Source organism: Escherichia sp. WS3063 (assembly GCF_046486595.1).
GTDB classification, from domain to species: Bacteria; Pseudomonadota; Gammaproteobacteria; order Enterobacterales; family Enterobacteriaceae; genus Escherichia; species Escherichia coli.
In genome coordinates, this window is record NZ_JBJQKY010000002.1 from 229,882 (window position 1) to 311,361 (window position 81,480).

The window sequence follows — 81,480 nt, forward strand, 5'->3', positions numbered from 1 at the left end:
CAACCAGCACAATGTCTCCCCGTTCAAATTCACTTTTCTTTACCATATTTCGTCACCCGCAGGGGTGGATTTACCCCAGACATCCTGCTCGCTAAGTTCCGTGGCGTTCATGTCACACTGTGCCAGCAGTTCATCAAGCGAGTAGCGCCTGGAGATGGGTGTCAGAATCAGTTGATTGTTGCTCACTTGCGCCTCCACGCTCTGCCCCGGCCGTAAGTTAAGTTCTTTCATCACAACATTAGGAATGACCATACCTGAACTGTTCCCCCATCTTTTTATGGTAATACGCATCTGCACCTCCTTAAGTTATACAAAGTATAACTCACGGTGCTACAGGAAACGTTTTACCCCTGCGCATTTGTGAACGCCAGCAGAGTTTTTTATGCGTTAACAGATATGGAAAGCGGCTCGGAGAGAAAAGCAAAAGGTGAGGGAATTACAAAACAGAATGCGAGTCGTCTCGCAAAAAACAACGCCACCCGAAGGTGGCGTATGCGTATGGTTACTTATCCCTGTCTAACCAGTCGCCGCTTTCAATTAGCTTTAATCCATCGACGGGTCGTTGATAAACGTACATCCATGCACTCCCGTACGGCGTCTGAATCAACTGGCGCGCGTATTCACCGCCCCTGGTGCGCAAGGCATCAAGTTCGGCCAGCGTGGCGTTGTCAATACGATAAACTTCACCGTGTACTGTTCCGTTCCCCGGAACTGCGCCTGGATAGTGGCCCAGGCTATACAACTGGTAGTTATCGATACTGAAATCGCCCAGTAACTGGGCATTGGTCATCCAGTGACTGTTGCCTTGTTTGTGGCGTAAACTGCCGTAGACAAATATTCGCATTGCTAAAACTCGAACTGATAGAGCAAATCCAGTGCCTGGTCTACACCAGACACAGCTTCCAGATATAGCTTAGGCATCAGGCGATAACGTAACGTGAGTGTTGCTATAGAGTCAAATATACCCACGCCGTATTTCACTTGCAGACCTGGCAATACATAGCCGCTGACCACCACCTGGGAGGAGTCGCCTACTCCCTGGGTGTCGAGCGCTAAATTGCTTACGCCAAACGTCTCGCCGATTTTACCCACAATCTGACCACTTTGTGCAACCCCCAGACCAATCAGCATTGAGGTCATCGCCGCACTGTCGCTCTGATCGCTCTCCAGCCCTTGTCCACGTAGCAAATAAGACAAGGCAGCCTGTTGCGACATGGCCGGGTCAGAGAAAATCTCCGCTTTCGGTTCGTCCGCCAGACCAGTAACGCGAACTCCGGCGATTACATCGTCTTCTGTAGCATCCGGGTTACGAATAGCTTCGATGTTAAGATATGGTTGATCCGGCGGACCAGAGAACAGTAACTCACCCTTACGCACAATCAGATCCTGACCATATGCATGGAAGCGCCCTTCAGGGATGTTGATCTGCCCGTTCAGGCCCAGCCCCTGTTTGTCCTGCACGACGTTGAGATCGCCCGTCAGCCGCGCTTTCAGGCCAAAGGCGTCAATGCGAACATTGTTGCCAACGTGGACAGTCAGGTTACTGTTAATCGGAATCGACGCCGTTTTCGGCTCTTCCGGTTGCAGGTTATCGTTAAGCATCACCACATCGCTGGAAACGCCTACTGCGCTTTCCGGCAGATCGTGCACCACGATGCGCGCCCACGGAACATCCACGCGACCATCAAGGGTAAACAGGTTTGGTGTAGCCTCGAATACAACATCTGGTGATACATCCATTCGTACCATCGGCGGCACGGTGATACGCACTTTACTGCCCTTCGCTGTTACCCGCGCCCGCCAGTTTTCAATCTGGCTCCAGTCGGCGTCGCCGTTCAGGTAGATCTCACCCTGCTGGGTCCGTACTGTACCGGCAAGCGTCGAGCGCATACCGTTAAAGTTGACCGCAAGCTGGCTCGGCTGCATATCAAACGGCATAAAGTTGCCGTCGATATCCACACCCGTAACCTGTAGCTGCCCAAACAACTGCGGGCTTTGCACATCACCACCCAGACGTAAGTTGGCACTTACCATCCCCGCTGCTTTTTCCCCACGGGTAAAGATAGGGTTTATCATCGCAAGGTTGAAGTTACGGATATTGACGTTGCCACCAAGATTACGGCGGCCTTGCGGATCGGTCACCTGCACCTGTCCATCAAACTGGCCGTTATTGGTCAGGCGGATGGTCCAGCCCAATTCGGCACGGTTGTTACGCAATTCCGCCGTCAGATTCAGCGTCTGAAACGCCACGGGCAGCGCCGCATCGTTGACGGTTTGCGTTACCTGCACGTTACGCCCCGAAAGGGTGATACTGCCCTGCGGCAGCCCCTCTTTCGTGGTGTCCCAGGCAACGTCCGCTTTACCCGTGAAGATACCGCTGGCCTGAGTGGTTTCTGGCATAAACGGTTTCAGCATGGCGAGGTCGAAGCGGTTGAGATTCACCACCGCACGCCCTTCGGCCCCCGCATCGATAGTTTGCGGCACGCACAGTTCCGCATTCGGGTTAAGCCAACAGTGTGGCCCGATGCTGATTTTTTGCTCCTTATTGCGGTAATCCAGCGCAATATCGCGGGTCAGCGACCACGGGCCGACCGGCGTCTGGAAGCGGGTATTGCTAAGAGTTCCCTTCCAGCGTTCTTCTTTGCGATCAAAACTTCCTGCCAGATTAAGCTGCCCGGAAACCGGCTCGCCCTGAATCCGCAACTGTAACTCGTGCTGTTTTTCGCTGCCTTTGGCATTCAGGGTGACGAGGTTGATACTCACATCGGGCTGCGAGATTTGCTCAACGCGTACGTCAAGTATACCCGCAATCTGGTCGGTGGATTTGATATCGCCTTCCACACGAACCTGCGCCACGGAAAGTTCCTGCCAGCGCAGGCCGCGCGCGGTGATGTCCGCCAGTAGTTGTGGCGCTTCCACCGTGCCGCGTACTTTCACCAGCCCTTTCGCTGTACCGCCAAGCCCCGGCAGCGCGTTATCCAGCCCCGGCGCGTTGATGGTGGCATCAAGATTGAGATCTTTTACCCCCAGCTCGCCTTTCACTTCAGCACTGTTTGGCCCCAGTTCCAGATGAAGCCCTGGGATCATCCACTGCATATAACTGTTGCCTTTCAGCGTGCCGTCAACGTTCACTTTGTTCTGTTTGACGTTACCGGTCAGCTTCAGTTCTGGCACCTCCATCTGCCAGGTGCCGCCGTAAAGGCTACCGCGGGTTTTAATCAAGCCATTGAGTTTCGACGGCCACTCCGGGAACTCTTTGGCGGTGTTAATGCCGTTAAGCGTTAGCTCACCGCGCCAGCTAATTGCCTGCTGCCAGTCGAGCAACGCTTTGAGTTCAGTTTTCCCTTCCAGCGCCGCGACGGTGAGTTTGTCGAGATTGACCTGCTGTTCATTACCTTTGGCATCAAGGGTAATGGTGGCTGGCGGGATCTCCTGTCCCTTCACTGCCGTTCGCATAGAGAGCGTGTAATCGGTCATTTTACCGGTGAGTTTCAGTTTCAGATCATCCGCCTGATACTGCTTCTCACCAGTGAACGGCCAGTAAAGCTGTTTGCTGTTCACTTCCACGTTGAGCGGCAATCCGGCTTCCGCCAGTCGCGTCTGGGCGCGTAAATCCATATCCACCGGACCGGAAAGGTTTACGCCAATCTCCAGCTGTTCGCGCAGCGCGCCGCCCACTTTCAGCTTCACCTTTTCACCTTTCAACGGCTCCACGTTCAGTGTGCTGTTGAGGGTAATATCCACCGGCCAGTTGTCTGACAGCTGCGCCGTGCCGCTGGCGTTGACGATCCCTTGACTGGAGTCGATATCCAGGGCGTCCAGTTTAGTATTACCGTCGATGCTGCTCACTTTCAGCAGCATGGTGCTCACGGTGATGTCCGTGTCACCCGTCACGCGCAGCTGCTCGCCCTTAAACTCTTCAATGTTCAGGTTAAGCGGCAAATGCACGTCGGTCATTTCCGGCAATACCGGGCGAGAAAAGAGATCTTTCAGCGTTTCGCCGAGCGGTTTTTCATCAGGCTGCGGATTTTCAATCTTCGGTTCGACCACTTCTTCCTGCGCCACGTCCGCCACCTTCGGCAAGGCAATCAGCAAGCCTTTCAGCGACGTCGGTTTCAGGGTCAGGGTTTTCTCCTGCCAGTTCAGGCCGGAGGTGAAGTCCATCACCGATACCGTGGTGTCATCAATCTTGATGTTGACGTTGTCCAGCGCCACCCGTGTCAGGGTAATGGGATACGGCGTGGAGAGATCCAGCGGGCCGCTATCTTCCTCTTCTTCAACCTGTTCAGAAGGAGGCATTTTTTTACTGTCGATGTTGACCTGAATGTCTTTCAGCGCCAGATCATTAATACAAACGCTACTGTTCCACAGGCACTCAAGCCCGACCGCCAGATGCAGATTGCCCGCTTTTACCGCCACGCCTGGCTGCTCATAACGAACGTCAGACAAGGTGAGATCGCGCCAGCCGCCGGTGACCTTGCCAATATCCAGTCCTGGCACCCAGCGATCCGCCGCTTTAAATACCAGATGCAGGCCGCTAGTGGTGCCTACCAGAAACGCCACCGATCCCAGCAATAGTAAGATAACGATAACCACGCCGAGGCTGATTTTTTTCCATAAACTCATAATTCTGGCCCCAGACCGATGTAAAACTGTAACCCGTGCTCGTCTTTATCCGCGACCGGTACGGCAAAATCGAGCTTGATTGGCCCGACCGGCGATTCCCAGCGCACGCCGACCCCGGTACCGGTTTTAAAGTCGCTGCGGCGAATATCGCTTACCGCTTCGCCACTATCGACAAACACCGCGCCCCACCATTTTCCGGTCACGTTGTACTGGTACTCCAGCGATCCGGTTATCAACTTCGAGGCCCCTTTCAGGTCACCGTTGGCGTATTTCGGAGCGATTGATTTGTATTTGTAGCCGCGAATACTGCGATCGCCCCCGGCGAAGAAACGCAGATCCGGCGGTACTTTGTCGAAATCACCCGTTTCAATCCAGCCCAGCGTGCCGCGTGTCACAAAACGATGGCGATCGTACAGTGTGCGGATCCAGACGTTCTGCGCCTGGAAAACGGAGAAATCGACATCTGAGCCCCAGGCCGTGTTGGAGTAGTCGATAGAGTAGCGTTGCGAGTCGCCCCAGGTTGGCATCAGGCCACCGCGAGAACGCGTGCGGCTAATCATCACCCCAGGATAAAACAGCATCGTGGTGTTGGTAATTTCACCCTGGGTAAAGTGGTCGAGACTCCAGCGCAGGTTAATGGCACGCTGCCAGCCGCTGGAGAGATCCCAGTAGCGAGAAGCCACCAGCGTAGTGGAGTCAGACTCGGTATCGTTCAGGTCAGTGCGCTTAAAACCGCCCTGCACCAGATAATATTGTTCCAGTGGATTCTTCAACAGCGGCATTTTATAGCTGAAGTCGAGGATCTGTTCCGGCGCGGAAATACTGGTACTGGTGGTCAGACTGTGACCATAAGAGTTCATCCACGGCTTTTTCCACGTCGCTTTCACGCGCGGTCCCACGTCCGTAGAGTAACCGACGCCGGTTTCGATGGTGTTTTCTGTTCGCGGCGAAACCACGCCCGTCAATGGTAATACTTTCGTTTCGCGCGCTTTATCAAATTGTGGAGCCACCACCACCGAGTTAAACCAGCCGGTAGCAGAAAGTCGACGGTTCAGTTCTGCCAGATCTTTCGATTCGTACTCATCGCCTTCTTTAAACGGCACCAGATTTTGCAGGTATTCATCGCGGATTTGTGATCCTTCAAAGGTCACATGCCCAAAGCGGTAACGTTCGCCACTGTTATAATCAATATCCCAGAAGGCTTTATGCAGGCCGAGCGCAATGCCCAGCTGCGCTTTGGTAAATTCGCTATCGAAATAACCTTTACGCAACGCAATGCTGGTTAAGGACTTTTTGAAATTTTCATAATCGCCCTGGTTCAGTACCGTACCAATAGCCGGGCGAGTATCGAGCAATTTCAAATAGTCTTTATCGGTCCGCGCGCCGCCGCGCAATACCACATCGGTGCCGCCAATTAACACCGGCACGCCTGGCGTGACTTTGGCGATCAATACCTGACGCCCTTTCTTTGGCGGTGGACGGAGATCAAATTCAATGGTCGGCTGGTAATAACCCAGCGCTTTCAGACCTTCGCGGATGGCATCATCGACGCGTGCGCGAAAGCGACGGTCTGGCGTCACTTCATCACTTTCAATCGTAGAAAGCTGCGCACGAACGTTCTTTTCCAGCTGTCCCGATAACCCCTCGACCTGTAGACGGACGTTCGCGGCGACGGCAGATCCGCTTAAGCAGAGTAAGCTTACACAGCATAACTGTCGGATATAGCGCACATTTTCTCCTGAATATCCTTTTTTCCTGCCCCTGGAACGCCGTTAAACGGCTTAACAAAAATCCAGTAATATGGATTAAAAAGCAGACTAAACCCCAAATATTTCTTATGTTTTACTTTAGACCTATTCACAGCGGTTATTGTGTGCAAATACGCCTCTTGTTACAACCTTAACCCCAATGACCGATTTTCGGGAGAGCGACACCATGAGTTTATTTGATAAAAAGCATCTGGTTTCCCCCGCCGATGCCCTGCCTGGACGTAACACCCCGATGCCCGTAGCCACGCTGCATGCGGTCAACGGTCACTCAATGACCAATGTACCTGACGGAATGGAGATTGCCATTTTTGCGATGGGTTGTTTCTGGGGGGTGGAGCGTCTGTTCTGGCAGTTACCCGGCGTTTACAGCACCGCCGCAGGCTATACCGGCGGCTATACGCCAAATCCGACTTATCGGGAAGTGTGCTCCGGCGATACTGGCCATGCCGAAGCGGTGCGCATTGTTTACGATCCATCCGTCATCAGCTATGAGCAGTTGCTACAAGTATTTTGGGAGAATCACGATCCCGCCCAGGGAATGCGTCAGGGCAATGACCACGGTACGCAGTATCGTTCAGCGATTTATCCTCTGACCCCAGAACAGGATGCCGCCGCTCGCGCCAGTCTGGAACGTTTTCAGGCGGCGATGCTTGCCGCCGATGACGATCGTCGCATCACCACGGAAATCGCTAACGCCACACCGTTTTATTATGCCGAAGATGACCACCAGCAATATCTGCATAAAAACCCGTATGGTTACTGTGGAATTGGCGGAATTGGCGTCTGTCTGCCGCCGGAAGCATAGCGTTACGGGTACAAATGTAGATTGTTGATAAAGTGCTATTTGTCTATGCCGGATGCGGCGTAAACGCCTTGCCAGGCCTACAAAATCGTCCAAAATCAATAAATTGTGGGGACTGCGTAGGCCTGTTCGGCATAGCGCATCAGCCAGTTTTTCATTTTTCAGCTGTCTGAATTTTAACCCTCTGGCGGCTTTACAGTACCTTACGCTATACTAGCCACTGAAAATGCCGGTTCACTTTCTTCGAATCGGCTTTCAATGTGTATTTCACACAAATTAATCAACTTCCCCTTCCGAGGATCTGGCCTAAAAGGTCGGATAAGATATGTTAAACAGTATTTTAGTCATACTCTGTTTGATCGCTGTAAGTGCGTTCTTCTCGATGTCCGAGATCTCGCTTGCCGCCTCACGCAAAATCAAACTTAAACTGCTGGCTGATGAAGGCAATATAAATGCCCAACGCGTTCTGAATATGCAGGAAAATCCCGGCATGTTCTTTACCGTGGTCCAAATCGGTCTGAACGCAGTGGCGATTCTCGGCGGTATCGTCGGTGATGCGGCATTTTCTCCAGCTTTTCACAGCCTGTTCTCCCGCTATATGTCGGCAGAACTCTCTGAGCAACTGAGCTTTATTCTCTCTTTCTCGTTAGTGACTGGCATGTTTATCCTGTTTGCGGATTTAACCCCGAAACGCATCGGTATGATTGCGCCAGAAGCTGTGGCTTTGCGTATCATCAACCCGATGCGCTTCTGCCTGTACGTTTGCACCCCGCTGGTGTGGTTCTTCAACGGACTGGCGAACATAATCTTCCGTATTTTCAAACTGCCAATGGTACGTAAAGATGACATCACTTCTGATGACATCTACGCGGTAGTGGAAGCCGGTGCGCTGGCAGGCGTGTTACGTAAACAGGAACACGAGCTGATTGAAAACGTCTTTGAGCTGGAATCCCGTACCGTTCCGTCTTCAATGACACCGCGTGAAAACGTGATTTGGTTTGATCTCCACGAAGATGAGCAAAGTCTGAAGAATAAGGTGGCGGAACATCCGCACTCTAAGTTTCTCGTCTGTAATGAAGATATTGACCACATCATCGGATATGTCGATTCTAAAGACCTGCTGAACCGCGTGCTGGCTAACCAAAGCCTGGCACTGAACAGCGGCGTACAAATTCGCAACACGCTGATTGTGCCGGATACGTTAACCCTTTCAGAAGCGTTGGAAAGTTTTAAAACCGCAGGTGAAGACTTCGCGGTGATCATGAACGAGTACGCGCTGGTAGTGGGGATCATCACCCTCAACGACGTGATGACCACGCTGATGGGCGATCTGGTCGGTCAGGGGCTGGAAGAGCAGATTGTCGCCCGTGATGAGAACTCATGGCTGATTGACGGCGGCACCCCGATTGACGACGTCATGCGCGTGCTGGATATTGACGAGTTCCCGCAGTCGGGCAACTACGAAACCATCGGCGGCTTTATGATGTTTATGCTGCGTAAGATCCCGAAACGCACCGATTCGGTGAAATTCGCCGGCTACAAATTTGAAGTTGTGGATATCGATAACTACCGCATCGACCAGCTGCTGGTGACCCGAATCGACAGCAAGGCCACCGCCCTTTCGCCAAAACTGCCTGACGCTAAAGATAAAGAAGAAAGCGTCGCGTAACCCCAGAAACATCAACGGCTCCCGAATCAGGAGCCGTCTTATTACTGCATAGCACTTTGGTTAAGCCATCTCTGTTTGCAGACGCATAACCTGACGGTTAACTTCGGACATCACTGACAAATGCAGCTTATCCTTCACTTTTGGGATAAGAATCTTACCCTTATCAAATTCAAAAGCGCCAACGTCCTTGATGTATAACCGTCCACGGAACAGGATCTTTACGTACTTCGCCACCTGAAGTGGGTTGTACCGTTGGAAAATTTTCATTGTTATCTCCTGCTGAGTATTACGCCTGTGCGGTGCCACAATCGGCCCAACGATTATGAGGCGCAAATTTTAATGCCTAGTGACTATAGACTATCCGGGCAATGTTTCCACCGCGTATAACTTTTTTTACCTAAAGGTTACAATTATTCAGAATTATCTTTTTACCGAAGCGCGGTCTTCAGTATAAGCATTCATTTTTCATATGATTTGTGCGCTTGACCGCAAACTGGCATCACACTTGCGGGAAATTCGATAAATAGCACATATGATTAAAACTCAGACCCAAGTGGTCGGATCACCTGCATATCATAAGAAGGAAACACCATGACCCTACGCAAGATTCTGGCACTCACCTGCCTGCTGTTGCCGATGATGGCTTCCGCACATCAGTTCGAAACCGGTCAGCGAGTGCCGCCGATTGGCATCACCGATCGTGGCGAGTTGGTGCTTGATAAAGATCAGTTTAGCTACAAAACCTGGAACAGCGCGCAGTTAGTGGGAAAAGTGCGAGTACTGCAACATATTGCTGGTCGCACCTCTGCAAAAGAGAAAAACGCGACGCTGATTGAAGCGATTAAATCAGCGAAGTTACCGCACGATCGTTACCAGACCACCACCATTGTTAACACCGACGACGCAATTCCGGGTTCCGGCATGTTTGTGCGCAGCAGTCTGGAGAGTAATAAAAAGCTTTATCCCTGGTCGCAGTTTATTGTTGATAGCAATGGCGTCGCACGCGGTGCCTGGCAGCTGGATGAAAAAAGTTCCGCTGTAGTGGTGCTGGATAAAGACGGTCGCGTGCAATGGGCCAAAGACGGGGCGCTTACTCAGGAAGAGGTGCAGCAAGTGATGGACCTGCTGCATAAATTAATTAATAAATAGACACTCTGAACCCCGGATTCAGGAACGACTCGCGCGGAGTGTAATCCAGCGGTTTACCCTGCCAGTCGTGAACGTGCGCTCCGGCAGCCGCAGCCACAGCATGACCAGCGGCGGTATCCCAAATATTCGTTGGCCCGAAACGCGGGTACAGCTGCGCCTGTCCTTCCGCCACCAGGCAGAATTTCAGCGAAGAGCCGATGGACGTGGTCTGATGTTCGCCAAGCTGTTGCAGATACTCTTTCAGCTCCGCATCTGCATGGGAACGGCTGATCACCACCAGCGGCGGGCGCGCATCACGGACCTGAATCTGCTTGCGCACGCCGCACTCTTCTTTCCACGCTTTGCCTTCTGCCGCGCTGTACATTACGTTCATTACCGGCGCATACACCACACCTAAAATCGGTTTGCCGTGGTCGATGAGCGCAATGTTAACGGTAAATTCGCCATTACGTTTAATAAACTCTTTAGTACCATCCAGCGGGTCTACCAGCCAGTAACGCTGCCAGTGCTGACGGACTTCCCAACCGGGAGGATCTTCTTCAGAAAGGACCGGAATATCCGGTGTCAGCGTACGTAAACCGTCCATGATAACGGTGTGTGCGGCAATATCCGCTGCCGTTACCGGAGAATTGTCCGCTTTGCTGACGACGTCCATCGGTTTCGTCCCGTCGTAGACCTGCATAATGGCATCGCCTGCATTCCGTGCAAGCTGGCATACTTGATCTAACATTTCTCCACCTCGTCTCTGTGAGCGGTGTTAACTTATTGTTTTACTTATACCCTATCGTTAATGAATGCGCCAACTGTGATAGTGTCATCATTTTCAAAGCGTAAAATTGTGGCATTCTTCACTGTTCTATAAGTAAGACGTTTATTCTCCCTTTTCTTTCGTATTCCCGATGATAAAAGGATGTCCCTGATGATTAAGTTTAGCGCAACGCTCCTGGCCACGCTGATTGCCGCCAGTGTGAATGCAGCGACGGTCGATCTGCGTATCATGGAAACCACTGATCTGCATAGCAACATGATGGATTTCGATTATTACAAAGACACCGCCACGGAAAAATTCGGACTGGTACGTACGGCAAGCCTGATTAACGATGCCCGCAATGAAGTGAAAAACAGCGTACTGGTCGATAACGGCGATTTGATTCAGGGGAGTCCGCTGGCAGATTACATGTCGGCGAAAGGATTAAAAGCAGGTGATATTCACCCAGTGTATAAGGCATTAAATACGCTGGACTATACCGTCGGCACGCTTGGCAACCATGAGTTTAACTACGGTCTGGATTACCTGAAAAATGCGCTGGCGGGAGCGAAATTCCCTTATGTAAATGCCAACGTCATTGACGCCAGAACCAAACAGCCAATGTTTACGCCGTATTTAATTAAAGACACCGAAGTGGTCGATAAAGACGGAAAAAAACAGACGCTGAAGATTGGCTATATTGGCGTCGTACCGCCGCAAATCATGGGCTGGGATAAAGCTAATTTATCCGGGAAAGTGACGGTGAATGATATTACCGAAACCGTGCGCAAATACGTGCCTGAAATGCGCGAGAAAGGTGCCGATGTCGTTGTCGTTCTGGCGCATTCCGGGCTGTCTGCCGATCCGTATAAAGTGATGGCGGAAAACTCAGTTTATTACCTCAGTGAAATTCCGGGCGTTAACGCCATTATGTTTGGCCATGCTCACGCCGTTTTCCCAGGTAAAGATTTTGCTGATATCGAAGGAGCTGATATCGCGAAAGGCACGCTGAATGGTGTTCCGGCGGTAATGCCAGGCATGTGGGGCGATCATCTTGGTGTGGTCGACTTACAACTCAGTAATGACAGCGGTAAATGGCAGGTAACACAGGCGAAAGCGGAAGCACGACCGATTTACGACATCGCTAATAAAAAATCCCTCGCGGCGGAAGACAGCAAGCTGGTAGAAACACTCAAAGCCGATCACGATGCCACACGCCAGTTCGTCAGCAAGCCAATCGGTAAATCTGCCGACAATATGTATAGCTATCTGGCACTGGTGCAGGACGATCCGACCGTGCAGGTGGTGAACAACGCGCAAAAAGCGTATGTCGAGCATTACATTCAGGGCGATCCGGATCTGGCAAAACTGCCAGTGCTTTCAGCTGCCGCACCGTTTAAAGTTGGTGGTCGCAAAAATGACCCGGCAAGCTATGTGGAGGTGGAAAAAGGCCAGTTGACCTTCCGTAATGCCGCCGATCTTTATCTCTATCCCAATACGCTGATTGTGGTGAAAGCCAGCGGTAAAGAGGTGAAAGAGTGGCTGGAATGCTCTGCCGGACAGTTTAACCAGATTGATCCTAACAGCACGAAACCACAGTCACTCATCAACTGGGATGGTTTCCGCACCTATAACTTTGATGTTATTGATGGTGTGAATTATCAGATTGATGTTACCCAGCCTGCCCGTTATGACGGCGAGTGCCAGATGGTTAATGCCAATGCGGAAAGGATTAAGAACCTGACCTTTAATGGCAAGCCGATTGATCCGAACGCCATGTTCCTCGTTGCCACCAATAACTATCGCGCTTACGGTGGCAAATTTGCCGGTACGGGCGACAGCCATATCGCTTTTGCTTCACCGGATGAGAACCGCTCGGTGCTGGCAGCGTGGATTGCTGAAGAGTCGAAACGTGCGGGGGAAATTCACCCGGCGGCAGATAACAACTGGCGTTTAGCACCGATAGCTGGCGATAAGAAACTGGATATCCGTTTCGAAACCTCTCCGTCAGATAAAGCCGCAGCGTTTATTAAAGAGAAAGGGCAATATCCGATGAATAAAGTCGCGACCGATGATATCGGGTTTGCAATTTATCAGGTGGATTTGAGTAAGTAATACACTTCTTTTTCGGCCTATAAATCATCAACCGCATCCGGCACTTTTGTCGGATGCGATGCTGACGCATCTTATCCGCCCTACAAGCCATGAACCGTAGTCCGGATAAGCGCAGCGCATCCGGCAGTTATGCCGCACGTTCATCCCGCACCGCTAACACCTTGGGCAAATTCAACTCAATCCAGTCCGCCAGTGCAGCAACCTTTTCGCTCACCTGCTCGCCCAGCGGCGTGAGGCTATATTCCACATGCGGCGGCACCACCGGATACGCGATACGGTTAAGAAAACCATCCTGTTCTAATGCCTGTAACGACTGCGCAAGCATCTTTTCACTCACCCCGCCCATTTTGCGCCGCAGGTCGCTAAAGCGATGAGTACCTTCGCGTAGCGCCACCAGAATCAACACCCCCCAACGGCTGGTGACGTGTTTCAACACCTCGCGCGACGGGCACTGTTCCGCAAAGAGATTTCCCTCTTTCAGTTGTTGCGACAGGCTAACCTGACTCATTTCATACTTACCTTTTTGTGCGTACTTACTAAAAGTAAGTTTAAGTGTTAGCGTATTTAAACACAAGACAAAACGATGGAGACTTCCCATGATCGCTATTACTGGTGCCACTGGCCAACTTGGTCACTATGTTATTGAATCCTTGATGAAAACGGTTCCTGCCAGCCAAATAGTGGCTATCGTTCGTAATCCGGCAAAAGCCCAGGCCCTGGCAGCACAAGGCATTACCGTGCGTCAGGCTGACTACAGCTATGAAGCCGCACTGACATCTGCACTTCAGGGAGTGGAAAAACTACTGCTGATCTCTTCCAGCGAAGTGGGTCAACGTGCCCCGCAGCATCGTAATGTTATTAATGCCGCAAAGGCGGCTGGCGTGAAATTTATCGCTTATACCAGCCTGCTACATGCAGATACCTCCCCGCTCGGCCTCGCCGATGAGCACATCGAGACGGAGAAAATGCTGGCTGATTCTGGCATCGTTTACACCCTGCTGCGCAACGGCTGGTACAGCGAAAACTACCTCGCCAGCGCCCCGGCAGCACTGGAACACGGCGTATTTATCGGTGCGGCGGGCGATGGCAAAATCGCCTCAGCAACGCGGGCAGATTATGCGGCAGCTGCGGCACGCGTGATTAGCGAAGCCGGTCACGAAGGCAAGGTTTACGAACTGGCGGGCGATAGTGCCTGGACGTTGACACAGTTAGCGGCAGAGCTGACCAAACAGAGCGGAAAATCCGTTACCTATCAAAATCTGAGCGAAGCCGATTTCGCCGCGGCACTGAAAAGCGTCGGACTGCCCGACGGACTGGCGGATATGCTGGCGAATTCTGACGTTGGCGCATCGAAAGGCGGTCTGTTTGATAACAGCAAAACGCTTAGCAAACTGATTGGCCGCCCAACGACAACGTTAGCCGAAAGCGTAAGCCATCTTTTTAATGTTAATAACTAGTTAATTAAAGTGGCATCCTCCCGCATCCTCTCTGATAATGACGGGATGCCGGGAGCAATCATGTCTGCTTCCTGAACTTTCTTCTGACAGATCAATGGATGCCAGTAATGATTAGCGGCGTGTTGTACGCCCTGTTAGCAGGGTTGATGTGGGGGCTTATTTTTGTCGGGCCGTTGATCGTACCGGAATACCCGGCGATGTTGCAGTCGATGGGGCGTTATCTGGCGTTAGGGTTAATTGCGCTGCCCATTGCCTGGCTGGGACGCGTGCGTCTGCGTCAGTTGGCGCGTCGCGACTGGCTTACCGCCTTGATGCTCACCATGATGGGCAACCTTATCTATTACTTCTGCCTTGCAAGTGCCATTCAACGTACTGGCGCGCCTGTTTCCACGATGATTATCGGCACCCTGCCGGTGGTGATTCCCGTTTTTGCCAATCTGCTTTATAGCCAGCGCGACGGCAAACTCGCATGGGGAAAACTCGCCCCGGCACTGGTTTGTATTGGCATCGGCCTGGCGTGTGTGAATATTGCTGAGTTAAACCACGGACTCCCCGATTTTGACTTGGCACGTTATACCTCTGGCATCGTGCTGGCGTTAGTTTCCGTGGTCTGCTGGGCATGGTATGCCCTGCGCAACGCCCGCTGGCTGCGGGAAAATCCCGACAAACATCCGATGATGTGGGCGACGGCGCAGGCGCTGGTCACGCTGCCGGTTTCTCTCATCGGCTATCTCGTCGCCTGTTACTGGCTGAATATGCAAACGCCGGACTTCTCCTTACCCTTTGGCCCCCGTCCGCTGGTGTTTATTAGTCTGATGGTTGCGATAGCCGTGCTTTGCTCATGGGTTGGCGCACTCTGCTGGAACGTCGCCAGCCAGCGATTACCGACAGTGATTCTCGGGCCGCTGATTGTTTTCGAAACGCTGGCAGGTTTGCTGTACACCTTTTTACTCCGCCAGCAAATGCCGCCGCTAATGACGCTGAGCGGTATCGCGCTGTTAGTGATTGGCGTGGTCATCGCGGTCAGAGCAAAACCAGAAAAACCTTTAACTGAATCTGTCTCAGAAAGTTGACACGCTGGCAGTGAGTTAAATAAGCCTCTGCTACGTAAGGGTTATAGCTTTTGCCTTAAAGATGCATTTAAAATGCATCTTATCTTATTAAGAATGAGGTATCAGCTATGGCTTATCGCGACCAACCTTTAGGTGAACTGGCGCTCTCTATTCCTCGCGCTTCGGCTCTGTTTCGTAAATATGATATGGATTACTGCTGTGGCGGTAAGCAGACGCTGGCGCGCGCGGCGGCACGTAAAGAACTGGATGTTGAGGTCATTGAAGCCGAACTGGCAAAGCTTGCTGAACAACCGATTGAGAAAGACTGGCGTAGCGCCCCGCTGGCGGAAATCATCGACCACATTATTGTGCGCTATCACGATCGCCATCGCGAGCAGCTGCCGGAGCTGATTCTGCAAGCGACTAAAGTCGAGCGCGTTCACGCCGACAAACCGAGCGTGCCAAAAGGGCTGACAAAATACCTGACTATGCTGCATGAAGAGCTTTCCAGCCACATGATGAAAGAAGAGCAGATCCTCTTCCCGATGATCAAACAAGGCATGGGCAGCCAGGCAATGGGGCCAATCAGCGTAATGGAAAGCGAGCACGATGAAGCGGGTGAACTGCTGGAAGTAATCAAACACACTACCAATAACGTCACACCGCCGCCGGAAGCCTGCACCACCTGGAAAGCGATGTATAACGGCATTAATGAACTGATTGATGACCTGATGGAGCACATCAGCCTGGAAAATAATGTGCTGTTCCCGCGCGCACTGGCGGGTGAGTGATCTAAAAGCTGGATGGCATTGCGCCATCCAGCATGATAATGCGGTTATTTCCGCAGTTCAGCAGCCCGCTTCTTACCAATAAACAACCAGCCCAACCCCAGCGCGATAAACCACAGCGGGGTAACCAGCAGCGCCTGGCGAGTGTCATCTTCCAGTGTCAGCAACACGACCACGAACACAAAGAACGCCATACATACCCAGCACATCAGCTTGCCGAGCGGCATCTTATAGATCGACTTCTCATGCAGATGAGGACGCTGTTTGCGGTACACCAGGTACGAGCAAAGGATAATCGTCCAGACGAACATAAACAGAATCGCGGAAACGGTCGTGATCATCGTGAACGCGCCAATCACGCTGGGATTCACATACAGCATCACCACGCCGCCGAGCAGACAGATGCAGGAGAAGGTCAGCCCTTTCGCGGGTACTGCGCGCTTAGAGAGTTTAGCGAACGCTTTCGGTGCCACACCTTCCTGGGCCAGACCAAACAGCATACGGCTGGTAGAGAAGACACCGCTGTTAGCGGAAGAAGCGGCAGAGGTCAGCACCACAAAGTTAATCACGCTGGCGGCAGCAGGCAGACCCACCAACACGAACAGTTCAACAAACGGGCTTTTCTCCGGGACTACCGAACTCCACGGCGTCACGGACATAATCACAATCAGCGCGAAGACGTAGAACATAATGATACGGATCGGAATGGAGTTAATCGCGCGTGGCAGTGATTTCTCTGGATCTTTGGTTTCCGCAGCGGTGGTACCTACCAGCTCAATCCCTACGAAAGCGAAAACCGCTATCTGGAATCCGGCAAAGAAGCCACTTAAACCTTTCGGGAACCAGCCGCCATCATTCCACAAATGCGCGAATGACGCTTCCACACCGGTCGGTGACTGAAAGTGCATCGCCACCATGACCAGGCCGACGACTATCAGCGACACAATGGCGACGATTTTGATCATCGCAAACCAGAACTCCATCTCACCGAACATTTTCACGGTGGCGAGGTTAAGCGTCAGCAGCAGCACTATCACCGCCAGCGAGGCGACCCAGTCGGAGAGATCGGGGAACCAGAACTGAGCATAAGCCGTGATCGCCACCACGTCTGCCATACCGGTTACAACCCAGCAGAACCAGTAAGTCCAGCCGGTGAAATATCCTGCCCACGGCCCGAGTAAATCGGAAGCGAAGTCACTAAAAGATTTGTATTCCAGATTCGAAAGCAGCAATTCCCCCATTGCCCGCATCACGAAAAAGAGCATAAAACCGATGATCATATAAACGAAAATGATCGACGGCCCGGCAAGGCTAATCGTTTTGCCGGACCCCATAAACAACCCTGTACCAATGGCACCGCCAATGGCAATAAGCTGAATATGTCGGTTTGTGAGATTGCGCCGTAGCGACTGTTCAGCCGGAGCCTGATCATCGGCAACGACTTTTACCTGATCTACCATGTTTTTTTCTTCCTGTACCTGTCTGTGTTGTTCAGGCTCTACGGCCTTTAGTCAGTCTATGATACGACGAATCTGTATCGGGACTCATCGATATTAGGTAACAATACGCGGGATGAATACTAAGATTTAGATCTAATGTTAATTTTATGTTTAAAGTGAGTGTCATATCACGGTGATAACGCGAAACAGCTCACAAAAATACACGCTTACAGGGTCTTTGCAACATAAAATAGCGCCGTTTGGCAAACTGAAGGAGTTATTGCTGAATGCCTGCTCCCCTCTGGTTCGAAGGGAACAGAATGCGCTGCTTAGAGGATTTCCAGCAGTTCGACTTCAAACACCAGGGTGCTGAACGGAGGGATGGACGCGCCAGCGCCGCGCTCGCCATATGCCAGTTCCTGCGGGATAGTCAGTTCCCATTTAGAACCTACCGGCATCAGAGTCAGTGCTTCAATCCAGCCAGGGATCACACCATTAACCGGGAATTCAGCTGGCTCGCCGCGAGCAACGGAGCTGTCAAACACGGTGCCGTCGATCAGTTTTCCGGTGTAATGAACACGAACGCGGTCGGTACGTGCCGGAATTGCGCCTTCGCCCTGGTTGATCACGCGGAATTGCAGGCCAGATTCGGTGCTATTTACACCTTCTTTTTTGGCGTTTTCTTCCAGGTATTTCACACCTTCAGCAGCCATCGCCTGGAAACGCTGACGACGAACGGCATCGGCGCGTTCGTGGATTTCACGCAGCGCGCGGTGCACCACATCAACCGGAACAGCCGGATGTTTGCCTTCCAGCGCATCGGCAATGCCTGCAACCAGTGCTTCTGGCAGCAGCCCTTCCAGGCCAGATTCACTCAGTTGTTGCCCTACCTGCAAACCAATGCCGTAGCTTGCTTGCGCTTCGATGGTGTCAAAAGTTGGGGTGGTCATCGTATTTCCTTTCTTAGGGTATAAAGTAGCGGGCAGCATATCAGCCACACTTCTTTGGGTAAAACTTTGTCGCGGGAATGATGACAAATCCCGGGGAAAAAGAAACAATAGCAATATCCCGTATGAATATAATAAAGGCGGGTTTACCACGGACATCATAGCGTTAGCTTATTCATAGGCTATGATTGAGGAACAAGACGCGGAGCAGGAGGAAACCATGCCCGGGCGCTTTGAACTAAAACCAACCCTGGAGAAAGTCTGGCACGCGCCGGACAATTTTCGCTTCATGGACCCGCTGCCGCCGATGCATCGTCGGGGGATCATTATTGCCGCCATTGTATTGGTAGTCGGATTTCTGCTTCCATCTGATGATACGCCCAACGCGCCAGTGGTGACGCGTGAAGCGCAGTTAGATATTCAGTCGCAATCACAACCACCGACAGAAGAACAGCTGCGGGCGCAATTAGTCACGCCACAAAATGATCCTGATCAGGTGGCTCCGGTCGCTCCAGAACCAATACAGGAAGGCCAGCCAGAAGAGCAGCCGCAAACCACCCATACGCAACCATTCCAGCCAGATAGCGGAATTGATAATCAATGGCGCTCCTATCGTGTCGAACCCGGTAAAACGATGGCGCAGCTGTTCCGCGACCACGGACTGCCCGCTACCGATGTCTATGCCATGGCGCAGGTAGAAGGCGCGGGTAAGCCGCTGAGTAATTTGCAAAACGGGCAGATGGTGAAAATCCGCCAGAACGCCAGCGGCGTGGTGACGGGCTTAACCATTGATACGGGGAATAATCAACAGGTCCTGTTTACCCGCCAGCCGGATGGCAGTTTTATTCGTGCGCGGTAGATGAAGGGTCAACCAAAAGCCAGCTAAGGATTGTCTCTTTGATGACCTTACGTCTGGCTTCCAGTGCCTGGGGTGAAACCATACTGATGTGATAAACCAGGCCAAGCGTATGCTGGTTGATCAAATAATATCCCCCAAGCGCAGCAATATTAATATTCACCTGCAATGGGTCGATATCTGGCTTAAAAATATTGTGTTTCTTCCCTTCATCCAATAAGGATTCCATTAACTGCAAGTGCGCATGGTTAATTTCTAAAAGACGCTGTGACTTTGCATAATGCACACCCTTACTTTGATTTTCACTATGCACAATTTTTAAAAACCAGGGATTAGAAATATAATAATCCCATGTAAAATCGATTATTTTCTCAATGGCTTTCTGTGGCGGAAGATCTGAGAAATCAAGGGCCTTTTCTTTTTGTCGAATATCGTTCCAGGTATATTCCAGTACTTCGATAAATAAATTTTCTTTATTACCAAAGTGGTGATAAACCGTCTGTTTACTGCACCCTGCTGCCTTGACAATATTATCGACTCTGGCCCCTTCGTAACCATATTCGGCAAATTCATTAACCGCGCATAACAGCAGCTTTTCTTTCAGGCTCTGTACGTTGCTGGTATCAAGATACATAACGCTTCCCCACGACCTCTTCGTGGTGACTATCATAACCTGATTTGATTTCAGCTTCAGAAAAAAGGGCAAAAACTTGTACTTTCATCAGGTTATCAAATGTCCTGTGATCGCCATCGCATATCAACCAACTAGATGGTTGATCTTTTTATCATCCAGTCGCAAGCTAATCATCACCAAGGAAACAAAATTCAAAAAAAGAGAGCTATTGTATGAAATCCACTCGTCCTGTTGCCGTGATTACCGGAGCCGCTCGTGGTATTGGAAAGGGCTGTGCGCTGGAGCTTGCGCGTGGCGGATTTAATCTGCTGATTAATGATCGTCCGGATGCGGATAGCGTAGAAAAATTACATGCCACACAACAAGAATGTCTGGCGGAAGGCGTGGAAGTGATTTGCTTCCCTGCTGATGTGGGCGATCTCTCCCTTCATGAAGAGATGCTCGACGCGGCGCAAAACCAGTGGGGACGTCTGGACTGTCTACTCAACAACGCAGGCATTTCAGTGAAAAAACGCGGTGACCTCCTCGACCTCGAACCAGACAGCTTCGATCAAAACATTGCCATTAACACCCGCGCGCCGTTCTTCCTTGCTCAGGCATTCAGTAAGCGCTTACTGGCACAGCCGAAACCGGAAGCAGAACTGCCGCACCGCTCGATTATTTTTGTCAGTTCCATCAACGCCATCATGCTGGCGATGAATCGCGGCGAATATACCATTGCCAAAACTGCCGTCTCCGCCGCAGCTCGTCTGTTTGCCGCTCGCCTTTGCAATGAACAAATTGGCGTTTATGAAGTGCGCCCTGGTCTCATCAAAACTGATATGACTATTCCGGCAACGGCTTATTACGACGAACTGATTGCCAAAGGTCTGGTGCCGTGGGGACGTTGGGGTTATCCGGCTGATATTGCTTCCACTGTCCGCGCGATGGCGGAAGGTAAACTGATTTACACCTGCGGTCAGGCGGTTGCCATCGACGGCGGCTTAAGTATGCCGCGCTTCTGAGGCTGAATCATGAGAGATCTGTTACAACGCCCGGATTTATTCAGTATCAATACCGCAACACTGGGCTATAAAACGCCGCTACCCGCCATTATTGATGCCTGCGCCGCACGCGGTATTGGCGCAATTGCCCCCTGGCGCAGGGAGTTGCAGGGTGAAGATCTCCAGCAAATCGCCCGCCAGCTTGCTGCCAGTAACATAAACGTTTCCGGTTTGTGCCGTAGCACCTACTACACCGCACCGACGCTGGCGGAGCGCAAACTGGCGATTGACGATAACCGCCGGGCGCTGGACGACGCCGCTGTACTGAACGCTGCCTGTTATATGCAGGTGGTTGGCGGTCTGCCAATGGGAACAAAAGATCTGTACGAAGCGCGGGAACAGGTGAAACAAGGGATTCGCCAGTTGCTGCCACATTCGAAAGATGTCGGTGTGCCAATTGCACTGGAGCCACTGCACCCGATGACTGCTGCCGATCGTTCTTGTCTGTGCACGTTACGTCAGGCGCTGGACTGGTGTGATGAACTCGATCCCGATGGCGAATTTGGCCTCGGCGTGGCGGTAGATGTCTACCATGTCTGGTGGGATCCGGATCTCGCCAGTCAGATCCTGCGTGCCGGAAAACGCATCCTCGCGTTTCATGTTTCCGACTGGTTAGTGCCGACCACCGATCTGGTCAATGACCGTGGAATGCCGGGAGATGGTGTCATCAATATTCCGTCAATTCGTCGGCTGGTTGAAAACGCCGGATTTAATGGCGCTATTGAACTGGAAATATTCTCACCGTATTGGTGGCAGCAAGATATTGACAGCACACTGGATATTAGCGTCGATCGCATCGCGCATTATTGCTAAGGAATAATCATGAGTGACCAACCCGTTCTGTTCAGCAGAGCGGCGGCTTCTTGCCGCCTGACATTGAACCGTGAAGATAAATGTCATGCTATTAATGAAGAAATGATCGAATCTCTCGACCATTATTTAAATGAAATTGAAAATGACACGGCATTACGCTTAGTCGAATTAACGGCAACCGGCGATAAATTCTTTTGTGCGGGCGGCGATATTAAATCGTGGTCGGCCTATTCGCCATTAGATATGGGCAGAAAATGGATTAAACGCGGTAACGAGGTTTTTAATCGCCTGCGCAATTTACCCCAATTAACGGTTGCAAATCTCAACGGTCATACCATTGGCGGTGGGATTGAACTCGCCTTGTGCTGCGATATTCGTATTGCCCGCCCCGGCGCGAAATTCTCTAACCCGGAAGTGATGCTCGGCATGGTGCCTGGCTGGATGGGCATTGAACGCGTGCTTAATCAGGTTGGCCCGGTGGTCGGTCGCCAGATGCTGATGCTGGGTAAACGCCTGACGGCGCAGGAAGCTCAGGCGGCGAATTTAATTGATGAAGTGGTAGAAAAAGAACAGGTGGAAAGCTGGATGGCGAATCAGTTAGCGCAGCTGGAAAAATGCGGTCCGGTGGCGCTCGCACATATCAAGCAACTGATTCTGGCACTGGAAAATAAACATGCTGATTACCCGCACCAGTTACTGGCTGGATTAATGTCCGCCACTCAGGATTGCCAGCAGGCGACGCGCGCCTTTGCCGAAAAAAGTAGCGTGAGCTTCCAAAATAAATAAGGAAATTGTATGCGTAAGATAACAACCACCGAGACACTGGCGGCGCAAATTCAGGACGGCGCAACCATTGCCATTAGCGGTAATGGCGGCGGAATGGTGGAAGCGGACCATATTCTGGCTGCTATTGAAGCGCGTTTCCTGCAAACCGGACACCCGCGCGATCTGACATTAATCCACTCGCTGGGCATTGGCGATCGCGACTGCAAAGGCACTAACCGCTTCGCTCATGCAGATATGCTCAAACGCATCATTGCCGGGCACTTTACCTGGTCGCCCAAAATGCAGGCGCTGGTAAAAAATAACACGATTGAAGCCTACTGCTTTCCTGGTGGCGTGATTCAGGCACTGCTACGGGAGATCGGCGCCGGACGTCCGGGGCTTTTTACCCACGTTGGGCTGGGATCGTTTGTTGATCCACGCAATGGCGGCGGTAAGTCGAATGAATGCACGACCGACGACCTGGTAGAACTGATTGAAATCGATGGTGAAACCAAACTTCGTTATCGCCCTTTCAAAGTGGATTACGCGATTTTGCGTGGCACTTATGCCGATCCACGAGGCAACGTCAGCCTCGAAGAAGAGGCGATTGATATGGATAGCTATTCGATGGCGCTGGCAGCACACAACAGCGGCGGCAAAGTGTTCGTACAGGTACGCGATGTGCTGGAAGCTGGCGCGATTGAACCACGCCGGGTCAAATTACCGGGCATTCTGGTTGATGGCATCGTTGAACACCGCGAACAACCGCAAACCTATCTTGGCGGTTACGACCTGACCATTAGCGGTCAACATCGCCGTCTGAGTTCTAACGACGCTATTGAACTGGTTAGTCATCCAGTACGCCGCCTGATTGCCCGTCGGGCAGCACGCGAACTGGTGGCTGGCGCTTCAACCAACTTTGGCTTTGGTATTCCTGGCGGTATTCCAGGCGTAGCGCTGCGCGAAGGCGTTCCTTACCAAAGTTTATGGCTGAGCGTCGAGCAAGGTGTACATAACGGCATGATGCTGGATGATGCGTTCTTCGGCTGCGCCCGCAACGCCGACGCCATTATTCCATCACTCGATCAATTTGAGTTCTACAGTGGCGGAGGGATCGATATCACCTTCCTCGGCATGGGAGAGATGGATCAGTACGGTAACGTCAACGTCTCCCATCTCAATGGCAATCTGATTGGCCCCGGCGGATTTCTCGAAATTGCGCAAAACGCCCGTAAAGTGGTGTTCTGCGGCACGTTCGACGCCAAAGGTAGCAAGATCGATGTAACGCCAGATGGCTTGCATATCGCCCAGTCAGGTCAAATCCCTAAACTGGTTACCCAGGTGGAAAAAATCACTTTTAGCGCCGCCTACGCACAGCAAAGCGGTCAGGAAGTGTTGTATATCACTGAACGTGCAGTATTCCAGTTAACGGCAGAAGGCGTTGAATTAATTGAAATCGCACCGGGTGTGGAGATTGAGCGCGACATTCTGCCGTATATGGCTTTCCGTCCAATTATCAAGCACCCACGCCTGATGGAAAGTAGCCTGTTTACGCCGATGGAGGATGCATGAGCCAGCTTGATGACACCCTCCTTGATGCGCTGACACACGTCACTTTCCCAAAGGGTTTTGTGTCAGCAGAGCCAGCGTCAATTGTCACGGTTGAAGATGTCGATTACCCGATCTGGCAAGTTGATGCGCTAGTCGTTGGTAGCGGCGCAGCAGGATTACGTGCGGCAGTTGAACTTAAACGCCGCCAGCAAAATGTGCTGATCGCCACCGCCGGGTTATATATGGGGACATCGGCATGTTCTGGCTCTGATAAACAGACGCTGTTTACCGCCGCTACCGCGGGCAACGGCGATAACTTCGCCAAACTGGCGGAAGCACTGGCGAGCGGTGGGGCGATGGATCATGACACCGCTTATGTCGAAGCGGTAGGTTCTCTGCACACTCTTGGCGGGTTGCAATATCTTGGTCTGGAATTACCGGAAGATCGCTATGGCGCGATTCTTCGTTATCAAACCGACCATGACGAAGCCGGGCGTGCAACCTCGTGTGGGCCGCGTACCTCAAGGTTAATGGTGAAAGTGCTGTTGGAAGAAGTACAGCGCCTCGCCATTCCAGTGTTGACCAGTGCAACAGTGATTAAACTGCTGCATCAGCGTGACGAAAACGGCGAAGACCGTGTGGCGGGGGCAATCCTCGCGACCGGTCATCGCGCCCTTAACCCATGGGGGCTGGCAATTGTGACTGCGCCCAATGTGGTACTGGCAACAGGAGGGCCTGGCGAGCTTTATCGCGACAGTGTGTACCCACACAAATGTTTTGGCTCGCTGGGGCTGGCGCTGGAGGAAGGCCTGACACTAACTAATCTGACCGAAAGCCAGTTTGGTATAGGCACGCCGCGCAGCACGTTTCCGTGGAATTTGTCCGGCACCTATGTGCAGGTGATCCCATATATCTATTCCGTGGATGCTGAGGGTAACGAGTATAACTTCCTCGCGGATTACTATCGCACCACCCAGGAGCTGGCTTCAAACATCTTCCGTAAAGGCTATCAGTGGCCGTTCCACGCCACGCGGGTAATGGATTTTGGCTCCAGCTTGTTAGATATGGCGGTGGCGCAAGAGCAGCAATCAGGGCGTCAGGTATTTATGGATTTCAATCGTAATCCTGTAGCGGTGCCTGGTGATTTGCCCTTCTCATTAGATCGACTGGACGACGACGTTCGCGCGTATCTGGAAAATAACGACGCTCTGGCACCATCGCCCATCGAACGACTGCAACGAATGAATCCGCTGTCTATCTCGCTGTATAAGATGCACGGTTACGATCTCACCACGCAGCCATTGCAGTTTGCCATGAATAATCAGCACATGAATGGCGGCATTGAAGTCGATATCTGGGGACAAACATCTCTGCCCGGTTGTTTTGCAGTGGGGGAAGTTGCTGGCACACACGGCGTCACCCGACCTGGCGGCGCGGCGTTGAATGCCGGGCAGGTTTTTGCTGTTCGTCTGGCGCGCTTTATTGGTTGCACGCAAAAGCGGAATATTGATGGAGATATTGCACAGCTGGCAGCTCCGGCACTGGCTTCTATAAGAGAGATCATTACTCAGGCGCACGATAACGGGACCGGGATGCCGTTGTCGATTGTGAGAGAAAAAATTCAGGCACGAATGTCTGACTATGCGGGATTTATTTGCCATGCCGATAAAGTTCGACGTGCCACTCGTGATGCCCTGCTATTGAGTGAATTTGTCCAACAGCATGGATTGGCAATCAAACATGTGGGCGAAGTTGCCGAGCTGTTTATGTGGCGGCATATGGCACTGACTTCTGCCGCCGTATTAACGCAATTGACGCATTATATTGACGCAGGTGGTGGTAGCCGGGGAGCACGTATTATTCTCGACAGTGATGGAAATTCTATTCCGCAAACACGAAATGGTTTTTGTGATGCCTGGCGCTTTCGTTCAGAGCGTACTGAGGATAAAAAAGATAAACTACTTATTCATTATTGCAACGGTATCTTTCACGTCAGAGAAACACCTGTTCGTGAGTTTCCTATTATCCGAGGTATTTGGTTTGAAAAAAACTGGCCTGGTTTTCTTAATGGGACAATTTACCAGCCACAGGATGAATGATATTGCAAAGGTTAATCACTATGCGAAATATAATTAGATCTATTAATGCTCTACTTGCAGCATTGAACATTACCATTTTGGCGATCATCGTGGCATGTGTGACGTGGCAGGTGGCTGCACGATTTATATTTACTAGTCCCAGTATTTTTACAGATGAACTCAGCCGTTTGCTCTTTATTTGTCTTGGACTTTTTGGTGGGGCATACACCGCAGGGCAAAACCGGCATCTGGCGATTGACCTGATACCTATGATGCTGAAAGGAAAAGCCCGACGTCATTTATTTTTGTGTATTCAGATTATCGTTATTATCTTCGCTACCATCATTATGGTATATGGTGGTGGGCTATTAACGATGGATACATTCGATTCAGGTCAGACCTCGCCCGCTTTAGGCTGGCAAATGGGATATATCTATATGAGCATCCCGATGAGTGGTGTACTTATTATTATATACACCATAGATATGGTTTTAACCGAACTTAAACAACCACTCTAAAGATAACAAACAACAACCAACCATAGTAGGAATGGAGAAATTATGGATTACTGGTTACCGATTATTGTGTTATTTGGTGCCTTCTTTTTTATGTTGGCATTAGGTGTACCTATTGTTTATGCCATTGGTTTATCGACACTGGCATCAATTTCCACACAACTCGATTTCAACTCAGCATTGAGTGTGGTTTCCCAAAAGTTAGCCTCCGGGTTAGATAGTTTTACGTTGTTGGCAATCCCATTTTTTATCTTGTCTGGCAACATTATGAATCATGGAGGAATAGCGCGACGATTAATCAACTTTGCCCGTATTCTCGGCGGTCGTCTGCCAGGCTCACTTGCCCACTGTAATATTCTCGCCAATATGCTGTTCGGGGCAATTTCTGGTTCAGCCGTGGCTTCGGCGGCTGCGATGGGCGGCGTCATGCATCCGCAACAGGTTAAAGAGGGCTACGACCCGGCATTCAGTACTGCGGTTAACGTTGCCTCTGCCCCGACGGGTTTGCTTATTCCACCAAGTAATACGTTAATCGTCTATTCACTGGTCAGTGGTGGTACTTCTATTGCCGCACTGTTTCTGGCGGGTTATGTTCCGGGAATTTTGCTGGGTCTGGCACTGATGGTAATAGCCGGTATTATCGCGGTACGTCGCGGTTATCCAAAGCCAGAACGCCCGACTTTACGCCAGGCTGGCGTTGCGATATGGATGGCTATCCCCAGTATTTTCCTGATTATTTTAATTATGGGGGGTGTATTAAGTGGTATTTTTACCCCGACAGAGGCCTCCGCAATTGCAGTAATTTATACCCTTTTCCTTGCACTGGTTCTTTATCGTGAAATCTCAGTTAAAGATTTACCTAAAATATTTCTGGAATCCGTTATTACCACTGCAATTGTCTTGTTATTAATTGGTTCTTCGATGGGAATGTCATGGGCGATGTCAAACGCTGACGTTCCCTTCCTGATTCTCGATTTGCTTAACACTATTTCTGACAACCCAATAATAATCCTGCTTATTATCAATATTATCCTGTTGATTATCGGCACTTTTATGGATATGACACCGGCGGTACTGATTTTTACGCCGATATTTTTACCGGTTGTCACCGAACTGGGCATGGACCCGATTCACTTTGGTATTGTCATGGTACTGAACATGTGTATCGGTATTTGTACTCCGCCTGTAGGCAGTGTGTTATTTGTCGGTTGTAGTGTATCTAAATTACCGATTAATAAAATTATCAAACCTATGCTGCCATTTTATGCCGTGATGGTATTGGTGCTGGCAATGGTGACCTATATTCCGCAAATCAGTATGGCATTGCCAAGAGCACTGGGTTACTGATGCGCATTCACTGGCGGCACCTGCCGCCATATTTATTAGAAAAGGAACATCTATGAAAATAAAAGTATCCGCTGGCATTATCGGTGCTGTTCTTATGTTATCCGCAAGCCAGTCCTGGGCAGTGACATTAAAACTGAGTCATAATCAGGATAAGTCTCATCCTGTTCATAAAGCGATGGAGTTCTTTGCGAAAAAGAGCAAAGAGTACTCTAACGGTGATATTACTATTCGTATTTATCCAAATGGAACATTGGGTACTCAACGAGAAACAATGGAGCTGATTCGTTCTGGCGCTATTCCACTGGTAAAAACCAACGCGGCAGAAATGGAAGCATTTGAAAATTCCTATAAATTATTTAGCCTGCCTTATTTGTTCCGCGATCGTGATCATTATTATCAGGTCATGCAGGGCGATATCGGGAGAAAAATCCTCGACTCAACGAAAAGCAAAGGTTATTTCGGGCTGACTTTTTATGATGGAGGCGCCCGCAGTTTCTACGGCAATAAACCAGTACTGAAACCAGACGATCTCAAAGGCATGAAAGTCCGTGTCCAGCCAAGTCCTGGCGCAGTTGAAATGATCAAAGTCATGGGCGGTAACCCGACGCCACTGGATTACGGCGAGTTGTATACAGCCTTACAGCAGGGTGTGGTCGATATGGCAGAAAACAGCGTGATGGCGCTGACCACCATGCGTCACGGTGAAGTGGCAAAATCCTTCAGCCTTGACGAACACACTATGGTTCCCGATGTGGTTCTGATGAGCAATGCTGCGTTTGATAAACTTAGCCCGGAAAATCAGGCAGTTATATTAAAAGCAGCTAAAGAATCAATGAGCTACATGAAAGACTTGTGGAGCGAGGAAGAGAAACAAGAATTTGCAAAACTGGATAAAATGGGCGTGAAAGTCTACCAGGTAGATAAAGCTCCGTTTATCGAGAAAGTACAGCCAATGTACGCAAACTTCGCTAAGGACAACCCAGCCCTTGCCCCAATGCTGGCTGATATTCAGGCAGCTAAGTAATTATCTTCGTAGGGCTGCTTATTGTGGCCCTTATCGATATCTGCAAGTGCTCGCTACAAAAGCAAAACGCCGACCAATGGTCGGCGTTTTTACGTCTCGTTGAATAACGAATTATTCAGCTACTACGTTTACGATCACTTTCGCGAATACTTCGCTGTGAACCTGGAAGCTCACTTCGTGTTCGCCAGTGGTACGCAGAACGCCGTTCGGCAGACGAACTTCGCTCTTAGCCACTTCAACGCCAGCTGCAGTTAAAGCGTCAGCGATGTCGCGAGTACCGATGGAACCGAACAGTTTACCTTCGTCGCCAGCTTTAGACGCGATGGTAACAGTTTCCAGTGCATTGATTTTCTCAGCGCGAGCATTAGCAGCTGCCAGAACTTCAGCCAGTTTAGCTTCCAGTTCAGCGCGACGTGCTTCGAAGAATTCAATGTTTTTCTTGGTAGCTGGAACAGCTTTACCCTGCGGTACCAGGAAGTTACGAGCATAGCCCGCTTTAACGTTTACCTGATCACCCAGGCTACCCAGGTTTGCTACTTTATCAAGCAGAATAACTTGCATTACCTTATCCTCTCAAAGTCGTATTAATGGACCGTGACCGATTACTGATGGCGATCAGTGTACGGCAGCAGGGACAGGTAGCGAGCGCGTTTGATAGCGCGAGCCAGCTGACGCTGGTATTTTGCACGGGTACCGGTGATACGGCTTGGGACAATCTTACCGCTTTCGGTGATGTAGTTTTTCAGCGTAGCGATATCTTTATAGTCGATCTCTTGAACGCCTTCCGCGGTGAAACGGCAGAACTTGCGACGACGGAAATAACGTGCCATATGGCTAGTCTCCAGAATCTATCAATTCAATCTGCTCGGCATGCAAAACCATTTTGCTCAGTCCGTTCTTTGCCTTGTGGCATGAAATGAACCCCTGAACGGTTATGCGACTGCCGACCGTTATACTGTGAGTAATGGCCTGGTTTTCGTGTCCGCTAACAATAACGGGCATTTGACACCACGCCTGCCGGTGAAAGCCGGCTTCCTCCTGCACAGAACGATGCTCAAGCACGAACTGGCAGTGAGGAATTCCTGATGGACTGACCTTTCGAAGGGGAGTCCTGCACACGGTGCCGGACAACACCAGACGGTTGGTCATCAGAAATTACTCTTCAGAATCCCCAGCTTCAGCATCATCAGCGGTTTCGTTTGCGAAATCATCGCGACGCTCACGGCGCTCGTCTTTCGCTTTAACCATCGGAGATGCTTCGGTAACAGCGTGCTTGGTACGCATAACCATGCTGCGGATAACGGCATCGTTGAAGCGGAAGGTAGTTTCCAGCTCATCGATCACTTCCTGCGGAGCTTCAACGTTCATCAGAACGTAGTGTGCTTTGTGCAGTTTGTTGATCGGGTAAGCCAGCTGACGGCGACCCCAGTCTTCCAGACGGTGGATCTTGCCTTCTGCACCAGTGATGGCAGCAGTGTAGCGCTCGATCATGCCCGGAACCTGTTCGCTCTGGTCAGGATGGACCATAAAAACGATTTCGTAATGACGCATCGAATTGCTCCTTACGGATTATTCAGCCTCCTGTCTGGGTCAGCCGAATCCCGGGGAGGCAAGGAACGTGTTAAAGGTCGGCTGAAAAATGACGCGTTATAGTACTGACATACCCCGCTAAACTCAAGGGCAGAGCCGAAATAAATCTCCCCTTTCGCAAATAACCTCTAAACCGCTGATTTGGAGTTCATCACACTTCATCATGGTGTTTTTTTGAACAACTGCATCAGAAATGGTCACCATCAACTTCTTTATCATTGATTAAAATTAAATCAGAAGATCATCACAGAGGAGAGCACACAAAGTCAGCCGTCGAGGAGGTATCTATGTTCAGTCGTGTTTTAGCCCTTCTGGCTGTGCTTTTGCTAAGTGCAAATACATGGGCAGCCATTGAAATTAATAACCACCAGGCCAGAAATATGGACGATGTGCAAAGCTTAGGCGTGATTTATATCAACCATAACTTCGCCACTGAAAGTGAAGCACGTCAGGCATTAAATGAAGAGACAGATGCGCAGGGCGCAACGTACTACCACGTGATTCTGATGCGGGAACCGGGAAGTAACGGCAATATGCACGCCAGCGCGGATATTTATCGCTAGCACCAGGTATAACCAACGAAACATTGCCATAGTTTGCTTTGCCCCCTTCGCAGGGGGCTTTTTTTGAAAAACGGCTGCGGAATTAGACCAGTTATCTCCCGAAGAAGGAAATTTCCGCAGCGCGTGTTTTACTTCTGCCCGTAATAAGCGTTGGGACCATGCTTACGCATGAAGTGTTTATTCATAAGATAGCTGTCGATGTGATTCAGTTGCGGGTTTATACTGCGCGCAATCCACGCCATTTTCGCCACTTCTTCCATCACCACCGCGTTATGCACCGCATCGTGGGCATCTTTCCCCCAGGCAAACGGCCCGTGCTGATACACCACAATTCCCGGCGTATGCAGCGGTTCAGCGCCACCCAGCGTTTCGATAATCACTTTGCCGGTGTTCAGTTCATACTCGCCCTGCACCTCTTCTTCGCTTAACCCACGCGTACACGGGATGTCGCCAAAGAAGTAGTCGGCGTGCGTGGTGCCTAACGCCGGGATCGCCAGCCCCGCCTGCGCCCATGCGGTGGCATGAGTGGAGTGGGTATGGACAATGCCGCCAAGCGACGGGTAACGACGGTAGAGTTCGAGATGCGTCGCAGTATCGGAAGACGGGCGATACGCCCCTTCCACCACCTTGCCGCTCATATCAACCACCACCATATCGTCTGCTTTCATGGTTTCGTAGGCGACGCCGCTGGGCTTGATCACCACCAGCCCGCGTTCGCGGTCAATGGCGCTGACGTTGCCCCAGGTAAAGGTCACCAGCCCGTAGCGCGGCAGATCCATGTTGGCTTCAAACACCTGCTGTTTTAGCTTTTGCATTATGCCGCCTCCACCATGCCTGCTTTGGCCATGCGCGCTTTCACCCAATCACGCGCTTTCGCCACTTCTGCCGCCGGGTCTTCCGCCGTTTCGCTCCACATCTCAATCAGGTACGGCCCGCAATAGCCACTCTGCTTGAGCGTTTCAAAGCAACGTTCGAAATCCACTACGCCTTCGCCAAACGGCACATTTTTGAAGACGCCTGGTTTGGTGTCTTTCACATGCACCGCGACGATATGCCCAATTCCGGCCTGCAATTCCATCTGCACGTCGTTGTCCCACGCCGACAGGTTGCCGATATCCGGGTAGAGCTGGAACCACGGGTTGTTGAGATAGTGCGCGTAGCCCAGCGCCTTGCTGATGGAGTTCATCAACGGATAATCCATGATCTCCATCGCCAGCGTCACCTGCGCACGGCTTGCCATCTCAACGCTCTCTTTCAGGCCGTCACGGAAACGACGACGCGTTTCGTTATTGGCTTCCTGATAATAAACGTCATAGCCCGCCAGCTGGATCACGCGAATACCAACGTCCTGGGCGAACTGGATAGCTTTATGCATAATCTCCAGCCCCTGCGCCCGTACCGCGTCATCTTCGCTGCCCAGCGGGAAACGACGATGAGCAGAAAGGCACATGGAGGGCACGCGCACGCCGGTTTCAACAATCGCATTCACCAGCGCCAGACGCTGCTCGCGGCTCCAGTCGAGGCGCGACAGGCGATCGTCCGTTTCATCTACCGACATCTCGACAAAATCGAAGCCTAACGTTTTTGCCAGTTGCAGCCGTTCCAGCCAGCACTCCCCGGCGGGGAGCGCTTTTTCATAGATGCCAAGCGGGATTTGTTTGGACAACATATCCGCTCCTTAACCCCACAGTTCGGCGATGGAACGTTTGAACTGACGTGCGGCTTCCACCGGAGAAGCGGCATCACGGATACTACGGCCCGCGATAAAGACGTGAATCGGAATGCCTTTGAACAGCGGCAGATCTTCCAGCGCCAGGCCACCAGTGACGGTCACTTTGAAGCCCATATCGGAAAGACGTTTGATCGCGGTAATGTCCGCTTCGCCCCACGCTACGCCTGCGGCCTGTGCGTCACGGCTGCGGTGATAAACCACCTGCTGAATGCCTGCGTCGCGCCACTGCTGCGCCTGTTCCCAGGTCCAGTAACCGGTCAGTTCGATCTGCACGTCGCCGTTAAACTCTTTTGCCACGTCCAGCGCACCTTTGGCGGTGTTGATATCCGCACAGCAAATCACGGTCACCCAGTCAGCGTTGGCTTCGAAGCACATACGAGAAAGGATTTTGCCCGCATCGGCAATTTTGGCGTCTGCCAGTACGATTTTGTGCGGGTAAAGCGCTTTCAGGTCACGAACCGCACGCACGCCTTCGCCCACGCACAGAATGGTGCCCACTTCAATAATGTCGACTTCTTCGGCAATCAGGCGAGTGGTTTCGTAGGCGCTATCCATAGTCTGGTTGTCCAGCGCGACTTGCAACATCGGTAATGACATCTTCAATTCCTTCTTAAGCTGCCGCGTTGGTGCGGTCAATGAGATCCAGTACTTCCTGCTCGGTACGGCAGGCACGTAAACGGTCGAAATTCTCTTCATCTTCAAACAGGTTGACGATCTGCATGATGCCCACTTCCTGGTGGGTGTTGGCATCAACCGCCGCCATAGTGATGAGGATATCCACCGGGTCGTTATCTTCGTGGTTGAACTCCAGCGGCTTTTTCAGCGTCACCAGCGCAAAACCGGTTTTCTTAACACCCTCTTCCGGGCGACCGTGCGGCATTGCCAGGCCTGGTGCGAGCACAAAGTACGGACCGTGCTGTTCAACCGCATCCAGAATCGCCTGGTAGTAACGCGGCTCGACAACATCCGCCGCCACCAGCAGGTCAACGCCGATTTTCACTGCGTCCTGCCATGTCTCAGCTTCAGCCTGCAGACGGATAGATTTATTCTCCGCCAGCGAATCACGTAATTTCATAGCGCGCCCTTACTTCACGTCCTGCGGGAAATGCGCTTTGATCACTTCCAGCAGTTTCGGGCCAAAGTCAGCAGGAGAGAGCATGTTGCGCACGCCAACCACATATTTGTTGCCGGTCACGGTGATTTCGCCCGCAATGTGCGTAGAAGCGATGATGATATCCGCGCCGCTCAACTCGCTTTTGTATTCGCCAACCGCGCAGCTGTTTACCGTGTGGTCAATGTTCGACTGGGTTAAAAACTGGTCCACTTTCATCTTCATGATCATGGAACTGCCTTGTCCGTTGCCACACACAGCCAGAATACGTACGGTCATAATCAAAACTCCTTATTAAGCAGACTGTTCTGCCAGTTGTTTTTCTGCATCTTCTTCTGCGCGCAGTGCGCGGCCAGCGAAGAACATATAAGCCAGTGCAATTACAATGATGACAGCCATAAAGGCGATACCGATGGAGAAGAAGCCCTGCATCATCGGCGGTGCCAGAATCGACCAGTCCGCCATACCCATCCAGGCACTCATACCGGTAAGTTTCACCGCCCAGACGCAACCAAAGATTTCGATCATCCCCATCACCAGACAAATCTTCAGCGCCGCACGCCAGCCGCCGAAGTGGTTAGCGAACACGCCAATAGTGGCGTTGGAGAAGAACATCGGGATAAAGCCTGGGATAATCAGGATCGAGGAACCGCAGGCGACCAGGATGCCAACCGCAATCAGCTGACCGATGGTGCCCCACATAAAGCCCCAGACTACGGCGTTCGGCGCGAAGCTATAAATAGCCGCACAGTCAATCGCCAGGACCGCACCAGGGATCAGGCGCTGGGAGATACCGTTAAACGCTTCAGAGAGTTCCGCCACAAACATGCGCACACCCTGAGTGATGATGAAGATCGCCACCGCAAAGGAGAAACCGGTTTGCAGGATGTACACCGTCCAGTTCACTTTACCTGCCATCGCCTGCACGGTGTCGATACCGAAGGAGAGCAAAATGGCACCAAAGAAGATGGTCATGACAATCGCCGTGGAGACGATGTTGTCGTGGAAAATATTCAGCCAGCCTGGCAGTTTGAGGTCTTCAACGCTTTCCTCTTTTTTGCCGAGGAACGGCGCAACTTTATAGGCAATCCATGATGCAAACTGTTGCTGGTGACCGATGGAGAAACCGCAGCCGTCCGTCACTTCCTGAGTCGGTTTGTACATCATGTTGGAGGTTATGCCCCAGTAGAGCGAAACCAGAATCGCCGTGCAGATAATGGTCGTCCACATGGAGTAGCCGAAAATAAACAACGTAACGGCAATCAGTCCCGCCTGCTGGAACATGATGTGTCCAGTCAGCATGATGGTACGAATACCGGTAATGCGACGCAGCAGCACGTAACAGATGTTCAGCGCCAGCGCTAACAACACCGCGTAACCTACCCAGCTATAGGCATCGCCCATGCGGTCGATGGTTGCCATCATCGACGCGTAAGTATCGGAAATTGCGCCGTTAATGCCGTAGACTTCGGACATTTTCGCCACCACCGGTTTGAAGGTGCTGGTGAGGATGCCGGACCCTGCCTGCAACAACATGAAACCAATTATGGTTTTAATCGTGCCTTTAATAATAACGCTGACACTTTTGCGCAGTAGGATGTAGCCCAGACAGGTCACAATACCCAGCAACAACGGGGCATTGGTCATGACCTGGTTAAAAAACACGGTAAAGATGTTGTAGAGGATCTCCATAACGATCTCCTGAAGAAGAGGTAACCGGGTATTCCACACACCCGGAATGTTGTGCACTCACTCTAATTTTCAAAAGTAATCACAACAAGATTATTTATGATTAAATGTGACGCGACCCGCAAATAATTCCACATGGATAGAGTGGGATTCACACAACGAAACGATTATTCATTTAAATTCATTTAGTTAATTGAATTACACATTCCATTAAATCTTTCCATACTCAAAATCAACAACAACTTCCCTGGCAAAAAGTCAAAAAATGGTCATTGCCTTCCTGAAAAAATAGTGTCAGGATTAATCAAAACCAATCACATATTGATTCGAATTGAACTATCATGAAGGTAAATGGCGATGAGTAAAGTGAAAAGTATCACCCGAGAATCCTGGATCCTGAGCACTTTCCCGGAGTGGGGTAGCTGGCTGAATGAAGAAATTGAACAAGAGCAGGTCGCCCCTGGCACATTTGCGATGTGGTGGCTAGGCTGCACCGGGATCTGGCTAAAATCAGAAGGTGGCACCAACGTTTGCGTTGATTTCTGGTGCGGCACTGGCAAACAAAGTCACGGTAACCCGTTAATGAAACAGGGTCACCAGATGCAGCGCATGGCTGGCGTGAAAAAACTGCAGCCAAACCTGCGCACCACCCCGTTTGTTCTTGATCCGTTTGCGATTCGCCAGATCGACGCGGTACTGGCGACTCACGATCACAACGATCATATCGACGTTAACGTCGCTGCTGCCGTGATGCAGAACTGTGCTGATGACGTACCGTTCATTGGACCGAAAACCTGCGTTGATTTGTGGATTGGCTGGGGTGTGCCGAAAGAACGTTGCATCGTGGTCAAACCAGGCGATGTCGTTAAAGTGAAAGACATTGAAATTCATGCGCTTGACGCTTTCGACCGTACTGCACTGATCACCCTACCTGCCGATCAAAAAGCGGCTGGCGTACTGCCAGATGGCATGGACGATCGCGCAGTAAACTACCTGTTCAAAACCCCTGGCGGTTCCCTGTATCACAGTGGCGATTCCCACTACTCTAACTATTATGCGAAGCACGGTAACGAACATCAGATCGATGTGGCGTTAGGATCGTACGGTGAGAACCCACGCGGTATTACCGACAAAATGACCAGCGCCGATATGCTGCGTATGGGTGAAGCCCTGAATGCGAAAGTGGTTATCCCGTTCCACCACGACATCTGGTCAAACTTCCAGGCCGATCCGCAAGAAATCCGCGTGCTGTGGGAGATGAAAAAAGATCGTCTGAAGTATGGCTTCAAGCCGTTTATCTGGCAGGTGGGCGGCAAATTTACCTGGCCGCTGGATAAAGACAACTTCGAGTACCACTATCCGCGTGGTTTCGATGATTGCTTCACTATTGAACCGGATCTGCCGTTCAAGTCGTTCCTGTAATCTGTCGTTTATACCGGATAGCGTGGAGTAGTTCGCGCTATCCGGCGTAGTATTTCCTGGCTATTTCAAATATCATCTAAAAAAATCAAATTTTATCGGAATAGCTCATGACTGAAGCACAAAGACATCAAATCCTCCTGGAAATGCTCGCACAATTGGGCTTTGTGACCGTTGAGAAAGTCGTTGAGCGTCTGGGAATTTCGCCTGCCACTGCACGACGCGATATCAATAAACTTGACGAAAGCGGCAAACTGAAAAAAGTGCGCAATGGCGCAGAAGCTATTACCCAGCAGCGCCCACGCTGGACGCCGATGAATCTGCATCAGGCGCAGAATCACGATGAAAAAGTACGTATTGCTAAAGCGGCCTCGCAGCTGGTTAATCCGGGCGAAAGCGTAGTCATCAACTGCGGCTCCACCGCGTTTCTGCTTGGGCGGGAAATGTGTGGCAAGCCAGTGCAAATCATCACTAATTATCTACCGCTGGCAAATTACCTGATCGATCAGGAGCATGACAGCGTGATCATTATGGGCGGACAGTACAACAAAAGTCAGTCCATCACTTTAAGCCCGCAGGGCAGCGAAAACAGTCTCTATGCCGGGCACTGGATGTTTACCAGCGGCAAAGGGCTGACAGCAGAAGGGTTGTATAAAACCGATATGTTGACGGCAATGGCAGAGCAGAAGATGCTGAGCGTGGTAGGGAAACTGGTGGTACTGGTTGATAGCAGTAAGATTGGCGAACGCGCGGGAATGCTTTTTAGCCGTGCCGATCAAATCGATATGCTGATCACCGGCAAAAATGCTAACCCGGAAATCCTGCAACAGCTGGAAGCGCAAGGGGTCAGCATTCTGCGTGTTTAAAGATGCTGGCGGAAAAATGTCACGGCAGCATCTAATGCCTCAGGCGTAATGCGGTGACGCACGCCAGGCTGCCATGAACAGGTTAGCAGTTTATCCCGTCCCGTCTCGCTTAAGGCCTGCTGCAAACGTAGTGATTCGTCGGCAGGCACGACGTCGTCGTCAAGGCCATGCCACAGCAGTAGAGGTCTGTCAGCAAGTTGTTCCTGGTGGTTTGTCGCTTCCCACTCTGCCAGCGGCGCGACAATGTTATTGAATTCATTCTGCTGTGCTGCCGTTTCAGGTATCAGCGGTGGAAACAGTGAACGGGCGAGCGATGTAAAATAGCCCGATCCCATCATGCTGGCGGTACATTTCACCGTGGGGTGGCGAGCGGTAATTCCCAGTGCCGTCATCGCGCCCATCGACGCGCCACCGACTGCCAGACGGTCATCACGCAGCCAGTTTTCTTCGGCTATTGCCGCACGTAAGGTAGTGAATTCCTGCATACTTTGTAGCAAGATTTGCCAGAATTGATTTAACCGCCGCGCTGCGTCGCCACTAAAACGGCTACCGTGATCGGGCGCATCCGGCATGATCACCCGCAAACCAGCCTGCGCCAGCGCAACGGCAAAATAGCTATACACCAGACTGGACGAAGTAAAGCCGTGATAAAAAATCACACACGGTAACGGGGTATCTTTTTGCCCGACAGGATAAGCATGAAGAACGGGAGTATCTGCCAGCTCGCGTGATTCTATTTCAATCATCTGTCTCTCCTTTTTGTCTGGTATGACATGAAGAAATCCTTAGCACAAGTTTCTGCTGGCGGTATTAGTTCATAATGTTGAGATGTGGGTTACGCTTTCGTCACGTTTTCATTCGAAAATCGCGTACCAGGTAACAATTCGGGAACATTCCCCCAAAGTTAAATTAATAAGGCACTACACTATGGTTAGCAGGAAACGTAATAGCGTTATTTACCGGTTTGCCAGTTTATTATTGGTGTTGATGTTAAGTGCCTGTAGCGCACTGCAAGGTACGCCACAGCCAGCACCGCCAGTAACCGACCATCCGCAAGAGATTCGCCGCGACCAGACGCAAGGGTTACAGCGAATAGGTAGCGTAAGCACGATGGTTCGGGGTTCTCCGGATGACGCATTAGCAGAAATCAGAGCGAAAGCTGTCGCTGCAAAAGCTGATTATTACGTTGTCGTCATGGTGGACGAAACCATCGTGACAGGACAGTGGTATTCACAAGCCATTTTGTACCGTAAATAAATCAGACAACTTACATAGTCAGCTTTACATTGCTTTGCGTCCCTATGCGTTTACCTGTGCACAATAAATTACCGGCTGGAAGCTCGGGCGTTTATTACCGCGATGGAATGCCCTGCAACATGTGGGGAAACGAAAAATGGAGCTGACGATGAAACAATTACTTGCCTCACCCTCGCTGCAATTAGTGACTTATCCTGCGAGCGCCACGGCACAGTCTGCAGAATTCGCCAGTGCTGACTGCGTGACGGGCCTGAATGAAATAGGTCAGATCTCAGTTAGCAATATTTCAGGGGATCCGCAGGACGTGGAACGTATCGTGGCGTTAAAGGCCGATGAACAAGGTGCGTCATGGTACCGCATTATTACCATGTACGAAGACCAGCAGCCTGATAACTGGCGCGTACAGGCGATACTGTATGCGTGAGTATCATCTACTGCAAATGAACAATGCCGGATGCGGCGCGAGCGCCTTGTCCGGCCTACAATTTTAAAATATTTCATTTAGTTAATCGAAACCAGCGTCGCATCAGTCGTATACGCTTACAAACACACTCCTCCCGTCGCCCGCAGCAATAAATCATTCTGGATCTGCTCTGACAACCGTACGCCGCCGCGCGTATCTAACATCACCTGACACCACGCCTGCGCCATTGGCGGAGAGGCATATTTCAACATTTGCGCACCACAGCCCAGCAGGAATAGCTGATGAGTAATCTCTCGCCCCAGTTCTTCAGCAGGCTTACGCAGCTGCTGCTGTAAACGACGAACCGCGCGATCAAAATAGCGATCCTGTCCTTTCACTTCCACAAATGCTTCCGACAATAAGTCGTATACGCCCGCTTGCTTATTGAGCACGCGCAGCACATCCAGGCACATAATGTTGCCGGAACCTTCCCAGATACTATTTACCGGCATCTCCCGGTAAAGCCGCGGCAGCTCGCTCTCCTCGCAATAACCAATGCCGCCCAGCACCTCCATCGCTTCGGCCATAAACGGCATACCTCGTTTGCAGATCACAAATTTCGCCGCAGGCGTAAATAAACGCGCCCACAGGGCTTCTTTGGCATCAGCACGCCGGTCCCACGCTCGCGCAAGACGAAACAGCAACGCCGTTTGACCTTCAAGCTGAAGCGCCATGCGACTTAAGACATGACGCATAAGGGGCTGTTGGATCAATGGATTACCAAAAACATGGCGTTGATGTGCATGATAAATCGCCAGCGAAAATGCACGGCGCATCATGGCATGGCTACCCAGGGCGCAATCAAAACGCGTCATCCCTCCCATTTTCAGGATCAGACGAGTTCCTTCCCCTTCCTGCCCTAACAACCAGCCAATGGCATCCTGAAACTCCACTTCGCAACTGGCGTTAGAGCGATTACCCAGCTTATCTTTCAGCCGCTCGAGGCGAATCGCGTTGCGTTGCCCGTCAGGCAAAAAGCGCGGCACAAAAAAGCAGGACAAACCGCCCGTAGTCTGCGCCAGCACCAGATGCGCATCGCTTTGCGGCACCGAGAAAAACCATTTATGCCCCACCAGCCGATAAGAGCCATCTTCCAGGCGCTCTGCGCGGGTGGTGTTGCTCATGACATCGGAACCGCCCTGCTTTTCCGTCATTCCCATGCCAATCAACAAACCGCGTTTTTGCCCACCTGGCAATAAGTGAGAATCGTAGCGATCGCTCAACAGCGGCGTGGTCCAGTCCTGAAACGGCGCGGGTAACATCTGTAACAGCAATGGCGTGGCGGCAAAGGTCATGGTTATCGGACATAACGACCCAGCCTCAACCTGCGCATGTAACATAAAACGCGCCGCGCGCGCCACAAATGCGCCGGAGCGAGCGTCTTCTTCCCAGGCAAGATTGTGCACCCGATTGGTACATAGCGCCTGCATCAGCAGGTGCCAGGCGGGGTGAAAACGCACATCGTCCAGACGGCGTCCTTGCGCATCGTAGCGCAATAATTCAGGCGGATTCACATTCGCCAGCCGCCCCAGTTCAAGGGATTCAGCCGTCCCTAACTGCTGACCAATACTGGCTAGAAAATCGCTATCCCAGCCAGCACCTTCACGCGTTACCGCTTCGCAGAGCGCGCCATCAGACAGGTATAAATTGCTGTTATTTAATGGTATAGGTTGATTAAAAACGGTGTGAGTTTGCCAGTGCACTGTGTCTCCCTCCATCAATGGCAGTCACCATTAGTATGGTCACTGCCATGGATTCATGACAGAAAGAGATTGCTAAAACATTCTTATCCAGCAATGTAATGCGGAACGAAACGTGAGGTGTCTTTGGTGATCAGCGTGTTATCTTCACGGATCCCCATTCCGCACGCTTCATCATCGACAATCCAGCTACCGATGAGTGTGTAGCTATCGCCAAATCGCGGCAGAGGTTGAAACGCCTGGTAGATCATCGGTTCATCGGCGTAATCACCATCAGCGTGGTCAACGACGTTATTCTGACCGTCGAAAATGGTGACGTTGCCGCCTTCGCGCGAGTAGATCGGTTTACGCACATAGCTTTCGCCAGCGGCAATCTGCGATTTTTCACCCTCAAACCAGGATGCAAGAAGGTTAGGATGACCAGGGAAGAAGCGCCAAAGCAGCGGCATTAGCCCTTTATTACTCAAGATACTTTTCCATAACGGCTCCACCCATTGCTCGCGACGCTTGCGCAGCAGCGGACCGTTATCGTCACGCATCATCCACTCCAGCGGATACAGCTTAAATGCACGCTGGATGACATTATCATCAAGATCGGTCAGTACGCCGCCGACGCCCAAACCGAGATCTTCAATGTAGATAAACCGCGACTCCTGCCCTGCCTGCTGGGCGCAGTCCTGCAAGTACAGCACGGTACTCCTGTCTTCATCGGTGTCCTGACAGCAGCAAAAATAAAACGGTTCCCGACTGTAAAGCTCACTAAAGCGCGAAATCAGGCGTTCCTGAATGGCATTGTACTGATCGGCATCACGCGGAACAATGCCGCTGCGCCGGGCATCTTCCAGCCACAGCCACTGGAAATAAGCCGACTCGTACAATGAAGTTGGCGTATCGGCGTTGTACTCCAGCAGCTTCACCGGCGCATTACCACACCAGGCAAAATCCATCCGGCCATACAACGAAGGATCGCGTGCGCGCCAGCTTTCGGCGATCACATCCCAGTACAACGGCGGGATCGCCAGTTGCGTCAGGATCTCTTCATCTTTAACCGCGCGATCCACCACCTCAAGGCACATCTGATGCAGTTCCGCAGTCGGTTTTTCGATCTGCTCTTCAATCTGGCGCAGAGTAAAACGGTAAGCCCGACTCTCGTCCCAATAGATTTCATTGTCGATGATATGAAAGTCAAATCCGTTATCGGCGGCAATCCGGTCCAGATCCCGCCGCACAGGAACATTGTGTCTCAGCATGATTAGCCTCCCCAATGCCCACGGGCGCTGGAAGAACGACCATAGCCGCCGCGAGAAACGGTTGACGCTTTTTTGGTGGTAAAGCCGCCCGAAGAGTAAGACTCTTTTTTGCCAGAACCGGAGCGCCAGGAGTAATCACCGGAAGTGTTGCGCCAGACGGGGCGGGAAGCAAATGAGGATCCGCCGCTGTTATAGACGAACGGCTCATCGCGATCTTTACGAATAACCCGGCTTAACAAAAATCCAGAAACGACCGGGATCCAACTCTGTTCAACATTGTCGTAGTAACAATTTTCATACTTAGACTGACAATTCTGCTGAGTCATATTCTTCGGAACATCGGCATAAAACGCCGCTTTGGCGTTGTTCCAGCCATGAGCACAGATATCTGAATTATTACCGTCATCAATACAATCCTGCACAGTCGAGTAAAACGTTCCGTCGCCGTCGTTATCGACATCGCCACTATCGCCACAACCTTTCAATACGAAAAAAGCGGCACCGCCCATTAGCGCCAACGTTAAGTATTTTTGTGCGTAGCGATTGCGACGCGGTTCAAAAGGATTATTCGGTCTGCCAATGCGACTGATCGCTCCGTGACCAATTTTACTGTTATTTCTTGATTTGCGTTTTCTGGCCATGATCGTCCATTACCATGTCATACAAGCTGCGTTAAAAATACCACCAGCCAGTGCGGCGGTTCCCATAAACATTCCTGCTGCGGTATTGTGATTAATAATTTTTTCGCTTAATGCGGGCATATAAAGTCTGACGCCAGCAAAAACGAGTAACTGAATCACCAGTGCAATCCCGCCCCAGGCGAAATAATCCGGAATACTCACCGCATTGATTGCCGCACTGGATAAGGGGATCACGTAACCCAACAATGTACCGCTGAATGCCAGTGACGCCGCGGTATTATTGTTTTTGATTAATTGCCATTCGTTGTGCGGTGTAATTTTGGAGTAGATAAACAGAAAAATAATCACCATAGCCACGCCAATAAAAAAATAGGCGCTAAAGGCAAGAAGTGAATCCAGTATATGCATCGTAAACGTCCTTGTAATTAACCAATAATATGAAGTGATGTCAGCGGGATATCGACACCCAGCGCGCGCGAAAATAACCACTCTGGCTCGCCGAGATCGTTAAAAGATTCCTCACCATTTAGCAGCAAATATTCGTAAGTATCTTCGGTTACTTGCCGTTGGTAGCCCATGGTAAAATTATGCACTTCCCATTTGGCATGGTTTTGATTTTCTACTTTTTCCAGCATGTAGACGGGTTCGATATTTCCCGGTTCTTCGCTGTTAAAAAATCGCTGCCAGCGTTTTTCCTGCCAGTTTAAGGTCATTGCCCCCATCGCTTTGGCATTGATCGTCTCGCGCCAGTGACTCTCTTTACTGATACCGTAGCTCTCTTCATAGACAAAGAGCTTGATATCATCAATGTCATCAATATTTTCGCCGCCGGTGGTATTGATTTGCAGAAACTCATCGCCTGAAGTGTAGTAGCGGAAAATCTGGCTACCGCCGCCCAGATCGATGCGGCTGACGGCGGCTACCGTAAATTCCTCACCCGGCAGCGCAATCAGCAATTCATCTTCCAGCAAACGAAACGCTAACGTGTCGAGCGTAAAGCCACTATTGAGATGAAGTCCCAGCGGACCACGAGCGATAGCAGGCTTATTATCCTTGCCAAACAGACGCTGGAAAAAACCAGACATATTTTATCCTTATAATAGTTGCCAGCCTTGCAGTGAGGCTGGCAAAAAATTACTCGCCCTGTTGGCGTTGCAGTCTTGCTAATACATCCTGGGCGCTACTTTTATTGCTACCGCCAATTCCGGCTTCCGCCAGCTTTTCATCGAGATCGCGACCGTCTGCGACTTTTTCCAACTGTGCGGCAGCATCCAGGCGAGCCTGACGTTCGGCCTGACGCGTTTGCAGGCGTTTTAAGGATTCTGCCGCTGTCGAAACGCTGGAAGATGCGCCAACGGTAGAGGTCGTTACAGCCTGTTGTGCACGCTGCATGGCTTCAGTGGCTTTAACGACTTCCATTTGCTGCTCAAACTGAGCGATACGCTGCGCTGTCGCTGTAACTGCTTTTTCCACGCCATCACGAGAGACTTCCAGATTCGACAACACTTGCTCTTCAGCGGTAATGAGATTCTCAAGGCGCGCGATTTCTTCAGCAACTTCGTTAATCAACGACGGATTCACGTTCTTGCTTAACGCTTCCAGCGCACGAGCTTCCAGACTGGCTTTGCGCTCACGTAAATCTTTCAGCTTATCGTGACTTAATTTCACTCGCGCCAGCAGATCAACGCGAGATTTTCCGGCTTTATCGAGTTCAGCTTTAGCGTCACGAATATGCTGTTCCAGCATGCGCACGCCCTGGGTTTCTTCAATGGACTCTTCCGCCTGGGAGATAAACGATTTCCCCAGCGTAAATAAACTTTTTAAAATCCCCATAAATACCCGTCCTTGTAATTAGTGTGAATATTCTTCTGTAATTTCAGCCAGATCCAATGCGTTATCTACCAGCGAGGTTATCTCAAGCAGAATATCTTCAAGAGAAGATTTAAGCGATAACGCACCGAAAACAATGTAATACTCTTCCTGTTGCACGCTGGAGATCCCTACCGATGACAACGGCATCATCTTCTGATTTCTTAATAAGAAGGTATTAAATTCATCTGGATTGCTGATACTACTTACCGGACAAATAAAGGTTTCGATAATCATTTGGCGGGAAGTAAATAGAATATTGATTTGCAAATCGCCATAATCATTCATTTTAATAATTAATGCGTTCTCGCTATTTGTTACATCAATATTTTGTTCAGGTACAGTTTGCAGCGCCGTCGCCAGCGCCAACGGATTCCATGTCATATATTATTCCATATAAATTAAGTTTAAATATTAATAAAATGAATATTTGCAGTACGTAATTATCTTACCAGCTATAGACAAAAAAAAACCATCCAAATCTGGATGGCTTTTCATAATTCCGAGAAATTAGCTACGCTGGCGTACCGCTTCAAATAAGCAAATGCCTGTCGCCACAGAAACGTTCAGCGAAGAAACACTTCCTGCCATGGGGATGCTGATCAACTCATCGCAATGTTCACGGGTCAGGCGACGCATGCCTTCACCTTCTGCGCCCATCACCAGTGCCAGCCGTCCGGTCATTTTGCTCTGATAGAGTGTATGATCCGCCTCGCCTGCCGTACCGACGATCCAGATATTCTCTTCCTGCAACATACGCATGGTGCGCGCCAGATTAGTCACCCGAATCAGCGGAACGCTTTCTGCCGCACCACAGGCCACTTTTTTCGCCGTGGCGTTGAGCTGTGCGGAGCGATCTTTCGGCACAATCACCGCATGAACACCAGCGGCGTCCGCGCTACGCAGGCACGCGCCGAGGTTGTGCGGATCGGTTACGCCGTCGAGGATCAGCAGGAACGGTTGATCGAGCGAAGCGATCAGATCCGGCAGATCGTTTTCCTGATACTGCCGTCCTGGCTTCACACGAGCGATAATGCCCTGATGCACGGCACCGTCGCTTTTCTCGTCGAGATATTGGCGGTTTGCCAGCTGGATAACCACGCCCTGGGACTCAAGGGCGTGAATCAGCGGCAACAGACGTTTATCTTCACGGCCTTTTAAAATAAAGACTTCCTGAAAACGTTCAGGGGCGCGCTCCAGCAGGGCCTGCACTGCGTGGATGCCGTAAATCATTTCGCTCATTAATGTACTCGTTGTTTACGTTTTGCCGGGAGCGCCACGCTTGCCCGGCCTACGGATAATTCACCCTCTTCTGTTTGAAGAGGGTAATGATCACTCTGCCACTTTTTTCTTCGCCGCACGCTTCGCTTTGGTCGCTGCGGCTATTTTCTGCGTTTTCGCCGATGGCTTTTTCGCTTTTCTCGCGTCTTTCTTCGCCGCTTTCGGCTTCAGTTTTTTCTCGCCGCGGAAGGCGCTGTCTGGCTCAAAGTTTACCTTTTTACCGACCTGACGACGCTTGCCGCCTTTTTTGCCTGCATCGCCTTTTTTCGCTTTCTCGCGCGCCGTTTTACCGACGTTGCGCGGTGCGCGTTCGCTGGAGATCAGGCTAAAGTCGATTTTACGCTCGTCCATATTAACCGCTTCGACGCGAACTTCCACGCGATCGCCCAGGCGATAAGTCTGGCCGCTGGATTCACCCATCAGGCGTTGCCCTACCTGGTCAAAGCGATAGTAGTCATTGTCCAGCGAAGAGACATGGACCAGACCATCAATGAACAAGTCGTCCAGACGGACGAAGAAGCCAAAGCCAGTGACGCTGGAAATTACGCCTTTAAAGACGTTACCTACCTGGTCGAGCATGAAGTCACACTTCAGCCAGTCAGCTACATCGCGTGTTGCTTCGTCGGCACGACGTTCCGCCATCGAACAGTGCTGACCCAGTTGCAGCATCTCTTCCATCGAATAATGGTAGCCGCCGGTTTCAGTGGTGTTGCCCTGATGCCCCTGCTCTTTCGCCAGCAGATATTTAATGGCGCGGTGCAGCGTCAGGTCAGGATAACGACGAATCGGCGAAGTAAAGTGCGCATAGGACTGCAATGCCAGACCGAAGTGACCACGGTTTTCCGGATCGTAAATCGCCTGTTTCATCGAGCGCAGCAGCATGGTTTGCAGCATTTCTGCGTCAGGACGATCGGCAACCGACTCCAGCAACTCCGCGTAATCACGCGGTTCCGGCTTGTTACCGCCCGGCAGTTCCAGCCCCAGCTCCGCCAGCACTGAACGGAAAGAGGTAATCGCTTCGGTGCTCGGCTTATCGTGAATACGGAATAGTGCTGGTTCTTTGGCTTTCTCAACGAAACGCGCCGCCGAGATATTCGCCAGAATCATGCATTCTTCAATTAACTTGTGGGCGTCGTTACGCTGAGTCTGTTCGATACGTTCAATACGGCGTTCAGCGTTGAAAATGAACTTCGCTTCTTCGCTCTCAAATGAGATCCCACCGCGTTCTTCACGGGCTTTATCCAGCACTTTATAGAGGTTATGCAACTCTTCGAGATGCTTAACCAGCGGGGCGTACTGCTCGCGCAGATCCTGATCGCCCTGCAGAATATGCCAGACTTTGGTGTAGGTCAGACGTGCGTGAGAGCTCATTACCGCTTCATAGAATTTGTAGCCAGTCAGGCGGCCTTTCGACGAAACCGTCATCTCGCACACCATACACAGGCGGTCTACCTGCGGGTTGAGCGAGCACAGGCCGTTAGAGAGCACTTCCGGCAGCATCGGGATAACCTGCGAAGGGAAGTACACCGACGTACCACGGTTACGCGCTTCTCTGTCCAGCGGTGTTGGCGGACGCACATAGTAGCTGACGTCGGCAATCGCGACCCATAAACGCCAGCCGCCGCCGCGTTTTTTCTCACAGTAAACTGCATCGTCAAAGTCACGGGCGTCTTCGCCATCAATGGTGACCAGCGGTAAATCGCGCAAATCGACACGGCCCGCTTTTGCTTCTTCCGGCACTTCTTCTTTCAGCCCGGCAACTTGTTGCTCAACAGCCTGCGGCCAGATATACGGAATTTCATGGGTACGCAGAGCGATATCAACCGCCATGCCGGTGCCCATATTGTCGCCAAGTACTTCGACGATTTTACCCACCGCTTTGGTACGGCGAGTCGGGCGTTGGGTCAGTTCAACCACCACCACAAAGCCCATCCGCGCGCCCATGATCTGATCGGGCGGGATTAAGATATCGAAGCTCAAACGACTGTCGTCAGGAACCACAAAGCCGACGCCCGCTTCGGTAAAGTAGCGACCAACAATCTGGCTGGTTTTTGGCACCAGTACGCGGACAATACGCGCTTCACGACGACCTTTACGGTCAGCGCCCAGCGGCTGCGCCAGCACCTGATCGCCATGAATGCAGGTTTTCATCTGCTCGCTGGAGAGATACAAATCATCTTTACGCCCTTCAACCCGCAGAAAGCCGTAGCCATCACGGTGGCCAATAACGGTACCTTTCACCAGGTCGAGGCGTTCCGGCAGCGCATAGCACTGACGACGAGTGAAGACCAGTTGACCATCGCGCTCCATCGCGCGCAGGCGGCGACGCAGGCCTTCAAGCTGCTCTTCGCCTTCAATGTGCAGTTCTACCGCCAGCTCATCACGGCTGGCCGGTTTTTCACGTTTGGTTAAATGTTCGAGGATAAATTCCCGACTAGGGATGGGATTCGCGTATTTTTCAGCTTCGCGTTCCTGGAAAGGATCTTGTGACATCTCGGTTCCTCCGTTGTCATCTCTGATGAAGATTTTCGTCACTCCACCAGCAATAATTTATAAAGCGGTTGATTCTCTTCAACCAAATCGGCAAGCGTGTAGTTATCCAGTTCCGTAAGAAAACTTTGCACGGCCTTAGAAAGCGCCTGTTTCAACCGACAGGCAGGTGTAATGTGGCAAAACTCACTGCTGCAATTCACCAGCGATAAGGGCTCCAGCTCGCGCACCACATCACCAATACGTATCGCACTCGCCGGTTTACCCAGACGAATGCCGCCATTTTTTCCACGAACAGCAGTCACGTAGCCGGCACGACTAAGTTGATTGATTATTTTGACCATATGATTACGGGAGACGCCGTAGACGTCAGTCACTTCAGAAATACTGGTCATCCGCCCTTCAGGCAATGACGCCATGTAGATCAGCGCACGTAATCCGTAATCAGTGAAACTCGTTAACTGCACATCAACCTCAAAAGGGAAATCGGGAAAAAATACATTTATATTGATGATAAACCAGCCACAAGCTGTGTCGCTAATTTATTTCAGTTCGGGGAAGGAAAAAAGCGAGGATTTAACACTGTGTCGGAAAGCGTAATGGCTTAACCGACACAGCAATGTATCACACTGTTAGCCCGGCAGGCAAAATATCTGCCAGGCGTACCAGAATTACGCGTCGAACGGGTCGCGCAGAATCATGGTTTCAGTACGATCCGGACCGGTAGAGATGATATCGATCGGCACACCGGTCAGCTCTTCAATACGCTTGATGTAGTTCAGTGCCGCCTGCGGCAGGCCACTACGATCTTTCACGCCGAAGGTGGATTCAGACCAGCCCGGCATGGTTTCGTAAATCGGCTCTACACCTTTCCAGTCGTCAGCTGCCAGCGGAGTGGTAGTCACTTCACGACCATCCGGCATACGGTAAGCCACGCAGAGTTTAACCTCTTTCAGGCCATCCAGAACGTCCAGTTTAGTCAGGCAGAAGCCAGACAGGGAGTTCAGCTGTACCGCACGACGAACGGCAACGGTGTCCAGCCAGCCGGTACGGCGACGACGACCTGTAGTTGCGCCAAATTCGTTACCCTGCTTGCAGAGGAACTCGCCAGTTTCATCAAACAGTTCGGTCGGGAACGGACCTGCCCCCACACGAGTGGAGTAAGCTTTGAGGATACCCAGAACGTAATCAACATAACGCGGGCCCAGGCCGGAACCGGTCGCCACGCCACCAGCAGTGGTGTTGGAAGAAGTTACGTACGGATATGTACCGTGGTCGATATCCAGCAGCGTACCCTGCGCACCTTCAAACATGACGAAATCGCCACGCTGACGCGCCTGGTCGAGCAGGTCAGAAACGTCAACCACCATAGAAGTCAGGATGTCGGCAACAGCCATCGTATCATCCAGAACTTTCTGGTAATCAACCGCTTCAGCTTTGTAGTAGTTAACCAACTGGAAGTTGTGATATTCCATCACTTCTTTCAGTTTTTCAGCGAAGGTTTCTTTGTCGAAAAGGTCGCCAACACGCAGACCGCGACGTGCCACTTTATCTTCATAAGCAGGCCCGATACCACGACCGGTAGTGCCGATCGCTTTCGCGCCACGCGCTTTCTCACGCGCGTTATCCAGCGCAACGTGATAATCAAGGATCAGCGGACATGCTTCAGACAGCAGCAGACGCTCACGAACGGGGATGCCACGGTCTTCCAGTTCTTTCATCTCTTTCATCAGCGCGGCCGGAGACAGCACAACACCGTTACCGATGATGCTGGTTACATTCTCGCGGAGAATACCTGATGGAATAAGATGGAGAACGGTTTTTTCACCGTTGATTACGAGAGTATGGCCTGCGTTGTGACCGCCCTGGTAGCGTACAACATATTTAGCCCGTTCAGTCAGAAGATCGACGATCTTACCTTTACCTTCGTCACCCCATTGGGTGCCCAGTACGACGACGTTGTTACCCATTTTTCAAAATCACCGTTTGCTTAAAAATGGATTCTACCATCGCTTTTTCAGAGTTACAGCACTTTTTGCACTCAAAAATGACCTCGATCAGTCTGTTTTTTGTTCAGCCAATCGTTTTCCTCAACATGTAGTAGACCACAACGCCCGCAACCACAAGTCCACCGCCAAAACGACGTAAAATATTATCGGGCAAATTGGTCATCGCAGAGATCATCTTCTTCCATGCCTTCGGGTAAAGCATCGGCCCTAAACCTTCCAGCACCAAAACCAGGGCAAGCGCCAGCCAGATTGTCGAATTCATTGATTATCCTTATAGAAAAAGAAAACCACCGACATCCCTGAGGATGCGGTGGCTTTATTGACCTGTACCGCAGTCGTTATATTAACGCGTTGCGGAAGTCGGCGTCTTCATGTAGCGGAAGAAATCGCTATCCGGGCTCATGACCATCACGTCCTGATTGCCAGAGAAGCTGTTCTCATAAGCACGCAGGCTACGGATGAATGCGTAGAAGTCTGGATCTTTACTGAATGCATCAGCAAACAGTTTGGCTGCTTCGGCATCGCCTTCACCACGCATGATGCGGCCCTGACGCTCAGCTTCTGCCAGCGTTCTGGTCACTTCATAGTCGGCAGTTGCACGCAGTTTTTCCGCTTCTTCCTGACCTTGTGAACGGTGACGACGCGCTACCGCTTCACGCTCGGCGCGCATACGGTTGTAGATCGCTTCAGACACTTCGGTCGGCAGGTTGATCTGCTTAATTCGCACATCGACAACTTCAATACCCAGCGCCGCCATACTGTTCGGGTTGATGACCGGAACTTTGCCCTTCGTCTCAGCCGTTACGCGCTCTGCCGCTTCGGCAATGGCGTTATCTGCCGCCGGGGTAGTAACTTCATCTTCTGTACCCGCAGAACCGGAGTTCAGCGCGTCACGTACTTCGAGGGTCAGACGACCACGGGAATCGGTGACGATGTCTTTCACGTCCAGGCGACCAATTTCAGAACGCAGACGGTCAGAGAACTTACGTTTCAACAGCACTTCCGCTTGCGAAATGTCGCCACCGCCCGTTGCCAGGTAGTAACGGCTGAAATCGCTGATGCGCCATTTGATGTAAGAGTCGACGATCAGGTCTTTCTTCTCTTTGGTCACAAAGCGGTCGGCCTGGTTGTCCATGGTCTGAATACGTGCGTCGAGCATTTTCACCGTTTCAATGAACGGTATCTTGAAATGCAGACCCGGCTCATAAACCAGAGGTTTGTTGTCATCGTCACGCAGTACCTTACCAAAACGCAGCGTAATACCGCGCTCACCTTCTTTGACGACAAAGACAGACATGTAAAGCACTACCAGCACGATGATGATAATCGCGATAACTGACTTACGCATCGTTATTCCCCCTGACGCTGGTAGTCGTTACGCTGCGCGTTGGCGCGGCGTTGGTCCATAATATCGCCCTGACTGGTGGACGACGTGTTGCTTGCTCCACTGGTTGTGGAGGAAGAGGCTGGCGGCAGACGCAGCAGATTGCTGGCACCGTTATCGCTCTTCGCTGCAGGGGCGTTACCACCTTTCAGCATCTGGTCTAACGGCAGAACCATCAGGTTGCCACCTTTGTCGTTAACCAGCACTTTGCGGGTGTTACCCAACACTTTTTCCATCGTCTCGATATACAGACGCTCGCGAGTAATTTCCGGCGCAGCTTTATATTCCGGCAGAAGTTTAGCAAAGCGCGCCACTTCACCCTGAGCTTCCAGGATGGTCTGGGCCTTGTACGCACGCGCCTCTTCGAGGATACGTTGCGCCTGACCGTTCGCACGCGGCTGAACTTCGTTGGTATACGCTTCTGCTTCACGAATGTATTGCTGTTCGTTTTCACGCGCGGCAATCGCATCGTCAAACGCCGCTTTTACTTCTTCCGGCGGACGAGCTGCCTGGAAGTTGACGTCCAGCAGAGTGATACCCATATCATACGGACGAATCGTCTCTTCCAGTTCGCGCTGGGTATCGCTACGAATCACGGTACGACCTTCCGTCAGAATGCGGTCCATGGTGTATTTACCGATAACCCCGCGCAGGGCGCTGTCGGTAGCCTGACGCAGACTGTCATCCGGGCTGGTCACGCTATACAGATATTTTTCCGGATCGGTGACGCGGTACTGCACGTTCATCTCAACGCGCACTACGTTCTCGTCCGACGTCAGCATCACACCAGAAGCTGCCAGTTCACGCACGGCTTCCACGTTCACCGGTTTGACTTCGTCGATAAACGTCGGTTTCCAGTTCAGACCCGGCTCAACCAGATGGCTGAATTTACCAAAGCGTGTTACCACGCCACGTTCGGCTTCTTTAATGGTATAGAAACCACTGGCCGCCCAGATAATGACAATCGCTGCCGCTGCGATGGTAACGACACGACCGCCAAGCTGCGGGCGTGGGCCTTGCGATGAACTGCCACCGCCAGATCCGGTGCCTTTACCGCCGCCCAGACCACCGAGCTTTTTGCTCAGCTTGCGGAAGATATCATCTAAATCAGGTGGCCCTTGATCGCGACCGCCTTTGTTTCCATTTCCCTCAGAGTTGCCGCCAGGTTTGCTGCTTCCCCACGGGTCGCGGTCTTGTCCGTTATTACCGGGCTGATTCCACGCCATGTTTGTGCTCCATATTTGTTATGCGGTGATCCCTGTTGTCTTTCGACGCCAGAGGATATGACTCCACGCTTCAGACGCTACGCCGTTAGATCAAGTAATCGATCAACGCCGGTTCTTGTTTGCAGAGGCGACGCCAGTCAACGATCGGCATACGAACTTGCAGACTTACGCTGCCGTCCTCCTCCATCCACTCTTTTTCTATTGCCTGAAGCTGATAAAAACGACTTCTCAGACGCCCTTCCTGCGGTGGCAGACGCAATGTATGCTGCGCCACCTCGCCGGAAAGCCGCTCCGTCAAAGCCTGAAAAAGCTGTGGTATCCCCGCTCCGGTCTGTGCGGAAAGCCAGACACGGATCGGTTTGTTCTCTTCGTCCCGATCAATACGCGGTTCGAAATCTTCCAGCATATCGATCTTGTTCATCACCAGCAGGGTTGGGATCTCGTGAGCGTCGATCTCTTCAAGAACCGTATTCACCGCTTCGATGTTTTCTTGTACACGCACATCCGCCGCGTCAATGACGTGCAGCAGTAATGTGGCTTGCCGCGTCTCTTGTAACGTGGCTTTAAATGCCGCCACCAGATCGTGCGGCAGGTGGCGAATAAACCCTACGGTATCTGCAAGTACGGTTTCACCGACATCCGCGACGTCAATACGCCGCAACGTCGGGTCGAGGGTGGCAAACAACTGGTCTGCCGCGTAGACCCGCGCTTCGGTGATGCGATTGAAAAGGGTAGATTTACCGGCGTTGGTATATCCCACCAGCGAAACAGTAGGAACGTCGGCTTTGATACGCGATTGCCGCCCCTGCTCACGCTGCTTTTCAACTCTTTCCAGGCGCGACTGTATCTGCACGATGCGATTACGCAACAAACGACGGTCGGTTTCGAGCTGGGTTTCACCCGGACCACGCAAACCTATCCCGCCTTTCTGTCTTTCAAGGTGGGTCCAGCCACGCACCAGGCGCGTAGCCAGATGGCGCAACTGCGCCAGCTCAACCTGCAACTTACCCTCATGGGTACGCGCACGTTGGGCGAAAATATCTAAAATAAGGCCGGTGCGGTCGATAACACGACACTCGCACAAACGCTCCAGGTTACGCTCTTGCGCCGGGCTCAGGGCATGGTCAAAAAGAACGACCGAAGCACCCGTCGCTTTGACAGCTTCCGCAATTTCAACTGCTTTACCTTCACCTACAAAATACTTTGGGTGCGGCGCTTTACGGCTACCGGTAATCACCTGCAATGCTTCGACACCGGCGGAAGAGACCAGAGATTCAAACTCCTGGAGGTCTTCCATATCTTTGTCTTGCGTAAAATAGATGTGTACCAGTACCGCCTGCTCACCAGCATCATAACGGTCAAACAAGCGTATAACCCTCTAAATAGATCAGCGGGGAACGCAGGATCGCTGGCTCCCCGTGTAAAAAAAACAGCCCGAAACCTTATTCGGTTTCTTCGCTGTCCTGTTGCGCGGAAGTATTCTGCGCGCTGCTACCATGATGGTAGTTACTGCTGGTACCGCCACCGGTGTTGTTACTGTGATGAGAAACCGGGCGAGACGGGACAACAGTAGAAATCGCGTGCTTGTAAACCATCTGGCTGACCGTGTTTTTCAACAGGATCACGAACTGATCAAAAGACTCGATTTGCCCTTGCAGCTTAATACCATTCACCAAATAAATAGAAACTGGAACACGTTCCCGACGCAGTGCGTTCAGGAACGGATCTTGTAAAGATTGCCCCTTAGCCATTCTCTCTTTTCCTTATATGCTTATTTGTACTTTGAACCTTTCGATTCTGAAAAAATTGCGCACGATACGTCTCAATTGTACACATTCAGCCTGCGATAGCACCAACAACCTGTAATACTTCGTCACGCGCTTGTTCTGGTTTTTCACTGTCAAGCCAGTGAACCCCTTCCCAACCACGCAGCCAGGTTATCTGCCGCTTCGCCAACTGTCTCGTGGCGCAAACACCTCGATAAACCATTTCATCGTATGAGATTTCGCCTTCAAGGTAAGACCACATCTGGCGATAACCCACGCAACGAATGGAAGGCAAGTCCGTATGCAAATCTCCTCGGGCAAAAAGCGCCCGGACTTCTGCTTCAAAACCTGAAGCCAACATCTGATGAAAACGCTGCTCAATTCGTTGATGGAGCAGTTCACGACTCGCCGGGGCGATGGCGAACTGATGCACCTGATACGGTAGAGCGTCTCCTGACGTTTGCGTCAGTTCCGTTAAAGTTTTACCCGAAATGAAAAAAACTTCCAGTGCCCGGGAAAGCCTTTGTGGATCATTTGGATGAATCCTTGCTGCCGCAACCGGATCGATCTCCTGAAGTTGACGATGCAATGACTCCCAACCTTGCTCTGCCGCCTGTTGCTCAATTCTGGCCCGCACTTCCGGGTCTGCCGACGGTAGCGGCGACAACCCTTCCAGCAATGCCTTGAAATACAACATCGTACCGCCCACTAACAGTGGGATCCGCCCCGCTGCGGTGATATCGGCCATTTCCGCCAGCGCATCGCGGCGAAAATCAGCAGCCGAGTAAGCCTGCGACGGATCGCGAATATCCAGCAATCGGTGCGGCGCGGCGAGTAACTCTTCAGCGTTCGGCTTCGCCGTCCCGATATCCATCCCTTTGTAAATAAGGGCAGAATCAACGCTTATCAACTCTACTGGTAAAATTTTACGCAGCTCAATGGCTAACGCCGTTTTACCGGAGGCCGTCGGCCCCATCAAAAAAATCGCCTTAGGCAGGCTCGCCTTACTGATATCACTCATCTTTCAGGGCTTTTATCGCCGGATGTAAATCAACAGATTGTAACAGACCACCCGGCGGCGTTTTCACAAGTTGCGGACATAACCGTTCCACGTCCGCCAGCAGGGTTATGGCCTGTGCCATTGACCACTGCGCATGTTCGCTCATCAGATTTCGTGCAATCCACTGCGCAATATTGCCAGGTTCGAATACGGACTGCTTCGCCAGGTAGCCTATCAGTTCAGGAATCAAGATTTGTAAATTTTGTTGGCGTAAGGGTAAAGGCACGGCCCTGATGGTCACATGCTGTGCATCGGACTGGAAATCAATACCCAATTCCGCCAGGGCAGACTGCGCTTTTTCTAATGCCGATTTTTCTTCGCCAGAAACTTTTAGCCGCAGCGGAATCAGCAACGGCTGGGCGCAAACTGGCGCTTCACCCGGCGTCAGTTGCGCCTGACGCAGCCAACGTTCTGCCACTGGCAAGGCTAAAAGTGAAATGTTGCCGTCGCGCTCCAGCAACGCACAGTCGGAATGGACGATAGTCAGTACCCGACCAAAACTCTGACTGTTCGCCGCAAGTGCAGGTTCCTGCGGTTCTGGCGCTTTTGGTTTTTGCATCGGCGCGGGCGTTTGCAAAAGCTGGCGATACACTTCACCTTGCTGTTTCTGGTAGCCTGGCTGCGCATTCGGCCAGGGGGCAGCCGGACGACTGCCTGAGGAGGGCGCAGGAGTGTAACGCGGAGCTACTGGCTCACGAACTGCCGGTTCAGCAAAATGATTGCGCCCCGCCGCCACGCGGTTTTCCGGAATAGCACGCGGTGCAGGTTGGGGTTCATCGTCCAGCGGTAGCGGTGTTTCCAGTTGCTGCTGTAACACGCTCAGCACGCCCTGATAGATAAAGTCATGCACCAGACGCGACTGATGAAAACGCACTTCGTGTTTGGCGGGGTGCACGTTGACGTCCACCTGATGTGGGTCGATCTCCAGATACAGCACAAATGCCGGTTGCTGATCGGCCCCCAGTTTGTCTTCGCAGGCCTGGCGGATCGCGTGATTGATCAGGCGATCGCGCATCATGCGACCATTCACGTAGCAATACTGAATTTCCGCCAGTGCGGGCGTAGTGTGATTTGGATCGGCCACCCAGCCGCGCAGCATGAGATCGCCGTGTTGCCATTCAATCGCCAGCGCTTGTTCGAGAAAAGCGGTGCCGCAAATCGCGCCTAAGCGCCGTTCTTTTTGCCCGCCTTCCGGCACTGCGCGGTACTGACGCACAATTTTACCGTTATGCGACAGGTTGATCGTGACGTCGAAACGCGCCAGCGCAATGCGGCGAATAATTTCATCGATATGGTTAAATTCGGTTTTCTCGGTGCGCAGGAATTTGCGCCGCGCCGGGGTGTTGTAGAACAGATCCAGCACCTCCAGCGTCGTTCCCACCGGATGCGCCGCCGGTTTAACCGTCACGTCCATATCGCGCCCTTCGGCATAGGCCTGCCAGGCTTCCTGTTGTTCTGCGGTGCGTGAAGTGAGCGTCAGGCGGGAAACCGAACTGATACTCGCCAGCGCCTCACCGCGAAAGCCCAGGCTGATAATGGCTTCGAGATCGTCCAGAGAGGCGATTTTACTGGTGGCATGACGAGCCAGCGCCAGCGCCAGCTCATCTTTTTTGATACCGCAGCCGTTATCACGAATGCGGATAAGTTTCGCCCCACCGCGTTCGATATCAATATCGATACGCGTCGCACCTGCATCGAGGCTGTTTTCCACCAGTTCTTTGACTACCGACGCAGGTCGCTCGACCACCTCACCTGCGGCAATCTGGTTCGCCAGTTGTGGCGGTAAGACCTGAATTGGCATCAATCGTCCTTAGTTTGGCAGCGTGCGATCTGGCGTCGTCACCGTACTGGCCGTTTGTGCCGTTGCACCCTGCGGCGCAGATTGCATCGGATGCGCAAGGAAATAATTGCGCAGACCTTTATAAATGGCTTCTGCCAGCTGTTGTTGGTAATCGTCGCTCGCCAGCAAACGTTCTTCGCTGTTGTTGCTGATAAAACCGGTTTCGACCAGTACTGATGGGATATCCGGCGAACGCAGAACGCCAAGGCTGGCGTGTTCTGGTCGACGTTTATGAATTTCGCCAATGCGTTGCAACTGACTGATCATACTGGTCGCTACATCATACCCTACCCGCTGGGAATGACCGAACTGTAAATCCAGCACCGCCTGGCTTAAATAGGGGTCAGACTGACTGTTCGCCAGCACATCGCCCGCTCCGCCCAGTAGCTCCGACTGTTTCTCATGCTGTTCCAGCCAGCTTGCCATCTCGCTGTTTGCACGACGGTTAGAGAGCACCCATACGGAAGCGCCAGTCGCACTGCGGTTCGGTGCGGCATCAGCGTGAATCGACACGAGGAAATTGGCGTTTTGCTTACGTGCCACATCGCTGCGCCCCATCACCGAGATAAAGTAATCCCCGTCACGGGTTAAAACGCCTTTAAACATCGGATCGTCATTGAGCAAAGTACGCAATTTACGCGCGATGGCGATGGTGACATTTTTCTCCCGCGTACCACCGGGGCCGATAGCGCCAGGGTCCTGACCGCCGTGTCCGGCATCAATAGCGATGATAATTTTATCGCCTGTGTTAGCCGTCGCGCGCGTTGCCGGACGCGTTACCGTATTACTGCTGATAACCCCCGTAGTGCGGTTACTTTCGGTTTTAAACGGATTGCGCGCCGGTTCGCTGGCGCGCGGTGCGACAACCGCAGGCGTTTCAACGCGTTTCGCAACCACTGGCGGAGGCGGTGGCGGCGCATCGGCGTTAATCGTAAAGACAACAGTGTAATTGCTGCCATTCTGCCGCTTCACCGCTTCGGTTTTACCGTTTTCGGTGAGATCGACCACCAGCCGTAGCGTTTGTGCATCTTTAGGCGTTCCGGAGCGAATCGCCTTCACCAGATTATTGCCGCTAAACAACAACGGCAGCCCCTGAATTACCCCCGTTTGTTTGATATCGAGCGCCACGGTGCGTTTGCTTTGATGGCTAAACGCATAATCAGGATCGCCAATAAAACTCAACGTTATCCGCGCCTGTTGGTTGCCGTTAGAAACCTGAATATCAGAGAGCGTCGCGGCACCCACCTGCGCGCACAGCAGCAGCAACGTCGCTACCAACCAATTTCTGATGCGATACATCATCCCGCCACCTTTCAAAGGTTAACCGGCTAAACGCGCCAGCAACAATTCACCCGCAGAGGAAACCGCACTCACGCGCGCCTCACGGCCTTGTGCCTGATAATCAATGTGTATTTCGACATCCGGGTCAGGAAGAACACCTGTACCTTGTTGTGGCCACTCCACCAGGCAGATGGCATCGTTGGCAAAATAATCGCGGATCCCCATAAACTCCAGCTCCTCGGGATCGGCAAGGCGGTACAAATCAAAGTGATAAACCATTAAATTGTCGAGCGTATAGGGTTCGACCAGCGTATAAGTGGGGCTTTTGACATTACCCTGATGACCCAGAGCCTGTAAAAAGCCCCGGCTAAAGGTGGTTTTACCTGCGCCTAAATCGCCATACAGATAGATTACGGTTGCGCCATCGCAGGCTTTCGCTACCCGCTCGCCCAGGTCTAATGTTGCCTGCTCATCAGGGAGCGGAATTACTCGATTCATCATGGTTTTTATCAGTCACTTCCGGGTTAACAATACGCTGTAGCGTGGAAAAGAGATCGGTTGCCAGCATCCCGCGCGTTCCAAAACGCGCCGCCAGTACGTCAGCTGCCGCACCGTGCGCGACACAGCCTGCACAGGCGGCATCATACGGCGACAGTTTTTGCCCAAGCAATGCGCCAATAATACCAGAGAGCACATCGCCCATGCCGCCGCTCGCCATGCCTGCATTTCCGGCATCAATAATGCTTAAAGCGTCAGGATGGGCGGCGACCACGGTTCCGGCACCTTTCAGCACCGCTACGCCGCCATAACGTTGTACCAGACGTTTGGCGCAATGTAAGCGGTCACTTTCAATTTCTGCTACGGAACAGCCTAACAACCGTGCGGCCTCGCCAGGATGCGGCGTGATCACGCGATTGTGACGCTTATCGGGATTGATTGCCAGCAGGTTCAATGCATCGGCATCCCACAACATCGGTTTGCGAAAATTCTCAACTTTTTGCAGGGCTTTTTTCCCCCACTCTTGCTGGCCCAGACCGGGACCAATCACCACCACATCGGCCCATTCCAGGCTTTCGGTAAGAGAGTCCATAGTCAGTTCATGCACCATCAATTCTGGTCGTGCAGTCAGCAGCGGCGCAATGTTCTCACTGCGGGTCAGTACTCGGACTAAACCAGCACCAGCACGCAGCGCCGCTTCCCCCGTCATACGAATAGCCCCCGCCGTGCCGTGATCGCCACCGATAATCACCAGCCGCCCGTGATCGCCTTTATGCGAAGTCGGGCGACGCGGTTTCAGCCAGTGAGAAAGTTGTTCTGCCGAAAACCGCTGAATTTTCGTCTCCTGACCTGCCAGCCAGCTATCCAGCCCCAGTGAGTCAAAATGCAGTTGTCCTGTAACATCCCGCGCTTTTCCAGTGAGCAAGCCTGGTTTCAGCGCAATAAAAGTGATGGTGTGATCGGCGTTAATCACCGCGCCTGGCGTAGCGCCAGTTTCAGCCAGCAGGCCGGAAGGGATATCAACCGCCACAATCGGCGCAGGATGGGAATTAGCGTGGTCGATTAACTGGCTAATGGATTCACGAGGCGCTTGCTGCAAGCCGGTGCCGAGCAGCGCATCAACAATCAGATCTACCGATTCGGGCCAGACAATATTCGAAGCATGGATCTCGCCTCCCGCGTTTAACCATGCTTCGCGTGCCAGCGCGGCCTCTTCCGGCAACGGTTTGTCACTTTCCTGGGCCAGCAGCGTGACATCAATACCGACCGCTTTGGCCAGTCGCGCGACCACGTAGCCATCGCCGCCGTTATTACCATGACCGCACAGCACCAGCCAGTGGCGGGCGTCAGGATAAGCCGAACGACACACCTGGAATGCGGCTTCGCCAGCGCGAAGCATCAGCTCATAGAGTGTGAGCCCCAGCGCATCTGCCGCCTCGCGTTCTCCGCGGCGGATATCGTCGGCGTACCAGACGGTGTGTGGTATACTTATGGGGTTTTTCTTCATTGTATGGTCCGTCATGTCAGAGCCCCTCGATCTCAATCAGTTAGCGCAAAAAATTAAACAGTGGGGGCTGGAACTGGGCTTTCAGCAGGTAGGTATTACCGATACCGATCTCAGCGCGTCCGAGCCCAAACTGCAAGCATGGCTGGACAAACAATACCACGGCGAAATGGACTGGATGGCGCGTCACGGTATGCTGCGTGCTCGTCCTCACGAATTATTGCCCGGTACGCTGCGCGTGATCAGCGTGCGGATGAATTACCTTCCTGCTAACGCCGCATTTGCCAGCACGCTGAAAAATCCCAAACTCGGCTATGTTAGCCGTTATGCGCTGGGCCGTGACTATCACAAGCTTCTGCGCAACCGACTCAAAAAGCTGGGCGAGATGATTCAGCAACATTGTGTTTCGCTGAATTTTAGACCGTTTGTCGATTCTGCGCCTATTCTCGAGCGCCCGTTAGCTGAAAAAGCAGGTCTTGGCTGGACAGGTAAGCACTCACTTATCCTCAATCGCGAGGCCGGTTCGTTCTTTTTTTTAGGCGAATTGCTGGTCGATATTCCGCTGCCCGTGGATCAACCAGTCGAGGAAGGATGCGGTAAATGCGTGGCCTGTATGACGATTTGCCCGACCGGTGCCATCGTCGAGCCATATACCGTCGATGCTCGCCGCTGTATCTCTTATCTCACCATCGAACTGGAAGGGGCGATCCCGGAAGAGTTGCGACCGTTAATGGGAAACCGTATTTACGGTTGCGATGACTGCCAGCTTATCTGCCCGTGGAATCGCTATTCGCAACTCACTACAGAAGACGATTTCAGCCCGCGTAAGCCGCTACACGCACCGGAACTCATTGAGTTATTCGCCTGGAGTGAAGAGAAGTTTTTAAAAGTCACGGAAGGTTCGGCGATTCGCCGTATAGGTCACCTGCGTTGGCTGCGTAATATTGCCGTAGCCTTAGGCAATGCGCCCTGGGATGAAACGATTCTGGCGGCGCTGGAAAGTCGTAAAGGTGAGCACCCACTTCTTGATGAGCACATAGCGTGGGCGATTGCGCAGCAAATCGAGAGGCGAAATGCGTGCGTGGTCGAAGTGCAATTACCGAAAAAACAGCGTCTGGTTCGGGTGATTGAAAAAGGGTTACCGCGTGACGCCTGATTCATCCACAGCTTGTGAATAAAAATAAAAACGCATTGCAATTCAAGCCGGAAAAAATCGTCAAGTGATCGATACGACAAAACGAAATCTTAATTTTTAACTTATCTATCAATAGGTTAAAAAAATACTATTCACCGTGCGAAGTTTCTTTGAAATTAAGATTACGGCCTGAGGCTGTGGATAACTCTGTTTACAAGAGTTTGTCAGAGACAACAAAAACCAGCAATACCGCATCGCGTCGCTGTGGATATTTTATTGAGAGAAGAATTTGGAGCGGGAAACGAGACTCGAACTCGCGACCCCGACCTTGGCAAGGTCGTGCTCTACCAACTGAGCTATTCCCGCTTGGGTGGTCTGTGCTTTACAGCACTTTCAAATTTTGGAGCGGGAAACGAGACTCGAACTCGCGACCCCGACCTTGGCAAGGTCGTGCTCTACCAACTGAGCTATTCCCGCTTGGGTGGTCTGTGCTTTGCAGCACTTTTCAAATTTTGGAGCGGGAAACGAGACTCGAACTCGCGACCCCGACCTTGGCAAGGTCGTGCTCTACCAACTGAGCTATTCCCGCGTACTACTTAATTTTGCTTTCGTAATTTTCGCATTTCTGCGTCGTTACGGGAGGCGCATTATACGAGAAATCTTTCCCTCTGCAACCCCCCTAAAAAATTTTTTTTGAGTTTTTATCTCAAGTGCTGAAATTATCAGCAAGACGTTCAATTTAGCGTCAAAATCACGCCGCCGCAAGTGGATTCCGGCGCTTACGTGACCAGGAAAAATTTTACAGCTTGATAAAATGCTCGCGGTAGTAAGCCAGCTCCGCCACCGATTCACGGATATCATCCATCGCCTGATGCGTCCCCTGCTTGGTAAAGCCGTCAAGAATTTCCGGCTTCCAGCGGCGCGCCAGCTCTTTCAGGGTGCTAACATCGAGATAGCGGTAGTGGAAGTAGGCTTCCAGCTCCGGCATGTATTTAAACAGGAAGCGACGGTCCTGACCGATGCTGTTACCACAAATCGGCGATTTTCCCGCAGGCACCCACTGTTTTAAGAATTCGAGCGTTGCCAGTTCAGCTTCACGATCGCCCATCGTGCTCGCTTTCACGCGCTCCACCAGCCCGCTGGCGGTATGGGTGCGCACGTTCCAGTCATCCATCAGCGCCAGCTGTTCATCGGACTGATGTACTGCAATGGTCGGCCCTTCTGCCAGAATATTCAGGTTGGCATCGGTCACCAGCGTGGCAATCTCAATAATGCGATCGCGCTCGGGATCCAGACCGGTCATCTCAAGATCGATCCAAATCAGGTTGTTTTCATTGGCACTCATGCTATTTTCCACCCATTCACAGTGACTATATTGATCCACAATTGCGTGTATCATAGATGTTTTGCCCATCAGGGGCGACCAGGAGTCTGTACGATTGAGTAAAAATAAACTCTCCAAAGGCCAGCAGCGCCGCGTGAACGCCAATCACCAGCGTCGTCTTAAAACGTCTAAGGAGAAGCCCGACTACGACGACAATCTGTTTGGCGAGCCTGATGAAGGTATCGTCATCAGCCGCTTTGGTATGCACGCTGATGTGGAATCCGCAGATGGCGACGTTCACCGCTGCAATATTCGCCGTACCATCCGTTCGCTGGTGACCGGCGACCGCGTAGTCTGGCGTCCGGGTAAACCGGCGGCGGAAGGAGTAAATGTCAAAGGGATCGTGGAAGCGGTGCATGAGCGCACCTCGGTGTTGACGCGTCCGGATTTCTACGACGGCGTGAAACCTATTGCCGCCAACATCGACCAGATTGTCATTGTCTCCGCCATTTTGCCGGAGCTGTCGCTCAATATTATCGACCGTTACCTGGTGGCCTGCGAAACCTTGCAGATTGAGCCGATTATTGTGCTCAACAAGATAGACCTGCTGGACGACGAAGGCATGGAGTTCGTCAACGAGCAGATGGATATCTACCGCAATATCGGTTATCGCGTATTGATGGTTTCCAGTCATACTCAGGATGGGCTGAAACCGCTGGAAGAGGCGTTGACCGGGCGCATCAGCATTTTTGCCGGGCAGTCTGGCGTCGGTAAATCCAGCCTGCTGAACGCGCTGCTGGGGCTGCAAAAAGAGATCCTGACCAACGATGTCTCTGACAACTCGGGTCTCGGTCAGCACACCACGACCGCCGCTCGGCTGTATCACTTCCCGCACGGCGGTGATGTGATTGACTCCCCAGGAGTGCGTGAGTTCGGCCTCTGGCACCTGGAGCCGGAACAAATCACTCAGGGCTTTGTCGAATTCCATGACTACTTAGGTCTGTGTAAATATCGCGATTGCAAACACGATACCGATCCGGGCTGCGCTATCCGGGAAGCGGTTGAGGAAGGGAAAATCGCGGAAACCCGTTTCGAAAACTATCACCGTATTCTGGAAAGCATGGCGCAGGTAAAAACGCGTAAAAACTTTTCTGATACGGATGACTGACAATTAAGCTAACCGTCGTTAGAATCGTCCCCTTTTTTCAGGATCCGGCATGTAGGCCGGATCAGGAACGACAAAACAATGGCCTGGAGGCTACCTTGTTAAATTCATTTAAACTTTCGCTACAGTACATTCTGCCGAAACTATGGCTTACTCGCCTGGCGGGTTGGGGCGCAAGCAAGCGGGCAGGATGGCTGACAAAACTGGTTATCGATCTGTTCGTTAAATACTACAAGGTCGACATGAAAGAGGCGCAAAAGCCGGATACCGCCAGCTACCGCACCTTTAACGAATTCTTTGTCCGTCCGCTGCGTGACGAAGTACGCCCAATCGATACCGATCCGAATGTACTGGTTATGCCTGCCGATGGCGTTATCAGCCAGTTGGGTAAAATCGAAGAAGATAAAATCCTGCAAGCCAAAGGCCACAACTACAGCCTCGAAGCCCTGCTGGCAGGCAACTATCTGATGGCGGACCTGTTCCGCAACGGTACGTTTGTGACCACTTACCTCTCCCCGCGTGACTACCACCGCGTACACATGCCGTGCAACGGTATTCTGCGTGAGATGATCTACGTGCCGGGCGATCTCTTTTCCGTTAACCATCTCACCGCTCAGAACGTGCCGAATCTGTTTGCCCGTAACGAACGCGTGATCTGCCTGTTCGATACCGAATTTGGCCCAATGGCGCAGATTCTGGTCGGGGCGACGATTGTAGGCAGCATTGAGACGGTCTGGGCGGGCACCATTACGCCGCCGCGCGAAGGTATCATCAAGCGCTGGACCTGGCCTGCCGGGGAAAACGACGGTTCTGTGGCACTGCTGAAAGGCCAGGAAATGGGTCGCTTTAAACTCGGTTCCACCGTTATCAACCTGTTTGCACCGGGTAAAGTGAATCTGGTTGAGCAACTGGAAAGCCTGTCTGTCACGAAAATTGGCCAGCCGCTGGCAGTATCTACCGAAACCTTTGTTACGCCAGACGCTGAACCCGCCCCGCTTCCTGCTGAAGAGATCGAAGCAGAACACGACGCCAGCCCATTGGTTGACGACAAAAAAGACCAGGTCTAATCCATCAAAGGAAACGCTGACGTGCGCCTGATTATCACTTTTCTGATGGCCTGGTGCCTCAGTTGGGGGGCGTACGCCGCGACGGCCCCCGATAGCAAACAAATCTCACAAGAACTGGAGCAGGCAAAAGCGGCGAAACCCGCGCAACCGGAAGTCGTAGAGGCGCTCCAGTCTGCCTTAAATGCGCTTGAGGAACGAAAAGGTTCCCTTGAGCGCATCAAGCAATATCAAGAAGTCATTGATAATTATCCGAAACTCTCCGCTACTCTGCGCGCGCAATTAAACAACATGCGTGACGAGCCGCGCAGCGTGTCACCGGGAATGTCTACCGACGCGCTGAATCAGGAAATTCTCCAGGTCAGCAGCCAGTTGCTGGATAAAAGCCGTCAGGCCCAGCAAGAGCAGGAACGCGCCCGCGAGATTGCCGATTCGCTGAATCAACTGCCGCAACAGCAAACCGATGCCCGCCGTCAGTTAAATGAAATCGAGCGCCGCCTGGGGACGCTTACCGGCAATTCCCCGCTCAATCAGGCACAAAATTTCGCGTTGCAGTCTGACTCCGCACGCCTGAAAGCGCTCGTCGATGAACTGGAACTGGCGCAGCTGTCCGCCAATAACCGCCAGGAATTAGCGCGTTTACGCTCAGAGCTGGCGGAAAAAGAGAGCCAGCAACTGGATGCATATTTGCAGGCCTTACGTAATCAGTTGAACAGCCAACGTCAGCTTGAGGCGGAGCGGGCGCTGGAAAGTACCGAATTACTGGCAGAAAACAGTGCCGATTTGCCGAAAGATATCGTCGCGCAATTCAAAATTAACCGCGAACTATCGGCAGCGCTGAATCAACAGGCGCAGCGGATGGATCTCGTTGCCTCGCAACAGCGTCAGGCTGCCAGCCAGACGTTACAGGTCCGGCAGGCGTTGAATACGCTGCGTGAACAGTCGCAATGGCTGGGCTCGTCCAACCTGCTCGGCGAAGCGTTGCGGGCGCAGGTGGCACGGCTGCCGGAAATGCCAAAACCACAACAACTTGATACCGAAATGGCGCAGTTGCGTGTGCAACGGTTACGTTATGAGGATCTGCTTAATAAACAGCCGCAGCTAAGGCAAATTCATCAGGCCGACGGTCAGCCGCTGACCGCCGAGCAAAACCGTATTCTGGAAGCACAGCTACGCACTCAGCGTGAGTTGCTGAACTCATTGTTGCAGGGTGGAGACACGCTACTGCTGGAACTGACCAAGCTGAAAGTCTCCAACGGGCAACTGGAGGATGCGCTGAAAGAGGTGAATGAAGCGACGCACCGCTATCTGTTCTGGACCTCTGACGTGCGCCCAATGACCATCGCCTGGCCGCTGGAAATCGCCCAGGATCTGCGTCGTCTCATTTCGCTGGACACCTTCAGTCAGTTGGGCAAAGCCAGTGTGATGATGCTGACCAGTAAAGAGACAATTTTACCGCTGTTTGGCGCGTTGATTCTGGTCGGTTGCAGTATTTACTCACGCCGCTATTTCACCCGTTTTCTTGAACGTTCGGCGGCGAAAGTCGGCAAAGTGACTCAGGATCACTTCTGGCTGACGTTACGCACTCTTTTCTGGTCGATTCTCGTCGCGTCACCGCTACCGGTGCTGTGGATGACGCTGGGTTACGGCTTGCGCGAGGCGTGGCCTTATCCGCTGGCGGTAGCGATTGGTGATGGCGTAACAGCCACCGTACCGCTGCTATGGGTAGTGATGATTTGCGCTACCTTTGCCCGCCCGAACGGCTTATTTATCGCTCATTTTGGCTGGCCGCGCGAACGGGTTTCCCGTGGGATGCGCTACTACCTGATGAGCATTGGGCTTATCGTGCCGCTGATTATGGCGCTGATGATGTTCGATAATCTCGACGACCGCGAGTTTTCCGGTTCGCTGGGACGGCTTTGCTTTATCCTCATTTGCGGTGCGCTGGCGGTGGTCACTCTCAGTCTGAAAAAGGCCGGGATCCCGCTGTATCTCAACAAAGAAGGCAGCGGTGACAACATTACCAACCATATGCTGTGGAACATGATGATTGGCGCACCGCTGGTTGCCATTCTGGCGTCGGCGGTGGGTTATCTGGCAACGGCGCAGGCACTGTTAGCGAGGCTTGAAACCTCGGTTGCCATCTGGTTCCTGCTACTAGTGGTTTATCACGTTATCCGCCGCTGGATGCTGATCCAGCGCCGCAGGCTGGCGTTTGACCGGGCGAAGCATCGCCGGGCAGAGATGTTAGCGCAACGTGCGCGTGGCGAAGAGGAAGCGCATCATCACAGTAGCCCGGAAGGGGCAATTGAAGTAGATGAAAGCGAAGTCGATCTCGATGCCATCAGTGCGCAATCCTTGCGGCTGGTGCGCTCAATTTTGATGTTGATCGCCCTGCTTTCGGTCATTGTGCTGTGGTCAGAAATCCATTCCGCTTTCGGCTTCCTCGAAAATATTTCGCTGTGGGATGTCACCTCCACGGTACAGGGCGTAGAAAGTCTGGAGCCGATTACCCTCGGTGCGGTGCTGATTGCCATTCTGGTGTTTATCATCACCACGCAGCTGGTGCGCAACCTGCCCGCGCTGCTGGAACTGGCGATTTTGCAGCACCTGGATTTAACGCCGGGTACGGGCTACGCCATCACCACCATCACCAAATATCTGCTGATGCTGATTGGCGGGCTGGTCGGCTTCTCAATGATTGGTATTGAGTGGTCGAAATTGCAGTGGCTGGTCGCCGCGCTCGGTGTTGGTCTCGGTTTTGGTTTGCAGGAAATTTTCGCCAACTTTATCTCTGGCCTGATCATCCTGTTCGAAAAACCGATTCGCATTGGCGATACGGTAACGATCCGCGATCTTACTGGTAGCGTGACGAAAATTAACACCCGCGCCACCACCATCAGCGACTGGGACCGTAAAGAGATAATCGTGCCGAACAAGGCGTTTATTACCGAGCAGTTTATCAACTGGTCGCTCTCTGACTCGGTCACGCGCGTGGTGTTGACGATTCCGGCCCCTGCCGATGCCAACAGTGAAGAAGTGACGGAAATCCTGCTCACCGCAGCGCGTCGCTGCTCGCTGGTGATCGACAACCCGGCACCGGAAGTCTTCCTGGTGGATCTGCAACAGGGGATTCAGATTTTCGAGCTGCGTATTTACGCCGCTGAGATGGGTCACCGTATGCCGCTACGCCATGAGATCCACCAGCTAATTCTGGCAGGCTTCCATGCCCACGGTATCGATATGCCATTCCCGCCCTTCCAGATGCGTCTGGAAAGCCTCAACGGTAAACAAACGGGGAGAACGCTGACGTCTGCGGGCAAAGGTCGTCAGGCGGGAAGTTTATAAGGTTTTGTAGCCGGATAGTCTCATCCGGCTCACCAACAAAACAGATAGCGCAGGGAAAACTGCCACAGCCAATAGAAGAGCATTATTGAAATAACAAAATATTGCCAAAGAGAGTGCTGTTTCTTCCAAATAACAGCATAAATATATGGGATGAATAATGGTAAGGTCATTATAATACCAACTGGGCGAATATCATCATTCTCAAGATATGTCATAACATCACAAACATTATTAATTCCTCTACCGTCGATAAACCACTCTTTGTCTTGAACAGATAAAAAATCTATCCAAAATATGCTTATAACAAACCAGATAAGGTTAAGGGAAAATGATTTCCAGTTCATCATAGATTATTCATTATTTTCATTAAAGCAGTTTTCTTTTCAAGAATACGTCGACCATATTCACTGTATTCTCTCTGATGGGATCCTTTCGGTGCTGCAATGGAGTCTATAATATCTTGTTTATTTCTTTCAATACCACGGTTGTATCGGGAGCCGACTACAATTAACTGCTCATCCGTTAAATTAGTGGTGTCACCTATTTCCGGATAGTCATAATGTATAAGGTCTCGTAAATGAAATGCTACCACTCTAATGTTGAAGCGGTCATTTAGTAAGCACTGGGAAAGTTGGAACTGCTCAAAGGATGACAAAAGATCTGGATGTATCCCTATAGTCCTGGCTGCAACGCCTAACTGTATTGCGACAGAACCGACTGAAGTAGAGTTTGAGTAGGTATTGCCTCCTCTCTTTGAAACGGCCTCTAGGATTATTTTTAATTGCAGCACCCCCACTGGTTTAAATCTTTCTGGCATTCCGCCAACCTCAGCAGCCGCAACGCCCGCAAGTAATAATAACGGGATTTGCGCCTCTTTGGCATATTGCCACAACATATCACGGTGATAAATCAACCATGATGTTTTATATAACCATAAGTGTGCAGTCCCCGTGCTGAATGTCCAATTAGTCGGAAGAAAACGCCATCGAAAATAATCAATGCCATTCCATTTAGGAAAGCCTAATTCATCAACTTCGCAAAAAATAAGATTATTCATTTAAAGTCCCTTATTAAAATCATTCCCAGAATGAAGAATAGTACTATCATCAGAAAAACTGATTTGTGATGGGACAGACAAAAAATATAAAAAAGGGTTCGACTTAAGATAATCAAGATAAAACATATATACCCAATAAACCTCAAGATGCGGGTGTGAGCACCTGAAAGTGATCGTTAATTCGGGATGTCAGAGAGTCCGCTATATCCGGCAGCGTCTGGTTAAAAAAGACAGAAAAACGGGATACATTATATTCATGAATGGTTTTATATTCGCAGATTAGCGGTGACGTCAGTGCTTTCAGATTCAGCGCCCCCATGATATTCAGGCGTGTGCGGCAGCCTGTTGTTTTTACTGCTTTTTTCTGGCCTTTACGTATCCAGCCATAGCTGATTTTAGTGGCCTGAGTCGGATGGACTCCATCAATAAAAAGAACCGGTTCATCACCCACAGTTATTTTCAGTTCCTCATAATATTCAATGAATTGCCTTTGTTTCTCTTCACTGAATTTATGGGGGACGCCTGACGGTTTTTTGTAGGTGAAACCATTACGATGCAGCCACTTATTCATCCCCGGAATGCTGAAAATGATGTTCCATGTCCGGGTGATAAACGCAATAACATCGCGGGTATGGTGAAATAAATTATCGGATAACTGGCTGATTAAAAGGCCGTTTGTTCAGCACTGAGTTTGCTGTCTGAGCCGCCGTTTTCGGGCTTCAGTTTTCCTTTATTCAGGAATTCGCTGATATGGTGATCAATCGTTGTCTGATGCAAGCGTAAAGCCTGAGCAATCATGGCAGAACTCCAGCCTTCGGAAACCAGAAGAATGGCTTTAATACGATCTCTGACTCGCCCGTCACGACTGGAATCATGAAGGCGTTCAAGTTCAGCTTTTTGTTGCTCAGTAATGAATATTTTCATGTTGGACAGCATGATCTTCTGTTGCTGAAAAATCAAGCATCTTCAATGATCACGGGTATATAAGGTGAATATTTATTGTTTTTAATATAAAAATCGCTTGCCCAACTTACAGAGTGACTGCAAGCTGGATAATATACTCGTCATACTTCAGAACGGTAAGCAAACGGGGTGAACGCTGACCTCTGCGGCTAAAGCGCGCCAGGACGGCGGTATATAAGGTTTTGTAGCAGGATGGTCTCATCCGGCTACAAACAAAACTGATAGCGCAGAAAAAACTGCCACAGCCAGTAGCCGAAAATCACAAGCGCGGTGGCATACATAAACCAGCCGCGTTTTTTTCGCCACAAAGCGAACCAGAGAAAAGGGAAAAAGAGCGGTAACGTCATTATCACACCGACATCGCGGGTATCATCATTTTCCAGATACTCCAGCACATGGCAGATATTTTTAACCCCACCTTCATCAATCATCCACTCTTTGTCCAGCGTGGAAGTGATGACTATCTAGGGGATCGCTACAACAAACCAGATGCAGCATAAGACAAACGTGCGCGCACTCATAAGATAACCCGTAGTTTAATTTCGCTATAGCGCATACGAAATCCCACTAATTCCCTGTCATTGCGCCCTATCGTCAGGCAGACGATAGGGCATCGGGTTATTCCACCGCCCACTGCGGATTTTTTGCCACTCTGCTGCAATAGTTCTGGTAAATCGCCATCGCTAACAGCGAGAAGAAGACAGGGCCGCCAATCATCCACAATGTGCTGTCCCAGTCTCCGGCTTCAACCACAGGTTGAAAGATGGTGAAGACGTTCGCAAATGTCACAACCAGTACGACAACCACCGTCGCAATCATTGCCGACATACGCGTTTTGAAAATCACAAACGGTCTGTCGAGATCCTGACGTGCTTTAAAGAATGGGAAAGCCAGCGCGAGGAACAAGTAAGGAAGCGTCATAGACACGTTCGCCATCAGAGTCAGTTTGTTAAAGAACGCCGATGCGGTGCCACCGCCAAACGAAACCAGCAGGATGAAGACAGTAACCAGCCCGCACTGCATCCACATGGCGATAGACGGCATACCCATCGTATTCAGGCGCGTCATCGGTTCCGGCCACAATGCTTTCGGCGTTCCCTGGATGATGGCTTTCAGCGGTGAATAGCAAAGCGTAAAGAACGCACCGGTATAAGCGAGGAACATCGAAAGCCCGGTAATACGCGCAAACCATACGCCCAGCGACAATGACGCTTCTGGTGACAAATGCAGTGCGTTACCCAGCGTCACCCCGAGGCTCTTCATCAGCACATAGGTAATATTGCCGAGGTTAACGGAACCATTACTTAATACCTGCTGCCAGTTTGTGCTGACGCCCCATAAAAATATTGCCAGCGAATAACCGATTGAAATAACAATAGCGGCAAAAACAATACCTTTGGCAAAGTTCTTTTCTGGATTTTCCGTTTTATCGACCAGACCACCAACCGCTTCAATTCCGCCATAGGCAAAAATAGCAAATACCACAAACGATAGCATTGCCAGACCGGACTGATAACCTGGATTCGGTGATGCAAGGAAATTAATATCCTGCGCGAAATGCCCACCATTTAATAACAAAATAGTAATGCTTACTAACAGCAATACTAAATTCAGACACATTACTGCAATACCGCCCACCGCAGTAATGCGGGCAATTTTATTAATCCCCTTTGAAGCAACGACGGTGACCAGAATCATCCATGCCACTGCCAGCAGACCAACCACCTGCGTAGGCTCCAGTCCGGCAATACGCCAGTGCTGGGTCATGTCGCTACCATAGAGGAATGTTGAGAACGGTACCCAAACTTTCGCGGAGGTACTCACCATCCAGATGATATAAGAGGAAAACCACATAAACGTACCAATGAAGGCAAAACGTGGTCCGACACTATTATTCATCCATGAATAGATACCGCCTTCTTCTTTGCGATAAGCAGCGCCCATTTCAGCCATCATTAAGGCGAATGGAATAAAGAATAACAATGCAGAAAATATATAAAAGGGAATCGCACTATAACCCATTAAGTAATAAGCCGATGGGCTATTGGCAAATCCAAATACGGAAGTAAAGATCATCAATATGAGTCCTATCAGACTCATCTTTTTTATCGTGTGAGGCATGAAACCATCCTTCATTTCAGCGCGTGTATAAAACGCGCCCACTGAACTGCACTGCCCAACATTGAGCGGGCAGCGTAAAAACCAATACAAAATTGATACCTGGATGATATCAAATATCCAGTCTTAAATTGTGGCCTTTAGCGGAAAAATGAAAACATATGCTACAGAATGGCGCTTATCACGCCATTCTTCGCGGTTAATTCAGTAATTTTTCAGAATTATGCCCGGTCAACGCTAAAGGCGATGACTTCAGCCAGTGTCTCCGCGCCCAGCGCCAACATCACCAGACGATCAACACCTAATGCCACGCCGGAACAGTCAGGCATACCGACTTTCAAGGCTTCAATCAGATTCTGGTCAATGGGGTGCTGCGGCAAACCGCGCGCCGCGCGCTTACGGTTATCTTGTTCAAAGCGTTGTTGCTGCTCACGGGCATCCGTCAATTCATGGAAACCATTCGCCAGCTCAATACCTTTATAATAAACCTCAAAGCGTTCAGCGACCCGATGATCTTCGGTACTGATTTGCGCCAGTGATGCCTGGCTGGCTGGAAAGTGGTACACAAAGGTCGGTTTTTCTTTACCAATATTTGGCTCTACGCCAAAGGTAAACAGCAATTGTAGCAACGTGTCGCGGTCTTCTTCAGTATCGGCAACGTTGCTCAAATCCAGTTTCGCTGCCACTTCCCGCAGTTGCGTTTTGTCGGCAGAGAGTGGGTCAATTTCCAGATAACGCAAGAAAGCTTGTTGATAAGAAAGGCTTTCTGCTGCCGGGCAGTCCAGCACCTGTTGCAAGAGATCGTCCACCTCGTTCATCAACCGGTACATATCATAGTGCGGTCGATACCACTCAAGCATAGTGAACTCAGGGTTGTGATAACGCCCCATCTCTTCATTACGGAAGCTGCGGCACAGCTGGAATACCGGCCCACAACCGGCAACCAGCAGGCGCTTCATATGGTATTCCGGGCTGGTCATTAACCAGAGATTCATCCCCTGCGAATGCCCGGGGCCAACGAAACGTGTCTCAAACGGGACCAAATGAATATCGGTTACCGTCGCCTGGCTCATACAAGGCGTCTCCACCTCCAGCACTCCACGATCGGCAAAGAAACGACGGATCTCCGCCATAATCGCCGCGCGTTTTAATAAGTTAGGAATGGATGCGCTCGGCTGCCAGGATGCCGTTTCGCTCATAGTTAAATCTCCAGTTTTTGACAAGGGCACGAAGTCTACTCGCAACGCGACGGCGAGACAAATTTTACGCAGGAATCAAACAACGGTGGGCAGTGACTAAAAAAAGCACGATCTGATGGTTTAGTAATTAAATTAATCATCTTCAGTGATAATTTAGCCCTCTTGCGCACTAAAAAAATCGATCTCGTCAAATTTCAGACTTATCCATCAGACTATACTGTTGTACCTATAAAGGAGCAGTGGAATAGCGTTCGCAGACCGTAACTTTCAGGCACTTACCCTGAAGTACGGGGCTGTGGGATAAAAACAATCTGGAGGAATGTCGTGCAAACCTTTCAAGCCGATCTTGCCATTGTAGGCGCCGGTGGCGCGGGATTACGTGCTGCAATTGCTGCCGCGCAGGCAAATCCAAATGCAAAAATCGCACTAATCTCAAAAGTATACCCGATGCGTAGCCATACCGTTGCTGCAGAAGGGGGCTCCGCCGCTGTCGCGCAGGATCATGACAGCTTCGAATATCACTTTCACGATACAGTAGCGGGTGGCGACTGGTTGTGTGAGCAGGATGTCGTGGATTATTTCGTCCACCACTGCCCAACCGAAATGACCCAACTGGAACTGTGGGGATGCCCATGGAGCCGTCGCCCGGATGGTAGCGTCAACGTACGTCGCTTCGGCGGCATGAAAATCGAGCGTACCTGGTTCGCCGCCGATAAGACCGGCTTCCATATGCTGCACACGCTGTTCCAGACCTCTCTGCAATTCCCGCAGATCCAGCGTTTTGACGAACATTTCGTGCTGGATATTCTGGTTGATGATGGTCATGTTCGCGGCCTGGTAGCAATGAACATGATGGAAGGCACGCTGGTGCAGATCCGTGCTAACGCGGTCGTTATGGCTACCGGCGGTGCGGGTCGCGTTTATCGTTACAACACCAACGGCGGCATCGTTACCGGTGACGGTATGGGTATGGCGCTAAGCCACGGCGTTCCGCTGCGTGACATGGAATTCGTTCAGTATCACCCAACCGGTCTGCCAGGTTCCGGTATCCTGATGACAGAAGGCTGCCGCGGTGAAGGTGGTATTCTGGTCAACAAAAATGGCTACCGTTATCTGCAAGATTACGGCATGGGCCCGGAAACTCCGCTGGGCGAGCCGAAAAACAAATATATGGAACTGGGTCCACGCGACAAAGTTTCTCAGGCCTTCTGGCACGAATGGCGTAAAGGCAACACTATCTCCACGCCGCGTGGCGATGTGGTTTATCTCGACCTGCGTCACCTCGGCGAGAAAAAACTGCATGAACGTCTGCCGTTCATCTGCGAACTGGCGAAAGCGTACGTTGGCGTCGATCCGGTTAAAGAACCGATTCCGGTACGTCCGACCGCGCACTACACCATGGGCGGTATCGAAACCGATCAGAACTGTGAAACCCGCATTAAAGGTCTGTTCGCCGTGGGTGAATGTTCCTCTGTTGGTCTGCACGGTGCGAACCGTCTGGGCTCCAACTCGCTGGCGGAACTGGTGGTCTTCGGTCGTCTGGCCGGTGAGCAAGCTATGGAACGCGCATCTACTGCCGGTAATGGCAACGATGCAGCAATCAATGCTCAGGTTGCTGGCGTTGAACAGCGCCTGAAAGATCTGGTTAACCAGGATGGCGGCGAAAACTGGGCTAAGATCCGCGACGAAATGGGCATGGCCATGGAAGAAGGCTGCGGTATCTACCGTACGCCAGAACTGATGCAGAAAACCATCGACAAGCTGGCAGAATTGCAGGAACGCTTCAAGCGCGTGCGCATCACCGACACTTCCAGCGTGTTCAACACCGACCTGCTCTACACCATTGAACTGGGTCACGGTCTGAACGTTGCTGAATGTATGGCGCACTCCGCAATGGCACGTAAAGAGTCCCGCGGCGCGCACCAGCGTCTGGACGAAGGTTGCACCGAGCGTGACGACGTCAACTTCCTCAAACACACCCTCGCCTTCCGCGATGCTGATGGCACGACTCGCCTGGAGTACAGCGACGTGAAGATTACTACGCTGCCGCCAGCTAAACGCGTTTACGGTGGCGAAGCGGATGCAGCCGATAAGGCGGAAGCAGCCAATAAGAAGGAGAAGGCGAATGGCTGAGATGAAAAACCTGAAAATTGAGGTGGTGCGCTATAACCCGGAAGTCGATACCGCACCGCATAGCGCATTCTATGAAGTGCCTTATGACGCAACTACCTCATTACTGGATGCGCTGGGCTACATCAAAGACAACCTGGCACCGGACCTGAGCTACCGCTGGTCCTGCCGTATGGCGATTTGTGGTTCCTGCGGCATGATGGTTAACAACGTGCCAAAACTGGCATGTAAAACCTTCCTGCGTGATTACACCGACGGTATGAAGGTTGAAGCGTTAGCTAACTTCCCGATTGAACGCGATCTGGTGGTCGATATGACCCACTTCATCGAAAGTCTGGAAGCGATCAAACCGTACATCATCGGCAACTCCCGCACCGCGGATCAGGGTACTAACATCCAGACCCCGGCGCAGATGGCGAAGTATCACCAGTTCTCCGGTTGCATCAACTGTGGTCTGTGCTACGCCGCGTGCCCGCAGTTTGGCCTGAACCCAGAGTTCATCGGTCCGGCTGCCATTACGCTGGCGCATCGTTATAACGAAGATAGCCGCGACCACGGTAAGAAGGAGCGTATGGCGCAGTTGAACAGCCAGAACGGCGTATGGAGCTGTACTTTCGTGGGCTACTGCTCCGAAGTCTGCCCGAAACACGTCGATCCGGCTGCGGCCATTCAGCAGGGCAAAGTAGAAAGTTCGAAAGACTTTCTTATCGCGACCCTGAAACCACGCTAAGGAGTGCAACATGACGACTAAACGTAAACCGTATGTACGGCCAATGACGTCCACCTGGTGGAAAAAATTGCCGTTTTATCGCTTTTACATGCTGCGCGAAGGCACGGCGGTTCCGGCTGTGTGGTTCAGCATTGAACTGATTTTCGGGCTGTTTGCCCTGAAAAATGGCCCGGAAGCCTGGGCGGGATTCGTCGACTTTTTACAAAACCCGGTTATCGTGATCATTAACCTGATCACTCTGGCGGCAGCCCTGCTGCACACCAAAACCTGGTTTGAGCTGGCACCAAAAGCAGCCAATATCATTGTAAAAGACGAAAAAATGGGACCAGAGCCAATTATCAAAAGTCTCTGGGCGGTAACTGTGGTTGCCACCATCGTAATCCTGTTTGTTGCCCTGTACTGGTAAGGAGCCTGAGATGATTAATCCAAATCCAAAGCGTTCTGACGAACCGGTATTCTGGGGCCTCTTCGGGGCCGGTGGTATGTGGAGCGCAATTATTGCGCCGGTGATGATCCTGCTGGTGGGTATTCTGCTGCCACTGGGGCTATTTCCGGGTGATGCGCTGAGCTACGAGCGCGTTCTGGCGTTCGCGCAGAGCTTCATTGGTCGCGTATTCCTGTTCCTGATGATCGTTCTGCCGCTGTGGTGTGGTTTACACCGTATGCACCACGCGATGCACGATCTGAAAATCCACGTACCTGCGGGTAAATGGGTTTTCTACGGTCTGGCTGCTATCCTGACAGTTGTCACACTGATTGGTGTCGTTACAATCTAACGCATCGCCAATGTAAATCCGGCCCGCCTATGGCGGGCCGTTTTGTATGGAAACCAGACCCTATGTTCAAAATGACGCTCTGCGCCTTATTAATTACCGCCTCTTGCTCCACATTTGCTGCCCCTCAACAAATCAACGATATTGTGCATCGCACAATTACCCCGCTTATAGAGCAACAAAAGATCCCCGGTATGGCGGTGGCGGTAATTTATCAGGGTAAACCTTATTACTTTACCTGGGGCTATGCGGACATCGCCAAAAAGCAGCCCGTCACACAGCAAACGTTGTTTGAGTTAGGTTCGGTCAGCAAAACATTTACGGGCGTACTTGGTGGCGACGCTATTGCTCGAGGGGAAATCAAGTTAAGCGATCCCGCGACAAAATACTGGCCTGAACTTACCGCTAAACAATGGAATGGGATCACACTATTACATCTTGCGACCTACACCGCTGGCGGCCTGCCATTGCAGGTGCCGGATGAGGTGAAATCCTAAAGCGACTTGCTGCGCTTCTATCAAAACTGGCAGCCTGCATGGGCTCCAGGAACACAACGTCTGTATGCCAACTCCAGTATCGGTTTGTTCGGCGCACTGGCTGTGAAGCCGTCTGGTTTGAGTTTTGAGCAGGCGATGCAAACTCGTGTCTTCCAGCCACTCAAACTCACTCATACGTGGATTAATGTGCCGTCCGCAGAAGAAAAGAATTACGCCTGGGGATATCGCGAAGGTAAGGCAGTGCATGTTTCGCCAGGGGCGTTAGATGCTGAAGCTTATGGTGTGAAGTCGACCATTGAAGATATGGCCCGCTGGGTGCAAAGCAATTTAAAACCCCTTGATATCACTGAGAAAACGCTTCAACAAGGGATACAACTGGCACAATCTCGCTACTGGCAAACCGGCGATATGTATCAGGGCCTGGGCTGGGAAATGCTGGACTGGCCGGTCAATCCTGACAGCATCATTAACGGCAGTGACAATAAAATTGCACTGGCAGCACGCCCGGTAAAAGCGATTAAGCCCCCAACTCCTGCAGTACGCGCATCATGGGTACATAAAACAGGGGCGACCGGCGGATTTGGAAGCTATGTCGCGTTTATTCCAGAAAAAGAGCTGGGTATCGTGATGCTGGCTAACAAAAACTATCCCAATCCAGCGAGAGTTACCGCCGCCTGGCAGATTCTCAACACTCTACAGTAAAATTTCATCGGGTCCGAATTTTCGGACCTTTTCTCCGCTTTTCCTTGCTGTCATCTACAATTAGAAAAAACCAGTAAGGAAACATTTATGCGCCTGCTCCCTCTCGTTGCCGCAGCGACAGCTGCATTTCTGGTCGTTGCCTGCAGTTCTCCTACGCCGCCGCGTGGCGTGACCGTAGTGAATAATTTCGACGCTAAACGCTATCTCGGCACCTGGTATGAGATTGCCCGTTTTGATCACCGCTTTGAACGTGGACTGGAAAAAGTCACCGCAACATACAGCCTGCGTGATGACGGCGGCCTGAATGTCATTAATAAAGGCTATAACCCTGACAGAGGAATGTGGCAGCAGAGTGAAGGGAAAGCGTACTTTACCGGCGCACCAACTCGCGCTGCGCTGAAAGTGTCATTCTTTGGTCCTTTCTATGGCGGTTATAACGTTATTGCACTCGATCGGGAATACCGCCATGCGCTGGTTTGCGGCCCGGACCGCGACTACCTGTGGATACTCTCCCGCACGCCAACCATTTCTGACGAAGTGAAACAGGAGATGCTGGCAGTCGCGACCCGGGAAGGGTTTGATGTCAGTAAGTTTATTTGGGTACAGCAGCCCGGTAGTTAATGAGTGCTGAGTTTCAGACCAATAATCCCCAATACGATTAACGCCAGACTCGCCAGGCGCATCGGGTTAGCGGACTCACCGAGCAGCACAATGCCGGTGATGGCCGCGCCGACTGCGCCAATACCCGTCCACACGGCATAAGCCGTCCCTACTGGTAACGATTTCATCGCCCAGGCAAGTAGCGCCATACTGACAATCATCGCCATCACGGTAATAACACTTGGCGTCAAACGACTAAAGCCGTGGGTATATTTCAGGCCAACGGCCCATACCACTTCCAGCAGACCAGCAATAACTAAGATAATCCAGGACATATCAGGCTCCGGAGAATTGGGGCCGTCCCCGGTGAAAAGAGGCGTTTGCAGGTCGTCCTGCAAAGCTGATGGTTGAACGGATATTTTGCCAGGTGGCAGGGGAATTTCAACTATTACCTTTGTGACTATCGCAGAAAAAACAAACGGCACGACATAACTGTCGTACCGTTATTGCTTACTGCTGCGCTTTCGTTGCTGCGCCAGAAATCGCGTTACCGCCATCAGAAATGTCTTCACCAACGCCACGCGTGGTGTTGCAGGCAGTTAATACTGTTGAAAGCACCAGAACAGAAAAGATCGCTGCAATTGTCTTCTTCACCATAACGTCTTCCTTTTAGGTAATGTTATTTATGTTTGCCTATAGCAAATTAATAATAGACAACATCACCAAAAATGATGGAAATCTGATGATTTTTCGGAAGAGAAGAAAAATTAGCTGGCAGCGCGGGAGATGGAATTACCGAGATGTTTGGTAATGACTCCAACTTATTGATAGTGTTTTATGTTCAGATAATGCCCGATGACTTTGTCATGCAGCTCCACCGATTTTGAGAACGACAGCGACTTCCGTCCCAGCCGTGCCAGGTGCTGCCTCAGATTCAGGTTATGCCGCTCAATTCGCTGCGTATATCGCTTGCTGATTACGTGCAGCTTTCCCTTCAGG

General features: G+C 51.5%; 83 protein-coding genes, 3 tRNA genes and 2 pseudogenes (1 of these 88 only partly in view). 31 read left to right on the forward strand and 57 right to left on the reverse strand.

From position 1 onward, the window contains the following. The 5 genes from chpB to tamA form a co-directional block, all read right to left on the reverse strand. Positions 1-46 carry the 5' portion of an endoribonuclease toxin ChpB gene (chpB, locus tag ACJHYW_RS03025; RefSeq protein WP_000239581.1) on the reverse strand. Its footprint begins 305 nt before the window's first position, so 46 of the gene's 351 nt are visible here — the first part of the coding sequence; it begins with the start codon at positions 44-46; its stop codon lies beyond the left edge, outside the window. After that, positions 40-291 carry a type II toxin-antitoxin system antitoxin ChpS gene (chpS, locus tag ACJHYW_RS03030; protein ID WP_001223213.1) on the reverse strand — a complete coding sequence of 84 codons (252 nt, stop codon included), beginning with the start codon at positions 289-291 and terminating at the stop codon, positions 40-42. The genes chpB and chpS overlap by 7 nt, the downstream gene beginning before the upstream one ends. Positions 292-502: 211 nt before the next feature. Further along, on the reverse strand, positions 503-844 hold the full coding sequence (locus ACJHYW_RS03035) for a gamma-glutamylcyclotransferase (RefSeq protein ID WP_001219160.1): 342 nt from the start codon (positions 842-844) through the stop codon (positions 503-505). 2 nt (positions 845-846) lie between these two features. Next, positions 847-4,626: an autotransporter assembly complex protein TamB gene (gene tamB, locus ACJHYW_RS03040; RefSeq protein ID WP_000060873.1), complete on the reverse strand. Its 3,780-nt coding sequence runs from the start codon at positions 4,624-4,626 to the stop codon at positions 847-849. Continuing rightward, entirely contained in the window at positions 4,623-6,356 is a 1,734-nt protein-coding gene (gene tamA / locus ACJHYW_RS03045) for an autotransporter assembly complex protein TamA (protein ID WP_001269316.1), read from the reverse strand. The genes tamB and tamA overlap by 4 nt, the downstream gene beginning before the upstream one ends. Positions 6,357-6,561: 205 nt before the next feature. Between tamA and msrA the strand changes: the two genes are divergently transcribed. After that, on the forward strand, positions 6,562-7,200 hold the full coding sequence (gene msrA, locus ACJHYW_RS03050; RefSeq protein ID WP_001305659.1) for a peptide-methionine (S)-S-oxide reductase MsrA: 639 nt from the start codon (positions 6,562-6,564) through the stop codon (positions 7,198-7,200). A 322-nt stretch (positions 7,201-7,522) separates the two neighbouring features. Further along, positions 7,523-8,866 carry a hemolysin family protein gene (locus ACJHYW_RS03055; RefSeq protein ID WP_000935036.1) on the forward strand — a complete coding sequence of 448 codons (1,344 nt, stop codon included), beginning with the start codon at positions 7,523-7,525 and terminating at the stop codon, positions 8,864-8,866. 60 nt (positions 8,867-8,926) lie between these two features. Here the strand turns inward: ACJHYW_RS03055 and ACJHYW_RS03060 are convergent, their stop codons facing one another. Beyond that, positions 8,927-9,133 (reverse strand): DUF1107 domain-containing protein, encoded by a 207-nt coding sequence (locus tag ACJHYW_RS03060; protein WP_000689228.1) that lies wholly within the window; start codon positions 9,131-9,133, stop codon positions 8,927-8,929. Between the two features lie 324 nt (positions 9,134-9,457). Here ACJHYW_RS03060 and ACJHYW_RS03065 point away from each other — a divergent pair, with 324 nt between their 5' ends. Further along, positions 9,458-10,015: a YtfJ family protein gene (locus ACJHYW_RS03065; protein ID WP_000175289.1), complete on the forward strand. Its 558-nt coding sequence runs from the start codon at positions 9,458-9,460 to the stop codon at positions 10,013-10,015. Here the strand turns inward: ACJHYW_RS03065 and cysQ are convergent. Beyond that, complete coding sequence (gene cysQ, locus ACJHYW_RS03070) at positions 10,005-10,745, reverse strand: 3'(2'),5'-bisphosphate nucleotidase CysQ (protein WP_000886909.1); 741 nt, start codon at positions 10,743-10,745, stop codon at positions 10,005-10,007. The two genes, ACJHYW_RS03065 and cysQ, sit on opposite strands and share 11 nt — an antisense overlap. A gap of 189 nt (positions 10,746-10,934) precedes the next feature. On the opposite strand from cysQ, the gene cpdB reads away from it, so the two are divergent. Continuing rightward, entirely contained in the window at positions 10,935-12,878 is a 1,944-nt protein-coding gene (cpdB, locus tag ACJHYW_RS03075) for a 2',3'-cyclic-nucleotide 2'-phosphodiesterase (RefSeq protein ID WP_061092750.1), read from the forward strand. 127 nt (positions 12,879-13,005) lie between these two features. On the opposite strand, the gene ACJHYW_RS03080 is transcribed toward cpdB, so the two are convergent. Next, on the reverse strand, positions 13,006-13,386 hold the full coding sequence (locus tag ACJHYW_RS03080) for a winged helix-turn-helix transcriptional regulator (protein ID WP_021555865.1): 381 nt from the start codon (positions 13,384-13,386) through the stop codon (positions 13,006-13,008). An 88-nt stretch (positions 13,387-13,474) separates the two neighbouring features. On the opposite strand from ACJHYW_RS03080, the gene qorB reads away from it, so the two are divergent. From qorB to ytfE, 3 genes are all read left to right on the forward strand, one after another. Further along, positions 13,475-14,335, forward strand: coding sequence for an NAD(P)H:quinone oxidoreductase (gene qorB / locus ACJHYW_RS03085; protein ID WP_061092751.1), 861 nt, complete (start codon positions 13,475-13,477; stop codon positions 14,333-14,335). A gap of 107 nt (positions 14,336-14,442) precedes the next feature. Continuing rightward, positions 14,443-15,408, forward strand: coding sequence for a DMT family transporter (locus tag ACJHYW_RS03090; protein WP_015674818.1), 966 nt, complete (start codon positions 14,443-14,445; stop codon positions 15,406-15,408). A gap of 107 nt (positions 15,409-15,515) precedes the next feature. After that, complete coding sequence (gene ytfE, locus ACJHYW_RS03095) at positions 15,516-16,178, forward strand: iron-sulfur cluster repair protein YtfE (protein WP_000331457.1); 663 nt, start codon at positions 15,516-15,518, stop codon at positions 16,176-16,178. Positions 16,179-16,222: 44 nt separating this feature from the next. On the opposite strand, the gene cycA is transcribed toward ytfE, so the two are convergent. Both cycA and fklB read right to left on the reverse strand, forming a co-directional pair. Then, positions 16,223-17,635, reverse strand: a complete 1,413-nt coding sequence (cycA, locus tag ACJHYW_RS03100) for a D-serine/D-alanine/glycine transporter (RefSeq protein WP_000228346.1) — start codon at positions 17,633-17,635, stop codon at positions 16,223-16,225. A gap of 308 nt (positions 17,636-17,943) precedes the next feature. Continuing rightward, positions 17,944-18,564, reverse strand: a complete 621-nt coding sequence (gene fklB / locus ACJHYW_RS03105) for an FKBP-type peptidyl-prolyl cis-trans isomerase (RefSeq protein WP_000211225.1) — start codon at positions 18,562-18,564, stop codon at positions 17,944-17,946. A 217-nt stretch (positions 18,565-18,781) separates the two neighbouring features. Here fklB and ytfB point away from each other — a divergent pair, with 217 nt between their 5' ends. Further along, the gene (gene ytfB, locus ACJHYW_RS03110; RefSeq protein ID WP_016246812.1) at positions 18,782-19,420 is read left to right on the forward strand and encodes a cell division protein YtfB; all 639 of its coding nucleotides are present in this window, start codon (positions 18,782-18,784) and stop codon (positions 19,418-19,420) included. On the opposite strand, the gene ACJHYW_RS03115 is transcribed toward ytfB, so the two are convergent. Then, positions 19,404-20,051, reverse strand: coding sequence for a TetR/AcrR family transcriptional regulator (locus ACJHYW_RS03115; protein ID WP_001317585.1), 648 nt, complete (start codon positions 20,049-20,051; stop codon positions 19,404-19,406). The genes ytfB and ACJHYW_RS03115 overlap by 17 nt on opposite strands. 212 nt (positions 20,052-20,263) lie before the next feature. Here ACJHYW_RS03115 and ACJHYW_RS03120 point away from each other — a divergent pair, with 212 nt between their 5' ends. Genes ACJHYW_RS03120 through ACJHYW_RS03155 form a run of 8 tightly spaced genes read left to right on the forward strand, consistent with a single transcriptional unit; the run spans position 20,264 to position 29,187 of the window. Continuing rightward, the gene (locus tag ACJHYW_RS03120) at positions 20,264-21,055 is read left to right on the forward strand and encodes a 3-ketoacyl-ACP reductase (protein WP_000843394.1); all 792 of its coding nucleotides are present in this window, start codon (positions 20,264-20,266) and stop codon (positions 21,053-21,055) included. A gap of 9 nt (positions 21,056-21,064) precedes the next feature. Continuing rightward, a complete protein-coding gene (locus ACJHYW_RS03125) occupies positions 21,065-21,907 on the forward strand; it encodes a sugar phosphate isomerase/epimerase family protein (protein ID WP_022646472.1) in 843 nt (280 codons plus the stop codon). 9 nt (positions 21,908-21,916) lie between these two features. Beyond that, complete coding sequence (locus ACJHYW_RS03130) at positions 21,917-22,693, forward strand: enoyl-CoA hydratase/isomerase family protein (protein WP_112916890.1); 777 nt, start codon at positions 21,917-21,919, stop codon at positions 22,691-22,693. Between the two features lie 9 nt (positions 22,694-22,702). After that, positions 22,703-24,244, forward strand: coding sequence for an acyl CoA:acetate/3-ketoacid CoA transferase (locus ACJHYW_RS03135; RefSeq protein WP_001226989.1), 1,542 nt, complete (start codon positions 22,703-22,705; stop codon positions 24,242-24,244). After that, on the forward strand, positions 24,241-26,322 hold the full coding sequence (locus tag ACJHYW_RS03140) for an FAD-binding protein (protein ID WP_000080365.1): 2,082 nt from the start codon (positions 24,241-24,243) through the stop codon (positions 26,320-26,322). The genes ACJHYW_RS03135 and ACJHYW_RS03140 overlap by 4 nt, the downstream gene beginning before the upstream one ends. 20 nt (positions 26,323-26,342) lie before the next feature. Further along, positions 26,343-26,819, forward strand: coding sequence for a TRAP transporter small permease (locus ACJHYW_RS03145; protein WP_001361378.1), 477 nt, complete (start codon positions 26,343-26,345; stop codon positions 26,817-26,819). 42 nt (positions 26,820-26,861) lie between these two features. Beyond that, entirely contained in the window at positions 26,862-28,163 is a 1,302-nt protein-coding gene (locus ACJHYW_RS03150) for a TRAP transporter large permease (RefSeq protein WP_000386846.1), read from the forward strand. 52 nt (positions 28,164-28,215) lie between these two features. Further along, entirely contained in the window at positions 28,216-29,187 is a 972-nt protein-coding gene (locus tag ACJHYW_RS03155; RefSeq protein ID WP_000695886.1) for a TRAP transporter substrate-binding protein, read from the forward strand. A 111-nt stretch (positions 29,188-29,298) separates the two neighbouring features. Here ACJHYW_RS03155 and rplI read toward each other — a convergent pair whose 3' ends face one another. The 4 genes from rplI to rpsF are packed head-to-tail and all read right to left on the reverse strand — an operon-like array spanning position 29,299 to position 30,738. Then, on the reverse strand, positions 29,299-29,748 hold the full coding sequence (gene rplI / locus ACJHYW_RS03160) for a 50S ribosomal protein L9 (protein WP_410233340.1): 450 nt from the start codon (positions 29,746-29,748) through the stop codon (positions 29,299-29,301). Between the two features lie 41 nt (positions 29,749-29,789). Beyond that, positions 29,790-30,017, reverse strand: a complete 228-nt coding sequence (gene rpsR / locus ACJHYW_RS03165; RefSeq protein WP_000135199.1) for a 30S ribosomal protein S18 — start codon at positions 30,015-30,017, stop codon at positions 29,790-29,792. A 4-nt stretch (positions 30,018-30,021) separates the two neighbouring features. Then, positions 30,022-30,336, reverse strand: coding sequence for a primosomal replication protein N (gene priB / locus ACJHYW_RS03170; protein ID WP_001296681.1), 315 nt, complete (start codon positions 30,334-30,336; stop codon positions 30,022-30,024). Between the two features lie 6 nt (positions 30,337-30,342). Continuing rightward, a complete protein-coding gene (gene rpsF, locus ACJHYW_RS03175; protein ID WP_001216676.1) occupies positions 30,343-30,738 on the reverse strand; it encodes a 30S ribosomal protein S6 in 396 nt (131 codons plus the stop codon). Between the two features lie 326 nt (positions 30,739-31,064). On the opposite strand from rpsF, the gene yjfY reads away from it, so the two are divergent. Then, complete coding sequence (gene yjfY, locus ACJHYW_RS03180; RefSeq protein WP_000492914.1) at positions 31,065-31,340, forward strand: DUF1471 family protein YjfY; 276 nt, start codon at positions 31,065-31,067, stop codon at positions 31,338-31,340. Positions 31,341-31,468: 128 nt separating this feature from the next. Here the strand turns inward: yjfY and ulaF are convergent, their stop codons facing one another. Genes ulaF through ulaA form a run of 6 tightly spaced genes read right to left on the reverse strand, consistent with a single transcriptional unit; the run spans position 31,469 to position 35,875 of the window. Continuing rightward, entirely contained in the window at positions 31,469-32,155 is a 687-nt protein-coding gene (gene ulaF / locus ACJHYW_RS03185) for an L-ribulose-5-phosphate 4-epimerase UlaF (protein WP_001170799.1), read from the reverse strand. Continuing rightward, a complete protein-coding gene (gene ulaE / locus ACJHYW_RS03190) occupies positions 32,155-33,009 on the reverse strand; it encodes an L-ribulose-5-phosphate 3-epimerase UlaE (RefSeq protein WP_000949494.1) in 855 nt (284 codons plus the stop codon). Before ulaE ends, ulaF begins: the two co-directional genes overlap by 1 nt. A gap of 9 nt (positions 33,010-33,018) precedes the next feature. After that, on the reverse strand, positions 33,019-33,669 hold the full coding sequence (ulaD, locus tag ACJHYW_RS03195; RefSeq protein ID WP_000056760.1) for a 3-keto-L-gulonate-6-phosphate decarboxylase UlaD: 651 nt from the start codon (positions 33,667-33,669) through the stop codon (positions 33,019-33,021). 13 nt (positions 33,670-33,682) lie between these two features. Next, positions 33,683-34,147, reverse strand: a complete 465-nt coding sequence (ulaC, locus tag ACJHYW_RS03200; RefSeq protein WP_000776505.1) for a PTS ascorbate transporter subunit IIA — start codon at positions 34,145-34,147, stop codon at positions 33,683-33,685. 9 nt (positions 34,148-34,156) lie between these two features. Then, positions 34,157-34,462 carry a PTS ascorbate transporter subunit IIB gene (gene ulaB, locus ACJHYW_RS03205; RefSeq protein ID WP_000218360.1) on the reverse strand — a complete coding sequence of 102 codons (306 nt, stop codon included), beginning with the start codon at positions 34,460-34,462 and terminating at the stop codon, positions 34,157-34,159. A gap of 15 nt (positions 34,463-34,477) precedes the next feature. After that, positions 34,478-35,875, reverse strand: coding sequence for a PTS ascorbate transporter subunit IIC (ulaA, locus tag ACJHYW_RS03210; protein WP_001300695.1), 1,398 nt, complete (start codon positions 35,873-35,875; stop codon positions 34,478-34,480). 354 nt (positions 35,876-36,229) lie between these two features. Between ulaA and ulaG the strand changes: the two genes are divergently transcribed. Together ulaG and ulaR are read left to right on the forward strand one after the other, a co-directional pair. After that, positions 36,230-37,294 (forward strand): L-ascorbate 6-phosphate lactonase, encoded by a 1,065-nt coding sequence (gene ulaG, locus ACJHYW_RS03215; protein WP_001295191.1) that lies wholly within the window; start codon positions 36,230-36,232, stop codon positions 37,292-37,294. A 107-nt stretch (positions 37,295-37,401) separates the two neighbouring features. Next, on the forward strand, positions 37,402-38,157 hold the full coding sequence (ulaR, locus tag ACJHYW_RS03220) for an HTH-type transcriptional regulator UlaR (RefSeq protein WP_000133631.1): 756 nt from the start codon (positions 37,402-37,404) through the stop codon (positions 38,155-38,157). Here ulaR and yjfP read toward each other — a convergent pair. Beyond that, positions 38,154-38,903, reverse strand: coding sequence for an esterase (gene yjfP, locus ACJHYW_RS03225; RefSeq protein ID WP_000569734.1), 750 nt, complete (start codon positions 38,901-38,903; stop codon positions 38,154-38,156). The two genes, ulaR and yjfP, sit on opposite strands and share 4 nt — an antisense overlap. 181 nt (positions 38,904-39,084) lie before the next feature. Between yjfP and bsmA the strand changes: the two genes are divergently transcribed. Beyond that, positions 39,085-39,414 carry a biofilm peroxide resistance protein BsmA gene (bsmA, locus tag ACJHYW_RS03230; protein WP_000254636.1) on the forward strand — a complete coding sequence of 110 codons (330 nt, stop codon included), beginning with the start codon at positions 39,085-39,087 and terminating at the stop codon, positions 39,412-39,414. Positions 39,415-39,562: 148 nt separating this feature from the next. Then, a complete protein-coding gene (yjfN, locus tag ACJHYW_RS03235) occupies positions 39,563-39,838 on the forward strand; it encodes a DUF1471 family protease activator YjfN (protein WP_000811566.1) in 276 nt (91 codons plus the stop codon). Positions 39,839-39,954: 116 nt separating this feature from the next. On the opposite strand, the gene ACJHYW_RS03240 is transcribed toward yjfN, so the two are convergent. From ACJHYW_RS03240 to nnr, 21 genes are all read right to left on the reverse strand, one after another. Then, positions 39,955-41,580, reverse strand: a complete 1,626-nt coding sequence (locus ACJHYW_RS03240) for an isovaleryl-CoA dehydrogenase (RefSeq protein WP_001361379.1) — start codon at positions 41,578-41,580, stop codon at positions 39,955-39,957. Positions 41,581-41,663: 83 nt separating this feature from the next. Continuing rightward, a complete protein-coding gene (locus ACJHYW_RS03245) occupies positions 41,664-42,827 on the reverse strand; it encodes a glutathionylspermidine synthase family protein (RefSeq protein WP_000944010.1) in 1,164 nt (387 codons plus the stop codon). 2 nt (positions 42,828-42,829) lie between these two features. Then, positions 42,830-43,468: a DUF1190 domain-containing protein gene (locus ACJHYW_RS03250; RefSeq protein ID WP_000101674.1), complete on the reverse strand. Its 639-nt coding sequence runs from the start codon at positions 43,466-43,468 to the stop codon at positions 42,830-42,832. 9 nt (positions 43,469-43,477) lie between these two features. Beyond that, a complete protein-coding gene (locus ACJHYW_RS03255; RefSeq protein WP_000547760.1) occupies positions 43,478-43,876 on the reverse strand; it encodes a DUF350 domain-containing protein in 399 nt (132 codons plus the stop codon). Positions 43,877-43,893: 17 nt separating this feature from the next. Next, positions 43,894-44,553 (reverse strand): YjfK family protein, encoded by a 660-nt coding sequence (locus ACJHYW_RS03260; protein ID WP_000012571.1) that lies wholly within the window; start codon positions 44,551-44,553, stop codon positions 43,894-43,896. A 49-nt stretch (positions 44,554-44,602) separates the two neighbouring features. Continuing rightward, entirely contained in the window at positions 44,603-45,301 is a 699-nt protein-coding gene (locus ACJHYW_RS03265; RefSeq protein WP_000511955.1) for a PspA/IM30 family protein, read from the reverse strand. 18 nt (positions 45,302-45,319) lie between these two features. Next, on the reverse strand, positions 45,320-45,721 hold the full coding sequence (locus ACJHYW_RS03270; RefSeq protein WP_000220128.1) for a YjfI family protein: 402 nt from the start codon (positions 45,719-45,721) through the stop codon (positions 45,320-45,322). A 126-nt stretch (positions 45,722-45,847) separates the two neighbouring features. Next, complete coding sequence (gene rlmB, locus ACJHYW_RS03275) at positions 45,848-46,579, reverse strand: 23S rRNA (guanosine(2251)-2'-O)-methyltransferase RlmB (protein ID WP_001293282.1); 732 nt, start codon at positions 46,577-46,579, stop codon at positions 45,848-45,850. A gap of 90 nt (positions 46,580-46,669) precedes the next feature. Beyond that, a complete protein-coding gene (rnr, locus tag ACJHYW_RS03280) occupies positions 46,670-49,111 on the reverse strand; it encodes a ribonuclease R (protein ID WP_410233341.1) in 2,442 nt (813 codons plus the stop codon). A gap of 38 nt (positions 49,112-49,149) precedes the next feature. After that, entirely contained in the window at positions 49,150-49,575 is a 426-nt protein-coding gene (gene nsrR, locus ACJHYW_RS03285) for a nitric oxide-sensing transcriptional repressor NsrR (protein WP_001177639.1), read from the reverse strand. Positions 49,576-49,779: 204 nt separating this feature from the next. Further along, positions 49,780-51,078 (reverse strand): adenylosuccinate synthase, encoded by a 1,299-nt coding sequence (gene purA / locus ACJHYW_RS03290; protein WP_000527955.1) that lies wholly within the window; start codon positions 51,076-51,078, stop codon positions 49,780-49,782. Positions 51,079-51,181: 103 nt separating this feature from the next. Beyond that, entirely contained in the window at positions 51,182-51,379 is a 198-nt protein-coding gene (locus tag ACJHYW_RS03295) for a DUF2065 domain-containing protein (protein WP_001089295.1), read from the reverse strand. A gap of 81 nt (positions 51,380-51,460) precedes the next feature. Then, positions 51,461-52,465 carry a protease modulator HflC gene (gene hflC / locus ACJHYW_RS03300; protein WP_001232412.1) on the reverse strand — a complete coding sequence of 335 codons (1,005 nt, stop codon included), beginning with the start codon at positions 52,463-52,465 and terminating at the stop codon, positions 51,461-51,463. A 2-nt stretch (positions 52,466-52,467) separates the two neighbouring features. Further along, positions 52,468-53,727 carry an FtsH protease activity modulator HflK gene (gene hflK / locus ACJHYW_RS03305; protein WP_000312479.1) on the reverse strand — a complete coding sequence of 420 codons (1,260 nt, stop codon included), beginning with the start codon at positions 53,725-53,727 and terminating at the stop codon, positions 52,468-52,470. A gap of 85 nt (positions 53,728-53,812) precedes the next feature. Beyond that, positions 53,813-55,093: a ribosome rescue GTPase HflX gene (gene hflX / locus ACJHYW_RS03310; protein ID WP_000460360.1), complete on the reverse strand. Its 1,281-nt coding sequence runs from the start codon at positions 55,091-55,093 to the stop codon at positions 53,813-53,815. 76 nt (positions 55,094-55,169) lie between these two features. Further along, positions 55,170-55,478, reverse strand: coding sequence for an RNA chaperone Hfq (gene hfq, locus ACJHYW_RS03315; RefSeq protein ID WP_001051889.1), 309 nt, complete (start codon positions 55,476-55,478; stop codon positions 55,170-55,172). A gap of 85 nt (positions 55,479-55,563) precedes the next feature. Then, on the reverse strand, positions 55,564-56,514 hold the full coding sequence (gene miaA, locus ACJHYW_RS03320; protein ID WP_001280339.1) for a tRNA (adenosine(37)-N6)-dimethylallyltransferase MiaA: 951 nt from the start codon (positions 56,512-56,514) through the stop codon (positions 55,564-55,566). Next, positions 56,507-58,354, reverse strand: coding sequence for a DNA mismatch repair endonuclease MutL (mutL, locus tag ACJHYW_RS03325; RefSeq protein WP_001122466.1), 1,848 nt, complete (start codon positions 58,352-58,354; stop codon positions 56,507-56,509). Before mutL ends, miaA begins: the two co-directional genes overlap by 8 nt. Before the next feature lie 9 nt (positions 58,355-58,363). Then, positions 58,364-59,695 carry an N-acetylmuramoyl-L-alanine amidase AmiB gene (amiB, locus tag ACJHYW_RS03330; RefSeq protein ID WP_000990300.1) on the reverse strand — a complete coding sequence of 444 codons (1,332 nt, stop codon included), beginning with the start codon at positions 59,693-59,695 and terminating at the stop codon, positions 58,364-58,366. A gap of 18 nt (positions 59,696-59,713) precedes the next feature. Beyond that, positions 59,714-60,175 carry a tRNA (adenosine(37)-N6)-threonylcarbamoyltransferase complex ATPase subunit type 1 TsaE gene (gene tsaE, locus ACJHYW_RS03335; RefSeq protein WP_000981977.1) on the reverse strand — a complete coding sequence of 154 codons (462 nt, stop codon included), beginning with the start codon at positions 60,173-60,175 and terminating at the stop codon, positions 59,714-59,716. Next, positions 60,147-61,694: a bifunctional ADP-dependent NAD(P)H-hydrate dehydratase/NAD(P)H-hydrate epimerase gene (gene nnr, locus ACJHYW_RS03340; protein WP_072275282.1), complete on the reverse strand. Its 1,548-nt coding sequence runs from the start codon at positions 61,692-61,694 to the stop codon at positions 60,147-60,149. Before nnr ends, tsaE begins: the two co-directional genes overlap by 29 nt. Here nnr and queG point away from each other — a divergent pair. Beyond that, a complete protein-coding gene (gene queG / locus ACJHYW_RS03345) occupies positions 61,693-62,832 on the forward strand; it encodes a tRNA epoxyqueuosine(34) reductase QueG (RefSeq protein ID WP_001294197.1) in 1,140 nt (379 codons plus the stop codon). The genes nnr and queG overlap by 2 nt on opposite strands. On the opposite strand, the gene ACJHYW_RS03350 is transcribed toward queG, so the two are convergent. From ACJHYW_RS03350 to orn, 5 genes are all read right to left on the reverse strand, one after another. After that, a complete protein-coding gene (locus ACJHYW_RS03350) occupies positions 62,815-62,868 on the reverse strand; it encodes a hypothetical protein (RefSeq protein WP_010723271.1) in 54 nt (17 codons plus the stop codon). The genes queG and ACJHYW_RS03350 overlap by 18 nt on opposite strands. Positions 62,869-63,101: 233 nt before the next feature. After that, positions 63,102-63,177 (reverse strand) — tRNA-Gly (locus tag ACJHYW_RS03355). A gap of 35 nt (positions 63,178-63,212) precedes the next feature. Continuing rightward, a tRNA-Gly gene (locus ACJHYW_RS03360) sits at positions 63,213-63,288 on the reverse strand. A 36-nt stretch (positions 63,289-63,324) separates the two neighbouring features. After that, positions 63,325-63,400, reverse strand: a tRNA-Gly gene (locus ACJHYW_RS03365). A 210-nt stretch (positions 63,401-63,610) separates the two neighbouring features. Further along, entirely contained in the window at positions 63,611-64,156 is a 546-nt protein-coding gene (gene orn, locus ACJHYW_RS03370; protein WP_001295188.1) for an oligoribonuclease, read from the reverse strand. Positions 64,157-64,250: 94 nt separating this feature from the next. Here orn and rsgA point away from each other — a divergent pair, with 94 nt between their 5' ends. The 3 genes from rsgA to mscM all read left to right on the forward strand — a co-directional run bounded on the left by rsgA (position 64,251) and on the right by mscM (position 69,712). Next, positions 64,251-65,303, forward strand: coding sequence for a small ribosomal subunit biogenesis GTPase RsgA (gene rsgA / locus ACJHYW_RS03375; protein ID WP_000041976.1), 1,053 nt, complete (start codon positions 64,251-64,253; stop codon positions 65,301-65,303). Positions 65,304-65,398: 95 nt separating this feature from the next. Continuing rightward, complete coding sequence (gene asd / locus ACJHYW_RS03380; protein WP_000934920.1) at positions 65,399-66,367, forward strand: archaetidylserine decarboxylase; 969 nt, start codon at positions 65,399-65,401, stop codon at positions 66,365-66,367. Positions 66,368-66,388: 21 nt separating this feature from the next. After that, a complete protein-coding gene (gene mscM / locus ACJHYW_RS03385) occupies positions 66,389-69,712 on the forward strand; it encodes a miniconductance mechanosensitive channel MscM (RefSeq protein ID WP_001236795.1) in 3,324 nt (1,107 codons plus the stop codon). Positions 69,713-69,741: 29 nt separating this feature from the next. Here the strand turns inward: mscM and ACJHYW_RS03390 are convergent, their stop codons facing one another. The 6 genes and pseudogenes from ACJHYW_RS03390 to epmA all read right to left on the reverse strand — a co-directional run bounded on the left by ACJHYW_RS03390 (position 69,742) and on the right by epmA (position 75,049). Beyond that, on the reverse strand, positions 69,742-70,056 hold the full coding sequence (locus tag ACJHYW_RS03390) for a YjeO family protein (protein WP_001308294.1): 315 nt from the start codon (positions 70,054-70,056) through the stop codon (positions 69,742-69,744). Beyond that, positions 70,056-70,769, reverse strand: coding sequence for a hypothetical protein (locus tag ACJHYW_RS03395; protein WP_001061059.1), 714 nt, complete (start codon positions 70,767-70,769; stop codon positions 70,056-70,058). The genes ACJHYW_RS03390 and ACJHYW_RS03395 overlap by 1 nt, the downstream gene beginning before the upstream one ends. Before the next feature lie 142 nt (positions 70,770-70,911). Beyond that, a pseudogene (locus ACJHYW_RS03400) lies at positions 70,912-71,705 on the reverse strand (IS630 family transposase). Positions 71,706-71,938: 233 nt separating this feature from the next. Then, entirely contained in the window at positions 71,939-72,196 is a 258-nt protein-coding gene (locus ACJHYW_RS03405; protein WP_225088916.1) for a YjeO family protein, read from the reverse strand. Positions 72,197-72,350: 154 nt separating this feature from the next. Continuing rightward, positions 72,351-73,853 carry a glutamate/gamma-aminobutyrate family transporter YjeM gene (gene yjeM, locus ACJHYW_RS03410; protein ID WP_061092781.1) on the reverse strand — a complete coding sequence of 501 codons (1,503 nt, stop codon included), beginning with the start codon at positions 73,851-73,853 and terminating at the stop codon, positions 72,351-72,353. A 218-nt stretch (positions 73,854-74,071) separates the two neighbouring features. After that, the gene (epmA, locus tag ACJHYW_RS03415; RefSeq protein ID WP_000004771.1) at positions 74,072-75,049 is read right to left on the reverse strand and encodes an elongation factor P--(R)-beta-lysine ligase; all 978 of its coding nucleotides are present in this window, start codon (positions 75,047-75,049) and stop codon (positions 74,072-74,074) included. Positions 75,050-75,373: 324 nt separating this feature from the next. Here epmA and frdA point away from each other — a divergent pair, with 324 nt between their 5' ends. The 6 genes and pseudogenes from frdA (at position 75,374) to blc (ending at position 80,502) form a co-directional block, all read left to right on the forward strand. Continuing rightward, positions 75,374-77,182: a fumarate reductase (quinol) flavoprotein subunit gene (gene frdA, locus ACJHYW_RS03420; protein WP_001192967.1), complete on the forward strand. Its 1,809-nt coding sequence runs from the start codon at positions 75,374-75,376 to the stop codon at positions 77,180-77,182. Next, positions 77,175-77,909 (forward strand): fumarate reductase iron-sulfur protein, encoded by a 735-nt coding sequence (frdB, locus tag ACJHYW_RS03425; protein WP_000829498.1) that lies wholly within the window; start codon positions 77,175-77,177, stop codon positions 77,907-77,909. Before frdA ends, frdB begins: the two co-directional genes overlap by 8 nt. 10 nt (positions 77,910-77,919) lie before the next feature. Further along, complete coding sequence (gene frdC / locus ACJHYW_RS03430) at positions 77,920-78,315, forward strand: fumarate reductase subunit FrdC (RefSeq protein ID WP_000208757.1); 396 nt, start codon at positions 77,920-77,922, stop codon at positions 78,313-78,315. 10 nt (positions 78,316-78,325) lie between these two features. Then, the gene (gene frdD / locus ACJHYW_RS03435; protein ID WP_000609663.1) at positions 78,326-78,685 is read left to right on the forward strand and encodes a fumarate reductase subunit FrdD; all 360 of its coding nucleotides are present in this window, start codon (positions 78,326-78,328) and stop codon (positions 78,683-78,685) included. Between the two features lie 62 nt (positions 78,686-78,747). Continuing rightward, a pseudogene (locus tag ACJHYW_RS03440) lies at positions 78,748-79,881 on the forward strand (BlaEC family class C beta-lactamase). 87 nt (positions 79,882-79,968) lie between these two features. Further along, complete coding sequence (blc, locus tag ACJHYW_RS03445) at positions 79,969-80,502, forward strand: lipocalin Blc (RefSeq protein ID WP_001238378.1); 534 nt, start codon at positions 79,969-79,971, stop codon at positions 80,500-80,502. Here the strand turns inward: blc and sugE are convergent. The 3 genes from sugE to ACJHYW_RS03460 form a co-directional block, all read right to left on the reverse strand. Further along, entirely contained in the window at positions 80,499-80,816 is a 318-nt protein-coding gene (sugE, locus tag ACJHYW_RS03450; RefSeq protein ID WP_000118475.1) for a quaternary ammonium compound efflux SMR transporter SugE, read from the reverse strand. The two genes, blc and sugE, sit on opposite strands and share 4 nt — an antisense overlap. A 175-nt stretch (positions 80,817-80,991) precedes the next feature. Next, positions 80,992-81,138: a lipoprotein toxin entericidin B gene (gene ecnB / locus ACJHYW_RS03455; protein ID WP_000239596.1), complete on the reverse strand. Its 147-nt coding sequence runs from the start codon at positions 81,136-81,138 to the stop codon at positions 80,992-80,994. A 164-nt stretch (positions 81,139-81,302) separates the two neighbouring features. Beyond that, positions 81,303-81,480: IS1 family transposase (locus tag ACJHYW_RS03460; protein ID WP_000663719.1), on the reverse strand; the 178-nt coding region annotated here is incomplete at its 5' end.

Excerpts from the sequence above, each read along its gene's own strand:
- priB (WP_001296681.1), bottom strand. The coding sequence starts at position 30,336 with ATGACCAACCGTCTGGTGTTGTCCGGCACCGTGTGCAGGACTCCCCTT.
- yjfP (WP_000569734.1), bottom strand. The coding sequence starts at position 38,903 with ATGATTGAAATAGAATCACGCGAGCTGGCAGATACTCCCGTTCTTCAT.
- yjeM (WP_061092781.1), bottom strand. The coding sequence starts at position 73,853 with ATGCCTCACACGATAAAAAAGATGAGTCTGATAGGACTCATATTGATG.
- ACJHYW_RS03295 (WP_001089295.1), bottom strand. The coding sequence starts at position 51,379 with ATGAATTCGACAATCTGGCTGGCGCTTGCCCTGGTTTTGGTGCTGGAA.
- ulaA (WP_001300695.1), bottom strand. The coding sequence starts at position 35,875 with ATGGAGATCCTCTACAACATCTTTACCGTGTTTTTTAACCAGGTCATG.
- ulaG (WP_001295191.1), top strand. The coding sequence starts at position 36,230 with ATGAGTAAAGTGAAAAGTATCACCCGAGAATCCTGGATCCTGAGCACT.
- ecnB (WP_000239596.1), bottom strand. The coding sequence starts at position 81,138 with ATGGTGAAGAAGACAATTGCAGCGATCTTTTCTGTTCTGGTGCTTTCA.
- tamB (WP_000060873.1), bottom strand. The coding sequence starts at position 4,626 with ATGAGTTTATGGAAAAAAATCAGCCTCGGCGTGGTTATCGTTATCTTA.
- fklB (WP_000211225.1), bottom strand. The coding sequence starts at position 18,564 with ATGACCACCCCAACTTTTGACACCATCGAAGCGCAAGCAAGCTACGGC.
- sugE (WP_000118475.1), bottom strand. The coding sequence starts at position 80,816 with ATGTCCTGGATTATCTTAGTTATTGCTGGTCTGCTGGAAGTGGTATGG.
- ulaR (WP_000133631.1), top strand. The coding sequence starts at position 37,402 with ATGACTGAAGCACAAAGACATCAAATCCTCCTGGAAATGCTCGCACAA.
- ACJHYW_RS03055 (WP_000935036.1), top strand. The coding sequence starts at position 7,523 with ATGTTAAACAGTATTTTAGTCATACTCTGTTTGATCGCTGTAAGTGCG.
- ACJHYW_RS03390 (WP_001308294.1), bottom strand. The coding sequence starts at position 70,056 with ATGAACTGGAAATCATTTTCCCTTAACCTTATCTGGTTTGTTATAAGC.
- yjfY (WP_000492914.1), top strand. The coding sequence starts at position 31,065 with ATGTTCAGTCGTGTTTTAGCCCTTCTGGCTGTGCTTTTGCTAAGTGCA.
- ulaB (WP_000218360.1), bottom strand. The coding sequence starts at position 34,462 with ATGACCGTACGTATTCTGGCTGTGTGTGGCAACGGACAAGGCAGTTCC.
- ACJHYW_RS03125 (WP_022646472.1), top strand. The coding sequence starts at position 21,065 with ATGAGAGATCTGTTACAACGCCCGGATTTATTCAGTATCAATACCGCA.
- ACJHYW_RS03265 (WP_000511955.1), bottom strand. The coding sequence starts at position 45,301 with ATGGGGATTTTAAAAAGTTTATTTACGCTGGGGAAATCGTTTATCTCC.
- ACJHYW_RS03140 (WP_000080365.1), top strand. The coding sequence starts at position 24,241 with ATGAGCCAGCTTGATGACACCCTCCTTGATGCGCTGACACACGTCACT.
- ACJHYW_RS03395 (WP_001061059.1), bottom strand. The coding sequence starts at position 70,769 with ATGAATAATCTTATTTTTTGCGAAGTTGATGAATTAGGCTTTCCTAAA.
- mutL (WP_001122466.1), bottom strand. The coding sequence starts at position 58,354 with ATGCCAATTCAGGTCTTACCGCCACAACTGGCGAACCAGATTGCCGCA.
- hflK (WP_000312479.1), bottom strand. The coding sequence starts at position 53,727 with ATGGCGTGGAATCAGCCCGGTAATAACGGACAAGACCGCGACCCGTGG.
- cpdB (WP_061092750.1), top strand. The coding sequence starts at position 10,935 with ATGATTAAGTTTAGCGCAACGCTCCTGGCCACGCTGATTGCCGCCAGT.
- hflC (WP_001232412.1), bottom strand. The coding sequence starts at position 52,465 with ATGCGTAAGTCAGTTATCGCGATTATCATCATCGTGCTGGTAGTGCTT.
- ytfB (WP_016246812.1), top strand. The coding sequence starts at position 18,782 with ATGCCCGGGCGCTTTGAACTAAAACCAACCCTGGAGAAAGTCTGGCAC.
- ulaD (WP_000056760.1), bottom strand. The coding sequence starts at position 33,669 with ATGTCATTACCGATGTTGCAAGTCGCGCTGGACAACCAGACTATGGAT.
- ACJHYW_RS03120 (WP_000843394.1), top strand. The coding sequence starts at position 20,264 with ATGAAATCCACTCGTCCTGTTGCCGTGATTACCGGAGCCGCTCGTGGT.
- cysQ (WP_000886909.1), bottom strand. The coding sequence starts at position 10,745 with ATGTTAGATCAAGTATGCCAGCTTGCACGGAATGCAGGCGATGCCATT.
- rnr (WP_410233341.1), bottom strand. The coding sequence starts at position 49,111 with ATGTCACAAGATCCTTTCCAGGAACGCGAAGCTGAAAAATACGCGAAT.
- orn (WP_001295188.1), bottom strand. The coding sequence starts at position 64,156 with ATGAGTGCCAATGAAAACAACCTGATTTGGATCGATCTTGAGATGACC.
- ACJHYW_RS03250 (WP_000101674.1), bottom strand. The coding sequence starts at position 43,468 with ATGGCCAGAAAACGCAAATCAAGAAATAACAGTAAAATTGGTCACGGA.
- ACJHYW_RS03270 (WP_000220128.1), bottom strand. The coding sequence starts at position 45,721 with ATGACATGGAATCCGTTGGCGCTGGCGACGGCGCTGCAAACTGTACCT.
- ACJHYW_RS03255 (WP_000547760.1), bottom strand. The coding sequence starts at position 43,876 with ATGCATATACTGGATTCACTTCTTGCCTTTAGCGCCTATTTTTTTATT.
- miaA (WP_001280339.1), bottom strand. The coding sequence starts at position 56,514 with ATGAGTGATATCAGTAAGGCGAGCCTGCCTAAGGCGATTTTTTTGATG.
- chpS (WP_001223213.1), bottom strand. The coding sequence starts at position 291 with ATGCGTATTACCATAAAAAGATGGGGGAACAGTTCAGGTATGGTCATT.
- ACJHYW_RS03150 (WP_000386846.1), top strand. The coding sequence starts at position 26,862 with ATGGATTACTGGTTACCGATTATTGTGTTATTTGGTGCCTTCTTTTTT.
- frdD (WP_000609663.1), top strand. The coding sequence starts at position 78,326 with ATGATTAATCCAAATCCAAAGCGTTCTGACGAACCGGTATTCTGGGGC.
- ACJHYW_RS03090 (WP_015674818.1), top strand. The coding sequence starts at position 14,443 with ATGATTAGCGGCGTGTTGTACGCCCTGTTAGCAGGGTTGATGTGGGGG.
- amiB (WP_000990300.1), bottom strand. The coding sequence starts at position 59,695 with ATGATGTATCGCATCAGAAATTGGTTGGTAGCGACGTTGCTGCTGCTG.
- ACJHYW_RS03155 (WP_000695886.1), top strand. The coding sequence starts at position 28,216 with ATGAAAATAAAAGTATCCGCTGGCATTATCGGTGCTGTTCTTATGTTA.
- msrA (WP_001305659.1), top strand. The coding sequence starts at position 6,562 with ATGAGTTTATTTGATAAAAAGCATCTGGTTTCCCCCGCCGATGCCCTG.
- blc (WP_001238378.1), top strand. The coding sequence starts at position 79,969 with ATGCGCCTGCTCCCTCTCGTTGCCGCAGCGACAGCTGCATTTCTGGTC.
- ACJHYW_RS03130 (WP_112916890.1), top strand. The coding sequence starts at position 21,917 with ATGAGTGACCAACCCGTTCTGTTCAGCAGAGCGGCGGCTTCTTGCCGC.
- ACJHYW_RS03135 (WP_001226989.1), top strand. The coding sequence starts at position 22,703 with ATGCGTAAGATAACAACCACCGAGACACTGGCGGCGCAAATTCAGGAC.
- frdB (WP_000829498.1), top strand. The coding sequence starts at position 77,175 with ATGGCTGAGATGAAAAACCTGAAAATTGAGGTGGTGCGCTATAACCCG.
- cycA (WP_000228346.1), bottom strand. The coding sequence starts at position 17,635 with ATGGTAGATCAGGTAAAAGTCGTTGCCGATGATCAGGCTCCGGCTGAA.
- ACJHYW_RS03260 (WP_000012571.1), bottom strand. The coding sequence starts at position 44,553 with ATGTCTGGTTTTTTCCAGCGTCTGTTTGGCAAGGATAATAAGCCTGCT.
- yjfN (WP_000811566.1), top strand. The coding sequence starts at position 39,563 with ATGAAACAATTACTTGCCTCACCCTCGCTGCAATTAGTGACTTATCCT.
- epmA (WP_000004771.1), bottom strand. The coding sequence starts at position 75,049 with ATGAGCGAAACGGCATCCTGGCAGCCGAGCGCATCCATTCCTAACTTA.
- rpsF (WP_001216676.1), bottom strand. The coding sequence starts at position 30,738 with ATGCGTCATTACGAAATCGTTTTTATGGTCCATCCTGACCAGAGCGAA.
- rpsR (WP_000135199.1), bottom strand. The coding sequence starts at position 30,017 with ATGGCACGTTATTTCCGTCGTCGCAAGTTCTGCCGTTTCACCGCGGAA.
- hfq (WP_001051889.1), bottom strand. The coding sequence starts at position 55,478 with ATGGCTAAGGGGCAATCTTTACAAGATCCGTTCCTGAACGCACTGCGT.
- bsmA (WP_000254636.1), top strand. The coding sequence starts at position 39,085 with ATGGTTAGCAGGAAACGTAATAGCGTTATTTACCGGTTTGCCAGTTTA.
- ytfE (WP_000331457.1), top strand. The coding sequence starts at position 15,516 with ATGGCTTATCGCGACCAACCTTTAGGTGAACTGGCGCTCTCTATTCCT.
- ACJHYW_RS03065 (WP_000175289.1), top strand. The coding sequence starts at position 9,458 with ATGACCCTACGCAAGATTCTGGCACTCACCTGCCTGCTGTTGCCGATG.
- ACJHYW_RS03060 (WP_000689228.1), bottom strand. The coding sequence starts at position 9,133 with ATGAAAATTTTCCAACGGTACAACCCACTTCAGGTGGCGAAGTACGTA.
- ulaF (WP_001170799.1), bottom strand. The coding sequence starts at position 32,155 with ATGCAAAAGCTAAAACAGCAGGTGTTTGAAGCCAACATGGATCTGCCG.
- purA (WP_000527955.1), bottom strand. The coding sequence starts at position 51,078 with ATGGGTAACAACGTCGTCGTACTGGGCACCCAATGGGGTGACGAAGGT.
- ACJHYW_RS03035 (WP_001219160.1), bottom strand. The coding sequence starts at position 844 with ATGCGAATATTTGTCTACGGCAGTTTACGCCACAAACAAGGCAACAGT.
- ACJHYW_RS03145 (WP_001361378.1), top strand. The coding sequence starts at position 26,343 with ATGCGAAATATAATTAGATCTATTAATGCTCTACTTGCAGCATTGAAC.
- ulaC (WP_000776505.1), bottom strand. The coding sequence starts at position 34,147 with ATGAAATTACGTGATTCGCTGGCGGAGAATAAATCTATCCGTCTGCAG.
- tsaE (WP_000981977.1), bottom strand. The coding sequence starts at position 60,175 with ATGATGAATCGAGTAATTCCGCTCCCTGATGAGCAGGCAACATTAGAC.
- rlmB (WP_001293282.1), bottom strand. The coding sequence starts at position 46,579 with ATGAGCGAAATGATTTACGGCATCCACGCAGTGCAGGCCCTGCTGGAG.
- ulaE (WP_000949494.1), bottom strand. The coding sequence starts at position 33,009 with ATGTTGTCCAAACAAATCCCGCTTGGCATCTATGAAAAAGCGCTCCCC.
- queG (WP_001294197.1), top strand. The coding sequence starts at position 61,693 with ATGTCAGAGCCCCTCGATCTCAATCAGTTAGCGCAAAAAATTAAACAG.
- qorB (WP_061092751.1), top strand. The coding sequence starts at position 13,475 with ATGATCGCTATTACTGGTGCCACTGGCCAACTTGGTCACTATGTTATT.
- ACJHYW_RS03115 (WP_001317585.1), bottom strand. The coding sequence starts at position 20,051 with ATGTATCTTGATACCAGCAACGTACAGAGCCTGAAAGAAAAGCTGCTG.
- ACJHYW_RS03080 (WP_021555865.1), bottom strand. The coding sequence starts at position 13,386 with ATGAGTCAGGTTAGCCTGTCGCAACAACTGAAAGAGGGAAATCTCTTT.
- frdC (WP_000208757.1), top strand. The coding sequence starts at position 77,920 with ATGACGACTAAACGTAAACCGTATGTACGGCCAATGACGTCCACCTGG.
- nnr (WP_072275282.1), bottom strand. The coding sequence starts at position 61,694 with ATGACGGACCATACAATGAAGAAAAACCCCATAAGTATACCACACACC.
- rplI (WP_410233340.1), bottom strand. The coding sequence starts at position 29,748 with ATGCAAGTTATTCTGCTTGATAAAGTAGCAAACCTGGGTAGCCTGGGT.
- ACJHYW_RS03245 (WP_000944010.1), bottom strand. The coding sequence starts at position 42,827 with ATGCTGAGACACAATGTTCCTGTGCGGCGGGATCTGGACCGGATTGCC.